The following is a 110,935-nucleotide window of genomic DNA, read 5'->3' as shown; positions in this document are numbered from 1 at the left end:
GCTGCGGCGAAGTCACAGACGGTATCCGCGTGCGGTGAAAATCAAGATGAGCAGCTACCCACGGAAGCGTCCCCGCCCGGACCGACGAGCACGCTCCCGCAGGCCCCTACGTCGCGTCCGTCCCTAAAGTGAACGGCATTGCCGCTAGAGCCAGTGATGCTCCAGCGTCTCGCCCTTCCCCTGGTGGGGCCCTATGACGGGGCCCATGACGCCTTCGCCTACCAGGGCAAGCTCTACATCAGCCACTTCGAGGGCGGCCTCAAGGTCGTCGACGTCGAGAACCCGAACAACATGAAGCTGCTGGGGACCTACACATACCCAAACACCACCGCCCACCACAACGCCGTGGGCACCTTCGCCGGGCGAACCATCGTCTTCGAGGGCGGCGAGAACCATGGCGCACACCTGCGCGTGCTGGACGCCAGCGACCCGGCGCACATCGTGAAGATCGGCGAGTTCAAGCTCCGGCCCACGACCTCCATCCACAACATCCTTCTGGTGGGCACGCGCCTGTACGTCGCCTGGTATCAGGAGGGCGTGCGCGTGCTGGACGTGTCCAACCCCACACAGCCCCGGCAGGTGGCCTATTACAATACACACCACGAGACGGACCCGGGGCGCACCGACGACGTCTTCGAGGGAGCCATCGGCATCCGCGTACCCGGCGATGGCTACGTGTACATCATCGATTCGTCGCGCGGCCTGCTCATCATGAACGAGCTCTAGCCAGACATCCGGGGAAGGCGCGGCCAGGAATGGACATGCGCAGGAGTAGAGCGAAGGCGGGTAGCAAGGGGCCCATGGCCTGCCGCTCCTCGCTCACGGCTCATCCTCGACAGGGCGCTCGGGGGTCAGCTTCCACAGCTGCCCCGAGTCATTGCAGCTTGTCTTGGCGAGGATGGGGATGTTGTTGGCCCTGCTGTCATTGACGATGTCGAGCGACAGCACGTCGCCCTGCGCCTGGGTCGTCAGCCTGTAGATGCCGTTGGGCTCCGGAGTCAGCTTCCATCGCTGCTCCGGAACAGCCGCCGATTTGACGAGGAGGGGGCGATTGCCAGCGGTGTTGGCCAGGGACAGGCTGGTCCCACGCCACTGGGTCGTCAGTCGGTAGAAGCCGTTGGCCTCCGGAGTCAGTTTCCACAGCTGCCCCGTGTATCTGCCCGTCGTGGCGAGGATGGGGGTGTTGTTGGCCTTGCCGTCCCCGATGATGTCCAGCGACATGCCATCGCCCTGCCACAGGGTCGTCAACCGGTAGTAGCAGCGGGCATCGACGGGGGCGGACACCGGCGGAGGAGTGGAGGTCGTGGGCGGGGTGGGTGCCGTGGTCGTGGGCAGTTGCCACACCTGCTGGAGCAGCGCGAGCATGCCCGGGTCGTGCCTGGCCAAGTCTTCACGTGTGAAGGGATAGTAGTCGTTGCGTCCGAAGAGCGCCTCCGAGGTCTCCGCGAAGTACTCCCAATCATCGGTCATGGCATAGGCACGCTCGAACGTGATGGGCACCTCGGGCCCACGCCAGCGCTCCACACAGTCGTAGCTCTTGTTTTCCCTCGCGCGCGCATAGGCCGCCTCGATGCCGGCGTGCTCGCCGAGCACATGGTCGTGATAGGCATGGCTGAGCTCGTGGAGCACGAATATGGGCATCCGCCGGGTTTCCTTCTCGAAGATGAGGACGTTCGTGAACTCGATGCTCTTCAGCATCGTCAGGCTGCGACCACTCCGGCGCAGCAAGACATCGCCCGCATGGTACCGAGCCGCCTCCGGCTCGTTGGGATAGGGCGGCGACAGCCACAGCGTCACCTTGCGGAGCTGAGCCACGGGGCCCGCGGGGACAATCCGGATGACCTCCTTGAGCTGCGCCGCCAGGAGCACCAGCGCCTTTTCCGTCAGGGGCCTGTTCGCCCCTGCCATCAGGCGGTCATCGATGCGAACCGTCCAGCCCTCGAGAGTCTGGGTTTGATAGGTGGGGACGGGGCTGGCCGCGGAGGCGACGCAAGCGAATGCCAGGGCGGCCAGGAGGAGCCATTTTGGAGAGGGCATGCCTCATCCTACTCTCCGTGTGGCTGGCGGCGGATGCCCTCCACGCTGGCGACTCCAGGAGCGGCTGCTCGACGAACGACGAGACTCCGTCGCACCGAGGACGGAGTCAGGGGCGTGGAGCGCTCGGGCGGCACAGGACCAGCCCCACGTCATCCGGGAGCGCGCCGCTCGCGAGTCGAGGCAGCGCGGCCAGCGCGAGCACCGCGGCGTTCGCGTCGGAGAGGCTCACTTGCGCCTGGATGCGCCGGAGGTCGGCGTACCTGAACAAGCCGTCCGACGCGCCGAGGAGGACGCCACCTCGCCACGCGAATTCGAAGGTGACGGGCCGCGCCTGCCCGCTGCCGAGCAGGGGCTTGCGGTGTTGATGCTCCGTCAACGCGGTCGATTCGCCGCCCTGGAACAGCCACAGCTCCGAGTCCCCCACGCTGGCCCCCACCACGCGCCTCGGGGTGACACAGGCGACCACGGCGGTGGTTTCCCCACCCTGACCCGAGTCCATCCGCTCCGCGTCGCACCGCGCAAGCACCTCGCGCCAGGTCTCCGCGCGTTCCACGTCGGCCCCGGCCTCCACGGCGTCCTGGACTCCACGCAGCACGGCCTCCGCGGCCTCGGCGCCACGTCGTGAGATCCCCGCCCCATCCGCCACCACGAGCACCGTCGCGTCCCCTTGCGTCAGGACACTCACACGGTCCGCACCCGTCTTGCCCGCCGGTTCCACATGCCACGCCGTTTCGAAATCGCTCATGTGTCGCGATCCTGGACGAGCTTCTCATGCCATCAACCGCGCAGTGGCGGGTACCTGGCGACACGCTTGCCTTCCAGAGTCCACCTAGGGTGGCCAACTCAGCCGAGCCGGCACCTTCCTTGACGCAGGGGCGGTAGTCGAGGTGCATGCGTGTTCGAGGGTACGCTCGCGCGAATGAATGCACCCGGCTCCGAACAGGAAATCAAACAGCTCTTGAAGAGCTCCGAGCCGGCCCAGGTGCGGCAGGCACTCGACCTTCTTCCGGAATTCCCCACGCTGTCGCCGCTGCTCGAGCTGTTCGAATCCATCTGGCGGATGACCTATGCCAACGCCGAAGAGCCGGAGGTGACGAGGGTTGCGCGGAGTGGCTTGGAGTACCGAATCGCGCTGATGAATGAGCAGGAGGACCTGGTGCCCTCGCCCCTGGCGGCGATTGAGGCCGTGGAACAGCTCGACCTGGGTGGATTCCCCAAGGCCTCTCTTTTCCCAGAACTGGCGCGCTACACCCATCTCCGGAGGCTCGACCTCTGGGAGAACGGCCTTGAGGAGTTGCCCGACGAGCTCTTTTCGCTGGGGAGCCTGGAAGTACTTTATGTCTCGGACCCACTCCGCAGACTCTCACCGAGAATCGGCAACCTCACGAACCTCCGACAGTTGATACTGGCTGGCGGCGCCCTGGAAGCCTTGCCCGAAACCATCACCCAGTTGAAACGACTGGAGTTGCTCGATGTGGACAGCAACTGCCTGGGGCGGTCGCCCGATTTTCTGCTGGAGTTGCCATCCCTGCGGGAGGTGCGTCTGAGCTGGGACGAATCGGAACCGTTCAACGAACGGATTCTGAAGGAGTGGGACAAACGTGGCGTGCGCTACCTGTTCTGATTCAACGGGGAGGCAGACCCTGTTGTCAGCCCACCTGGGCAGGTTTCGAACTTCAATGAATTGACGCGGAGTCCCCGGGACATGGTGGAATAAGGTCATGCCCTCCGTCAAACACAGCCGTTCCCGCAGTGCATCCCGATGCGAGGCGGCGAGGTGGCTCTTCGCGGTGGGGTTGCTGGTCGTCCTCGCGGCCTGTAGTGACTCCGGCCCGCCGGTGTCTCCGCCGCCCGAGGAGAAGGAGATCCCCCTCCCTCCGCCCCCCTCGGTGGATCCCGTCCCGGAGGCCGTCGCCTATCCGGAGTCCCTGCTCTGCCCGGAGCCGCCTGGCACCGATGCCCGGTGCGGCACGCCCTACGTCCCAGCGAACGCGCTCACCGAGGAGGAACTGGCGGCGCGCTATTCGGCGGGGCTCAACGCCTGGCGCTACGAGGGCACGCGAGGCGCGTGTGCTGGCTGCCACAGCCCGGACGCCATCGAGCTGGCGCGCGTGGGCTACACGGACGCGGACCTCCGCCGCCGAGCGGTGACACACGTCGACGAGGCCCGGGCCAGCGCCATCATCGAGCTGGTCCGGGTGGTTCGGCAGCGACACGGGATGACGCGCCTGCTCCATCCGGCGCGCTTCCGGCCGCTCCAGCCCGCCTATGAGCCCTTCGCCGCCCGGACGCCGGGCCTCCCCGTCCACGACTCCGCCGCGCAGAGCGAGCGCGACGAGGCCTTCATGGACCACCTCGTGGGTGACCGGAAGCTGCTGTGGGCCACCGGGCCCATCGACTCGCTGGCCAAGGCACGGCAGGCCTATGACGAGCTGCACGCCATCGACCTGCGCCACCTGCGACTGGGGCTGCCCTTCGACCACCTCGCCGAGGATGGCTTCCATGGAAACGAGCACCGCTCCGTCTTCGAGTGGTTCCCCGACCTCGCCTCGAGCCCTCGCGCCGCCGCGCGTGAGGAGTGGTATCAGCGGGTGGACGCCTACCTGAGCCAGCCCACGGACCAGAACCTCTGGGGCTACTACGACGCCGCGAAGGACCTGACGGAGTGCAATCCGGACCTCGGCGGCGCGCGGCTGGAGGACTACCCACGCGCCTGCGAATGGATGCGGTTGAAGTACCACTCCCTCCAGGTGTTCCAGCACATGCTGCGGCACGGCACCCACCGCCACCCAGACTTCCTGGTAGATGTGGATTCGAGCGGAGGGACGCCCCGAATCCCCGACCACCTGGAGAAGGTCATCGCCCGCAATCCCATCTGGGAGACCGGAGACCACCTGCGAATTCATCCGCTGGCCCGCCCCGCGCAGACGGCCTGCAACGCCACCAACCATCCCTGCACGTTGCTGCCGCCCATCATCGACCAGACCATCCACGACACGCCGTCCTACACCGAGGCTCGAATCAAGCAGAGCCAGGTCTTCCAGCAGACGTGGTTCGTGATGTCCTTCCTCAGGGACCCCGCGCTGCTCTACGAGGGAGACAGCTTCGCCACCTTCATCGGTGACTATCTGGAGTCGGTGCTGCTGCCCTTCTATGACGTCCACCACGCCTTCGTCTTCGCGAAGATGGCGGTGGAGAAGTCATCCGCCCAGGGGTGGATGGATGCGGGGGGATTCCGGGCCGGGACGGGGAAGCTGGCCAGCGTGCGCACCTTCAGCTTCAAGCAATTGCGCGACAACTTCAGCCCGCCACCCTCGGGCAATCGCAGGCGTCCGGTCCATGACCGGATGTTCGCGAACTTCGCCCGGATGTTCATCTATCTCGTGGAGGAGGACCTGACGCGGACGGGTGAGATTTTCGACCGCACCGAGGTGCTCTACGCCGTCCGCTTCATGCGGACCTGGATCCTCAGATTGGAGGGCGCGGAGGACGCGGACATCAACGCGCGGGTGAGGTCCATCGAGGCGCTGGCCGCGGCGGCCCGGGAGCTGCGCACCGAGGCCAATCGCCGGGAGAATCCCGGCACGGGCCTGCAACCCAACAACCGCTGGGGTGATTTCACCGCGCCCTATGGCGGGTGAGGCCACGCCTTCACGTGAAACGGCGCGCGTCGGAATTCAGGATGGGACGCGCGGAGTGTCAAGGTTGCAAGCGATGGCGGGTGGTATCTCTGGCTCCATCCGCGATTGCTTCAATAGCCTGATAGAGTAGGCACTGCATCTGAAGCACATTCACTCACTCCCCGACATCCATCCCATGCCATCCTCGAAGAACCGAAGCTCCGCCAACCCGTTCCTCCTCCTCCTCGCCATCTCCGTCTCAACTGCCATTGGCTGTGGCAGTCCCGACCTGGGTCACGAGGAGTTAGCCGACGCACCGCTCGGCTCGGATGAGAGTGCGCTCACCATCAATCAGTGCGGAGTGGGCTGCCCAGATGGGTACTATCCGTCGGCCGCATATACCAACATCGCGGCCTGTGGTGCTGCATTCAACTACACCCGGACGACGTGCAAAACCGTCTCAGGCTCATCGTTCAACTCATGCGGAACGAGCTGTCCGTCTGGATACTACCCATCCGAATCCTACACCACGGGGGCCATCTGCGGGACTCCGTATGACACCACACTGACGACGTGCAAAACCGTCTCTGGCTCATCGTTCAACTCATGCGGTGTTGGCTGTCCGGCTGGGTACTATCCCAAGGCCGCCTATTCCACTGCGGGAGTCTGTTCGACCTCCTTCGACTATACGCTCACGAGCTGCAACATCGTTTCCGGCTCAACGGTTCAGTCATGCGGAACCGACTGCCCTCCCGGATATCGCCCGACTGCCTCGTATACCAACGCAGGAGTCTGCGGAACGCCCTACAACTACGCCCGCACGACCTGCAAGCTGTAGAGCGTCTGGCCCCAAGGCCCAGCCAATCTGGGACACGGCGTCGTCGGCACGGGCCACCGTGGACATGATGACGTCGTGGAGGATGCCGCCCTCTACGCGCGGGGCGGCACAGCTCGGACGTCGCGGGCAACAGGGCGCGCGGGTCGAAGCCCTTGGATTGGGCGAGCTGGGCGAATTCCTGTCCTCAAAGAGGCGTGTGGCCGACGGTGGTGCGCCCAGCGCCTCTTACGAACATGCTCAGACAAGCTCCTCGAAAACTGGTGAGGATTTACTTCGCCCCCCCGCGCGGAGGGATAGGGCTGCGGCGTCCGCACCGGCAGACTCCTGACCATAGGCACTCAGGTCATTGGCATGTACATCGGCCCTGACTGGGTGAAACGCGCATGAATGCGCCCGGGTCCGACCAGGAAATCAAACCCTCCTTCTTCTCCAGCAGCAACACCCCTCCGGCCGGCCGAATGCGCATGAGAACAAGGAATGCTTCGTCTTGAGCCAGCTTCGCGGCAAGGGCTCCTCGCGTCGGCTTGGCCATGTCCGATCTGAAAGGGGCAGCTCCAAGGTCCACCCGAAGTGCGGGAGAGCCACGGAGCAGGCGGAACCTCATGCCATTCTTCCTTTGCTTCTCTGGGCGGCTTGGCGAAACTGCGAGACACTCGGCCCCTCAGCAGGGGGCACAGAGGGGGCCAAGTGAGCAGAACTGTCTTCACCAAGGTTGACAACACCCTGGGCAGTCTCATGGAGTCGATTGCTCTGGGTAGAATCGGGCTGCCGGACATCCAGCGTCCCTTCGTGTGGAAGAACGCAAAGGTTCGCAACCTGTTCGACTCCATGTACCGGGGCTATCCCGTGGGCCACCTACTGTTCTGGGAAAATGAGGCTGCGGGAAGCAAGGCCATTGGCACCGACGAGAAGCAAAAGGTTCCCCGGTTGCTCATCGTAGATGGGCAGCAGCGGCTGACCTCGCTCTACGCCGTGGTGAAGGGTGTCCCGGTAGTACGCGAGAATTACAAGCCGGAGAAGATCGAGATTGCCTTCAACCCGCTGATGGAGAAGTTCGAGGTGGCGGATGCGGCCACCCGCCAGGACAAGGCCTTCATCCCCAATATCTCCATCCTCTGGGACAAATCGACCGACATCTTCGAGCTGGTCGAGACCTACCTGAAGGATCTCGCGACAGTACGGGAGGTGACTGCTCAGGAGCGGAAGCATATCGGCAGCACCTTCTCCAAACTGCAGAACCTGCTGGGCTTCCCTTTCACCACGTTGGAGTTGTCCTCGAGCCTCGACGAGGAGCAGGTCTCAGAGGTGTTCGTCCGCATCAACAGCGAGGGCAAGAAGCTCAACCAGGCGGACTTCATTCTGACGTTGATGTCCGTATTCTGGGATGAGGGCCGCAGCCAACTGGAGGCGTTCTGCCGCGAGGCCCGCACGCAGACCGCGGGCAAGCCCTCACCATTCAACCCCTACATCCAGCCGGACCCCGACCAACTCCTGCGCACCAGCGTGGGGCTCGGCTTCCGGCGCGCCCGGCTGAAGCATGTGTACTCCATCCTGCGAGGCAAGGACCTGGAGACGGGCGAGCTCAGCGCTGAGCGCCGTGACACCCAGTTCCAGGTGCTGCGGCAGGCCCAGGCCCAGACCCTGAACCTGGAGCACTGGCACGGCTTCCTGCGCGCCATTCAGCAGGCGGGATTCCGCAACAAAGGGATGATCAGCTCGGAGAATGCCCTGCTCTTCGCCTACACCCTGTACCTGCTCGGGACGACGGAGTACGGCGTCGAAGAGGAGCGGCTGAGGCGCTCGATTGCGCAGTGGTTCTTCATGAGCACGCTGACGGGGCGATACTCCGGCTCGCCAGAGTCAGCGATGGAGTTCGACCTGGCTCGGCTGCGCCAAGTGAAGGACGCGGACGCGTTTGTCGCAGTGCTGGCGGCCACCTGCAATTCCACTCTGACGAGTGACTACTGGACCATCACCCTGCCGACGGATCTGGCCACCTCGGCGGCGCGCAGTCCGTCGATGTTCGCCTACTTCGCCTCCTTGAACCTCCATGCCGCGGAGGTTCTGTTCTCAAGGCAGAAGGTCAGCGAGTGGATGGACGCGGCAACCCAGTCCGGCACGACGTCCCTGGAGCGACAGTCCCTCTTCTCCAAGCGCCTCCTGGAGAGCCAGGGCATCGGCGAGTCCCGGGAGACGTCCCAGATCGCTAACTTCACGGTGGTGGATTGGGGGGAGCATGCGCAGCTCGCGAGGAAGTCTCCGGACGAGTACGTGCAGGTCCTGCGCAAGCCCTTCTCCTCCAAGGAGCTGGAGCGGATGCACTACTGGCATGCGCTGCCGGATGGGTGGGAGCGCATGGAATACCGCGAGTTCCTCCAACAGCGCAGAGAGCTGATGGCGAAGGTGATTCGCGACGCCTACTCCTTGTTGGCGGGGAAGGACGGCGCCAAGCCAGGACCGGTGCTGAGCACCGAGGAGTTCATCAAGGGAGGGGAGTCCTCCAGCGTCGAGTTCAAGTCCACCTTGCGCATGAACCTGCACACGGGCCAGGAAGACCCGAGAATGGTGCTCAGCGTGTTGAAGACCCTGGCGGCCTTCATCAACACTGGCGGGGGCACGCTGCTCATCGGCGTGGCTGATGACGGCGCGCTGGTGGGGCTCGGGCCCGACAATTTCGAAAGCGAGGACAAGATGAGTCTGCGCCTGGTGGAGCTCATCAAGGACCGCATGGGGACCAGCCACATGATGTACATCCATCCCCGGTTTGATGACTACCAGGGGGGCCGCGTGCTGGCTGTGGACTGCCTACCGGGGCGGTCTCCCATCTTCGTCAAGGACGGCAACGTGGAGCGCTTCTACGTTCGCGCGGGTCCATCCTCCCAGGACCTGTCGGGGGCGAGAATGCAGGCCTACATTCAGGAGCGGTTCCGGAGCTGAGCCGTCGATGCTGCCCATCCAGGCCCAGTCACACCAGGAGGGCGCGGTGCACGCGCTGGGAAAGTTGCTTGGAGTCGCGGCGCTCTGACCTACCTGGATCCTTCAGACCACTGATTACGAGAGAGGTGCCGTCCGAGGATGGATTCGACAGCGGCGAAGTCCTATGAGCGTGATGGAGGCCTGAGCGCCCAACTCACGTGTTCGGGTTCGTGTTCGTGTTCGAACTCGAGCTGCCGCTGCTCGTGGAGGCGGCATGTTTCTCCTGGGCCTCGAGCCGCATGAGCTCCGCGAGCAGGTCGGGGGCGTCCTCCGCCTCGCCCAGACCCGTCCCAGGCGCGACAGTCTGGTGCTCGACGACGAAGCTTCGTGACAGTCCCCGCATGGAGGTCCTTCGCCGAGTTCTTGACCTGCTCCACCATGCCCTTGAGCGTCAGCCCGCTCATGCCCATGGACTGGACCATCTTCGCGCTCTCGAGCAGGGCATTGTGGACCTGCACGGACTCCCTCAACGAGTCGACGGGGGTGATGCAGACTGCCTGCACGATCCGCAACGCCAACTCTCAGGCGCGGGTGGCTGACGTGGATGACGCGTACACCTGGGCGAGCTGGGTTCAGAGCACCAACGACACGGTGGTGAACGGGCCCGACCTGTGCGGCTACTGCTCGACTTATGCGGGCAGCGGCTACGATCCGAAGGTGACCGGCGCACCCCATGGCAACAACGCTTCGTCCCTGTGGCGCGGCCACAAGCCCCGCCTCGCGGATGAGCCACGGCTCCGACCGCGCCCGTCATCCAGTCGGTCTGGTTTCGCGGAGGTCTCCCTCAACCCGCCTGCTCGGCCCCAGTCGAGTCAGAGGACCACGATCTTGTCGTACATCTCCGTGGCGGTGGAGTTGCTGCCCATGCTCAAGCGACGGCCCTCCCTGTCGCAAGTCTCTACCAACTCCGTGCCGAGGGTCAGGTTGTTCAAATCCCCGCCCACCGTCACATAGCCGCTGCGTTTCAGCTCCCCGGCGAGCGCGTCCTCCTTGCCGTTGAGGAGGTGCGTCATGGCGTGCAACTCATCGTTGGGCCCGTATTTCAACGTGAGCAGATTCTGTCGGGTGCCATCCGCGAGGGTCAGCAACGAGGCTTCGATTTCAATGCCGGGGGATGGGTTACTGGTGTTGAGAAACAGGTACCCCGTCAAGGCGTGGACGCCCATGCCGGCGACAAGCTTCCCGCCCTTGTACTCGGACTTGCTGGCGTTCTCGAATCTCAAGTCGAAGTCCGGGGCCTGCGTCTTCGCGCCATACACGTTCACCGAGTCCTCGGAGACACTGTGGATGTCATTGAGGTCCAGGTCGTTCTGGACACGATACAGGATGCTCTCGAGGATGCCCTTGTGGATGGCGAGCGAGCACTCTCCTACGACGACCAGGACATTGGCCTGCTCGTTCCGGGCGATGCCGAGCAGGAAATCGAGTTCCTGATGGAGGCTGTCAAGGAAGGCCTCACGATGGTCATGCACGGCGAGCTTGGAGGACTTCTCGGGGTCGAACTTCCCCGAGCCCTGCTTGAAGAAATTGAGGCTCGACTGGGAGCCATAGTTCCACGCGGTCCGGGTGTTGGTGTGCTGATGCCCGTGCTCCAGCGAGTGGTAATAGATGAAGAGGGGCGGGGCCCCCTGGCATGAGAATTTGGAGACGAAGCCCGCATGGTCGCTGAAGACGCTGGTGTCGAACTTCGGCGGGACCTGGTACTTCATTTCGATGGTGGTGCCCTGATCAGTCTTCGCCCAGGTCATGCGCTCATCGGAGTTGTTTTTCTTGGTCGAAACCGCCAGCAGATGGGCGAAGGTGTTCTGCTTGTTCCTGTAGACATTCGACCCTTTCAGCAAAGGGAGGAGGGTCTGTCGGGGCGTGAGCGTAGAGAAATACTCGGAGACCTCGTCGTCCTCGATGGTGTGGCTGTACGCGACGTCGTAGCGGTCGAACAGCACGTTCATCAGTTCGAGCTTGGTCTCGGGGTCGGTGTTCATGCCGAAGATGGCCGCCGCCGCGTTCCGGATGGCCTCGGAGCTCTCCCTGCGGAGAAAGCCGAAGCACCGTTCGATTTCATCCAGGGCATCCTGGAACCGCCGCGCGGTGACACGGCTCTTCTCAAGCACGCCCTCGAGTTCCGGGCCGAACGGCTCGTCCTCGTCCCGCTCGACGGAGAGCGCGGCCTCGACCAACGCCCACATCTGCTGGCTGTAGGACTCGGTCAGGTCCGCCATCTTCACGCCAATGGCCCTCGGGAGCTTCGCGCGGTCCAGCAGCAAGCCCAGCTTGGGGATTCCGTTCTGGATGGGCTCCTCGAGGGAGAGCCGCTCCTGCTTTTCGAGCCGCTCCCGGAGGATTTTGTAGGACCGATCCGTGAGGGGCTGGGTCGTGTTTGCTCGCCCCGAGATGCCCTTCAGGTGGGGGGCGGTCGCCCCTTTGGGGTCCGTCAGCGGGGAGGCATCCGTCATCTTGGCGACAGGCATTGGCGTGGCCCTCGAACGCCTTGAGAGTACCACCCGAGCGGGGGCAGGGACCCTCGCCCCCCCTCTGAGGGAGGGCCCGTCACCTGGCCCAAGGGTCAACGGACCCGGCAGATGAACATGACCGCCTGAAACGGAAACGGGCTGGAGATCCGTGAAGATCTCCAGCCCGTCAAAAAATGGTCGGGGAGACAGGATTTGAACCTGCGACCCCTTGGTCCCGAACCAAGTGCTCTACCAGGCTGAGCCACTCCCCGATACGTCCGTCCGCCGGTGGTCTTCCTCGGGACCGGCGAAAAGTGCGGGCGGTAATACCCGTGCCCCTTGGCTGAGTCAACGTCCTCGGATCACCTTTTCGTTCCCCGCCCCCTCGCCTGCCCCCTCCACGAGTCCCTGAAGACCCTCACTCGCCCCTTCTCCCACCCTCCCCCCTTTTAAACTCCCCGACATTCCGGTACTTCCGGATATATTCACGGATTCTCCGGGCCGAAAAAGGCAGTGGGCCGTGCAGCTCGAAACGAAAATGCCCCCCGTCGTCCTCATCTCCGATGATGAACCGCTCATCGTGTCGGCCCTCGCCCGGGAGGCGAAGCGGTCCGGCTTGACGTGCATCTCGGACACGACGTCCGAGCGCGTCCTGGAGCTGGCCCGCCTCCACCGCCCCGCCGTCATCATCCTGGACATCAACCAGCACCAGGACGGCCGCGACCTGCTCGCCCAGCTCAAGCAGGACCCGTCCACCCGCGACTGCAAGGTCATCATCCTCAGCGGCGTCGAGGACCAGTTCACCCGCCACGTCTGCTTCGAACTCGGCGCGGACGACTACGAGGTGAAGCCCTTCGACCCCACCTTCATGACCCGCGTCGCCCGGCTCGCCAGCACCGTCGCTCGCACCCGCGCCTGAAGCCCGCCTACGAGCGCAGTGAACGAATGGCCGCCGCCCGGTCCTTCGCCCCGAAGACGTAGCTGCCCGCCACCAGCACCGTCGCCCCCGCCGCGACGACGCGCTTCGCCGTGTCGGCGTTGATGCCCCCGTCCACCTCGATGTCCGTGTCCAAGCCACGCGCGTCGAACATCGCTCGCAGCCGGCGCACCTTGTCCACCGTCGCCTCGATGAAGCCCTGCCCGCCAAAACCCGGGTTCACGCTCATCAGCAACACCATGTCCACGTCCCCCAGCACCTCTTCAATCGCCGACAGCGGCGTGCTCGGGTTCAACACCACCGACGCCTTCGCCCCCGCCTGACGAATCTGTTGCAGGGTGCGGTGCAGATGAGGGCTCGCCTCCACGTGCACCGTCAGCACGTCCGCCCCCGCCTTCACGAAGGCCTCCACGTACTTCTCCGGCTCCACAATCATCAAATGTACGTCCAGCGGCTTCGTGGCCGCTCGCTTGATGGCCTCCACCACCACCGGCCCAATCGTGATGTTCGGCACGAACCGGCCATCCATCACATCGACGTGAATCAAGTCCGCTCCCGCGGCTTCGATGTCGCGGACCTCCTCGGCCAGGCGACCAAAGTCAGAGGACAGGAGCGAGGGGGCAATGCGCACAGGGCGACGGCTCATGGGGGCGCTACATACCCGCTTCCCACTCCCTCCGGCACGGGCTGAATTCCCGGACGTCCACTCGAAAGCAGGAAACCGAGCAGGTCGGGCCTGAAGGCAGTCACCTGGCTGGGCATGTTACAACCTCGACGTCCTGCACGGCCGCAGGCCACGTCGCCCGGAGCCGCTCGGTGCTCTCACGCTCTCCCGCCGTTCCGCAGCCACTCCCCGACCTCAATCGACGACTGGCGAAGCTCACGTCCATCCTGGACGTCGCCAAGGCCATGAGCGCCGAGAGGGATTTGGACCTGCTGCTCCCGCTCATCCTCTTCGAGGCCACCAAGGTGGTGGAGGCGGACCGCTGCTCGCTCTTCATCCTGGACCGCGAGCGCAATGAGCTGTGGAGCAAGGTGGCCCAGGGCTCGAAGAGCGAAATCCGGCTCCCCGTGGGCAGCGGCATCGCCGGACAGGTGGCCCACACCGGCGCCATCATCAACATCCCAGACGCCTACGCCGACACGCGCTTCAACCGCTCGTTCGACGTCTCCAGCGGCTACCAGACGAAGACCATCCTCTGCGTCCCCATGCGCGACGCCAACGGCGAAGTCACCGGCGTCATCCAGGCCCTCAACAGGCTCGATGGCCAGGGCTTCAACTCCGAGGACGAGGAGCTGCTGCTCGCCCTGGGCGCCCAGGCCGCCGGCGCGATTGAGAACGCCCTGCTCCACGAGGAGATCAACCGCCTCTTCGAGGGCTTCGTCTCCGCCTCCGTCGTCGCCATCGAAGCGCGGGACCCCACGACGGCCGGTCATTCGGGCCGCGTCGCCGACCTCACCGTGACCCTGGCCCAGGCCCTGGAGCACCTGTCCACCGGCCCCTATGCCCGGACGCACTTCTCCTCCACGGAGATTCAGGAGATTCGCTACGCCTCGCTGCTCCACGACTTCGGCAAGGTGGGCGTGCGGGAGAACGTGCTCGTCAAGGCGGAGAAGCTCTACCCGCATGAGCTCGAGGGACTTCGAGCCCGCTTCCAGCTCGCGCGCAAGGACCTCCAGCTCCAGAGCTACCGCCGCCGCTTCGAGGCCGTGAAGCACCGCGGCGACAAGCACCTGGCGGAAATCGAGGCCGAGGAGACCGAGCGACTCGGCACCGAGCTGAAGCACCTGCACGAGGTGTTCGACTTCGTCCTCACCTGCAACCGCCCCACGGTGCTCGCCCAGGGCGGGTTCGAGCGCCTGAACGAGCTGGGACACCTCCAGTTCGAGGACGCCGACGGCAAGACCCAGCCGCTGCTGCTGCCTCGCGAAATCCAGTCGCTCTCCATCACCCGGGGCACCCTCTCCTCCGAGGAGCGCCGCGAAATCGAGAGCCACGTCGAGCACACCTACCGCTTCCTCACCCAGATTCCGTGGACGCGCGCCCTGCGCCGCGTGCCCGAAATCGCCTACGCGCACCACGAGAAGCTCGACGGCACCGGCTACCCGCGCGCCATCCCCGAGCGCACCATCCCCGTCCAGTCGCGGATGATGTCCATCTCCGACATCTACGACGCGCTCACCGCCAGCGACCGGCCCTACAAGAAGGCCGTGCCCCATACCCTCGCGCTCGACATCCTCAAGCGCGAGGCCGACAACGGGCAGTTGGACAAGGAGCTGTTCCACATCTTCGTGGACGCGGAGATTCCCCGCCGCGCACTGCCCAACGCGCCGAAGTAGCAGTCCCATCACGCACGAAGGGGAAGCCCTAACCACGGGCCTCCCCTCACGGTGCTTCGATGAGACTCAGGCCCAAGCCTTCGATTCGACGTCGACTCAGCCTTCGATGGTGTGCAGCCGCAGGCTGTTGATCTTCCCGGGCTGTCCCACGGGCGCGCCATACACGATGACGATGCGGTCGCCCTTGCGACCCAGGCCCCGCGCCACCAGCTCCTCACCCACGCGGCGCACCATCGCCTCGGTGTCCTGGATGGGCTCCAGCACTCGCGGCACCACGCCCCACAGGAGCGCCAGCCGACGACGGACCTCCTGGTTCGGGCTGAAGGCCACAATCGGCACCGACGGCCGGTAGTGCGACAACAACCGCGCCGTCACGCCAGACAGCGTGAACGCGGCAATCAGCGACGCGCCACTCGCCTTCGCCGCCTCGCACGCCACGCGCGCAATCACATCCGGGAAGTGCGTGGGCAATCCCAGCGGCGCGTCGATGTTGCGCAACACCGGCTGCACCCGCTGCGACGACTCCGCCGCCAGGATGATGCGCTCCATCATCTGCACGGACTCAATGGGGAACTTGCCGCTCGCCGTCTCGCCCGAGAGCATCACCGCGTCCGCGCCGTCGAACACCGCGTTGGCCACGTCGCTCGCCTCGGCGCGCGTGGGCCGCGGGTTATCAATCATCGAGTTCAACATCTGCGTTGCCACGATGACCGGCAGGCCGCGCAGGTTCGAACGCCGGATGATGTCCTTCTGGACGGCCGGGACTTCCTCGGGCGGAATCTCCACGCCCAAATCGCCTCGCGCCACCATCACCCCGTCCGTCTTGTCCAGGATGGCGTCCAGCCGGGCAATCGCCTCCGGCTTCTCCAGCTTCGCGATGATGGGCACCGTCCGGCCCACCTCCGCCATCGCCTGCCTCGCCGCGTCCAGGTCCGACGGCTGCCGCACGAAGGACAGCGCGATGAAGTCCACGCCCGCCTTGATGCCGAAGACCAGGTCCTCGCGGTCCTTCGGCGTCAGCGCATCCGCGCGCACCGCCACGCCGGGCAGGTTGATGCCCTTGTTGTTCTTCAGCGCGCCGCCGTGGATGACTTCCGTCTTGATGAGCTTCTGCTTGTCCGTGTGCAGGACCTTCAGCTCCAGCAAGCCGTCGTCCAACAGGATGCGGTCGCCCGGATTCACGTCCGCCGCCAGGAACGGGTACGTGGTGGACACGATTTCGTCCGTGCCCGGCACCGTCTCGTCCGTGGTGATGTGGAAGATGCCGCCTTCCTTCAGGTCCGTGCTGCCCTTGGTGAAGCGGCCCGTGCGAATCTTCGGGCCCTGCAAGTCACCGAGGATTCCCACCGCCTTGCGCACCTTCAGCGAGGCCGCGCGCAGCTTGGCGATGTTCTCCGCGTGCTGCTCATGGCTGCCGTGCGAGAAGTTCAATCTCGCGACGTCCATGCCGTTCTCCAGCAGCGCCTCCAACATCTCCTGGCTCTGACTCGCGGGCCCAAGGGTGCAGACAATCTTCGCTCGTCGCATATGGCTCGGGAGGATGGGTGCCCCTCACGAACGCGTCAAGCACGCACCACGCGTCGCTTCGCTCGGTAAAACGGTAAATGAGCCAGCGAGCAACGGAGCCATCAACCGCGCAACAACACGCCCAGATTCTCCCGCTCCCAGCGCAGCGCCGCCGCGTAGTGAGGGTACGTGCGCTCGCGCTCCCGGAAGGCGCGCGGGTGGTGGACCCGACGCCCGCCTCGCCCCGTGCTCGGGAAGAGCTGATGCAGCATCTCGTGGTAGACGATGAACTCCACGAAGAAGGCCGGCACCTCGGGCCTGTCCAGCGCGGGATGGATGCGAATCTCCCGCGTCTGATGGTCGTACACGCCCAGGCGGATGGACTTGCGCCGACGCCTCGGAGGCATCCGTCCCCAGCCGATGCGCGCCTGGATGACGTTCTCGAAAAAAGTGGCGTTGACGTTGTTGTAAAGCGCCGTCAGGTCGAAACAGCGCCCCAACGGGTTGAGGTCCGCGTCGGATTCACGACGCACCTGGCGGATTCGCGGCTGCTGTCCCCGGATGTACTCGTCCAGCAGCACGCCCGCCGTCCGGTGTCCCCGGCCCGCGTAGTCCGCCACCGCGCGGACGATGGACTCCGGCGCGTCCAGGAACATGTGGTGCAGCCGCAGCTGGAGCGCGTTGCCCCCTCGACGGAAGGACACCATGGTGGAGCGGTTGTCCGTCACCGCCAGCTTCACCGGCATCCCCAGCTCCGCGCTCAGCCTCCAGGCCAGGGACTCCGCGCGGGTCCACATCTCCTCACGAGGAGAGGGAACCGTGAGCATGCGCGGTGCTTCTTCCGGTGCCCGATGCCGGGGCGGAGGCGGCCGGAGCTGCGGAACGGGCTCGAGCCGCGGAACAACCTCCGCGACCTCCTTTTCCAGGGCACGAGGCTCCGCGACCGCCGCCGTGGCCCGACTGGCCGCGGAGAGGCCGCGTGGAAACAGGGACATCTGACGGAAAAACTCGGAGGTCACTCGGCGCGCATCGTACCCGGCAACCTCCCGGACTCAAGGCCGCCGGCCTTTGCCCGCCTGCTCTCCGTCAGCCCGTCAACCGCGCCCCACCCCTCCGCGCTGAGGTTCACACTCCGGGGGGAAGTTTCGTCACGGAGCGGGCAACTCGGTGTGACGGGACTTGAGCAGTCGCTCCAGCCGCTCCGCTTCCATGCGCACCACGAAGGTCTTCTCGCGCGTGTACGTCACCTGCCCCGGAGCCCCACCCTTCACCTTCCGCACGAACTTCGCCTGCACGTAGCTCACCTCGCCCCGCGGCTCGCCCTTCGCCCCCGAGTGGTGCAGCGCCAGGTGCGCCGCGTCCAGGAGCACCTCCTGCGTGGGCTCCTGCCCCTTCTCCAGGGGAAGCACCACGTGACTGCCCGGCACGCCGCGCGCGTGGAACCACAGGTACCAGGGCCGGGCCACCTTGAAGGTGAGCGTGTCGTTGTCCTCCGAACCCCGCCCCACCCAGATGCGCGAGCCCGCGTGGCCCACGTACTCCTTGAAGGGTTTGCCCTCCGGGGTGACCTCCCCGCCCACGGGCACGTGCAGCACCTGCGCCTGCGCGAGCAGCATCGCCTCGTCCATCCGCTCCACCTGCTCCAGCGACAACTGGGCGTGAGCCACCTCCCGCGCCAGCTCCGCCTCGCGGTGGCGCGCCTGCTCCACGCCTCGCAGCAGCCGGCGGTACTGGTGGAAGTTCCAGTCCGCCTCCTCCTTGGGCGTGCGCTTCGGGTCCAGCTTCACCTGGACCTCCTCCGCGCCGGCCTCGGTGTACTCGGTGAGCGTGACCTCGGTGGCGCCCCGCTTGAGGCGGAAGAGGTTCTGCGCCAGCAGCTCCCCCATCCGACGGTGCTTCTCCGCGTCCGGCCCACGCCCCGCCTCCGCCCTCACCTTCTCCAGGGTGCGCGAGGAGCGCTTGAGGCGAGCGCGGTACGGCTGCGCCAGTCGGCGGCGGATGGACTCCGCGCGGCTCGCCTGGTCCTTGGCTCCGAGCAGCAGCTCCGCCGCGTGGGAGTAGGGAAGCGTGTCCCCCTCGGCGGGCACCAGCCGCGAGGGCGCGAGGCGCGCCTTGGCCAGCGCGTCCGGAGGCAGCGACTCTGGAGGTGTCCACGCCGCGCCCGCGTAGAGATTGCGCCGGGGACCGAAGCCCTCGCCGGACAACATCAGCACCCGCCCCTGCTCACTCAAGAGGAGCAGTCCGCCCGGGGAGCCCAGCTCCATCACCAGACGACGGCGCACCTCCTCGCGCTCGAAGTCCAGCTCCACCACCCGCTCCGCGTCGCGAAAACGCGCCGCCAGGAGCTTCGCGCCAGTCAGCTCGTGCCTCAGCCACCGCTGGAAGGGCGCGGGCTCTCCCGGTGTGGGGAAGCGCGTCTCGGCGACGGCCACCCGCGACAGCTCTCCCTCGGCGCACAGACATAGAAGGATGGAGCGCCCGGGGACTCGCAGCTCCAGGTAGGCCAGCCTCGGCAGCGGACACCAGGCCTTCTGGGCCACCGCTCCCGTCAGCTTCGCCCCCACCTCCGCCACCACCTGCTCCAGCTCCGAGGGACGCAGTGACATGGGCAACCTCCTGTCCGGACAAAAGAAAAACGGCCCGGCGGATTTCGCCGAGCCGTTCACCGGACGTCAAACACCGTCCGCGAATGACGCTTTACTGCTCAGGACTCCGGGGTCGCCGGGGCCGCCGCCGTCTTGGCCTTGCTCGCGCGCTTGCGGGCAGGGGCCTTCTTGGTGGCCTTACGAGCAGTCGTCTTCTTCGCCGCCGCCTTCTTCGCGGTCTTGCCAGCCGTCTTGCGGGTGGTCGTCTTCTTCGCGGCGGTCTTCTTCTTCGCGGCGGTCTTCTTCTTAGCGGCCATCAGAACCCTCCATGTAATTGGCCCCAGTGAACCGAGGGCCTGCACTCTTCTTTTGATGGAGTGAGTGCTTGAAGTGAATGGTACGGGCGACACACCAGTGTGTCAACGCATGGTGATGTATTGCATCGCGCGGCGAGGCCGATTTTTCGGCATCGGGCGGTGCCGGAGGTCGCGAAAGGCGCTTCGAGGACACTTCCGAAGCGACGCGCGAAAACGCGCGCGAGGCCGAATTCTAGGCTCCGGACGCGACGGAGCCGTTCGCGGCGCGCGCCTCGCGAGCGCACTGTCGGCTGCCGCGCACTGGCCTTCGCGGCACTCCGAACTTTTCGCGATGGAGGGTCGCGTCTACGGTGCGCGGCCACGATGAGGACCTCCGAGATGACCTTCCCCGCGGACTTCACCTTCGGCGTCGCGACCTCCGCGTACCAGGTGGAGGGCGGCATCGAGAACGACTGGGCCGAGTGGGAGCGCGCGGGAAAGTTGAAGGAGCCCCACGCCCGTTGCGGGCGAGCGGTGGACCACTGGCGCCGCTACGAGGAGGACTACGCGCTGGCCCGCGCCGTGGGCGCCACCGCCTTCCGAATCTCCCTCGAGTGGGCGCGAATCGAGCCGGAGCGCGGGAGGTTCGACGAGGCCGCGCTGGAGGCATACCGGGAGCGGCTCCTGAAGATGAAGGCCCAGGGCCTGCGGCCGGTGGTGACGCTCCACCACTTCACCCATCCGACATGGTTCCACCGGGAGACTCCGTGGCACTCGCCCGAGAGCGTGGAGGTCTTCCGCCGCTATTCCCGCCGGTGCGCCGCGTTGCTGGAGGGCCTGGACGCGCTCGTCATCTCCTTCAACGAGCCGATGGTGCTGCTCTTGGGCGGCTACCTGCAGGGCGCCATCCCCCCGGGCATCGCCGACGGGGCGCTCACCATGAGGGCGCTGGAGAACATGGTCCGCTCCCACGCGGCGGCGCGTCAGGAGCTGCTGGAGCGCCTGGGCCGGGTGGAGCTGGGCATCTCCCAGAACATGCTCGCCTTCGCGCCGGACCGCTGGTGGAACCCGCTGGACCGCGCCCTCGTGCGGCTGGCCTCGCCCGCCTACAACCACGCCTTCCACGAGGCGCTCTCCACCGGGAAGCTCCGGGTGAACATGCCCGGGGTGGCCACCACCCGCGCCGACATCCCCGAGGCCCGGGACTCGGTGGAGTTCATCGGGGTGAACTACTACAGCCGCGCGCACCTGCGCTTCGTGCCGCGCCCGCCCTTCATCGAGTTCAAGTACCGCGACACCCGGGGCCGGGGCCTCACCGACATCGGCTGGGAGGACTGGCCCGAGGGCTTCCTCCAGACGCTGCGCGACGTGAAGCGCTACGGCAAGCCGGTGTGGATTACGGAGAACGGCATCGATGACCGCGCGGGCGCCCGCCGTCCCCACTACCTGCACTCCCACCTCTCCCAGGTGCTGGCCGCCCGGGCCCAGGGCGTGGACGTGCGCGGCTACCTCTATTGGAGCCTGCTCGACAACTTTGAGTGGCTGGAGGGTTGGGGCCCGCGCTTCGGCCTCTACCACGTCGATTTCGACACGCTGGAGCGGCGCCCCACCCCCGCCTGCGACTACTTCCGCGCCGTCGCCACCGGCCGCGTGCTCGTGCCGCCCGGTGCGTCCCTGTAGGAACTTCCGCGCCCCTCGGGTGAGAACCCGTGGGGCGCGAAGTCGTCAACCGAGCGCCGCGCGGTAGTCGACGTCCTGCTCCTCGGATGAGTCCCCGGAGCGGTCCGAGTCGGCGGCGGAGAAGAAGGCGCGCACGGCGTCCGCCACCGCCTCCGGTGCATCCAGGGTGTTGGCGCGCGCACGGAAGGCGGCGGCGCCCGCGAGGCCATGGGCGTACCAGCCCAGGTGTCGGCGGAAGGAGCGCACGGCGCCGAGCGGGTCCCCCACGAAGGCCAGGTGCGCGTGGAAGTGCTCCAGCACCAGGGCGCACCGCTCCTCGGGCGAAGGCGCTTCCCCGCCCGCGAGCTCGCGAAATATCCACGGGTTGCCCAGGGCCGCGCGGCCAATCATCACGTAGTCGCAGCCGGTCGTCTCCAGCATGCGCCGCGCGTCCTCGGGCGTGCGCACATCCCCGTTGCCGAACAGGGGCAGCTCCGGGAAGTGGCGCTTCAAGTCGGTGATGACGCTCCAGTCCGCCTGCCCCGAGTAGCCCTGCTCCCGGGTGCGAGGGTGGATGGCCAGCCCCGCGCAGCCGGCCTCCTGGAGCGCGGCGGCCATCTGGAGGTAGTTGCGCGTCCTGGCGTCCCAGCCCGAGCGAATCTTGCAGGTGACGGGCAGGCCCGAGGCCTCGCGCATCGCCCGGACGATGGCGGCGGCGCGCTCCGGGTCGCTCAAGAGCGCGCTGCCCGCCCCGTTCTTCGTCACCTTCTTCACCGGGCAGCCCATGTTGATGTCCAGCATCTGCGCCCCGTGGGACTTGCCGACCGCGGCCGCGAGGCCCATGGCCTCCGGGTCGCCTCCATAGAGCTGGAGCGAGTAGGGCTTCTCCACCTCCGCGTCGAAGCGCAGGTACATGAGGGTGCGCTGGTTGGCCCGCATCAACCCCTGGGAGCTGACGAGCTCGGTGGGGCACAGGGCGGCGCCCATGCGGAAGGCGAGCACCCGGAAGGGCATCTCGGACACCCCGGCCATGGGGGCGAGGACAAAAGGATTCGGAAGGGAATAAGGGCCGAGTCGCAGCATGGGGCTTCTGGGAACCTACCGAAATGAAGAGGAAGCGGTTGCGGGATGTGCGCTACGGACTGCGCATCCGCGCCTCAACGGTTAAGGTCCGTGCCCATGTTCCGCTTTCGCCTCGGGAGCATTCCCGTCGACGTCCACCCCAGCCACCTGCTGGTCTCCGCCGTGCTCGCCTACAGCTCGGTCCGCGCCTCGCAGGATGGCTGGCCCTTCCGCCAGGTGTCCGAGGCGCCCGCCCTGGGCCAGGCCAGTGCCATGGTGGTGTTCGTCCTGTCGTGGATGCTCATTGTCTTCGTGTCCGTGCTGGTCCACGAGCTGGGCCACGCCCTGGCCAGCCGCCTCTTCGGCTACCACCCGAGCATCGCGCTCGTCTGGCTGGGCGGGCACACCCTGCCCACCGACATGCCTGGCCCGCTTCCATGGAAGAGGGATTTGGTCATCACCGTGGCGGGGCCCCTCTTCGGGCTGCTGCTCGGCGTGGTGAGCCTGGTGGGCTACCTGGTCTTCAACGGGCACTCCCCCGCGCTGGACTTCTTCCTGCGCACCTTCGCCGGCGCCAACTTCATCTGGGCCATCTTCAACCTGCTGCCCGTGCTGCCGCTGGACGGTGGGCGGCTGGTCTCCACGCTGGCCACCCGGGTGCTCGGCCCCCGGCGGGGACTGCTCGCGTCCCAGGGCCTGGCGCTGCTGGTGTGCGTGGCCGTGGTCGTCTACAGCCTGAACATCGGGTGGCTCTTCCCCGCCATCTTCTTCGCCATGTACGGCGTCCAGGCGTTCCGCACCGTGGCGGAGGCCCTGAGTTCCGGCGGTAACGCCCCGCGCGTCGGTGGCACAGGCTCGCTGGACAGCCCCGTGGCGGGGAAGCTTCGCGAGGCGAAAATCGCGCTGGATGCGGGCCGGCTGGATGACGCACGCCGGCTGGGCGCCGCGGTGCTGGAGGGCGGCGACGGCCTCACCCCCGAGCTGGCCAGCCACGCCCACCACCTGCTCGGCTGGGTGGCGCTGAAGGAAGGCCAGGGCCGGCAGGCGCTGGACCACTTCTCCCAGGTGCAGGGGCTCCAGGTGGAGCCGCATGCGGTGGCCGCGTCCTTCTCCCTCGTCGGTGACGACGCGCGCGCGCTGGATTGGTGGAAGCAGGCCTGGCAGACGTCCTCGGACCGCACGGTGATGCACGAGTACGCCGGGACGTTGATCCGCCTGGGCCGGACGCCGGAGGCCCTGAAGCTGCCCGGCGTGGAAGCCGCCGCGGCGTTCAGCTGCGCGGAGCGCGTGCTCTTCATCCGAGGCGTCTATTCGGAGGCCGCCGCGATGGGCGAGGCCGCGCTGGAGCACGCCCCGAGCGCCAGCATCGCCTACGACGCCGCGTGCGCTTATGCCAAGGCGCGCAACGTGCCCGACGCGGTGCGCCTGCTGCGCCGGGCCAGCGAGCTGGGATTCAAGGACGGGGCCTATGCCGCCTCGGACGCGGACCTGGCGCCCCTGCATGGCCACCCCGCTTTCGAGGAGTGGTTGACGGAGCTGCGGCAATCCGCTGCCTCCTGACAGAGCGATGACAGGAGGGGGTGTTGATGCGGGACGAGGCTGCGCACCTTCGGGCGCGCTCCTGCTCCAGCTCAAGAGGCTCCCTTGCAGACTTCCTCTCCTGCTCCCGCCCTGCCCTCGGACAACGAGCGCCTGAACTGGCTGTCGTCCATCCCCTTCTTCGCCGTCCACATCATGTGCCTCTTCGCCATCTCTGTCGGGGCGAAGCCAGTGGACGTGGCGGTCTGTGTGGGGCTGTACATCCTGCGCATGTGGGGAATCACGGTGGGCTTCCACCGCTACTTCTCCCACCGGGCCTTCAAGACGGGGCGCGTCTTCCAGTTCATCCTCGCGCTGGTGGGCACCCTGTCGACGCAGAAGGGCGTGCTGTGGTGGGCGGCCAACCATCGCCACCACCACCGGACGTCGGACCAGGCGGACGACATCCACTCGCCGGTGCAGAAGGGCTTCTGGTTCAGCCACGTGGGCTGGATTCTGTGTGACAAGTACGGGCCCACGCGCATGGAGGGCATCAAGGACTTCGCGCGCTTCCCGGAGCTGGTGTGGCTCAACCGCTTCCACCTGGTGCCGCCCGTCCTGCTGGCGGTGGCGCTCTACTTCATCGGCGGCTTCTCCATGCTGGTGTGGGGCTTCTTCGTCAGCACCACCCTCTTGTGGCACGGGACGTTCACCATCAACTCCCTGAGCCACATCTTCGGCAAGCGCCGCTACAAGACGACGGACACCAGCCGCAACAACTGGCTGCTGGCGCTCATCACCCTCGGCGAGGGCTGGCACAACAACCACCACTACCACCAGAACACCGCCAACCAGGGCTGGTTCTGGTGGGAGGTGGACCTGAGCTTCTACTCGTTGAAGGTCCTCTCCTGGTTCAAGGTCGTGGAGGGCCTGCGGCTGCCCTCCGACTCGGTCAGGTACGCGTACAGGAAGTACTCGGCGGAGGACCGCGCGGCGCTGGCCACGCCCACCCGCTTCTTCGGCGCGGGAGGCGCGCGCGCGCAATTGGTCGCCGCCAGGACGGCCGCCGAGGGCAAGGTTCGCGAGGCGCTGGCCGCCGCCGCGGATCACCTGCCCTCCTCCGCACCCACACCGCAGCCCATGCTCAAGCAGTGACGATGGCGGGGCCGAGGCACACCCACCCTGGGTCTCATGCAACCGGCTAGAGTGCCGCGCGCGTGTCACCGCCTTCATCGATGAAACCAGCCTCCGCGCCCGTGCGTACCGGAGACGACTCGGTGCGCACTTCCGTCGCACCCGAGTCCGACGAGGTGCTGATGGCGCGGTTTTGTGAAGGGCAGGCTCCGGCGTTCGACGCGCTCTTCCAGCGTCACTCCCGACAGGTGCGCGGATACCTCACCCGCCTGACGGGCAGCGCGTCCACCGCCGAGGACCTGGTGCAGCTCACCTTCATGTCCCTGGTCCGCTCGCGAGGGCGCTTCCAGGTGGGCTCCCGCTTCAAGCCGTGGCTGTATGCCATCGCCACCAATGCCGCGCGCGACTCCCAGCGCCGGGGCCGTCGCACCGAGGAGCTGACGGCCGAGGGGGAACTGCCCACGGGCATCGCCGACGAGAGCCCCGCGCCCCGAGACGTGGGCCTGGAGCGCGCGGTGCGACAGGCGCTCGACATGCTCCCCGAGGGCCAGCGCATCCCCATCCTCCTGCACCGCTTCGAGGGCATGGGCTTCGCCGAAATCGCCGACACCCTGGGCCTCACCGAGAGCGCGGTGAAGGTCCGGGCCCATCGAGGCTATGAGCGACTGCGCGAGCTGCTCGCCACCCTGCGCACGGAGACCTTGGAATGACCCCGGAGTGTTCACGGGTGATGGACTGTCTGGGCGAGGCCCTGCCCCCGGAGCTGACGAAGCACGTGGCGTCCTGTGAGGACTGCCAGGTGGTGACGGGCGGCTTCGACCTCCTCGGCGGTGCGAGTCACGCCACGGCGTCGACGCTCCCCACGGCCTTCGCGTCCTCCGAGGATGACGAGCAGACGCTGCCCGGCCACGACACCGCGCGACGCTTCGCCCTGGAGACCCTGGCGAAGCAGCCCACGGCGCGTCCCTGGTGGCACGGGCTGGCGCTGCTGGTGGGCGTCCACGCGGCGATGGTGGGCGTGGGGCTGACCCTGCTGAGCCGCCGAGGCGGATGGGTGGGCAACGCGTCCCCGCCGGGACTGGTGGCGGGCGTGGGAGTCGTCATCCTCGCGCTGCTCGGCGCGGGCGCCTTTGTCGCGCTGTCGCCCCGCCGTCGGGTGGTGCCCTGGGCGGGAGTCCTCGCCTTCGCTGGAGCCCTGGGCGTCACGGTGGTGCTCACCGGTTCCGGCCAGCAGGGCCGGGCCTTGCTGGCCGGCGTCCTCGGTTGCGCGGGCACGGAGCTGGCGGTGACGGTGGTGCCGCTAGCCGTCACGCTGGTGCTGCTGAGCCGCTCCGCCTACCACCCCGCGCGAGCGCTGGCCGCAGGGCTGTCCGCCGGCTCGGTCAGCCTGCTCGTCCTCCACGTGCATTGCCCCGACGGGACGGCGGCCCACCTGCTCTGGGGCCATGTGGTGCCCTGGCTGGGGCTCGCGGGCATCGCCGTGCTGCTGCGCTCGCTGCTGCCCACGCGCAGCTACGCCCCCTGAAGACAGGCCACCCGCCGCCCTCCCGCTCGCCCCCTCGCGCCGTGTGGCCGCGAGGAGTGCCACCGGCCCGACAGGCCGCTCTCGAACGTTGAAGCTTCCCCGTTCGGGATGGGTTAGTGGGAGGACCAATGAATGTCGATGAACCTCCCCCTGGGGTGATGCCCCAGCGCGCGGTGTGGGTCCGCGCTCGGGAGCACTTGAGCCGATTCACGCACGCGGCGCTTCAAGCCTCCAACCGCCTGCGACTGCCCGGTCCGTCGGTGCTGCCCGTGGCGGGCGCGGTGGTGGGGCTCTACAGCGGCCTGGCCGCGGGCATCTTCTCCAACCTGATTGGCCTGGTGAGCGGGCTGACGTTCGGCGCGGCGGAGCTGGCGCACACGCTGCGCCGCAGCCAGTTGCTGACGTTGATGGACGCGTTCGGCTCGGCGCGGTGGCATCTGGAGTACGCCATCGTCGGGGCGCCGCTGGCGCTCGGCGCGCTGCTGCTGGCGCGGGTCATCGAGCCCGGAGGTCCTCGGGACGAGGTGAAGCGACGGTTGCGCCTGCTGGCGCTGCTGACGCTGGGCGCGCTGTCGCTCTACTACCCGCTGGTGGCGCTGGCCGCGCTCAACAGCGTCTTCGGTCACCCCCACGCCCTGGCGGAGGCGATTCCCCACCTGCCCTGGTGGCTGATGCTGCTGGCCCCCACCCTGGGCGGCGTGGCGGTGGGACGGCTGCTCCGGGACAGGCCGGAGACGCATGGCCATGGCGTCCCCGAGGTCGTCCGAGCGGTGAAGAGTGGCGCCAACGTGGTGCCCGCGGACCGGGGCCTGTTGAAGCTGGTGGCGTCCGCCATCACCATCGGCAGCGGCGGTTCGGCGGGCCGTGAGGGCCCCATCGTCTATGGCGGCGCGGCGTTCGCCTCCAGCGTGGGCCGGGTGCTGGGCTTCAGTCGCAGGGAGCTGTCCATCCTCCTGGCGTGCGGCGCGGGCGCGGGCATCTCCGCGTCCTTCAACGCCCCCATCGCCGGGGCGGTGTTCGCGATGGAAATCATCCTCCGCGAGTTCGAGCTGCGCGTCTTCTCGCCCATCATCCTGGCCAGCGTGGCGGGCACGCTGGTGAGCCAGGGTGTGCTGGGCGAGGCGCCCATGCTGCGCAGCGTGCCGTACGAGCTGGTGAGCGGCTCGGAAGTCCTGGCGTACGCGGTGCTGGGCATCGGCTGCGGCCTGCTGGCCTTCACCTTCGTGAAGATGCTGCACGGGGTGGAGCACTTCTTCCAGGGGCACATGGGAGGGAGGCTGTCGCCGTGGCTGGGCCGCAAGTCGCTGCCGTTCCGCGCGGGCCTGGGCGGGCTGTGCGCGGGGCTGATGGCCTTCGTCAGCCCCACGGTGTGGGGCAGCGGGCACGACTTCATCAACCTGGCGGCGGTGGGAAAACTGCCCTTCTTCTTCCTCGTCACCGCCTGCGTGTTGAAGCTGGTGGCGACGGCCATCACCATCGGCTCGGGGGGCTCGGGCGGGACGTTCTTCCCCGCGGCCGTCATCGGCGCCATGGCGGGTGGAGCGTTCGGCACGCTGGTGCACTACTTCTTCCCGGCCAGCACCGGCCCCAGCGGGGCGTATGCGCTCGTGGGCATGGGCGGCGCGGTGGCGGCGCTCAACCGGGGTCCGCTCACCGGGATGATGATGATGTACGAGCTGAGCGGGAACCACGACATCATCCTCCCGCTGATGGTGACGTGCACCATCGCCTCCGCGCTGTGCCACTACCTCATCGAACGCAACGCGCCCAAGGCCCCCAGCGACACGGACCTGCTGGAGAGCACGCCCGTGCAAGCGCTGATGGAGCACGTGGCGCCCGTGCCCGCGGGCCTGCCGATGCGACCCCTGGCCGACCTGCTGCTCACCTCCGAGACGGGCGCGCTGCCGGTGCTGGACACCCACGGCGAGGTCTACGGCATCGTCCAGGTGGAGCAACTGCGCGAGGTGTGGCGCGACGAGGCCATGTACCCGCTGCTGGTGGCCAGCGACCTGGCGCGCAAGCTGCCGCTCCTGGCGCCCAATGCCGACCTGGCCCAGGCGCTGCGCATCATGGACCAGGAGGACGTGGACTCCCTGCCCGTCGCCGCTCCCGAGGGCATCGCCACCCGGGGACTGCTGACGCGCGCCGCGGTGAGGCGCTTCCTCTTCGCCCAGCACGCCAAGGCCCATGCGCGCGGCGACAGCCCCGTCAGCGCCACCGAGGTGACGCACTGACGTGCGGGGCCTGGGGTCCGGGATACCCCCCTTTTTACGAGGGAGGCTCGTCCTGTTCGCGGCGCATGGGATGGGACATGCTGGGCGCCCGGAGGCGTCCGTGGAGCTACTCCGTGCGAGTCCAGCCGAGCACCCGCTGCTGCGAAACCTGTACCCGCTCTACCTGCACGACTTGAGCGAGTTCGGGGTGGAGTACCGCCTGGACCCACAGGGGCAGTGGGTGCCCAACTTCCTGCCCACGTGGCTCGCGGCCTCGGACGAGGTCCATCCGCTGCTGCTGCGCTGGGAGGGCCGCACGGTGGGCTTCGCCTTCGTGGCGCAGACCCCCTTCCCGTACATGACTCCCGGGCGCGACTTCCGGATGAGTGAGTTCTTCATCCTGCGCGGCGAGCGGGGCTACGGCCTGGGACGGCGCGCGGCCATGGCCGTGTTCGACCGCTTCCGGGGCTTGTGGGAGGTGTCCCAGTTGCCCGCCAACCACGCGGCCACCTCGTTCTGGAGGAAGGTCATCCGCGAGTACACCGGCGGCCAGTTCGAGGACAGCTACGTGGAGGACTCCCCGGCCCAGCTCTTCGACAACCGGGGACTGCCACCCCTTCGCCTTGGACCGCCCACGACGCGATAGCCGGGTGCGCGCTACGGCTTCGCCTCGGGAGCCGGCGACGGCTCCTTCGTGGCGGGCGGCGTCGCGGGCTTGCCCTGCGAGCACGAGGTGATGGCGCCCGCCGGGTCGATGGCGTCACCGCCAGAGTCCACCTTGAGGACCTTGCGCCCCTCGCCGACGACGAAGGTGTAGCGCTTGGACACCGTCACCAGCGGCATCTTCACGTCGTACGCCTCGACGACCTTGCCGTCCGGGTCCGGGATGAAGGGGAACGGAGCCTTCAGCTCGGCCTTGAAGCGCTTGAGCGTCTCCGCGTCATCCGTGCTGAAGGCCAGCACGCGCCCCTGCAACTTCTCGATGTCCGAGTGCCGGGCCGTGTACGCCTTGAGTTCCTTCGTGCACCCTCCCGTGAAGGCCTTGGGGAAGAAGGCGACGATGACGGGCCCCTGCTTCACCAGCTCCGACAGGATGTAGACCTTGCCGTCCGTGTCCTTCACGGTGAAGTCCGGGGCGGTGTCGCCCACGTTGGGGATGGCGGCGACCAGAAGCCCTGCGAGCAGTACGGGAGCGAGCATGCCGGGGATTTGAGCGGACCCGCCCCTCCCAGGCAAGCGACGCCCTCGCTACTTCGACTCGGCCATGCGCGCCCACACGGCCGACGCGGCCTCGCGCGCCTGCTCGGCCACCACGGAGGGGTTCACGGACAGCGGGCGGCGCGCCCACATGCGCCACACCCCATCCACCATCACCGCCTCCACGTGCCGGCTGCCCAGGCCGAACACCACGTGCCACGCCAGGTTCTCCGCCGTCAGCGGCGTGGCCGGCAGGTAGTCGAGCACCAACAGGTCCGCCAGCGCTCCTTCCCGCATGGGCCCCAGCGGCACCCCGAAGTGCTGCGACACCAACCGATGCCCGTTCGCCAGGTAGCGCAGCACGTCGATGGGCTGCCCCGCCTCGCGCGAGCGCAGATACGCCGCCTGCGCCTCCGCGAACAGGTCCGCCGACACGCCATCCGCACCCAGCGTCGCGCGCGCGCCGAACTTCAGCGCCGGCGCATACCCCACCTCCAACCCCTGGTTGGCGCGCGGCGTGTGGACAATCCACGCCCCCGTCGCAATCACCTGCGCCAGGTCCGCCCACGCCAGGTGCCCCACGTGCGCCAGTTGGCTCCGAGGCGACAACAGCCCCGCGTCCAGGAGCCGTGGCACCGGCGAGGCCCCATGCCGCTCGTTCGACAGCCGCTCGTCCAGCGGGTCCTCCGCGAGCGGCAGGTGCAGGCCGGTGTTCGCCGCCTTCAGCGCCTCGGCGAGCCCCTGGAGCGCGTCCTGCCCCAGCGTGAAACAAGGCCCCGCGCCCACCTGGCCCCGGAATCTCCCCTTCGCCTTCTGCGCGAAGCCCACCGTCTCTTCCAGCCCCTCCTCGCGCCCCACCGCCCCGCTGCGGTCCGACACCGCGTAGGCGAGCACGCCGCGCACCCCCACCTCGTGGAGACCTCGCGCCAGCCGCACCAGCGAGCCCGACACCGCCTTGGGCGAGGAGTGCAGGGTGCACACCGTCGTCGTGCCGCACTGGAGCGCCTCCAGGCCGCCCGCGCACCCCGCCACCTGGACGGCGTCCAAGTCCAGCGCGTCCTCGTAGGGCCAGAGCACCTTCTCCAGGATGTCCTGGTAGGTCTCCATCGCCGTGTTCGGCATGCCTCGACCCAGGACGGCGTGCAGCCGGTGGTGCGCGCTGACCAGCCCCGGGAAGACGAGCTTGCCGGAGAGGGCCACCACCTCGTCGTCGGCCTCGGGCGTCAGGTCCGGCCCGCGCGCCACGATGCGCTCTCCTTCGACGCGCAAGTCCACGCGTTCCACCACCGCGGGCTCCAGCTCGACGACGTAACCACCCTTGAGGACGGTGCCCAACATCCCTCCGAGGAACGAAGAACGAAGAACGAAGCGCGTGGCGGGTCAGCGCGGCGCGAGGTTAGCACTCCACCCGACCCATCGCGCGAGCCTGCAGATGGCGCGCCCACACCCCGCGTAAGGCCCACCGCACCCCGCGCGACGTGGCGGTGCGCAGCGGGGCCCCGGAGCGTCACGGGGTCGAACCCACCCCGGAGCACCTCACCGCCTTCACCGCGCCAGGGCTCGCCCACGCCCTCCATGCGGCCCCCCCCACGCCACCACCGTGGGCCTCCTCGATGACGCGGGTGATGCGGCGGCCGTGGTGGAAACCCACACCTGGCCAAAGGCCCGCGAGCCACGGTGGCGCATGCGCCGGGCGGCCGAGTTCGGGACGGAGACGGGCAGGCTTCCCCCCTCGAACTTCTGAGGGGGGACGCGGGGCGGCTCTGCACATAGACTGGCGCCATCTTGGAGTCGGGTCCGAACACCTATTGGGTCGGTCGCTATCGGCTGTCCGCGCGTATCGCGACGGGCGGCATGGCCGAGGTGTACCTGGGGCGCCGCTTCGAGGATGACGGCGCGCGAGGGCCCGCGGTGGCGGTGAAGCGGCTGATGCCGCACCTGGCCTCGGACCGGCGCGTGGTGCAGATGTTCCTCAACGAGGCGCGCATCACCGCGCAGGTGCGCCACCCCAACGTCGTCTCCATCCTCGAATTGGGCATGGAGGGCACCGAGCCCTTCATCGCGATGGAATTGCTGGAGGGCCGCTCCTTCGCGGAGCTGCGCCAGGAGGCCGCGGAGCGGGGCCAGCGCGTGCCGCTGGGCATCACCCTGCGCGTGCTGGTGGAGGCCTGCCGGGGCCTGGACGCGGCCCACCGCGCCGTGGACGAAGCGGGGCGGCCGCTGCGCATCGTCCACCGCGACTTCACCCCGGACAACATCCATGTGGGTGTGAATGGCGCGGTGAAGGTCATCGACTTCGGCATCGCCAAGGCGGACGCGCTCGGTGCGGGCACGGAGCCCGGCGTCCTCAAGGGCAAGTTCTTCTACATGTCGCCGGAGATGATCGCCGGCAAGCCGGTGGACCACCGCGCGGACCTCTTCGCCGCGGGCGTCATGTTGTACGAGCAACTCTGTGGCCGCAGGCCCTTCACCGGCATGACGGCCGAGGAGGTGCTGGGCCGCATCGCGGAGGGGCGCGCCCGGCCTCCCACCGCGTTCGACCCGTCCGTCCCCGCCGCGCTGGAATTGGTGTGCCTCACCGCGCTCCAGAGAGACCCGGCCGCGCGCTTCGACAGCCTCGAGTCCTTCATCGACGCCATCGAGGCCATTGGAGGCCAGGCCGAGGTCGCCACCGGGGAGCAGGTGGCCGCGTACGTGGACACCCTCTTCCCGCCGGACCGGGACCCGAAGCGACAGGCCCTGCGCCGCGCGCGGATGGCCGACCCATCCCATGGCGGCACGCCGCCGATTCCTCGCGCCTTCGACCCCAACGCCGCGCCCCACAACGCCATGACGGTGCCGGCCGCGTGGCCCAAGGTCTTCCTGCCCGACGTGGGCGCCACCCTCCACGGCGGCGAGCCCCCGGACTCCGTGCGCCCGCCCACGCCCACGTCCCCGGGCTCCACCGAGGCCGCCACCGTCACCGGCTTCCGCGCCAGCTCTCCGGGCGTGGTGCCGCCGTCTCGACCTGCCTCCACGACGGACTCGACGCCTCCCGCGCGCAACCCGACGGACTCGACGCCTCCCACGCGCAATGACTCCGGCATCACCCAGGGCGGCCCTCGACGCCGCTCGCGGTGGGGCCTCGTGCTGGGTGGAGTGCTCGGACTCGCGGCGCTCGGCGCCGGAGGCACGTGGTACCTGACGCGCACGGAGTCGTCTCCGACGGAGCGGCTGGCGAAGGCACAGGCCGCCGACGCGCCCACCGCGAAGGTTTCGCTGCTCTCCGGCCTGGGCGAGGACACGCGCGCCACCGCCGAGGAGCTGGCCCAGGCGGGGACGGTGCTGCTGACCGCGGGCGCACACTTCAAGGCGCTGGAGCTGGCGGAGGCCTACGTCGCGCGCTTTCCGAAGGACGTGGAGGCGCACCTGCTCGCGGCCCGGGCGGCGACGGAGCTGAACCGGGGCAAGCGGGCCGAGCGCGCGTTGGACGAGGCCCTCACGCTGGCGCCCAAGGACCTGCGCCCCTCGCTGATGCTGGCGGACCTGCGCGAGCGCCAGGGCGACCTGCCCGGCGCGGTGGCGGCGCTGGCGAAGGCGTATGCCCAGAAGCCGGGGGTGGCGCGGGTGGCGCCTCGCTACGGGCGGATGCTGTCGCAGAATGGCCGGCTGGACGAGGCCGCCTCGGTGCTGTCCGCCTGGACGCGGGAGCATGACGACGCGGCCAGCCTGGCGGAGCTCGGCTTCGTGCGCTTCCGGCAGGAGCGCGTGGACGAGGCCGCCGCGCTGCTCAAGCGCGCGTTGCGCAAGGACGGCAAGCTGGCCGTGGCCCACTACTACCTGGGGGCCGTCCTCTTCCGTCAGGGCGACAGCACGGGCGCCGAGCGCGCCTATCGGGAGGCGGACAGGCTGGCCCCGGAGGACCCTCGGGCCCTGGCGGCGCGATGCCAGCTCCATGCCCATGGTGGCAATGAGACGGCCGTCGCCGAGGTGAAGCGTACGCTGGAGGAACGATTCCCCGAACGGGCGAACGTCCTCGCGGCAGAGTGCAAGGCGGGGAATTAGCTTCCCGCCCATGCGCCTCGTGCTCGTCGCCCTCATCCTGGGGGCGCTCGGCTGTTCATCCTCCCTTGCCTCGCGCCCGGAAGACCCGGGCGACACCGGCCCGGAGCCCTCCAACGAGGAGCCCTCCGTCCCGGAGCGCGCGTCCTGCACCGGACTCTCCGAGGGGCCCGGCACCCACGAATGGACAGTGAGCCACGCCGGACGGGCGAGGACCTACCGCGTCCACGTGCCCCCCGGCTACGACGCCACGCGGCCCACGCCCACCGTGGTGGCCTTCCATGGCTTTGGCTCGAACCCCGAGCAGTTGGAGGTCCAGACGGGCCTGTCGACGCTCGCGGACACGGAGGGCTTCCTCGTCGTGTACCCGCGCGGGCTGAGCGCCCAGGAGATTTCCGGCGGCACCTCTCCCCCGCGAGACAACACCCGGGGCTGGAACGCGGGGGCGTGCTGTGGGACGGCCCAACTGTCCAACATCGACGACGTGGGCTTCGTGGACGCGCTCCTGGCGGACCTGGACACCCGCGTGTGCGTGGACCCGCGCCGCACCTTCGCCACGGGCTTCTCCAACGGCGGCTTCTTCTCCTACCGGCTGGCCTGTGAGCGCGCGGGGCGCTTCGCCGCCGTGGCGCCCGTCTCCGGAATGTCGCCCCTGAATGGGTGCCGCCCCTCCCGCCCGGTGCCCGTGCTGCATATCCATGGCACGGCGGACACCGTCATCCTCTACGAGGGCGGCAACAACATCCCCTTCGGCCGCGCCTACCCCTCGGCCGAGGACTCCGTCCGGAGCCAGGCGGAGCGCAATGGCTGCGGCGGCGCGGTGGTGGAGACGTACCGCCAGGGGGACAGCACTTGTAGCGCCTTCACCGGATGTTCTCCGGAGAACGCCACCGCGTCGCTCTGCACCGTGCGGGGCGGCGGACACACCTGGCCTGGCAGTCCGGTCAGCGCGGGCAACCCCACGCAGGACCTGAACGCCACGCTCGAGGCCTGGCGCTTCTTCCAAACCCGGCCTCGGCCCTGAAGCGCAGGAGAGTTCTTCGTGAGCACACGCGCCCTCATCATCAACGCCGACGACCTGGGGTATGACCCCGCCGTCACCCGAGGCATCCTCCAGGCCATGCGCGACGGCATCGTCTCGTCGGCCTCCCTCCTGGTGAACACCCCGTTCTCCGAGGCCTCCGCCCACGAAGCCGAGGGCCTGTCGCTGGGACTGCACCTGAACCTGGCCCGAGGCACCCCGGTGGGGAGCGACTTCCCGCGCGAGCTGCTCGGGGCCAATGGGAACTTCGTGGAGTCGCGCGCCGCCAGCATGCCCGCCGAGGTCGTGGAGGCGGAGACCCGCGCGCAGCTCGAGCGCTTCACGGCGCTGACGGGGCGTCCCGCGACCCATGTGGACGTGCACATGCACCTGCACCTGCAGCCCACCGTGCTGGAGGGACTGTCCCGCGTCGCGCGGGAGATGAAGCTGCCGGTGCGCTCCATCGACTCCATCATGCGCCACGCGCTCAAGGCGCAGGGCATCCCCACCAACACCCACTTCCTGGGCGACACGGGCTCGGATGCGTACTGGACGCTGGAGCGACTGGAGGCGGAGCTGGTGTCGCTGCCCTCCGAGGGCATCATCGAGTTGATGTGCCACCCGGGCTACCGGCCGGAGACGGTGAAGAGCGGCTACGGCGCGCAGCGCGAGGTGGAGCTGGCCACCTTCCAGAACCCTCGTGCCCGAGAGACCTTGTCGCGCCTGGGAATCACCCCCGTGGACTACCGGGTCCTCACGCCCGCGAGCTGAGGGCCTCTTCGCCGCGCGCGCCTAGATTCGGGGGCCGAAGCCCACGAGCGGCGGCGGCTCGCCCACGGCGGGCGTCCCCCCGGAGGGCCTGCGCCGCTCCTGCGTGAGCACGTTGCGCACGCGCGCCACCAGCTCATCGGCGACGTACGGCCGCGTGCACAGGGACGTCTCCTCCTGCGCCCACCAAGGCCGCGCATCGCCGGCCAGGAGGATGGGCACCGGCCGCGCGCGAGGCAGCGTGGCGAAGGTCTCCAGGAACAGCCCCGCCTTCCCATGCGTGACGGAGGTGGACAGCACGATGAGGTCCACCGGCAGGTGCGTGGCCCGCCGCAGCGCCTCCGCGCCGTCCCGCGTCGTGAGCACCTCGAACCCCTCCGCGCACAACACGCGCTCGGCCAGGGCCTCCTGCGCGGAGTCCTCGTCGAGCAGCAACACCCGCCGGGGCAGCCGCTTCACCTCGTGCGACGGCATGCGCGGCAGGCTCATCGTGAACGTGCTGCCATGGCCCTCCGCGCTCGCCAGCGACAGCGAGCCCCCGTGCAGCCGCGCGATGGAGTGGCTGATGAACAACCCCAGCCCCAGGCCTCCGAAGTTGCGGTGCGACACGTTGCGCGCCCGGTAGAAGCGCTGGAACACCTGGGACTGGTCCGCGCCGGGGATTCCGATGCCATGGTCTCTCACGTGGATGCGCGCCTCCCCCGCGAGCCGCTCCACGCACACGGTGATGGGCTCGCCCGGCGGGCTGTACTTGTGCGCGTTCTCCAGCAGGTTCACCAGCACCTGCTCCAGCCTGTCGCGGTCCCCTCGAACCCAGACGCGCTCTCGGGGGACCTCCACCGCGAAGGGCCTGTCGAAAGCCGCGCGGAAGTGGTCCACCACCTCCGCCACCAGCTGCCCCACCTCCAGCGGCGCCAGGTCCAACGCCAGCTTCCCGACGTCCAGCCGCGAGGCGTCCAGCAGGTCATCCACCAGCCCCGCCAGCCGGTCCACCTGCCGCTTGGACTTCAGCACCGTGGACAGCTCCAGCGGCTGCCCCGCGGTGAGCCGCTTCTCCATGGTGTACAGGCCCAGCTTCAGCGGGGTGAGCGGCGTCTTCAGCTCGTGGCTCGCGATGGACATGAACTCCTCGCGCACCTGGAGCGCCGCCTTCGCTTCGCGCAGGAGGCGCGCGTTCTCCACCGCCACCGCGAGCTGGTTGGCCGCCGCCGTCCACAGCTCCAGCTCCCGGGCGGAGAACGACGTGCCCTGCTCCTTGTAGAGCAGCAGCAGCCCCACCGTCCGGCGCGGCGCGCACAACGGCACCGCCGCGAAGATGGAGCCCAGCGAATCCCCATACCCCCGCTGGATGCCCAGCTGCGCCTGACGCAAGGCCATGGCCTGTCGGAACGGGTCGTCCTCGGGGTCGAATGTGTCCTCGGGAGACTCCGTCCCGGCCAGGTCCGACACCGCCGAGCGCCGCAGCTCCGAGCCGTCCTCCTCGCGCAGATAGACCTCCGCGCGCCGCACCTGGGCGCAGCGCACCAGCGCCACGACGGCCGCCGCGCAGACGGTGTCCACCTCCAGCGTCTCGCCCACGGCCCGGGCAATCTCGCGCACCGCCAGCGAGAAGGCGCCCTCGTCATCCACCCCGGAGGGCTCCACCACCAGCCAGGCGCCGGGGGACTCCGCCTCCCTGCCCGGCTTCACCTGCACTCGCACCTGGTGCAGCTCGCGGGTGATGACATGGCCGGTGTGCGGGCGACCCTCGCGGATGGCGAGCTCCACGGCATCCAGGCTCCTCCCGCGCTCGAGCACGTCCAGGAGGCTGGTGCCCGGGCGCAGGGTCATTCCCGTCTTGCGGGCGAAGCCGTCCTCACTCCACTGGACGCATAAATCGGGTCCAACGCGCACCAGGGCTTGAGGGAGACACGAGAAGGCTTCTTCGGCGTCGAGGGGAAGCGTCATGTGCTCGGGAGGTGGCGGGGGGCCTGCTCGGGATTATGAACCCCGCTCCGAGCGCGCAACCGGCCCGCCCCCCGCATTCCCCGCTGGTGGACGACCGCCGCGTTGAGGGGCCGACAGAACCCTCCGGAGGCAGCCTGGAGGGCTGGGGCCCACGTCGTGGATGACACGTAGCGATGGTGTGGTAGACGACACCGCCATGCCTTCGCAGCCGACCAAGGAACTCCAGACCTTCCCCAACCCGGCGCCCGAGCGCGATTACGAAATCGCGTTCGACTGCCCGGAGTTCACGTGTCTGTGCCCGCTCACCGGGCAGCCGGACTTCGCCCGGTTCAAGATTACGTACGTCCCCGACCAGCTCTGCATCGAGCTGAAGAGCCTGAAGCTCTACATGTGGGCGTACCGGAACGAGGGGGCCTTCCACGAGAAGGTCACCAACACCATCGCCGACGACATCATCAAGGCCATCCAGCCGCGCAAGCTGACGCTGGTGGGTGACTGGTTCGTGCGCGGCGGCATCGGCACCATCGTCACCGTCACGCACGAGAAGAAGTAGCCGGATGGAGAAGGGAGCGCCGCTCGCACGGCGCTCTCGCGACTCACTCCACCTTGTCGAAGATGGCGTCGGCGTTCTTGTTCAGGTCCGTCTCGATGCGGTCGGCGGCCTTGTGCACGTTCTCCAGCTTGCGCGCGGCGGCCGCTTCAGGGTCCGTGCGCGCCGGGCGGTTGAGGACGTACCAGGCCGCCGCGGCGAGAACGCCAATGCCCAGCACGAAAGTCACGATGCGTCCCATGGACTGCCTCCTCCCGCCTCAGCGGGTGAGTTGCTGAACGAGCGGCGCCCACTGCGCCTGGGTGAAGTAGAGGCCGGTCCCCGCCGCCGAGGCGAGGATGAGCGCGACGAGCGCCCACTTGAAGGCGCCGCCGGAGCGCGAGCGCGAGGTGTCGAAGACCTCCACCGCCGCGTCCAGCTCCTGGGGCCGCAACAACTGCTGCGCCTCCGTCTCCGTCAGCTTCTGGCGGTGGCGCAGGAAGGCGACCAGGAGCCCCGCATGCGACACCTGGACTTCCTGGGCGAGGAAGACGTCCAGCTCGCGGCGCATGGCGGCGGCGTCCGGGAAGCGGTCCTCCGGCTTCACCTCCATGGCGCGCTGGATGATGCGCACCAGGGGCATGGGCACGTTGGGCGCCACCTTGTTGAGCGGCGTGTACTTGCCGTCGCGAATCTTCGCGAAGACCTCGCCCGCCGTCTTGCCGTGGAAGGGCCGGGCGCCGGAGAGGGCCTCATAGAGCAGCACGCCGAGCGAGAAGATGTCGGTGCGGCCATCCAGCGGCGCGCCCGTCACCTGCTCCGGGGACATGTACGAGGGCGTGCCCACCGCCATGCCCGCCTGGGTGAGCGCCTCCAGCCCCACGTCCTTGGCGATGCCGAAGTCCATCAGCTTCACGTCACCGGACTTGGTGAGCATGACGTTGGCGGGCTTCAAGTCGCGGTGGATGATGTGGCGGAAGTGCGCGTGGTCCAGCGCGCTGGCGATGCGCGCGGCGATGACGCCCGTGACGTCCGGCGGCAGCGGCCCTTCCTTGATGAGCGTGTGGAGGGTGGGCCCGTCCACCAGCTCCATCACCATGAACATGCTGTCGTTCTTCTCCACCAAATCGTAGAGGGTGACGATGTTCTGGTGACGGAAGGCGGCGAGCGCGAGCGACTCCCGGCGGAACCGGGACAAGGTTTCCCTGTCTCGCTTGCCCTCCGGCAGCAGTTCCTTGATGGCGACCTCGCGCTGAATCATCTCGTGGAGGCCGCGATACACGACGGCCATCCCACCTCGGCCCAGCTCTCCGAGCACTCGATACGCGCCAATCTTGCGATGACGGACGGCTTTCTCTGCGGCAGGCACGGGCGAAGGGTACAGAACTGGACGCGGACCGTCGATGTCTCACGTGGCCACCCCCGGCGCCGGCGGGTCTGGACCATGGGCTCCCCCCCGATTCCGGCCCCCCTCCCCCATGAACCTCCGTCTCCTCGTCCCCCTCCTCGCCCTCTGCTCGCTCGGAGGATGCATCGTCCACCGAGACATCCACGGGCACGACTCGCATCCGCCCAAGTCGAAGAAGTCCAAGCGCAACAGCAAGGACTGTCACCCCAGCCAGTACTGGGATGGCGACGAGTGCCGCCACAAGGGCAAGGGCAAGGGCGCTCGCAAGCACGACGGGTGAAGTCCCGGCGCGTGGGGCAGGCCCGCCGTCACTGGGGGCGTGTCCCGTGCCGCCCGGGAGAGTTGTAGGGTGGGTGTGCTCATGCGCACCGAAGCCTCCGTCGTCCCGCAGCCCGTGCCGCCGCTGGCCCCGTCGTTCTCCCGGGAGCATGCGAGCGAGCACTGCACGCTGCTGGATGGGGGCGCGGAGGCGTTTCCCCGGATGCTGGAGGCCATCTCCTTCGCCCGGCACCGCATCCACCTGGAGGTCTACACCTTCGAGCGCGAGGGCGTGGGCGCGCTCTTCCTGGACGCGCTGGTGGCCGCGGCGAAGCGGGGCGTGTCGGTGAAGGTGGTGGTGGACGGCTGGGGCAGCATCGGCGCCAGCAAGTACCTCACGCAGGCGCTGCTGGCCGCGGGCGCGAAGGTGCGGGTCTACAACCCGCTCACCTCGCTGTGCCTGGGCCGCTCCTGGCGCAACCACCGCAAAATCCTCCTCGTCGACGACACGGTGGCGTTCCTGGGCGGCATCAACATCGGTGATGCCTACGCGGCGCACGGCGACGTGCCCGGCTGGGCGGACCTGGCCGTGGAGCTGCGGGGGGACATCTGCCGGCAGCTGGGCGCGAAGCTGACCGCGGGCACGGCGGCGCTGACGTCCGGCGCGGTGAGCCTGTACCTGTCCGGCATCGGCGGCGGGCACCGGCTGCGCAAGCGCTACCTGTCCGCCATCGACGGGGCGAAACACGAGGTCATCCTCGCGCACGCGTACTTCCTCCCGGACACGGGCTTCGTGCGAGCGCTGACGCGGGCGGCGCGGCGGGGCGTGAAGGTGTCGCTGCTGCTCGCCGGGAGAAGCGACGTCATCTTCGCCCGCGCTGCGACGATGCGGCTGTACGGCACCTTCCTGCGCGCGGGGGTGAACATCCACGAATGGACGGCCTCCACGCTGCACGCCAAGGCGGCGGTGGTGGATGGGAAGACGCTGCTGGTGGGCAGCTTCAACCTGGACCCGCTGTCGCTCGTGAATCTGGAGACGCTGGTGGAGGCCCAGGAGCCCGGCGTGGCGGCGCAGGCGGCCCTGTGGCTGGACAAGCACGTGGCCCTGTCGCGACACGTGCAACTGGAGCAGTGCGGACGCTCCAGCCTCCAGCGGTGGCTGCTGGACGTCGTGGGGCTGGCGGTGGCGCGCTTCGCGGAGCGCTTCGCCAGCTTCATCGGCCGGCGGCGCAAGCGGTGAGGCCGTCACGCGGGCGTCACGCGAGCGCGTGAAGAGGCCCCCGCCCGGCAGCAGCCCCCTCATGTCGTGCTGCGCGAGCCGTCACGGCGCTCTACACTGTTCCACGTCCAACCATGCCCACTCGCCGCCCCGCCCTCCCGCCCGTCCTCGCAGCCATCGATGTGGGGACCAACGCCGTGCGACTGGAGCTCGCCCGGCCGGACGCCGACGGGGCGCTCGAGACACTCCACCAGGAGCGAGACCCCATCCGCCCCGGTGAGGGTGTCTTCGCCACCGGCACCATGCCGGAGGCCACGGCGGAGCGGCTCTTGTCCACGCTCCGGCGCTACTCCGCCCTCTGCCGTCGCCACAAGGCCCAGGTGCGCGCGGTGGCCACCAGCGCCCTGCGCGAGGCCCGCAACAGCCCGGACATCGTCCGGCGCGTGCGCGAGGAGTCCGGCCTCAACCTGGAGGTCGTCAGCGGCAAGGAGGAGGCGCGCCTCATCTGCCTGGGCGTGCTGCACCGCAAGCCCCCCGGCACGCGCTCGCTGCTCATCGACATTGGCGGAGGCAGCACCGAGGTGGCCACCGCCGTGGGCGAGAAGCCCGACAACCTGTGGAGCCTGGGGCTGGGCTCGGTGCGGCTCACCGAGGTCTTCGAGGCGTCGCGCACCGTGACGACGAAGCAGCTGCGCATCATGCGCGGGTTCGTCCAGGAGGTGCTGGGCAAGACGCTGCCGGAGAAGCTGCCGCTCCTGCCCCGGGTGGCGCTCGGCTCGTCCGGCACCATCAACGCCGTGGTGTCCTTCGCCTCCAGCGAGAGCAGCGGCAACGCCACCGTGCGCCAGCTCACCCAGACGGTGGAGACGCTGGCGCAGATGCCCGCGGACCGGCGGCGCAAGCGCTTCGACCCCAAGCGCGCGGACATCATCGTCTCCGGCGCCGTCATCCTGGAGGGCGTGGCGAAGTACCTGGGCATCGAGTCCGTCAGCGTCGTCAACCGGGGCCTGCGCGACGGCATCCTCGTGGACCTGCTCTACCGACAGGATGCCCACCACCAGCCCGACGACCACAGCCTCGCGGACGCCGCCATCGCCATGGGCCAGCGCTTCTTCTTCGACGAGAAGCACGCGCGCCAGGTGTCACGGCTCGCGCTGACGCTCTTCGACGACCTGGCCGCCCTGCACCAACTGCCGCTGTCGGTGCGCCCGTACCTGGAAGTCGCCGCGCTGCTCCACGACATCGGCCACGCGGTGAACTACGAGCGGCACCACAAGCACACGTACTACCTCATCCGCCACGCGGACCTCCCCGGCCTCGCGGACCGCGAGCGCGAGCTGGTGGCCCGCGTCGCCCGCTACCACCGGCGCAGTCCGCCGGAGCTGGCCCACTCGGGCATGGCGGGGCTGACTCCCGCCGAGGCCCGCACCGTGCGAAAGCTCGCCACCCTGCTGCGCGTGGCCAACTCGCTGGACCACAGCCACCACCAGCCCATCAAGGACTTCAAGGCCACCAACGGCCGCGACGGGGTGGCCCTGCACCTGCACGCGCGCCAGCCGGTGGACCTGGAACTGTGGAACGCGGAGCACGAGGTGGCCTCCTTCCGCCGCGTCTTCGGCAAGAAGCTCTCCTTCCACGTCCATCAGGTCGCCGGCCGCTAGCCGCCCGGCGCTCCGCCTGCTGGCCAGCAGAGGAGACGTCGCGCCCTGCCCGCGTTGCTCCAGATGCCCACGCTCAAGGTCCACGGGTCCGTCGTCACCAGACGGGCCTCTTCGACTTTGGACGCAAGGGCCCCTCAAGGGGAAAGGAGCGCGCGATGAAGGCCGTCGTATTCCATGGGATTGGGGACATCCGGCTCGACGACGTGGCGGAGCCGCGCATCGAGAAGCCGACGGATGCCATCGTCAAGCTGTCGGCGAGCGCCATCTGTGGCACGGACCTGCACATGATTCGCGGGACGATGCCGGGGATGAAGCCGGGCACCATTCTCGGGCACGAGGGCGTGGGCTACATCGAGGCGCTCGGCGACGACGTGCGCAACTTCAACGTGGGCGACCGCGTCGTCATCCCCTCCACCATCGCCTGCGGCAACTGTGTCTACTGCCGCGCCGGCTACCATTCGCAGTGCAATGACGCGAACCCCCACGGCGCCTCCGCGGGTACGGCCTTCTTCGGCGGGCCGGAGCAGACGGGCCCCTTCCACGGCATGCAGGCGGAGAAGGTGCGCGTTCCCTTCGCACACGCGGGGCTGGTGAAGATTCCGGAGGGCGTGAGCGACGAGCAGGCCATCCTCGTCTCCGACATCTTCCCCACCGGCTACTTCGGAGCGGAGCTGGCGGAAATCAAACCGGGCGACACCGTGGCGGTGTTCGGCTGCGGGCCGGTGGGGCTGTTCGCCATCGTCAGCGCGAAGCTGCTCGGCGCCGGCCGCGTCTTCGCCATCGACTGCCATGAGGACCGGCTGGAGCTGGCGCGCAGCCAGGGCGCGGAAATCATCGACTTCGACCAGGAAGACCCGGTGAAGACGCTCCTGCGCCTCACCAACGGCATCGGCGTGGACCGCGCCATCGACGCGGTGGGCGTGGACGCCGAGCACGCGCACGCGGGCCCCGCGGCGAAGCAGGCCAGCGCGCAGAAGGCGGAGCTCAAGCGCGAGGCGAAGGAGGCCGCGCCGAAGACGAAGCCGGACGGCGACAACTGGGTGCCTGGCGACGCGCCCGCGCAGGTGCTGTCCTGGGCGGTGGAGGCGCTCGCCAAGGCGGGCACGCTGTCCATCATCGGCGTCTACCCGGCGCAGGTGCGCACGTTCCCCATCGGCATGGCGATGAACAAGAACCTCACGCTGAAGATGGGCAACTGCAATCACCGCAAGTACATCCCCCGGCTGCTGGAGCTGGTGCGCACCGGCGAGGTGGACCCCACCGCCATCCTCTCGCACGTGGAGCCCATGAGCGGCGCGCTGGACGCCTACCGCAACTTCGACCTGCGCAAGCCGGGCTGGGTGAAGGTGGAGCTGGAGCCCAATCAGCTCCAGTGAGCCCTCACGCGTCCAGCACCAGGCTCGAGTCCCCGAACTCGTGCCCCAGGTAGCCGCGCGCCTCCGCGTGCGCGGCCGCCTCCTTCAACAGCAGTGACGGCGCGAAGGCCTGGAGCAGCGCGTGGTGGCTGCTGCCCGGCTCGTGCATGCCGGTGAGGAGCCCGTGCACCACGCGGGGCACGAAGCCCGGCCCCAACAGGAGGTCCGTCACCGCTTCGCCCGCCACCAGTCGCCCGCCGTTCATCGCCGCCCGGCCCTCCAACGCCCGCACCACCGTGGTGCCCACCGCCACCACCCGCCCTCCCGCCGCGCGGGTCGCCTCCACCTGCGCCACCGTGGCCACGGGGATGTCCGAGCGCTCGGGCCGGGGCAGCGCCGCGTCCAGCACCGCATCCCCGGTGGACGACAACCCCGCCGCGTGCGTGAGCGACGCCAGCCGCACGCCCCGGCGACGCAGGGCCAGCAGCACGTTCCAGGTGAGGGGCAGTCCCGCCGAGGGCGCCTCCGTGGCCCAGGGCCGCGCGCCGTAGCCCGTCTGCACGTGCCACAGCGACAGCGGGGCCACGGTGTACGCGTACTGCACGGGACGGCCTCCCTGGTACAGCGCGGACCAGAGCGCGGCGCCGTCCTCGTCGAAGGCCACGCGCAGGAGGCGGGGCGAGGGCGGCAGCACCTCGACGACCTGGACCGGCAACCCGACGACGGTGAAGCGCGTGCCCACCGGCAGCACGGGCGGCGGCGGACGGTCCTCGGTGCGCTTGCGCCAGTCTCCCGCGCCAAAGAGGACAGCCGTCCAGGTGCCGTCCTGCTCACGCGACACCAGCCGCAGCTCGACTCGCTCTCCCGAGGCCGTGCGCCCCAGGAGCGAGGCGGGGAACGTGGCGGCGTCGTTCACCACCAGCAGGTCTCCGTCGCGCAGGAGCGACGGCAGGTCCGCCACGCGGGCGTCGGAGAAGCGGCGTCCTCGGGGCTCGATGTGCAGGAGCCGTCCCTCCTCGGGATGGTCCACGGGCCAGCGCGCGGGCTTCATGCGGCCTCCAGACTCTCCGCCACCAGGCGGGAGCCCGAGGGCAGCGACTCCGCGCGGCGCTCCACCATCGCGACGATGCGGGCCGCCACGTCCTCCGGCCGGGCCAGCGTCGAGCGGTCCGCCTCCGGCATGGCGTCCGCGTGCATGCGCGTGTCCATCTCCCCCGGGTCCACGTTGAGGAAGCGCACGCCCGTGCCCTCCAGCTCCGCGGCCCAGAGGCGGCCCAGGTGCTCCAGCGCGCCCTTGGACACGCTGTAGGAGCCCCAGCGCGGATACGCGGAGAGGGCCGCGTCCGAGCTGATGTTCAGCACCAGCCCGCCCCCTCGCACCACCATGTTGCCCACCACCGCCTTGGTGAGCCGGAAGGGGCCCACCACGTTGACCTCCAGCACGTGCTGGAAGTCCTCGCACGCGGTGTCGAGCAGCAGGGGCAGCGGCGTGGGGCCCAGGATGCTGGCGTTGTGCACCAGCACGTCCAGCGGGCCCACCAGCGACGTGGCCACGCCCACCAGCCGGTAGATGGACTCCTTGTCCCCAACGTCATAGGCCACGCCGTGCGCCTCCAGCCCCTCGGCTCTCAGGGACTCGGCGGCGGCCTCCATCTCCGGGGCGTGTCGGGCCACGCCCACCACCCGCGCGCCTCGCCTCGCGAACCCTGCCATGAGGGCTCGCCCCAGCCCCCGACTCGCTCCCGTCACCAGGACCGCTTTTCCGGTCAGCGTCATTGGAATGTCCTCCTTGCCTGGAGGGATACGTCCGTCGCGTTGATGAAATGGCGTCTCGGACAATCCTTTGGCAGATTGCCAACCCATGGCCATCGACGAAGAGGACCTGCCGAGCAGACTGGCGCGCAACATCCGGACCCTGCGGGAGACGCGGGGCGCCACGCAGGCCCAGCTCTCCAAGCTCGCGGGGGTGCCCCGGGCGACGTGGGCGAATCTCGAGTCGGGCACCGCCAACCCCACGCTGTCGGTGCTGCACCGCGTGGCGGCGGCGCTCCAGGTGTCGCTGGAGGAACTGGTGGCGAGGCCTCGGGCCAGTGCGCGGCACTACCCGCGCGACAGCCTGACGACGCGCATGCGAGGTGCGGGGCAGTTGCGCAAGCTGCTGCCGGACCCGCTGCCCGGCATGGAGTTCGACCGCGTGGAGCTGCCCTCCGGAGTGCGCATCACCGGCGTGCCCCACACGCCCGGCACCCGCGAATACCTGGCCTGCGAGTCCGGGGAGATGGCCCTCGTCGCCAGCGGTGAGCGCTTCGTCCTCAAGCCCGGAGACGTCGTCGTCTTCCGGGGGGACCAGAAGCACTCGTATGAGAATCCAGGGACGCGCACGGCGGTCGGCTACTCCGTCGTCCTGCTCGCGCCCCCGCTGTGATGACGGCTCAGCCCGCGTCGCGGCCGTAGTACCAGGCGGTGAGGGCCAGACGCGAGGCGTGGGCGGGCAGCACCTCGTGCTCGATGCGCTCGCTCAGGAAGACGACGAGCGTGTCGAGCATGGGGGCCACGTCCACCGGCGCCGAGCCCTCCGGATGCAGCCGCAACACGCCTCCGTGCTCGGGCACCCAGCCCTCGTTGGCGTACCAGATGGCGGTGGCGCGGCGGTTGGACTGTCCGGGAAATGAGTCGAAGTGACGCGCGTAGCGCGCTCCGCCGCCGGGGTAGCAGGCGAGCTGGAGGTCGAAGCGTCCCAGGCCGAGATAGGCCGCGGATGAAAGCGCCTGACCGAGCCTGGCGAAGTGTTCCCACAGGACGCCGAGTCCTGTTCCTGCTTCCGGCTCCACCCAGCCGATGAGGTCTCCTCTCACGCGGGAGTCCAGGGTCCGCTCGGCGCCCCGGCGGATGCCCGCGGCATGCAGCACTCCAGATTCAGCCCTCGCCAGCGCTTCAGCCCGCGCGGCGAGGGCGGCCACATCCCCGAGGAAATCAGGGCGCGTGAAATAGCCACGCGTCCCCAGTGCCTCCACCTCGACATCGGTCAGCTCCACACGTGCTCCTTCCAGCAACGTGCCGCCCACACGCGCGCACCGTGCCCCAGACGCGTGCCGCGAGGAAGGAGATACACTGGGCCCATGGCGCACCTCTCGCGAATCCTCGCGGTCCTGCTGGGCATCGTCGCCGGAGCCCTGGGCGCGGGCTGGCTCTTGAGGCCCACCTCCCCCGCCCTGCCAGACACCGCCTCCGTGGTGCAGCAGATGCGCGAGGTGGCGCGGCTGGAGACGCTCGACGTCGCCCTCTACAAGAAGGTGACGTTTTCCCCCGAACCCAAGGCCACGGATGCGCTGTGGAAGGACGTGGTGAACTGGGCGGCGTACACCCTCCAGAACCCGCACGGCCGCGCCATCGTCTTCGCGGACGCGCACCTGGGCTTCGACTTCCAGCGACTGGGCCCTTCGAGCCTCCACGTCGCCGGCACGAAGGTCCACGTCGTGCTGCCCCCCATCGACGTGCGCGTGGCGCTGCGGCCCGGGGAGACGGAAATCATCGACTCCAACCTGGACAGCGCGCAGACGGCGCAGTTGTTGGAAAAGGCGCGCCTGGCCTTCGAGCATGACGTGCGCGCCGACACGAGACTCCAGCAGCGCGCCCGGGACTCCGCCGAAAGGGCCCTACGGGCGCTGTTGCTCACGCTGGGCTACCGCGAGGTGGTGTTCGTGGACCGGCTGCCCACCGGCACGGCGGGGTGAGCCGGCCCCACGGACGTTCACGGCTCTGACAGCAAGGCGCGTTCAGCATCCTGGAGCCAGCTCTCGAACGCCTCGCGCTGGGCCTGGGCGTACTCGGGGGCCTTCACCCGGATGTCCGCGTCGAAGAGGAAATGCCAGACGATTTCCTCCACATCGGAGCTCTCTGGAACAGTGCGAAGTCGCAGGCACAGCGCGATGGACGCGTCCACCCACTCCTTGAGGCTCTTCTTGTCCGTGGGGTCATGGTCAAAAAGCCTCCTCATCTCCTTTAGCGCGGCGGACCACTCGGCTGCTGACACGGGTATGCCTCCTACGTTTCCCACCGTTGGAGCCTTCACTCCGGTGGCGCACCATGATGGAGCAGGATGACCGGGTCGCCATCATGTGAAATCACGAGCGCGGACCGGGATGACGCCACGGCGCTCGCGAGCCCCGCGACATGCCCGCCAAACAGGTTCGGATGTTCCGGGTCCGTGAGGGCCCCGATGGCGACCCTGTCGTAGGCGGGGAAATGCTCTGGGACCGCGAGCTCGTCATCCAGGAGCAAGACCGACAGCGCGTCTCGCCTCATCGCCTGGACCACGTCGCCGCGCCCCGAATCCCCTCCCAGGGGAACAGCCACCCTCATCGACACGACGAAATCACCGCGTTCAGTGGGTCTGTCGAAGATGAGCACCCCCGAAGCAGTCCTCCTGAAGGCCTCACTCGACATGAACTTCTCGACCGCATCCCATCCAGGATGCGTGGCGCGGGGTCCGAGCGCCCATTCCTCGTATGACAGGACTGTTGCCCTGGTCATGGCCACCTCCAGAGCGACCTGTATCAGTCCCCAGCAGCCTGGTCCCGGGTGAGCCCCTCGTCCGACAGGAAGTACAAGCCGGCGATTCCCTCCGGAGTCGGCTCCAGGTCCGCCAGCACTTCCCAGGCCGAGGGGTCGGAGACTCGGGCCACGAGCGCCATCTCACGCCGCACCAGGGAGCCATAGAGGGGCTCGTCTCCCGCCTGCTCCGCCAGCAAGCGCCGCTGGGACGCGGTGAGCAGCCGCGCACCGTCGAGCCCGTCTCCCGCGGCCACCGCCCACAGCCCCGAGAAGCTCTCCGCGAGACGGACCTCGCCCCGGTCGATGACGACGGGCCGCACGGGCGCCGGATGCGCCTCCAGGTTCCGCCACGCCGCCGCGTCCACCGCCTCCCGCGTCAACCCAGCCGGCCCCAGGGCGGACTCGGGCAGGTAGCGCACGAAGTCCGCGTCCTCCAGCACATAGAAGACCTCCAGCCTCGCCGGCCCCTGGCGGTGCAGCGCGCCCACCGCCTTCGCCTCGAAGTCCGCCGGACGCAGCACCGGACGAAGCCGAGCCTCCAGCGACGCCCCCTCCGAGCCCAGCCCCGAGTCCAGCCCGCCCAATCGCGCGGCCAGGGACTCCACGTAGGGGCCCAACCCCGCTGAGCCAGGGGCCTCGCGATACGCCGCGTACAGCGAGCCCACGTCCACGCGCCCCACTCCGCCCGTGGCCAGCTTCACCAGCAGGTCCTTTCCCTGCCGCCGGAAGACCACCCGCGCCCGTCCCAGCGCGCCCGCCAGCGCGGCGGTGAACTCCGGCCGGAGCACCTGCTCCTCGGGCACGGCCGGGGGCGGGAGCTCCGCCGCCTCCAGCTCCGCCTTCAACAGCCGCGTCTCCGCGTCGAACGGGTCTCTGGCCAGCGCATCCGTGACGTACGCCTGGGCCTTCTCCACCTCGCCCCTGCGCAGCGCCAGCACCGCGAGCACCTTGAGGACCTCCGGGTCCCCGGGCTCCTGCGCGCGCGCCTGCCGCAGCAGCGCCTCCGCGTCCCCATTTCGCTCCAGCCCGAGCAGCGCCCGAGCCAACCCCAACATCACTGGCACGTCCCGAGGGAAGTCGCGCCGCAACGCCTCCAGCAGCGGCAGCGCCTCCCGGTCCGCGCCCGCGTTGATGAGGGCATGCGCCAGCGCCAGCCTCGGCGTCGGCCCCTCACTGCCCTGTACCTGCGCGCGGAGCGCTTCCAGCTCCGCGTCACTCAGGACCTCACCCGCCTCCACCTTGCGGCGGATGCGCTCCACTTCCAGCAAGACGCTCACCCACACGACTCTAGACGCCCGGCCGTGATTCACGAACCCACCCCGCACCGGCCCCCGGGTTCCATTGCCAGACAAGCATTCCAACCCACCCAGACATGATGGGCTTTCGACATACACAGACACCGCCCCAGTCGACACCCACATGCCCTGGGGTTGGATGGTTTGAGCAAAACCCGTCAGGCAGGATGCGCCTGCTTCGCAGCCGGATACCGCACCCCGAGCCATCCCGAGTTCAGCTTCGTGGACGTGGCGAAGTCCCTCGGCGTTCCGCATGACCAGGTGATTCACCGCCGGGACGAAATGAAGGCCGCGCCGAAAGTCGCGGTGGAGCACGTCCTGACCCGACATGAGCCGTAGGCGCGCACGGCTCACGTGACGCCGAGACCGTCCGCGAGGGCGGCCGGCGAGGGTCTCCAGGCGACGGCGGCCCCCGTTGCCCCTCCTTCCTTGGACCTCGGGGCGGTCCACCCGCGGGGCCTCAGTGCCGTGGCGGAGTATCGGGACTCTCGCCGGCGTCGGCGGACGACTCTCCTGCGGCCTGCGCGGCCTCACCGCCCGAGCCGCCCTCCGTCTGCGCGAGGAAGTCATCCAGCGCGCCTACGTCGATGGGCTTGCGGAACACGGCGTCCACCAGCGCGAGGCTGGCGCGGTTCTGCCCGCGTACGTCCATGCCGGTGACGATGGCGAGCAGCACGTGGGGCGTCTTCTCGCGCAGCTCGCGCGCCAGCTCCCAGCCGCTCATCTCCGGCATCACCGCGTCCAACAGGGCCGCGTCGAAGCGGCGCCGGTCCCACATCTCCAGCGCCACATGGGGGTCATGGGCCACCTGCACCTCGTAGCCCTCCTCCCCCAGGACTTCGGCCATCATCCGCGCGTTGTCCAGGTCGTCGTCCACCACCAGCACGCGGCGCGTCTGCTGGAAGCGCCGGGGCGCCGCCGGAGCCACGGCCTTCGTGCCGCTCGGCGGGGTGCGCGTGGGCTCGTACGTGGACGACTGCTCGTGGACGCGCGGCAGCCGCACCACGAAGGCCGCGCCCTTTCCCGTCGTCGCGTTCTCCGCCGTCAGCTCGCCGCCCCAGCGCTGCACCTGCGCGCGCGCCACCGCCAGGTACAAGGAGAGCTGCGGCGCCCCCGGGTCCCTGCGCAGCGGGTCGAACAGGTGCGAGAGTTCCTCCGCCGCGTATGTCGGGCCTTCGTCCTGGATGCGCAGGATGAGCCACTCCCTGCCTTCCGCGCGCGTCGTCAGCTTCAGGTGGCCGCCCTCCTCCATGCGGTCCCTGGCCGCCAGCAGCAGGTTCACCACCAGCTCGCGGAAGAAGGCCGCGTCCGCGCGCACCGAGCCCGGGTCATGCAGGTCCAGCTCCACGTAGACCGGGTGCTCGCGCTGCTCCAGCTCGCCGCGCGCCAGCTCCAGCGACTCGCGCACCGTCTGGTCCACCTTCACGTCGACGGGCCGCTCCTCGGTGCGCTGGACGTTGAATTCTTGAAGCCGCGCCACCAGCTCGCCAATCTGCTGCACCGTCTTGTCCAACGCCTCCAGGTGCTCGGGCTTGTACTCGCGTTGGAGCAGCGTGATTCGCAGGCGCAGCACGTTGAGGAAGTTGTTGAGCGCATGCGCCGCGCCCCCCGCCAACTGTCCCAGCGCCTGCTGGCGGGTGCGCTGGAGCAGCCGCCCCTGGAGCCTGCGCAGCTCGCCGTAGGCGCTCTCCAGCGCCTTGGTCTTGTTCGCGGACTCGGTGCGGTCGGTGAAGGTCTGGATGGCGCCGGCCAGTTCGCCCTCTTCCTCCCAGACGGGCGTGGCGCTCATCTCCAGCGTCACCTCGCCGCCGCCGGGACGCTCCACCACCATCATCACCCCGCGCACCGGGCCCTGCTCCTTCAGCGCGCGCACGAAGGGCATGTCGGCGACCTTGAAGGGCTCGCCCGTCAGGTGCCGGGCGTTCACCTGGGTGAGCACCGGGGACACGGTGTTCACCGCGCGCCCGCCCACCACCGCGCGCATGGGCACGCCCATCAGCCGGCTCACCGGCGGCGTGGCGAAGGACACGGTGCCGTCCACTTCGGCCAGGAGGATGCCCACGTCGACGTGGTTGAGCACCGACTCCATCACCGCCGCCTCGCGGAAGCGCACCTCCTCCGTCTTCAGGATGCGCGCATAGGACGCCTGCGCCGCCGCGTCCCCTTCCCACACCAGCTCCGCGATGAGGCCGGCGACCTCCGGCTCTATCAGCCCGCCGTGGTGGCGCGCGTAGACGTGCAGCAGCACCGACTCCAGGGACTTGAACTCGCGCGTCAGGTCCTCGGGCTCGAAGTTCTGCGTGTACCGGTCCGCGCCGTGGGAACGGGCGACCTCCGGCCACAGGCGCACCGCGTCCTCGCCCCGGTCCTTGAGCAGGCGCGCCATCTCCCCCACCAGTCGCCGCAGCGGAGCACGCAAGTCCCGGCCCGGAATCTCCACCTCGTAGACTTCCGCGCGCAGGCGTTTGGCCCACAGGCGCGCCACGCGCTCCTGCTCCCCCTGGAGCAGCTCCGACAGGGCTTCGATGGGATTGAGCCGGGCCACGTTCAAGTCGCCAAGGTGGGCATGCCCGCCCGCCATGGCCACCCGTGCCCCCGCCTGTCCGCCCGCTCCAGGGGACCGACGCCGCCGGTGTCCCAGGCCGCCTGCTCGCCCACCGGGAAGCAGGGCGTGCGCGCGGGCGCGCTCACATGGGGGCGATCATCCGGACGAGCCGTTGCATCGACCCGCGCCCCGTCCCACCTTCCGGGAACGGATGCCCCTCAACGAGCCCATCAAGAACGACCTCTTGGAGTCGCCCTGGTTGTCGCAGCAGGCCATGGCGCAGCTCTTCCGGGGCGAGCTGAGCCGCTCCGACACCTGGCGCACGCGCCTGGACACGACGACGAACTGGGCACTGACGACGACGGCGGCCGTCATCTCCTTCGGCTTCGCGACGCCGCAGAGTTCGCACGTCACCTTCCTCGTCGGCATCTGGATGGTGGTGTCCTTCCTGCTCGTCGAGGCGCGGCGCTACCGCTACTACGACTTGTGGAACCGCCGAGTGCGCCTGCTGGAGGACGGGTGGTGGGCCCCCATGCTGCGCCGCGAGCCGGTGGACCCGGACGCCCTGCGCGAGCTGGCGGTGGAGATGTCCCGCCCTCAAATCCAGCTCTCGTTGCTCTCCGCCATCTCCACGCGGCTCAACCGCACCTACGGCCCCATCCTGATGGTCCTGTTGGTGACGTGGTTCTTCAAGGTCTACAGCCACCCGAAGCCGCCGGTGGACTTCCTGGAGTTCGTCACCCGGGCCCACGTGGCCTGGATTCCGGGCCCCATCGTGATGTTGATCCTGGTGTTCATCACCATCACCGCGACCTACCTCTTCATCTCCTCGTTCTTCATCCGGGCGCCCCTGGGCGAGTTGCGCACACGCCCCCGGGGGCGACGCGCCGCGCTGTGGGAGTCGTTCTACCGGCCCTACGCCATCCGCCGACGCCACCGGCCCACCCGCCGGCCCGCCCGCCGGCCAGACTCCGCGTCCGAGCACTGAGGGCCCCTTTCCTCCCTGGACGGACTCCGCGACCCGGGAACCGGGCCTGGCTCATGGACCCCATGCCTGGCCCTGTACGCCGGAAGTTTTCGTCCTTTCGAGTCCAGGGGTTTTGTGCTGTGAATCCGCACCCATGGCGAACACCCGCACTGTCACGGTCATCAATGGAGACGGCATCGGCCCCGAGGTGATGGCGGCCACCATCCGCGTCCTCGAGGCGCTCAAGGTACCGCTCGAGTTCGAGCACAAGGACGCGGGCGCGGAAGTGGTGGCCAAGTACGGCACCAACCTGCCCCACGAGACGGTGGAAGCGGTGCTGCGCAGCGGCGTCGCGCTGAAGGGCCCCACGGGCACGGTGGTGGGCGGCGGTCTGCCCTCCGCGAACGTGGGCCTGCGCAAGCGGCTGGATTTGTACTCGTCGCTGCGGCCCGTGAAGAGCGTGCAGAACGTGAAGACGCGCTACGAGAACGTGGACCTCGTCGTGGTGCGCGAGAACACGGAGAGCCTCTACGCCGGCCTGGAGCACATCATCGTCCCGGGCGTGGTGGAGTCGCTGAAGATCATCACCGAGAAGGCGTCCACGCGGATTGCCCGCTTCGGCTTCGAGTACGCCCGGAAGCACGGTCGCAAGAAGGTGACCGGCGTCCACAAGGCGAACATCATGAAGCTGTCGGACGGCCTGTTCCTGGACTGCTGCCGCAAGGTGGGCCGTGAGTATCCGGAGATCCACTACGAGGAAGTCATCGTCGACAACCTCTGCATGCAGCTGGTGAAGGACCCGACGCGCTTCGATGTGATGGTGCTGGAGAACCTCTACGGCGACATCGTGAGTGACTTGTGCGCCGGTCTGGTGGGCGGCCTGGGCATGGTGCCGGGCGCGAACATTGGCGAGCGCACGGCGGTCTTCGAGGCGGTCCACGGCACGGCGCCAGACATCGCGGGCAAGGGCATCGCGAACCCCACCGCGCTGATGATGTCGGCGGTGATGATGCTGGACTACCTGGACATGCGCGAAGAGGCCCGGCGCATGGAGGGTGCCCTCCACAAGGTTTACGGTGAGGGGAAGATTCGCACCGGCGACCTGGGTGGCAGCGCGACGACGCGCGAGTTCACGGACGCCCTCATCGCCGCGCTGTAGCAGTTACGACGGCCCACGCCGTCACACGAGCCCGGGTCGCCTTCAAGGCGCCCGGGCTTTTTCGTGTCCGCGCCTCAGCCCACCGTCACCTTGCGCACGCCGCGCGCCTCCAGCAGCGCGGGCAGTCGCTCGCGCTGGTCTCCCTGGAGCACGAGCGTGTCGTCCTCCACCACGCCTCCGCAGCCCAGCGAGTTCTTCAGCGCCTTGAGCCACACCTCGCGCTGGGGCACGGGCAATTCCAGGTGCTCCACCACGGTGACTTCCTTGCCACCCCGCCCCTTGCGCTCCATCCGCACCACCGCGCGCGCGGGGCCCTTCGGCTCGGGCTTGCGCGCGGGCGCAGCGACGGGCGCCGCGGGGCCCACCGGCAGCGCCTCCCGCTTCGCCGCCAGCGCGGCGAAGGGATTGTGGAACGGCCCCACCGGTGCCGCTGGCTCGTCCTTCTTGTCACGCTTGCCCATGACGAGACGCCCGCCGTTGCTCAGTGGTTGTGGCCCGCGTGGTCGTCCTGCGGCATCGCGCGCGGCGGAGGCAGCACGTCGAACGCGGGCGCGCTCGGATTCCCATCCGCCATCACCAGCGCGTACAGGAACGGCGCGGACGGCATCGCCTGCCGCCCGTTCACCACCACCAGCGGCGTGCCGGTGAACTGGTAGCGAAGCGCATACGACGTGTCCTCTTGAATCTTCGCCGCCGTGGCCGCGCTGGAGATGCACGCATCCAACTGCATCCGCGACATCGAGCCGGACGAAGCAATCTCCATCACCCGCTCCGTATCCAGCACCGCCTGCGCCGCGAAGAGCTTCTCCCGCAGCTCCCAGAAGTCCGGCGCGCCCTCCAGGCAGATTTGCGCCTTCGCCGCCACGCACCGCACGCTGGGCGCGTCCGGCCCGCGCTTGGGCATCGCCGGGTTGCAGGAGCCATCCAACGGGAACTGCCGGGCCTCCAGCGACAGCTTGCCTTCCGGCACGCGCTTCTTCAGCACCGCCAGCTCCTCCACCAACGCCTTGCAGTGGGGGCACTTGCTGTCGGTCCACTCGACAATCTTCACCGGCGCGTCCACCGGCCCATAGCGGTGACGCGCGGGCGCGGCGGCGGCCTTCGGCACGTCCCGCCGGTACAGCGCCAGCGCGTTGGAGATGAACTGCTGCTGCTCCATCGGCAGCCCGCGCAGGTACGCCTCCAGCGACGCGGGCGTGGCCGCCTGCGTCGTCGTCGACGACGAAGCCACGGGCAACAGCGACCCCGCCTTGGGCTGCGGCGAGGACAGCGAGCGGCCCGGCAGCAAGACGGCGATGAACACCGCGACGGTGACGCCCACCGTCCACTGCAGCGCGGGGACCCACTGGCCCGCACCGGCGGCCGGCAGCCCCTTCCACGCGACAGCCGCGATGGCCGCGACCAGCGCATACGTCCCCAGGCAGGTGGGGCACACCACGCCCGTCTGGAAGCTCGCGAACGCGAAGACGAGCACCGACGCGATACCCGCGCCGGCCGTCAGCTTCAGCCCCTGCGCCGCCGGAGCCACGGGCTTGCCCGAACGAGCGCGCGCCAGGTACAGCGCCGACAGCGCCACCACCGTCAGGCCCCACACCAGCCCCAGGCCGGCCACGGGGATGCCAAACAGCTCATGCAAGCGGGTGGCGAACGGCGAGTTCCACACCGTCTCGCAGTTCACCGTGTCGGACACGCCGCACACGGTGGAACCACCGGCGCGCAGCGTGAGCAACTGGCTCCACTGGAAGACGGACAGGACGCTCGCGGCCACGCCCAGCACCAGCAACACCACCCCGACACGGAAGGGAACGGGGGTGGCGGCTTTCTGGGGAGAGGACTTCGGACTCATGCGTGCTCCGGGGGCGGGGTCATCAGGACGAGCAAACGGGCGGAGGCGGGGCCTTCATTGGCGACACCGTGCTCGGCACCCGCGGGGGCGAAGACAGCCGCGCCCACACCATGGACCTCCTCCTCGGCACCGACGCGGAAGCGGCAGCGGCCGTCCAGGACGACGTAGACCTTGTCGGAGGTGGCGTGGTGATGCGGCTTCTGCGCCTGCCCGGGCGCCAGGCAGTAGACGTCGAGGAAGAAGCGCTCGGACTGGAAGACGTTGAGCTTCCGGAGCTTCTCCGGGGAGAAGTCCTGGAAGGACGACAGCTGCTTCACATCCATCGTGGCATTCGCTCCTTCGCCTCTATATAGCGACGGACATGGAACCGCTGTCTCTGCATTTTCTTCACGAAGAAGCGGGGGCCCGCTTCATCGATGTGCGCGGCCGGGAAGTCGTGGCCGGATATGGCAACGGCGAGGACGGCTACCGCGCCGCCCGGGAGGCCGTGGCGCTCCACGACGCCTCCTACCGCGAAATCCTCCGGATAACGGGGGAGGACAGGGCCTCCTTCCTACATGGAATGGTGACCCAGGAGGTGAACAACCTCCCCGTCGGAGCCGCCACCTACGCCGCCCTGGTGAATGTGAAAGGGGCCATGGTGGCGGATGCCCGCATCCTCAAGCGGGAGGCAGACCTCCTGATGGATGTGGAGCCGGGCCATGGCGCCAAGGTCCGGGAGTTCCTGGAGAAATACCTCATCTCCGAGGACGCGGAGCTGCACGAGGCGACGGGCGAGTACGCCATCCTCCGGCTGCTCGGTCCCCGGACGGCGAGCGTGCTGGGCGAGGGCTTCTCCCCCCTGGCACACCACGCCACCCGCCCCCTGACGCTCGCCGGCCAGGACGTCATCCTGGTGGGCAACACCTCGGTGGAGCCCCACGGTGTCGATGTGTGGGTGCCGCGCGCGGGCGTCGAGGCCGTGTGGCGGGCCTTGAGCCAGGCGGGCGCGGAGCCAGGCCTGAAGCCGTTGGGCTTCGAGGCGCTGGAGCTCCTGCGGGTGGAGGCCGGAGTCCCCCGGTACGGGCAGGACATGGTGGACACCACCATCCCCATGGAGGCCAACCTCACCGGGGCCATCTCCTACAACAAGGGCTGCTACATCGGGCAGGAGGTCATCGCCCGGGCGACCTTCCGCGGGCACATGAACCGCAAGCTGACGGGCCTGCTCCTGGGCGAGGCCGACGCCGCGCCCGGCATGGAGCTGCGCCGGGGCGAGAAGAAGGTGGGCTGGCTCACCAGCGTGGTGCGCTCCCCGTCCCAGGGACAGCGCGTGGCCCTGGGCTACGTGCACCGCGACTCGCTGGAGCCCGGCACCGAGCTGACGCTGGCCGGTGGGCCCGACACCGTGAAGGTCGCACCACTGCCCTTCAAGGGCTGAGCGCGACACGGCTGTCAGTGAAGCCGTGAGCCACTGACGACTTTGTCACCCGAGCCCCGGGGACTTCCCCCTGGGGCCGCGGAGTTACGGGCTGTTGAGTATGGAACGGGCCTTGCTCATCCGGCCCCCGCTCATGAAGCCCTCTTCACTGACGTGGTTGTCCTTCCTCTCCGGCGCCACGGTGATGGCGTCGGAGATGGCCGCCTCGCGACTGGTGGCCCCCTACTTCGGGAGCAGCACGCCCGTGTGGGCGGCGCTCATCTCCCTGGTGCTGGGAGGGCTGGCGCTGGGGGCGCACCTGGGCGGGCGCTGGGCGGACCGCGCGGAGCGACTGGAGCCGCTGCGCATGGCGCTGTGTGTCGCGGCGCTGCTGCTGGCCGCCCTGCCCTTCCTCGCGCGGGCGCTGCTGTCAGGGGCCACGGCGGCGGTGATGACGGGGCGTCCGCTGGAGGCCATGGGGCGCGTGGGGCTGGTGGTGCTGGTGGCGGTGCCTCCGCTGCTGGCGCTGGGGGCGGTGGGGCCGTTCCTGTTGAGGGTGGGGTTGGGGGGCGTGGCGTCGGCGGGGGCGCATGCGGGGCGGCTGTCGTCCGCGTCCACGCTGGGCAGCATCGCCGGGACGCTCCTGGCGGCCTTCGTCGTCCTGCCGTGGCTGGGCACCGCGCGGGCCATGGCCTGCTTCGCGGGGGTGCTCGGGCTGACGGCGGCGCATGGGCTCGGCTGGCGGTGGCGGGTGGTGGCCGTGGGGGTGCCGGTGGTGGCGCTGGCGCTGGGAGTCCACGCGCTGCCGCGACATCCGCGCGCACGGGACGTGGCCGAGTCACCCCATGCCTTCGTGCAGGTGCTGGAGTCACCCGAGGGGACGCGGAGCCTGGTGTTCGACGAGGGCTACGCGGTGCAGAGCACGTGGCTTCCCGGGCAGCCGGTGCGGGAAGAGGTCTTCGGGCATTACCTGCTGACGCCGGCGATGGCGCGCGCGGAGCCTCGGGCGCCCAGGGTGTTGCTGCTGGGCCTGGGCGCGGGCACCAGCGCGCGCGGGCTGCGGGAGACGTATCTCGGCGCGAGGGTGGTGGGCGTGGAGCTGGACGCGGAGGTGGTGCGGCTGGCGCGGACACACTTCGGGCTGGGGGCCGAGGTGGAGGTACACGTTGGCGATGCGCGCGCGTTCCTGGAGGCGGACTCGCGGCGCTACGACGTCATCATCGTCGACGCATTCCGCTTTCCCTATGTGCCCTTCCACCTGACGACGCGTGAGTTCGCCAGGAGCGTGGCGGACCACCTGGTTCCCGGAGGCGTGGCGTGCTTCAACGTGGGCCGCTTCCGCGAGGAGCGCGGTGTGGTGGACGCGGTGGGTGGCACGCTGGCGTCCGTGTTTCCTCACGTGCTCGCGGCGGATGCGCGCAACCCCAGCAACACGCTCTTCTTCGCGGGGGAGGAGGGCATGGCGGAGCGGCTGGCCGCGAGGACGGAGCGGCTCCCACTCTCGCTGCGCCCGCTGGCGACGCGCGTCGTCGGAGAGCTGCGCGCGGTGGCCTCCGCGGAGCCCCTCACGGATGACCGGGCCCCGGTGGAGCTGCTCACGGATGTCATCCTCCTGCGGGCCCTGGTGCGCACGGAGGGGCTGAAGTGAAGCCCCTGCCTCACATGCCGGAGTTCCTCGCGCCGCTGCCCCTGGCGGCCGTGGCGCTGATGGCGGTGAATGACCGCTGGCTCAAGCCCACCTTCCACAACACGCTCACCGGCAAGCTGTCGGACGTGGCCATCTGCTTCTTCCTGCCGCTCTACGTGTCCGCGCTGCTGGCCCTGGTGACGCGCTGGCCTCGGAGCCTCCGGCTGGGCGCGGGCGCGGCGCTGACCGCCGTGCTGTTCACCGCGCTCAAGGTGTCACAGCCCCTCGCGGACCTCTTCTGTCAGTGGCTGCGTCCCCTGGGCGCGCCGCTCGGCCTCGACAGCTTCCGAGCGGTGGCCGACCCCACCGACCTGCTGACCCTGCCCTTCATCGCGGTGGCGGTGCTGTACGGCCGCGCCACGGTGCTCTCCCGGACGCCAGCCGCGTCCCTCACACCCCCCGGAGCCTTGTCATGAAGCCCCTGCTGAGAAACCTCGCGTCCGTCGCGGTGCTGGCAACCACCGGGCTCCTGCTCCTCGCCGACTCGTCGCGGGACTGCGAGCACGGCGCGAAAGACGTCACCTTCGACGTCACCGGCAACACCTGCGGCTCCAACGGCACCTTCCGCGTCCTGTCGGGTGAGGACGCGTGCGAAATCACCACGCAGGGGGCGTCAGCGCTGGGGTTCCCCGAGTTCGGCGATTCGACCCGAGACAGCGTGGACATTCCGAAGGGCGAATGGTCGCTGCATGACCCCAGCCTCACCGTGCACCTGGGCGCGGATGGGGGCGTCGTGCGGCCGGACGCGGGTTCCTCGACGAGCGTCCAGGCCAACCGCCACTGTGAGAACGAGCTGGATGGGAACACGCTGGTGCTGACGTGCATCGACCGGCGCGACGACCTGTCCGGCGTCGAAGTGGCCCGCTGCGGGGCGAAGCTCACCCCGCGCTGAGACTCTTCACCAGCCACCCCACCGCGCCTCCGCCCAGCACCAGCCAGGCGGAGTTGACGCGCCAGCGGATGAGCAGCACGGCGGACGCGAGGGCGAGCCCCACCGTCCACGCGTCCACCAGCGCCGCCCGGCCGAGCTGCCACGTCACCACGGCCATCAGCGCCAGCGACGCCACGTTGACGCCATCCAGGAACGCCCCCGCCCTCCACGAGCGACGCAGGCGCGGCACCAGCGGCCCACTGAGCGCGACGAAGAAGAACGCGGGCAGGAAGATGCCCACCGTGGCGACCACCGCCCCCGTCATCCCCCCGAGCACGTAGCCGATGAACGTGGCCGTGGTGAACACGGGACCGGGCGTCACCTGCCCCACCGCCACCGCGTCCAGCAGCTGCGCCTGGGTGAGCCATCCCCACCGCTCCACCAGCTCGGAGCGGAGGAACGCCAGCAGCACGTACCCGCTGCCGTACAGCACCGAGCCCACCTTCAGGAAGAAGAGGAACAGGCCCTGCTGCGTGAAGGGCACGGCCGTGGTGGCAACGCCCAGGGGAAGCGCCAGCGCCCACGGCGACACGGGCAACGAAGCGGAGCGGCCCGAGGGCCCGTGCTCCCGGCGGTGCTCGATTGCGCGCCAAGCGAGGACGCCGAGCCCCGACAGCAACAGGAGCCACAGCTCGTTGACGCCGAGGAAGGCCGCCGCCGTGGACCCCCCGGCCACGACAGCGGCGAGCCGCGTCTTCACCACGGTGCGCGACAGCCCCCACAGGGCCTGCAGCACCACGGCGATGATGACGGCCTTCACGCCGTACAAGAGCGCGCCCACGTCCGGCAGGTCTCCGAAGCGCGAGTAGGCCCAGGCGAAGCCGGTGACGATGAGGAACGCCGGAAGGATGAAGCAGACGCCGGAGACCAGCAGCCCCGGCCACCCGCCGCGCCGGTGGCCGATGTGGATGGCCAGCTCCGTGGAGTTGGGGCCGGGGATGAGGTTGGCCGCGCCGAGCAGGTCCACGAACTCCTCGCGCGTGAGCCAGCGCCGACGGCGCACCACCTCGTCCTCCATGAGCGCGATGTGCGCGGCCGGGCCGCCGAAGGCGGTGGTGCCCAACCGGAGGAACAGGAGCGCCAGCTCCCGGAGCACGGGCGCGCTGTCACTCGGCGCGGAAGGCGCGGGGCTCGCGGGCTCCAGGGGAGGCATCTTCACGAAAGCTACCCCAGGAAGAGGGATGCGCTGTCGAAACAACCTGGCGACTTCCCACCCGAGCACGGGCCTTGTCACCCGGACCCCGTCCTGGATTCATGCCCGTCATGACCACCCATGACACCACGCTGCTCGCGGCGGCCGTCGTCGAGAGCCAGGCTGGCTACACGCAGTCGATTCGCACCGGCAAGCACCACTTCCAGGCGGACGAGCCCACGGCGCTGGGAGGCGCGGACCAGGGCCCCGCGCCCTATCAACTGCTGATGGGCTCGCTGGGTGCGTGCACCGCCATCACCTTGAAGATGTACGCGGCCCGCAAGGGCTGGGACCTGGGCCCGCTCACCGTGAAGCTCAAGCTCTTCCGCGAGAACGACGCCGAGCGCGTGGAGCGCGTGCTCTCCTGCGGCCCCGCCGTGAGCGAGGAGCAGCGCGCGCGCCTGCTCGAAATCTCCGCGAAGACGCCGGTGACGCTCACCCTCTCGCGGGCCCTGCGCATCGAGACGACCTTCGCCCCGGCGGCGCCCACGCCCTGACAGCTCCGCGAGAGGACCGTCCCCGCTCTCACTCGAGCGGGGACGACCTTCACGCGCCTCGGGCCTCAGCCCGGCGTCGCGTCGGGCTGCCGGTCCGGGTGGGACGCCTGGAAGGCGGGGTGCTCCGCGCACGCCGCTTCAATCCGCAGCAGCGTGGGGTACGGCGACAGGTCCAGCGCGAAGCGACGCGCGCCGTACAGCTGCGGCACGAGACAGACATCCGCCAGCGTCACCGAGTCACCCACGCAGAAGCGACCCACCGTGGGCTGCACCATCTTCTCCAGCGCCTCCAGGCCCCGGGTGTTCCAGTAGGCCCCCCACGCCTTGTCGTCGCCGTTCAGCTCGGCCTTGATGCGCTGCAGGACGGACAGGTTCTGCATGGGCTGCATGCCGGAGTTCACATACTCCGCCAGCATCCTCGCGCGGGCGCGCAGGTACGCATCCTCGGGGTACAGCGACGGCGACGGGGCGTGGTCCTGGAGGAACTCCAGGATGGCGAGCGACTGGGACAGCCGGCGCACGGTGCCGTCCGCCTCCGTCCACTCCAGCGTGGGCACCGTCCGCATGGGATTCACGGCGCGGTATGCGTCGGAGTTCTGCTGACCGCCGTCCTTCAAGAGATGCACCGCGACGTACTCGAAGGGCAGGCCCTTGAGGTTCAGCCCCAGCCGCACCCGCCACGAAGCGGACGAGCGCCAGTAGTTGTGCAGGCGCAGGTCCTTCATGACGGCTTCACCACCTTCTGGGAGATGCGACCGAAGACGCTCTGCCCGTCCTCGCCCATCATCTCGATGTCGATGGTGTCGCCGGGCTTCATGAAGGGCGTCTTCGGCTTGCCCTCCTCAATCGTCTCAATCATGCGCTGCTCGGCGAGGCAGGAGATGCCCCGGGCGCGGTCCACGTTGGACACCGTGCCGCTGCCCAGGATGGTGCCCGCGGTGTAGCCGCGCGTCTTGCACAGGTGCTGGATGAGCTCGAAGAAGGAGAAGTGCATCTCCGGGCCCGCGTCGGTGTCACCCACCTGGACGCCGTTGAGCACCGAGCGCAAGCGCAGGTGGATGCGGCCCTCGCGCCAGGCCGGGCCCACCTCGTCCGGCGTCACCGCGAACGGGCTGAAGGCCGTGGCGGGCTTGCTCTGGAAGAAGCCGAAGCCCTTGGCCAGCTCGTCTGGGATGAGGTTGCGCAGCGACACGTCGTTGGCCAGCATCAGCAGCTTGACGTGCTTGCCGGCGTCGGCGGCCTTCGTGCCCTGCGGCGTGTCGCCGAGGATGACGCAGACCTCGCTCTCGAAATCCAGGCCCCACGCCTCGTCCGCCAGCGGGATGTCCGCGGTGGGCGCCAGGAAGTCCCCGGAGCCGCCCTGGTACACCAACGGGTCCGTCTTCAGCGTGGCCGGCGGCTCCGCGTTGCGCGCCTTGCGCACCAGCATGACGTGGTTGATGTAGGCGCTGCCGTCAATCCACTCGTAGGCGCGCGGCAGCGGCGCATGCAGGGCCGTCTGGTCCAACGGGCGGCTCTGCACCGCGCCGGCCTCCAGCTGCGCGGCGAGCGCGCGCAACAGCGGCTCCTTCGTGTCCCAGTCGTCCAGCGCCGCCTGCAGCGTCAGGGCGACGTTGGTGGCCAGCGCATAGGCCGAGTTGTCCCGCTTGACGACGATGAGCCGCCCATCACGGGTTCCATCCTTGAGCGTCGCGAGCTTCAATCCCGGGCTCCCCGCGGCCCGGTGGAAACAGCGGGGGCCGCCTCATGTGCTCGGCTTTTCCGCCGGGGCCCCCAGGGTGTCAAGCACGGGGCGCAGATGCGCCGCGACAATCGTCACGGCGTGGAGAATGTCGAACCGCTCGCGGCGGAAATCTACCAGCAGCTCGACCGTGCCGGCAGCTGCGCGAAGTAGTTGTTGCCCAGGTTGCTGTCCCACTGGCCATGGGACGTCGCCGCCAGGGAGATGTCCCACGCGTTCTGATTCCCATTGGAGTTGAAGGCGTAGAAGAAGAGGTCGTTCTCCACCGCCGTGGGCTGCTGGCACACCCAGACGCCATCCTGGCCACCGTTGGCGAAGTGCTCGGTGCACTGGGGCAGGTTCTGGTACTGCATGCACTTGATGCAGGCGCGCGGCCCCGCGTTCAGGAAGACATAGGCATCGTTGTTGGTGCCCGCGCTGGCGCTCAGCGTCTGCTGGCGGCCGTTGAGCTGGATGTAGATGGAGATTTGATTGTCCGGGTACAGGCCCCGCAGGTAGCCCCGGTAGCTGACGGTGAGCGTCGCCAGGCGGCCGGGGAGCCGGCGCGTGTGGCGGATGACCTCGAAGGGCCCCGTCGTCGCGGAGTCGTACACGCTGCAGATGGGGTAGTCCGGCGGATAGTCGGAGGCGCGCGCCGAGGAGACAGGGAGCAGCAGGGACAGCGCGAGCGCGGCCAGGAACGTCTGCGACAGCTTCATGAGTGTGTCCTCGAGCAGGAGCGAGTTCACGCACCGGCGTAGCATGTGTCACCCACATGCCGGAAGACCGGGCGCCCGCCTCGTCGGCCGCCGGACGGACAAGGCCGCCCGCACGGCTTGCCTCCGTGACAGTCCGTGGCGTTGGGCGCTCGCCCCCCTGGTCCGCGAGCGGGCACACAGCATGCTCGTGGGGCAGGAGGGAAGCGGAGCGCGCGCGGCTGTTGAAGGCTGAGTCGGCACACGGGGGACGTGCGTCGGCCTCTCCCCTTGGCAGCGCCCCGTCCGACACCCAACGTTGCCGGAAGGACGGAACGCGAGGCCAACCTCATCGCCGGAGCGATGCGGGGGTGGAGCGCGAGGACACTGAATGGCTGAAGGCTTCCAAGACGCCGGCGCCGTTCCAGGAGAGCCGCAGTCCGGCCGCCGACTGGGCAACCGGTTCGAGCTTGCCCACCGCATCAAGGCCGGCCACGGCATCTCCACCTGGGACGGCGTGGACCTGCGCACCGGAGAGCGCGTCGCCATCAAGGTGACGTCCACCACGGCGCTCGTCCCGGCCGCGCGGCACCGGCTGGAGCACGAGGCCACCGTCCTCTCCCACCTCGACAGTCCCTTCATCGTGCCGGTGCGCCACCTGGGCACCTCGGGCGACTGGCTGTTCCTGGTGGCGCCCTGGCTCCAGGGCGAGTCGCTGGATGCGCGCCTGTCACGCGGCGCGCTGAGCGTTCCGGAGGCCCTGTCGCTGGGCCGAGACTTGCTGTCCGCGCTGGCCGAGGCCCACCGTCACGGCGTCCTGCACCGGGACGTGAAGCCCACCAACATCATCGTCTCCGGACAGCCGCTCTCCCGCGCCACATTGATTGACTTCGGCCTCGCGCGCAGCGAGCGACTGGACCCGTCGCTCAGGGACCTCCCGGTGGGCACCGCGCGCTACCTGTCGCCGGAGCAGGCCGGCCTGCTCCACCGTCCGGTGGAGGCCACCTCGGACCTGTACTCCGCGGGCGTCGTCCTCTTCGAGTCCCTCTCCGGAGAGCCCGCCTTCGACGGTGACTCCGTGGGCGAGGTGCTGCGTCAGCACCTGGCGGCGAGGCCCCGGCTGCGCGCCGTGGGCGTGGAGGCGCCGCGCGCGCTGGAGGAGGTCATCTCCCGGCTGCTGCAGACGGACCCGTCGGACCGCTACCAGACCGCGAGCTCCGCGCTGGCGGACCTGACGGAGCTGGAGGAAGCGCTCTCGCGGGGACAGTCGGAGCCGGCGCTCATCACCGGCGCGAGGGATGCGCGACGCAGCCTCGCCGAGCCGTCCTTCGTGGGCCGTCACGAGGAGGTGGCCACGCTGGAGCGGGAGCTGGACCTCACGCGGACGGACCCCGGACGGCTCGTGCTGGTGGAGGCCGAGTCGGGCGGAGGCAAGAGCCGGCTCCTCGAGGAGCTCCGCGCGCGAGCGGCGCGGCATCACGCGTGGGTGTTGCAAGGACAGGCGCAGGACCAGGCCGCGCGGCGCCCGTTCCAGCTCTTCGCCGGCGTGGCCTCGGACCTCACCCAGGCGCTCCAGGCGAAGCCCGCGCTCGCGGAGCTCCTGCGCGACAGGTTGGCGGGGCAGGAGGCCGGCCTGTGCACGGTGCTGCCGCAGTTGGAGCCCGTGTTGTGCGCCCAGGCCCGCGCGCCCGCGCGAGGCCTCGGGCCCGAGTCACTCGGAGAGAGCCGGGGCATCTGGGCCCTCACCGCGCTGCTGAACGCGCTGGGCACCCGGGACGAGCCCGCCGTGGTGGTGCTGGATGATTGTCAGTGGGCGGATGAACTGACCCTGCGGGCGCTGGAGGGCTGGTCCCTGGCGAGGAAGCAGGGCCGGGGGCGGGTGCTCGTCGTCGTCGCGTTTCGTGGCGAGGACATCGGCCCCACGCACGTGCTGCGCAGACTGGCTCCCACCGCGCACCTGAAGCTGGCCGCCTTTGGCGCCCTGGAAGTCACGCGACTGGCGGAGTCCATGGCCGGCGCGCTGCCCCCCGAGGCCACCGAGTTGGTGGCGCGGCTGTCCGAGGGCAACCCCTTCATGGCCAACGCGGTGCTGCACGGGCTGGTGGAGGACGGCGTGCTCGTGCCCGGCCCCTCCGGGTGGCAGGTGCAACCGGAGGCGATGGCGCACGCGCGCTCGTCGCGGCAGGCGGCCACCTTCCTCGTGCGACGCCTGCGGCTGTTGCCCCTGGCCGCGCGGCGCCTGCTGTCCGTGGGCGCGGTGCTGGGCAAGTCGTTCGAGCTGGCGCGGGTGGCGACGCTGTCGGGCGCGTCTCCCGAGGAACTGGGCGCCGCACTGGAGGCGCCGCGCCGCAGGCACATGCTGTGGGAGGAAGGCACGCGCTACACGTTCGTGCACGACAAGCTGCGCGAGGTGTTGCTGGACATGCTGACGCCGCAGAAGCGGCGGGAGCTGCACCGGCTGGCGGCGCGCTCGGCGGCGAACCAACTGCCCCAGGACCCGTTCGAGCTGGCCTATCACTTCGACGCGGCGGGCGAGTACGCGCAGGCGTTGCCCCACGCGCTCGTGGCCGCGGAGCTGGCGCGGCGGCGCTTCGCGCTGGAGACCGCCGAGCTGAACTATCGCATCGCCGAACGCGGCGCCTCGGGCGCGGACGCGGGCACCCGCTTTCGCGTCGCGGCGGGGCTGGGCAATGTCCTCATGCTGCGCGGTCGCTACGAGGAGTCCCGCCAGCAGTTCGAGCGCGCCCAGGCGTTGGCGAGAGACCGACAGGAGCAGGCGCGCATCCTCGGCCAGGTGGGGGAGCTGGCCTTCAAGCGGGGCGACTTCGGCGAGGCCACGCTCGCGCTGGAGCAGGGCCTGAAGCTGATGGGGCGCTGGGTGCCTCCGGGAGGACTGCTCACCGGCGCGAGCGCCGTCTGGGAAATCCTGGCGCAGGCCGCGCACACGGTGGCGCCGCACAGGTTCCTGTCGCGCAGGCCGCTGGCGGGTGGGGAGAGCGACCTCCAGGCGGTGCGCCTCTACAGCCGGCTCGCCTATGGCTACTGGTACCGGCGCGGACGCATGGCGGTGCTGTGGGCGCACCTGCGGGACCTGAACCTCGCGGAGCGCTACCCGCCCACGCCGGAGCTGGCCCAGGCGTATTCGGAGCACTCGCCCGCGCTCACCACCCTGCCCTGGTTCCAGCGCGCCTTCGCGTACGCGGAGAAGTCCCTGACCCTGCGCCAGGAACAGCGCGACGTCTGGGGCCAGGGACAGACGCTGCACTTCTACGGCCTGGCCTGCTACGCGGCGTCCCGCTTCAACGACTGCATCGAGAAGTGCACCGAGGCCATCCGGCTGCTGGAGCGCACGGGGGACCCCTGGGAGGTGAACAACGCGACGTTCCAGGTGGCCATGGCGCTCTATCGGCTGGGCCGGCTGCGCGAGTCGCTGGAGACAAGTCAGCGGCTGCACGCGGCGGCCCTGGCGCTGGGAGACCGCTACTCGGCGCGCCTGGGGCTGGAGGCCTGGGCCAAGGCGTCGGGAGGGCGGCTTCCGGGCACGCTCCTGGAGGGCGAGCTGGGCAACCCCGACCAGCCGGACCCGCAGAGCTACGCGGGCGTCCTCCAGGCGGAGGCCCTGCGCCGGATGCACAAGGGGGACGCGGCGGGCGCCGTGGAGGTGCTGGAGCGCGCCGCGCGGCTGGTGGACGAGGCGAACCTGCGCCAGGAGTACGTGGCCCCCATCGCGCCCCTCCTGGCCACGGCGCTGCGTCAGCTCGCGGAAGTCACCTCGCCCCTGGCCGCCGCGCGCCGCGAGGCCCTGCTCAAGCGCGCCGAGGGCGTGGCACGGCGCGCCCATGCGCTGGCGCGCACCTACCGCAACAACCTCCCGCATGCGCTGCGCGAGCGGGGCCTGATTGCCGCGTTGAGAGGCCAGCCCCGACAGGCGCGACGCTGGCTGGAGCAGTCGCTGCAAGTGGCCGAGGCCCAGCAGATGCGGCACGAGCATGCCCAGAGCCTGAAGGCCCGCGGGGCGCTGGGACACGCGCTGGGCTGGCCCGACGCGGAGGTGGACCTGGCCACGGCCACGCGGGCGCTGGACGAGATGGAAGAAGGCCTCTCGCCGGAGGTCGCCGCGCGAGGCGGCACGCGCACCCTCTCGCTGGTGGACCGCTTCCCTCGCGTGCTGGAGGCGGGCCGCAGGCTGGCCTCCGCCCTGTCACGCGAGGCGGTGTTCGAGGCCGCGCGCCAGTCGATGCTGGAGCTCCTGCGCGCCGAGCACTGCGCGGTGGTGGACCCTCGGGATTTGCCCACGGACGAGGACTCGGATGCGGTGGGCATCAGCCGCACCGCCATGGCCCGCGCGCTGGAGACCGGCCGCATCACCGTGCTGGGCCAGGGCCTGCCCGGGCGCGCGAGCGAGAGCATGGAGCTGCTCGGCGTGCGCTCGCTGCTCTGCGCGCCCATCCAGGTGCGCGGCAAGACGGTGGCGTGTGTTGTCGCCACGCATCGCCAGGTGGGCGCGCTGTTCGGCGAGCTGGAGGAGCACCTGGCGGAGTTCGTCACCGTGCTGGCCGGAGCGGCGCTGGAGAACGCGGAGAACTTCGCGCGCATCGCCGCGCTCTCCGAGGAGCAGGGCCGCCTCTACCGCGCCGAGCAGGAGGCGGTGCGCCGCCGCGATGACTTCCTCTCCATCGCCGCCCACGAGCTGAAGACGCCGCTCACCTCGCTCCAGCTCCACATCCAGGGCCTCCAGGCCCAAGCCCGCGCCACCACCCACCTGCCTCCGGAGAAGCTCACCGCCAAGCTGGAGTCCGCCTCCGCGCAGACCCAGCGCCTGGGGCGGCTGGTGAGCGACCTGCTGGACATCTCCCGGCTCGCCCAGGGCCAGCTCCACATCAAGCTCTCCGAGGTGGACCTGGTGGCGCTGGTGCGAGGCCAGCTCGAGCGCAGCCGCGAGGCGCTCGCCCGCGCCGAGTGCCCGGTGCGGCTGCACGCACCCAGGCACCGCCTCGCGGGCTACTGGGACGCCATGCGACTGGAGCAGGTGGTGGGCAACCTGTTGTCCAACGCGATGAAGTACGGCGCCGGCCAGCCGATTGAAATCACCCTGGAGGAGCGGGGTGGCCTCGCGCGGCTGCGCGTGCGGGACTCCGGCATCGGCATCGCCACCGAGGACCTCTCGCGCATCTTCGGACGCTTCGAGCGCGCGGTGTCCGTGCGCCACTATGGCGGCTTCGGCCTGGGCCTGTGGATTGTCCGCGAAATCGTCCAGGCCCTGGGCGGCACCATCGACGTGGAGAGCACCCCGGGCACGGGCTCCACGTTCACCGTCACCCTGCCCTGCTCCGGGCCCCCGTCACACCTCGAGCCTCCCGGCCCGCCCGTGCACTGAAGCGCGCTCCAGGCGCCACGGTCAGCGGCGCGTGAGCTCCAGATAGATGACGTTGTCCTGGCTGTCCCGGAACAGCCGCACGGAGTCGAGCTGCTCCAGCGGCACTTCACCCAGCAGGGCGCGCATCTCGTCCTCCTCACGGTAGGTGAGCCACCAGTCCATGAAGGCCTCCATGTAGCCCGTCTCCGGCGGAAAGCGCGCGAAGTTGGCCACCAGCAGACGGCCTCCCGAGCGCAGCATGCCGAAGAGCAGCCCGGTGAGCCGCGTGGCGACGGAGGCGGAGAGGTAGTCGTAGAGGCCCGCGGAGTAGACGAAGTCCAGGTCCGCGAAGGTCGCCTTGCCGGCGAGCAGCGCGCGCACCGAGCCGCAGTGGGGGCGCACCACGTCGAGCGGCTGGTGGTGCGAGATTTCCGCGAGGCTCAGCGGGTCCTGGTCGAACGCGATGAGTTCTTGGACGCGGCGCTCCCGCACCGCGGCGGAGGACTCGGCTTCACGCAGGTGGCCACACGCGACGGAGAGGATGCGCGCGCCCTGGGGAACGCGCTCGGCCGTCGCGTCGAGCGCGCGTGCTAGCAGCTCGCGGCGCTCCCGCACGCTGACCGCGCTGGGTTGCTGGTGCATGTACCGGTAGACCTCCCGGCCCGCGTGGAGTTCGTCGGCGGCACGGTCCATGTACAGGTAGTCGATGAGGGCCGCGTCCCCCGCGTAGCCCCGAGGGCGCTCGAAGGCCCGCCGGGTGAAGGGACACTGGTGGACGAATGAGCGGAGCGGGTGCTTGCGCGCGGTGTCCGTGCAGAAGGACTTCCAATCCTCCTCGCTCCAGCGGCGCCGCAAGGTGAGCAGGCCCAGGTGGAGCGAGTGCATGTCCTGGTGCAGCACCTCGTCCTCGGCGGCCATCATCCGCTCGTGGATGCCATCGAGCCACCCTCGAGCTTCCGCGAGCGCCTCGTGGGCTGGACGCTCCGGGACGGGAAGGACCAGTTGGTTGCGCTGGACTGAGGGGACAGGCGTTGGCCTCGGCGGGCGGGGCATCGTCTGGGGGTCGTGCATCGTCCAACACAACCCCGGGGGGGTATGTATGCACTTCCCACGAGAAGCGTTCTCGCCCGCCCGGTCCTGGAGGCGGGCGTCCGAGCGCGCCCCCGGAGCCTTCCTTCCAGAGGTGCTCTTCAAAACGCAGCGAGTATTCGTATCCCGGCCCCGCTCACGCCACAGTCCCGCGCGCCTTCGGTCCTGCGTCTCCTGGAGCTGCCCATGACCTCGTGGTCCACCCTCTCGCGAGCACTCGTCACCCTCGCGGTCCTCCCCGCCCTGGCCCTGGCCCTCCCGCGCCCCAAGGCCCCAGCGAAGCGCTACACCGTCGAGCAGTTCATGCAGACAACGACGGTGTCCGGCGCGTCCTTCTCCTCGGACGAACAGCGGGTGCTCTACTCGTCGGACGAGACGGGCGTCTTCAACGTCTTCTCCGTACCGGTGAAGGGCGGCAAGCCCACCCAGCTCACCCGCGCGAAGGACGCCTCCCTCGCCGTCGGCTACTTCCCCACCGATGACCGCATCCTCTTCACCCGGGACACGAGTGGCCAGGAGCGCCCCCACCTCTACGTGCGCGCGCTGGACGGCCAGGAGCAGGACCTCACGCCGGGCGACAAGCACCGCGCGTCCTTCTTTGGCTGGAGCCACGACGACACCGCCTTCTACGTGCTCACCAACGAGCGCGACGAGCGCTTCCTGGACTTCTACCGCTACGACGCGAAGACCTACGCGCGCACCGTTCTCTACGCGGGAGACGGCGAGCACGTGCCGGCCGCCCTCTCCCCGGACGCGCGGTGGCTGGCGCTGGAGAAGTCGCGGACGCTGTCCGACAGCGACGTCTACCTCTTCAACGTCACCACGAAGGAGCGCCAGCACCTCACCGCGCACCAGGGCCCGGCCACCTGGAAGGCGGCGACCTTCGACCCGACGTCATCCGCGCTGTACCTGCTCACCAATGAGGGCTCCGAGTTCACCCGCGTGGAGCGCCACGAACTCGCCACCGGGAAGCGCGAGTCAGTGGAGGCGCCCGCCTGGGACGCACTGTCCACGACGTTCTCCAAGCGCGGCGCCTTTCGCGTCACCCGCGTCAACGAGGACGGCCGCACCACGCTGCGCGTCCACGACATGAAGGCCGGCAAGCCCCTGGCGCTCCCAGGGCTCCCCGAAGGCGCCATCTCCGACGTGGCGCTGTCGCGCGGCGAGAAGCGGATGGCCTTCCTGCTCGACGGAGACCGCGCGCCGGCCAACCTCTACGTGTTCGACTTCGCGACAAAGAAAGTCACGCGCCTGACGGACACGCTGAGCCGGGCGCTGGACGCGAAGGACCTGGTGGAGTCGGAGCGGGTGCGCTTCAAGTCCTTCGATGGGCTGGAGATTCCGGCGCTGCTCTACAAGCCCCACCCGGCCACCGCGAAAGCTCGCGCCCCCGCCATCGTCTTCGTCCACGGGGGACCGGGAGGCCAGTCCTCCAAGGGCTACAGCAGCTTCTTCCAGTTCCTGGTCCACCACGGCTACGTGGTGCTGGCCGTCAACAACCGGGGCAGCGAGGGCTACGGCAAGGCGTTCTTCGCGGCGGACGACCAGCAGCACGGCAAGGCGCCGCTCCAGGACTGCGTCGAGGCGAAGAAGTACCTGGCCGGCCTGCCCTACGTGGACGGCGAGCGCGTGGGCATCCTCGGCCCCAGTTATGGCGGCTACATGGTGCTCGCGGCGCTGGCCTTCCACCCGGACGTCTTCGCCGTGGGCGTGGACGCGTTCGGCATCACCGACTGGCTGAGCGCCCTGCGCGAGCTGCCACCCCACAAGACGGCGCTCCGCGAGGCGCTCTACCAGGAGATGGGCAACCCCGAGACGCAGGAGGCGATGCTGCGCGACATCTCCCCGCTGTTCCACGCGGAGAAGATTCGCAAGCCGCTGCTCATCATCCAGGGCGCCCATGACCCGCGCGTGCCCAAGGCGCGCACGGACACGTTCGTCGAGTCCCTCCGGAAGAGCACCACCCCCCTCGACTACCTTGTCCTCCCCGAGGATGGCCACGGGTTCAGCGGCAAGAAGAGTGAAGCGGAGACCTCCCTGCGTATCCTCTCCTTCCTGGATCAACACCTGCGGGGAAAGCCTTGAGACCGCTCACGGCGGCGGCGATGCAATGCGTCCTCCGGCCATTCGTGTAGAAAACCAGGCAGGCAATGAGCCAGCACCGGCTCGTGCGTGTCCCCCAGTGCGTCACCCCACCTCTGGAGTCCCCCATGTCGTCCTGGTCTTCCCTGTCGCGAGCGCTGGCCGCCGCGACACTCCTCCCCACCCTCGCGCTGGCCGCGCCCAGGCCGGAGCCGACCACTCCCGCGAAGGCGGGCGCGGTGCGTGAAACGGCGCGCCCGTCGAAGCACTACGCCATCGAGCAGTTCATGAAGACGACGCTGATTCGGGGCGCGTCCTTCTCCCCGGACGAGCAGCGGGTGCTCTACTCGTCCAACCAGACGGGCATCTACAACGTCTTCTCCGTGCCGGTGAAGGGCGGCAAGCCCACCCAGCTCACCCGCTCCACCACGGACAGCACCTTCGCCGTGGGCTACTTCCCCCAGGACGAGCGCATCCTCTTCACCAAGGACCAGGGCGGCAACGAGCAGCACCACCTCTACGTGCGCACGCCGGACGGCAAGGAGAAGGACCTCACGCCGGGCGACAAGCACCGCGCGTCCTTCTTCGGCTGGAGCCGCGACGAGTCCGCCTTCTACGTCCTCACCAATGAGCGCGATGAGCGCTTCATGGACCTCTACCGCTACGACGCGAAGACGTTCGAGCGCACCCTGCTCTACCAGAACGAGGGCGGCCTCGACGTGGGCGACGTGTCCCCGGACGAGAAGTGGCTCTCCCTGGGCAAGACCAACACCACGTCCGACAGCGACGTCTACCTCTTCAACGTCGCCACGAAGGAGAGCAAGCACCTCTCCCCCCACAAGGGCATCGCGACCTGGGAGTCGGCGACGTTCGACCCGACGTCCTCCTCGCTGTACCTCATCACCGACGAGGGCACCGAGTTCACCCGCGCGGTGCGCTACGTGCTCGCCACCGGGAAGATGGAGGACGTGGAGAAGACGGACTGGGACGTGATGTACACGTACTTCTCCAAGAATGGCGCGCTGCGCGTCACCGGCATCAACGCGGACGGCCGCACCGCCATCCGGCTGCACGACGTGAAGGCCGGCAAGCAGCTCGATTTGCCCAAGCTCCCCGAAGGCGACATCACCGGCGTGTCCATTGGCCGCAGTGAGAAGCGCATGGCCTTCCACCACAACGGGGACCGCTCCCCCAGCAACCTGTACGTCTTCGACTTCGCCACGAAGAAGGTCACTCGCCTGACGGACACCCTCAACCCGGAGATCGACGCCAAGGACCTGGTGGACGCGGAGGTGGTGCGCTTCAAGTCCTTCGACGGGATGGAGATTCCGAACATCCTCTTCAAGCCGCATCAGGCCACCGCGAAGCAGCAGGCGCCCGCGCTCGTGTGGGTCCACGGCGGCCCCGGCGGCCAGTCCCGCAAGGGCTACAACCCGATGATTCAGTACCTGGTCAACCACGGCTACGTGGTGCTGGCCATCAACAACCGGGGCAGCTCCGGCTACGGCAAGACGTTCTACACCGCGGATGACCAGAAGCACGGCAAGGAGCCGCTCCAGGACTGCGTCGAGGCGAAGAAGTACCTGGCCACCCTCCCGTACGTGGACGGCTCACGCGTGGGCATCATCGGCGGCAGCTACGGCGGCTACATGACGCTGGCCGCCCTGGCCTTCCAGCCGGACGTCTTCAACGTGGGCGTGGACATCTTCGGCGTGTCCAACTGGCTGCGCACGCTCAAGAGCATGCCGGCCCACTGGGAGTCGCGGCGTCAGGCGCTCTACCAGGAGGTCGGCAACCCGGAGACGCAGGAGGCGATGCTGCGCGAAGTCTCCCCCCTGTTCCACGCGGAGAAGATTCGCAAGCCGCTGCTCGTCATCCAGGGCGCCAATGACCCGCGCGTGCTGAAGGCGGAGTCGGACGAAATCGTCCAGGCCGTGCAGAAGAGCAAGGTCCCCGTCGAGTACGTCCTCTTCCCCGACGAGGGCCACGGCTTCACCAAGAAGAAGAACGAAGCGGAGGCCTACTCCCGCACCCGCGCGTTCCTGGACCAGTACTTGAAGAAGCCCGCCAACGCCCCGACGAACTGAGCCGTCCGGGTCCGGTGCGCGCGCGGCATGGCGCGCACCGGCTCCGCCGCTTCATCCTCCTCCACGCCCACGTCCCGCAGCGCCTCCAGCACCGCGTCCATGGAGGCGAAGCGCTGCTCGGGCCGCTTCTCCAGACAGCGGCGCACCACGGCCTCCACGGAGGCGGGGATGTCCAGGTCCGGACGCAGCTCGCCAAAGCCCGGCACCGGCTCCTTGTGGTGGGCGAAGACCAGCTCCAGCGCGTCCTCCGACTCGAAGGGCACGCGTCCCATCAGCATCTGGAACAGCACGACACCCAGCGAATAGATATCCCCGCGCGCGTCGGCGACTCCGCGCGCCCGCTCCGGCGCCATGAACGCGTGTGCGCCGTGGAATGAGCCGCTGCCCGTCAGATCCGGCAAGGAGAGGCGCTCGGACTCCGCGACGACGGGCCGCAGCCGTCCGAACCCCCGCACCTTCACGTGCGAGCACTCCCGCCCCGCCGCGTCCGTCACCAGCATGACGTAGGACGGCGTCACGTCCCCGTGCACCACGCCCCGCCGGTGAGCCTGGCGCAGCGAGCGCCCCAGCCCCCGGGCCAGCTCCACCGCGCGCGCCCACGGCAGCGCCCCCGAGGTGAGTACGTGGGCCAGCGTGCGCCCCTCCAGCCACTCCTGGGTGACGTAGAGCGTGCCGTCGTCCGTCCTGCCCGCGTCCAGCACGGTGACGGTGTTGGGGTGGGCCAGCCTCGCGGCGACGCGGGCCTCCTGGAAGAAGCGCTGCCGCGCCTCCTGGTCCGTGAGTGGAGCGCTCAACACCCGCAGCGCGACTTCCCGCTCCAGCGGGAGGTGGAGGGCCCGGTACAGCCGCGCGGGGCCGCTGGGGCCCACGGCCTCCAACACCTGGAAGCGGCCGTGCAGCACCTGGCCGACGAGCGTGTCCACCCCCCACGAGGGTGGAGCCAGCGGGGTGGAATGGAGCTCGGTCTGCATGGTGGAATCTCCTCGGCACACTCCCAAGCGCTCGTCACGGCGGCGTCGAGCGCCCGTGACGGCCCCGACAACACGGCGCGACACCTGGACCCGGGGCCACGCCCTTCGACGCGGCCAGTACCGGTTCGGCGGCAGGGACGTCACTAGCCGGGGGGTCTGACATTCCTGGCGCTTCCGGACAGGCCGGGCGGACCTACCTCCCCCAAGGACATTGGAAGCGTCGGGTATCGGAGTGTCACCGGCTGGGGTTAGGATGCTGCGCCTTCGGAGCCGTCACCACCCATGCCATTCCAGATCAACGTTCACGCGCAGGACCGTATCCTCGAGGTCGTCTATCCCCCCCAGGTCACCTCGGCCGACCTGTCCGAGTATCTGACGGAGGTGAAGAAGGCGATTGTCGGGTTCGCGGGGGAGTGGTCCGCGCTGGTGGACCAGTCCCAGTTGAGGGTGATGCCCACGGACGTCGTGGCCTCCATGGCGGCGCTCAACGCGTACGCGCAGTTGCATGGGATGCAGCGCTCGGCGCGGGTCGTCACGGACGCCCCCTCCGGCCTCCAGGCGTGGCGCATGACGAAGCGGGCCATGCTGACCATCCCCACGCGCACGTTCGAGACGCGGCAGGAAGCCCTGGAGTGGCTGCGCAATCCGGACGCGGACTGAGCATTGCCTCGGGGGGCCCTCTGCCCTCCACTGGCGGCTCCCTTATAGTGGCGACCCGCTCGTCCCCCGGGCGGGCATCGATCCATCATCAGGAGTCGTCTCCATATGCACAACACCCGGAATGGCGCCGCCAGGAAGCTTCTTGGCGCGCTGCTGTGTACCCTTGCCTTCACCGCCTGTCAGCCGGCCCCCGAGGCCGAGCCCGGCGAGGAGGCTCCAGCGACGGGGGCGGGCGAGCAGCCCGTGGTCTACGGCAACGACGACCGCAAGGACGTGTTCGAGCACACGAACGCCACGCTGAAGGCGCGGGCGGAGCAGGCCACCGTGGCGCTGATGTCCCCGTCGGACTTCAACGCCAGCAACCCCAACAACGTCACCTTCAATGGCCCGAACCTGGGCTCGTCCGAGAACCTCTGCACCAGCCAGCGCTTCCGGAGTGATCCAACGGCGGCCTGGTGCTCCGGCACGCTCATCGACGACGAGCTGGTGCTGACGGCGGGCCACTGCGTTGAGAGCGCGGCCGAGTGCGGGGACACGCGCATCGTCTTCAACTACTACCGGACCGCCGCCAACACGCTGAAGACGGTGACGACGGCGGACATCTTCTCCTGCCAGTCCATCGTCGTGCGCAAGAAGTCGACGACGGGTGGGCGCGACCTGGATTTCGCCATCCTCAAGCTGGACCGCGCCGCGACGCCGCGCTTCACGCCCGCGCCCGTCCGGGCCGGCAACACCGCGCTGGCGACGGGCGCCAACGTGGCCGTCATCGGCTCCGGCAGCGGCATCCCCTTCAAGATTGACTCCGGCGGCTCGGTGCGCACGCCCCGCGCCAGCACGTTGGACTACTTCGTCGCCACCACGGACACCTTCGCCGGCAACTCCGGCTCGGGCGTGTACGAGACGGCGGAGCACACGCTGGCGGGCATCCTCGTGCGCGGTGACGAGGACTACATCGGCAGCGGGAGCTGCAACGTCGTCAACACCTGCACGGAGACGGGCTGCAACGGCGAGGAAATCACCTACGTGAGCAACGCCATCACCGCGCTCTGCCAGGCGACCACCAACGCCCGGCTGTGCGGCTCCGGTCCGCCGCCCACGGGCGGCAGCAACTTCACCTTCTCCGCGAGCGCCACCGCCAGCGCCACCACCAACACCACCAACAAGACGGTGGCCCTGACGGCCGGTCAGAAAATCACCCTGGGCACCTGCGGCGTCACCGGCGCCGCCGTGACGGGTGACTCCTACCTGCGCCTGTTCGGCCCCAGCGGCACCGAGGTCGCAAGCAACGACGATGGCTGCGGCGGCCGGGGCTCCAACCTGAGCTTCACCGCGACGCAGGCGGGCAACTACGAGGTCCGCGCCGGCTGCTACTCCTCCGGCGCCTGCTCCGGCACCGTGGCCTGGACGCTGGAGGGCGGCGGCACCGGCCCCGCGCCGTCGAGCGGCTCCTTCGCGTACACCGCCAACGCCACCAACAGCGCGCAGACGGGCACCACGAACCAGGGCATCACCGTGGCCGCCGGCCAGAGCATCTCCTTCGGCACCTGCACCGTGACGGGCGCCGCCGGCACCGGCGACACCTTCCTGCGCCTGTACAACAGCGCGGGCCAGCAGGTGACGAGCAACGACGACTCCTGCGGCTCGCTGTCCTACGCCAACTACACCGTGCCCGCGGGCGCGGGCGGCACCTACCAGGTCCGCGCGGGCTGCTTCGGCAACTCCTCCTGCGGCGGCACCGTGGCGTGGACCGTCCAGTAGCGCATCCGTCCTGATTCACGGCCTCTCGCGGGCGGTCCGGGAAGCCGGGCCGCCCGTTTTCGTCTTCCGGACACCCCCACCCCCCAGGTCACGGACGGCGGGCCGCCCTCCTTCCCGGCTCCCGACACCGGGCCCTCCAGCCCCCTCACCCCGCGCTTGACAGCCTTGGGGCCGGGGTCTAACGCACGGCGACATGAGCACTGCCCGGTTCCCGCCGTCCCCGACGCGCCCGATTCTCAACGAGGGTCCGTTCCGCGCCCTGCTGCTGGAGAACATCCACCCGTCCGCCGAGGCGCTGCTGGCCGCCGAGGGCTTCCAGGTGGAGCGCACGTCCTCGGCGCTCAAGCCGGCGGAGCTGGCCGAGCGCCTCAAGGGCGTGCACCTGCTGGGCATCCGCAGCAAGACGACGGTGCCCGCGGAGTCGCTGGTGCACGCGGACGAGCTGCTCGCGATTGGAGCCTTCTGCATCGGCACCAACCAGGTGGACCTGACGTCCGCCAACACGCACGGCATCCCCGTCTTCAACGCGCCCTTCAGCAACACGCGCAGCGTGGCGGAGATGGTCATCGCCGAAATCATCGCCCTGACGCGGCAGCTGTTCGACCGCAGCCGCGAGGTGCACACCGGCCAGTGGCGCAAGGTCGCCACCGGCAGCCACGAGGTGCGCGGCAAGACGCTGGGCATCATCGGTTATGGCCACATCGGCTCGCAGCTCGGCGTGCTGGCGGAGTCCCTGGGCCTGCGGGTGCTCTACTTCGACGTCATGACGAAGCTGCCTTTGGGCAACTCGCGCGCGGTGGGCTCGCTGGACGAGCTCTTGGCCGAGTCGGACTTCGTCACGCTCCACGTCCCGGCGCTGACGTCCACGCACATGATGATGGGCTCCGAGCAGTTGGCGAAGATGAAGAAGGGAGCCTGCCTCATCAACGCCAGCCGGGGCACGGTGGTGGACATCGGCGCGCTGGCGGCGGCCCTGCGCTCCAAGCACCTGGGCGGCGCCGCGGTGGACGTCTACCCGGAGGAGCCCGAGGGCAACTCGGATGGCTTCGTCACCGAGTTGCAGAACCTGCCCAACGTCATCCTCACGCCGCACATCGGCGGCTCCACGGAGGAGGCGCAGGCGTCCATCGGCAGGGAGGTGGCCGTCAGCCTCTCCAAATTCTTCCGGACGGGCGCGACGACGGGCTCGGTGAACTTCCCCATGGTGGAGGCGCCGCTCATCCCGGGCACCCACCGCATCCTCAACGTGCACCGCAACATCCCCGGCGTGCTGCGCGACATCAACCGCATCGTCTCCGACCTGAACGCCAACATCCACGCGCAGGTCCTCAGCACGGACGCGAACATCGGCTACCTGGTCATGGACCTGGACCAGGACGTGTCGCGCCCCGTCTGTGACGCCATCGCCGGCCTGACGACGGACATCAAGACGCGCATCGTCTCCTGACGTCAGCGCGCGCCCGTTGCGCGCTCAGGCGTCCAGAATCTTCCCGGGGTTGAGCACGCCCCGGGGGTCCAGGGTCCGCTTGAGCGCGCGCAAGAGGGCCAGCTCCTCCTCGGAGCGCGAGTAGCCCAGGTAGTCCTTCTTCAACAGGCCGATGCCGTGCTCCGCGGAGATGCTGCCCGCGTGCTTGCGCACCAGCTCGAACATGGTGGGGTCCGCCTGCTTCGTGTGGGCCAGGAACTCCGCCTTGTCCAGCGCGTCCGGCTTCATCACGTTGACGTGCAGGTTGCCGTCGCCAATGTGGCCGAAGAGGCAGATTTCCCACCCCGGGTAGCGCGACTGGAAGACGGCCTCCAGCTCCGCGCAGAACGCCTCCAGGCCCGCGACGGGCAGGGAGATGTCGTTCTTGTGGGGCAGGCCCGTGGCGGACAGGCTCTCGCTGATGCCCTCGCGCAGCGCCCACAGCTCCGCCGCCTGCGCCGCGCCCTGCGCCTGGGTGCCGTCCGTCACCAGCCCCCGCTCGAAGAGCGAGCCCAGCCACGCCTCCACCGCCGCCGCGGCGCGTGACTCCGCCTCCAGCAGCACGTAGCAGCCGCTGGTCGCCTCGAAGGGGGAGCGCAGCTTGCGGTGGCGCTGCACGCGCGAAAGGCAGCGGTCCGTGAAGAACTCGTAGGCGGAGATGAGGAAGGCCGTCTGCTGACGGGCATCCCGGAACAGCCTCAGCACGGCGGCTACGTCCGGCACGGCGAAGAGGAAGACGTCCTGCTTGCCGGGAAGCTGCGTCAGCTTGAGGGTGGCCTCGGTGATGACGCCCAGCGTGCCCTCGCTGCCGATGAAGAGCTGGCGCAAATCCAGGCCGGTGTTGTTCTTCTCCAGCGCGCCGTTGAGCTCCAGCACGCGGCCGTCCGCCGTCACCACCTGGAGCCCCAGCACCCAGTTGCGGGTGAGGCCGTAGCGGATGACCTTCACCCCGCCCGCGTTGGTGGCGATGTTGCCGCCCACGGTGCTGGAACCCTTGGAGGCGAAGTCCACCGGCCACGTCAGGCCATGCTCGGCGCAGTGGCGGTGCACCGCCTCCGTCACCGCGCCCGCCTGCACGCGCACCGTGTTGCCGAGCAGGTCCACCGGACCCAGGCGTGCCATGCGCTGCAGCGACAGCACCACCTCGCCCTTCGCCGCCACCGCGCCACCGGCCAGGCCCGTGCGGCCTCCGGAGGGCACCACCGCCACGCCGTGCTGGTGGCACAGCGCGAGCAGCCGGGACACCTCGTCCGTGGTGCGGGGCAGCGCCACCGCGCTCGGGGCCGGGGCATACACGCGCGTCCAGTCGCGGCCGTACTCCTTCAATTCCTCCGGCTCCTGGGTGAGGAAATCGACGGGGAAGCCCTCGGAGAGAGCGCGGAGGAAGTCGGCGGGGAGAGCGGCGCTGGACATGCCCCAGGCGTATTGCAGGTCCCACCCGGTGACAAGGTGCGGCGAAGGCCCCGGCACCTGGGAGGTCATCCGGAATTCACCGGGAAACGGACAGGGAAATGGGCTCGTTGCGTATACCCAGGCGACACCCGTCGGGTTCTGTCGGGCCGTCCCTGTATCCCACCCCACCCTCCAGGATTCCGAAGATGCATCCGAGCCGAGTCCTCCGCGCCGCCGCCCTGCTGCTCGCTTCCGTAACGCTGACGCCCTCGGCGCTGGCGGCGGGTGAGACACCCCAGACCAACGTGCCCTACGTCTTCGTGACGGTGGACAGCTTCGTCAACGTCCACGCGACGGGGGTGGAGATCACCGGCGTCCTGCGGGGTGAGAGCACCGCGCGCACCATTGCCTTCTACTTCTACACAGGGGTGGATGGCCTCGACGCTGGCCTGTACGCCTCGCGCTGCGAGCGGATGGCCCTGATGGCCATGAACAAGCCGGGCGCCTATCTCTTCGAGATGATCAAGGGGCCGGCTTCCTACAATCTTTCCTGCCGTTTGACGCGGCGGGCGGCGACGCCCTCGCCCTGACGGAAGACGGGACTCCCGCTCATGGCGACGACGCGAAGCATCTGGCTGGCGCTCGCGCTGGCCCTGCTGGGGCTCCAGTCTGGCTGCGCCGATGGTGGCGATGGCCTCGGGACTGGCGGCAAGGACTCGGACGGCGACGGCGTGGCGAACGACACGGACTGCGAGCCGTTCAACAGGGCGAACTGGCACGAGGTCTCCGCCTACGAGGACGCGGACCGTGACGGTCGGGGTGACGGGGCCTTGAAGAAGGTGTGCGCCCCCGGCAACGCCCTGCCCCTGGGCTGGACCTCGGTGCCGGGAGACTGCGCCCCGAAGGACAGCTCCCGGTGGCGCACCGTCTCCGGCCTGTATCCGGACCGGGACAGCGACGGCGCCACGGGCCCGGGTCCGGTGGAGGTCTGTCTGGGAGAGACCCTCTGGGGGTATCGCGAGCAGGCGGGCCCCTCGGACTGCGATGACGAGGATGCGCGCTTCACGGTGGCTCGCGGTGCCTGGCCGGACCTGGATGCGGACGGGTATGGCGAGGGCCCTCGCGTGGACGTCTGCGCCGGCAAGTCGCCACCGCTGGGGTTCTCCATCGTGGAAGGAGACTGCGCGCCGCTCGATGCCACTCGCGCGGTGTCTCTCGCCTATCTGTACCGGGATGTCGACGGGGATGGCCTCACCGTGGATGCGCCGGGCGCGCTCTGCCTCGCGCCCCTTCAGCAACTGCCTGCCAGCTACACCCTCCAGTCCCTCGGCGCGGATTGCGACGACTCGGACTCGACGGTGTGGCGGACGCGCGACGTCTACGTGGACGCGGATGGCGATGGCTTCGGCACGGGTGAGCCCCAGGCCCGGTGCGCGGGCGCGGTGGCGCCTCCGGGACATGCGCTCCAGGGCGATGACTGCGCCCCCGGGGACGCCACGCTCTGGCAGTGGCGGGCCTACACGTACCGTGACGCGGATGGGGATGGAGACACGGTCCCCGAAAATGGCGTGCGGTGCAGCGGCGAGTTTCTGCCCCAGGGCTATGCCCACCTTCCCCGCGGGCTCGACTGTAACGACCAGGATGCTTCCATCCGGGTGAGCTGGAGCGTCCATCCCGACGAAGACGGGGACCTCGTGGGCGCGGGCACGGCGGTGACGCTGTGCGCGGGTGGCACGGTGCCACAGGGCTACTCGACGCTCGGCTCCGACTGCGCGCCCTCGAACGCCAGCGGGTGGCAGCTCCGGGAGTACCGGCATCGCGACGCGGATGGGGATGGCTACACGGTGCCCGAAGCGGGCAACGTCTGTGGTGGCACCGCACTGCCTCCTGGCTATGCGTGGACCGAGCAACGCCGGGACTGCGACGACGCGAGCCCCACGCGACACACGTCGCTCCTGTCCTGGCCGGACCTGGATGGAGATGGCGTGGGCGCGGGCACGTCGGAGACGCTGTGCACCGACGGGCAGACGCCTCCTTCCCGGTCGGCGGTGGGAACCGACTGCGCGGACGACGATGCGACGCGCTGGGTTCAGCGCAACTACACCCACGTGGACCGGGACCTGGACGGTGCCACGATGCCCGAGCAGGGCGGTGTCTGTGTGGGCAGCGCGTTGCCAGCGCCGTACTTCACGAAGGCCACGGGCAACGACTGCGACGACGCGGACCCGGAGCGCACGCGCTGGGTCGTGCTCTATCCGGACAGGGATGGCGACGGCGTGGGCGCCGAGCCCCGGCAGATTCCGTGCATCGGCGCGACGATACCTCCGGGCATGTCCATCTACGGCTACGACCTGGACGACAACGACCCGGACGTGACGGAGGCCACGGAGGACGACAGCGACATGGACCTCATCCTGGAGCCGTGAGCCGCATTCCCGCCATCTGACGACAGGCGAACCCTTGCCTGGAGTCGGGGCGGGACTGCGTCACCTCGTGACTTGCATCGTCAGTGGGTTGAGGCCATCCTCATTTCCGGCGCGGGAAACCGCGCTGTCCATGACCTCTTCTCACTGACAGCTTTCGCTCCTCGAAGCGCTCCTCCTCGCCCTCGACGCCATGCGTCCGAGGTGGCGGGTGAGGCGCTCCCCGTGAGCGATTCCCACAGCACCGCATTCACGTCCCCACCGCACCCTTCCGGCGCGGAGCGCCACCCGTGCGCGGTGGGACTTCTCGAATCCGAGGTCCTCCTATGCAACCCCAGAAGCGCAAGCTCGCGTACCACGTCGCCACCACCCTCGACGGCTTCATCGCCCGCGAGGACGACTCCTTCGACTGCTTCGCGAACGAAGGCGACCACGTCACCGAGTACCTCGCCACGCTGCGCACCTATGGCGCGGTGGTGATGGGCCGCCGGACGTATGACATCGGCCTGAAGTTCAACGTCACGGACCCCTACCCGTACCTGGAAACATACGTCGTCTCGCGCACGCTGAAGGAGAGTCCGAACCCCCGCGTGCGCCTCATCTCCGACGACGTCGTCGGCGCCGTGCGCGCGCTGAAGGCCCAGGAGGGCAAGGACATCTACCTGGCGGGAGGCGGAGCCCTGGCCACGCAGTTGCTCACCGCGGGCCTCGTGGACGAGGTCCTCATCAAACTGAACCCGGTGCTGCTCGGCGCGGGAATCCCCCTCGTCTCGCGGCTGGGTTCACACATCCCCCTGGAGCTGCTGTCGACCAAGGTCTACCGGACCGGCGTCGTGCTGCTCCAGTACGCCATCAAGCACTGAGCCTTCGCGCTCCAGGGTGCCCGGACGTGAGTGCGCTCACGTCCGGGCGCTCTTCGCCTTTCCCGGCGTGACGGCGTCCGGCCAGGAGCGGAGAATCAACTCGGCCGACGACTGCGCGGACCACTCCATCTGCCCCATCAGGACCTGCCGGCCGCGACTGACTCGAAACGGCTTCCACAGCGGAGCCTCCTCCCGCTTCAAGGAGTCCCAGGCCGACCAGCTCAAGCCTCCGGTGGCCGTCACCAGCCGCGTCAGCCAGTCGTCGAACTCCGTGCCGGACAGCCAGCGAAGCTGCTCCAACACCCGACCCACGTCCGCCGCGAGCGTCGACTCCCGCCCCGTCACCGTCGAGAGCACCTGACGACCGGCCCCCTCCGGAATGAAGGACACGCCTCCAGGCCGCAGCACGACCCACCCCGAGCGGGGCGCCACCTCCGCATCCCACAGCGAGGCGGGAAAGACGACCACGTCCGCGAGCCGCACCCCGGAGCGCACCCGCCCCAGCAGCGGAGGCTGGCTGTGCAACTCCAGGAGGGTCGCGAGCGCCTTGGCGTCCGCGAGATGGGCCACCTGGAGCCGGGGCTCCCCCTCCACCTTCAAGTCGTGCGTGGGCCCCAGGTGGACACCTCCAGGCGCGATGGTGGCCAGGGGGACGGAGACGGTCTCTCCGAACGTCGGCATCCACAACAGCCGCCTGCTCGTCATCCAGACGCGACCCGCCCGGGCCCACGCCACGAACAGCGGGGCGACGATGAACGCCACCAGCGCCACCCCCGCCCGACTCCCGTTTCCTCGCAGCAACGCCAGGAGGAGGACATACAAGCCCCAATACAGCAGGGCCATGGAGACCAGCAGCGGAAGCGTCTGTCCCGAGGAGACCGGCGACAACCGGTCCGCCTGGAACAGCAGCACCTCACCGGGCTCGAGCGTCATCGTCGCCCGCTTGCCCACCAACCCGTCCAGCCGCGCCAGCTCCACCTTCAGCACGGGAGGACCGGACACGTGCACCAACCGCGACAGTCGCGCGCGCACCAGCGTCTTGAGCCGCTCCCGGCGCGCCTCCAGCTCGCGCAGCCCCTCCATCACCGGCAGCGTGTCGGACCAGCCCTCCACTCGCGCGCGCCGGCTCGTCCGCTCCAGAGCCTCCTCGACAGTGGCCTCCTCTGCCAGCCACTCCGAGACGAGCGTGGGATGCGCGCGCCACCGACGCTTCCATCCCCGGCCGCGCAGCACCGCCTCCAGGGTGGCCGCTCGCCGGAGCGCCGCCTCAAGCACCTCCGCGCGACCTTCCAACTGGACGCGCACATCTTCGGCGGTGGGCCCTTCCGACGACTCCTTCGCGGTGTGGACGCGCTCGGTCATGACCCGCTGCTCAACTTGGGCTGAACGTCCTCGCTCGAACCCTGGAGGCCCTCACTCCAGGCGTGCACCAATCGGTAGGCGAGCTCCCGCTGCGTCAGCCCCACGTTGCCGACGAGCACCTCCTCGCCCCGGGTGATGTGGACCTCCTGCTCCAGGGGAATGTCCCGAGCCACCCGCGCATCCTGAGACGACCAGGCCGCGCCCCCCGTCGCCACCGTGGCCCGCACGAGGTACGCGTCCAGCTCCGACTCGGGCTGCCAGCACAGGCCATCGAGCACGCACTCCAGCTCGACGCTCGACAGCAACCTCCGGCCGGTCGCGGCATGCAACAGCGCCGCGCCCGCGTCGGGGGCGGGGAGGAAGAAGACGCCACGACCCAGCAACACGGCCTGCCCGGAGCTCCACGTCCCCTTGCGACGCAGCAGCGCCGAAAAGGTCAACAGCTCCACCCGCCGGTCCACCCGGGCCGCTTGCGCCCGGACGCGGGCATCGCGAAACAACTCCAGCAGGACGCGCAGCCTGTCGGCGCTCGCGCCATCGAACCGCGTCAGCCGGATGAAGTGGTCTCCGCGAAGGCTGAGCGCTCCCCCGCCGTCCTCCAGTTGGAGTCCGCCCTCCTCCAGCGAGTCCAGCCGCACGGCCACCGGGGGCTCGTCTCCCGGCGGCATCCACACCACGCGCTCCGGCGTGAGCCAGACGACGCCTGGGGCCTTCATTCGCAGCAGCGTCACCGTCCCCATCAACAACGCGACCAACGCCAGCGTGCCACCGACCAGCGCCACTCCCGTCGAACCGAGGAGCAGCAGCCAGAGAATCCCCACGCCGAGGCCCAGCGCGGCCAGGACGAAGACGAAGGCCACCACGTACTGCGGCGCCCGGCCCACCGAGGCGATGCGCAGCGCGAAGGGCTCCGTCGGCGTCCGCTGGAGGGAGACCTCCTGGGCGCAGACCTCCTTCAGCTCGCGCAGCTTCTCCTCCAGCGACAGGGACTCCGTCACGAGGCCCCGGGTCAGCAGCGCGTCGCGCACGCGCATCGTCAGTCGCTCGCGGACCTCGCGCACCCGACTCGCGGTCTTCGGAATGGACGAGCCCTCCGGCCATCCCTCCTGCTCACCGCGCCGCTCGGTGCGCTCCAGCGCTTCCAGCAACGTGGGCTCCACCTCCAGGACGTCCTGAATCAGCGAGGGCTCGTCCTGCAACGTCCGCCGCCAGCCGCGCGAATCCAGGGTCCTGTCGAGCATGCGGTAGCGGCGGAGGGCGGACTCAATCAGTTCCACGCGCCCTTCCAGGCGGCGGCGCAGGTCCCCCTCCGACGGTCGCGACTCGGGCACCACGGCACCGGTTCGGTTGCGTTCGGACATTGCCCTCGCAGCATATCCGGTCGGGCCCTCCCTCTGGGAGCAGAGCCCGTGAGCCCCAGGACAGTCCCGACGACGGCACGAGGGAATCCCCTTCCACCATGCCTAGGCTCGCGCTCACGCGCCGCTGGGGGCGCGCCTTGCCGGGGGGCGCGGCATGGACCGCATGCGAAGACCCTTCCTCATCGCCGCGCTGGCGCTGCTGGCGCTCTGTGTGCTCGTGGAGGTGGGCTCGCCCATCCTGCTGCCCCAGAAGTCACCGGACTGCTCGGTGCTGAGTGGCACGAAGCCCTGCGCGCCCCTGCCTCCGGGCTTCCCCGAGGACTGCCGCCCCCTGCACGCCGCGATTTGCGAGGGCGAGGACGTGGACCCCTCCGACGTGGTGCGCACGCAGAAGGAGAACCCGCCCACGCCGGGCCTGGGCATTCCCTACCTCGCCCTGGTGGATGCGCTGCTGCTGCTCACGCTCGGGTTGATGGGCGCGAGCCTCATCATCCCCGAGCGCGTCCATGGGCGCGTGCAGGGACTGGCGACGCTCATCGGCTCCATCGTCGCGCTGCTCACCGGCTTTGGCCTGCTCATGGCCGCCATCGCACTGACGCTGACGATGATAACGCTCGTCGCGTCGGTGCCCTTCGGCACGCTGGCCTATCTGGCCGTGTGGGGCTTCTTCAACCGGGGAGGCGCGGCCGGCACGCTGGGGTTCTTGATGTTCCTCAAGCTCGCCGCGGGCGTGTGCCTGGTGCTCGCGCACCAGCGCTTCCTCCAGAACAAGGGCCTGGTGCTGCTCTACCTCACGTCGCTCCTGGCCAACGCCGTGGTGTCCCTCCTCCACGGACTGGTGCCCGGCATCCTCGTCAGCATCACCGACGCGGTAAGCGCCATCATCGTCGCCATCCTCGGCCTCATCTGGGCCGTGCTGCTGCTGGTGGGCGCGCTGGTGTCCATCCTCAAGGTGCTGCGCCTCAAGCGCGCCGCTCCGGCCTGAGGCCGCGCTTGCTCACCGCAGTCCCAGCTCGCAGATGGGGCGCTGCGGAGGGGCCGACAGACACGTCACCTCCAGGTCCGCGCCCTCCTTCGCCACGTCCAGCTTCTTCGCCTCCTTCAGCGGGTCGAACTTCGCCGGCACCGACGGCTTGCCCCTCGACGCCAGCGACACCCGGACCACGGAGAGGGGGCGGGGCACCACCTCCAGCGAGCGCATCCGCGTGTCGGACGCCTTCACGTCCACCCGGCAGGAGCCCCCACTCGGAAGGACGAGCACCCCCTCCTGGAAGGCACACGTCGCGGCCAGCTCCGTGGCATCCACCGGCTCGGGCTTGATGAACCGCTCCCGGAGCTCCTGGGCGGACTGCGTGGGACTCTCGCGACGGGAGGACTCATCCTTCGCCCCCAGGCCCACGCCCAGGACATAGAGCGCGACGATGGCGACGATGGCCAGGATGAGCACGACATGGAGGGGCTTGAGTTCGGGCATGGCGCGGCGCTACCGGATGCCCTCTTCCCGCCGACGCATCTCCAGTTGAATACGCTGTTGCTCCTGCATCTGTTCCATGATTTCCGACTTGCGAGGGGAGACCTGGAGCATCTCCTGGTTGAGCACCGTCGCCCGGACGTTGACGCACTGGCCATTGCTGCAGACAGTGAAGTCGGGGCACGGGCCCGGACATTGGAAGCCCAGCGGGGCGACCTGACACGTCCCCGCGCAGAAGCCGGAGAGGCAGACCTCGTTGGACCGGCAGGGCTGTCCATCCGAGAGCTGGCAGAGCTTCGTGGGGCCACACTGCGCCGGCTGGCGACAGTCCGCGTTGCTCTCGCAGCGCCCGTCGTCCCGGCTGCATTTCCCGTCGGCGCGGCAGTAGAAGCTGGAGCAGTCACTGTCGCGCTCGCAGTCCTGCAGGGACTCCAGCAGGCACAGCCGCGAGCCGGGCACCTCCGTGCACTTCAGCGGCCCCGGGCAGTCGCGCTGACTCGCGCACGTCTGCCCCAGTGCCAGCTGGCACTCGCCCCTCCTGTTGCAGAAGCCGGTGGAGCACATCGCGCCGCCGTCACACGCCTCGCCCGCGGACACCAGGCACGAGCCGCCATCCGGGTCCGTACACGTGAGCCCCTTGTCACAGTCCCCCCCCGGGCAGGGCTGGCCCAGTTCGGCGCCCCCACTCGACGAGATGATGCCAATCACCGTCCCGATGATGAGGATGACGCCCGCCGCCAGCGCGACCCACATCCAGGGGAAGGGCTTCTTGGGCGGCGGCGCGGCCACGACTTCAAAGGCCGTGGCGGGCCCTTCCGCGTAGCGCTCGTCCGGGTTCGTCACGTCCACCACGAGCAGGTGGAAGGTGAAGCGTCCCGGCGGTGTTCCCGGTGGGACGCGAAGCTGCACGCTGAGCTGCTGCGTGCCGTCCGGCGCGAAGTCCCGCTCGTCGCCTCCGGAGATGGTGGCCCACTCCGCCTTCGCGCCGGGGCCCGGGACGATGGAGGCCCGGGCTCGGACGGGGGCACGCAGCGCGTTGGACACCGTGTAGGCCACCTCCCCTTGTCCCGTCGCATTCAGACGGACGGTGTCCGTCACGGCGGTGATGTCAAAGGCGCGGGGCATCAACTGGCTCCTTGAGGCGGCTGCGCGAAACGCAGCTCATAGGTGACGTATGCGGGCTTCTCCCGCTCGATGATTCGCTCCAGCAGCAGCCGGTGGGAGGACACCGCCGAGGGCGCGAGCACCAGGACGTGAAAGGGCCGCGGCCTGCCGTCCTCGCCGGGCACCGCGTCGTCCACCTGGAAGTCGGTGCGGCCGGTGGCCGTGGTGAGGAACAACCGCAGGCCGCGCGCGGTGCCGCGCCAGCGCGATATCTCCACCGCCTGCGCCACCAGCTCTCGCAGCCGCCCCAGGCCCGTGGACACGGGCAGGTCCATGCCCACCCAACGCGCCAGGAAGGGCACGAAGCGGTCCGGCGCCCGGCGCGGGTCGAAGTGGGATTCCAGCCCGGCGAGCACGTCCTCGCTGGGCGCATGCAACGCGTCCATCACCGCCAGCAGCGCGGTGAGCGGAGAACCCGGCAGCACGGTGCGCTGGAAGACGCCCGGCAACAGCCGCTGGATGTCAGGGCTCCGCATCGTCCGTCACCACTTCCAGCGTGTGCGCGCCGGAGCTGAGGAGCCACGTGGGCGGCAGCGTCACCTTCTCGGTGAACTCGCGCGTGGAGACGGGCTCATAGCGCTCGCTGCCTCGGGGGCGACGGAAGACGCCGTCCGGTCCTCCCGCGAGCACCGGGGCGCCCGTGGGCGAGGACGCCAACGCGGACACGGGCTGGAACAGGCGCTCCGCCTCGCGCAGCGGCAGGCCACAGCCCACATCGGGACGCCGCCAGGAGGCACCGGGGCGGCTCGAGTCCACCCACAGCACGCCCACGCGGTGGCTGCCCGCGTACACGGTGGAGCCGCTGAACGCGAGCGCCAGACAACTGCCGCCATCCCAGTTCCTGTCGAACGGACGCCAGCCGTCCGGCGGGTCCGCGCTGCCCATCAACTCCCAGCACAGCGCGCCCCTGCCCGGGTCCGCGCCACTGGCCGCGGCGAGGCCCGCCCAGAGGAAGGAGCGAGGCCCGTCCTTCTGGACCTCCAGCACGCGCACGTCCTGGCCCTTGGGGCCGATGGGACGGAAGGTGCCTCCGCGTCCACCGCCGCTCGACAGGAAGACGCCCCGCGTGCCCATGGCCGCCACCGCGACATTCACCGCGCCGCGCACATCCGTCGTCGCGGCCACCGCGTAGAAGCCCAGGTCCTGATTGGCGGGGTCCACCAGCACCTGGATGGGCGTGGCGCCCGGACGCGACACCAGCTCGAACAGGCCCACGCGCGTGGCCAGGAGCAGCACCGGCACACCGTCGCGCTCCGCCCACGTCAGGTCCTCCACCGCGTCCAGCGTGTGCGTGGTGTCGTCCCACGTCTCGCCGCAGTCGTAGGACAGGTGGATGCGGGAGCGCTTCGAGTCCGCAGCCAGCCGCGCGCACACGGCGACGAGGCCCGCGCGCTGGGGATGCGCCTCCACCGCGTCCACGTCCTCGCCGGGGAACAGGCCCGCCCGCTCCCAGCCGTCCGCGTCGTTCACCGTGCGGAACAGCGTCTCGCCGCCGCCCGCGTAGAAGGTGCCCGGCTGGAAGCTGTCGGCGGCCAGGGTGCGCACCTCGCGGGGCACCTCGTCCACCAGCAGCCGCACCTTGTCGAGGTAGCTGACGCCCGGCTCCGCCAGGAGCGCGTCGTAGACATGCGAGGCCCGCAGCGCCTGGCCGAAGCGCCACCCCTCCGGCTGGAGTCCCGAGGGCAGCGGCGTGAGCACCTGATGGAGCCGCTCGGTGAGCCGCGCGCGCAGCGCCGCCGTGTCCTCCTCGCGGTGCGCCACCACGCGCGCCTGCACCCGCACCGTCTTGTAGCGCGCCCACTCCACATGGCAGGTGGTGCCCAGCGGACGGCGCAGGTCCAGCTCCGCGTGGATGCGCGCGCGGGCCTCCTCCGTCTCGTGCTCGCGCAGCGCCGCCTCCGTGATTCCCTCGCCCGACGCGCCTCGCACCTCCGGCGGAAGGTGCGGCACCAGCAACACCTCCACCGTGCCCGCGGGGGCGTGGGACCACAGCTGCGCCAGGGTGACGGCCTTGGCGCGCGCCACCGCGCCGGAGCTGCGCAGCGCCAAGAGCTCGAAGTCTCCCGCGGTGACGGCGCGCCGCAGCGAGTGCAGCTCCTGGGGCCCGCGCAGGAGCGCGTTCTCCAGCGTCTCCGCCACGCGGCCTCCCGTCGCGGGCCGGGGGTTGGTGACCTTCAAGCCTGGGATGGGCGCCTTGAGCACCTCCAGCGTCCCCGCCGCCACGTTGCCCGCGGCGCCTCCGCCGCGCCGGTACCAGAGGCGAATCTCCCGCCCCACCCCCGGCACCGCCGCCAGCGTGCGCGGCTCGTCCAGCGCCCCCGTCTCGTTCGCCAGGCGCACCGAGGACGCGAAGGTGATGGTGCCCGTCATCCGGTCCGCCACGTACGCGGGCTCGTTCGAGTCCAGCGCCGCGAAGTTCTCCACCTCGCGCCAGATGCGGTAGGTGCGGCCGTCGTGGCGTCGGGCCGGCGCGCGCGCATCCAATTCCCCGGGCCCCGCCTCCACTCCCACGACGAGGTCCAGCGAGTCCCCGGTGGGCGCGACGATGGGGGGACGCTTCGCCTGCACGGTGAGGCCCGGCAGGCCCGTGCCCACGCCCACCAGCTCCCCGTCCACCGGGTCGCAGTGATACGCGAGCACCTCCACCTGCGTGTCCCCTGGCGCAATCGTCACCGCGTCCGCCGTGTGGAACACGACGGGCTCCACGCCCGCGCCGGCGCGCGACAGGGTGACGGGCGTGTTGCGAGGAATCTCCGTCGGTCGCTCGGAGGCGCGGGACAGCGAGAAGCGCAGACGCACCGACGCGGCGGCGGGCGGCTGGAGGCGCACGCCGAGCAGCCGGAGGAACTCCACGTAGGCCTTCTCCGGCAGCCGGTTGAGCCGGTAGAGCATCGTCTCGGTGAGGTGAGAGAACACCTCCACCAGCACCATGCCCGGGTCGTGCGGCGTGAGGTCCGTCCACTCCGGACACAGGGCGAGGATGCGTGAGCGCGCCTGCTCCACGAGCTGGGAGAAGCTCCGGTCGTCGAGCCGGGGTGTCGGCAACGACGTCATGTCGGGCCTCCCGCGAGCGAGTAGGGATAGGCCAGCCGCTCCGTGCGGCCGGTGGAGCGCACGCGGTACTCGACGGACACGTCCAGTCGGAAGCCGTCCTCCGCGCTCCGGGTGGCGTCCAGGTGGAGCACCTGGATGCGCGGCTCCCAGCGGTCCAGGGCGCGGCGCACGTAGTGGATGGCGAGCCCCGCGGTGGTGTCGTCGTTGTTGGCGAAGAGCAGCTTGTGCAACTCACAGCCGTAGTCCGGGCGCATGACGCGCTCGCCGGGCACCGTGGTGAGCAGGAGCAGCACGGCCTGACGGATGGCGGCGTGCTCCTCCACCATCTCCACGCGGCCCGTGGGAGCCACGCGCAGGCCGGACTTCTCCGCCATCTCGAAGTCCGGGTGCGCGAAGCGCCAGGTGCGGAAGCGGGGGGCGCTCATCGCTCCTCCGTCACCAGCATCTGGCCGGGCGCGTTGACCTTGTACTTCACGATGCCGGGCGGCGTGCCGTCCGTCAGCCCCGTCAGCGTGTCCAGGCACACGGGCTTGCCGTCGATGGTGACCAGCGTGGAGTACCCCTGCTGCACCTTCAACGTGGTGGTGCAGGGTTTGATGGTGGGGCCGATGTTGGGACACCCGCCGATGGGACGCCCCTCCGGGTCCGCGCGCACGAGCAGCGGCCGGCGCTCCACCGTCACCCAGGGCTGCGAGTTCACGAGCCCCACGCGCCCCAGCTCATGGGCACACACCACCAGCGCGTCCACGGTCAGCAGCCGCATTCAGCCTCTCCGGAAGTCAATGGACCGTCCACGGATGACCACGTCCTGGCCCGGCGCCTCGAGCTCCATCGCCACCTTCGAGTGCAACCGCACCCCCTTCGGTGACAGCTCCAGGTAGCTGCCGGTGCCATCCTCCAGGCGCAGCGTGCGGCTCTCGTCGTCCAGCTTCAGCCGGTGCCCACCCGTGGTCAGCAGCGTGTAGCGCCGCACCGAGCCGCCCTCGACGCCCGCGTCCGGAGGCCCCCCGCCGCCATACAACCCTCCCACCACCACGCCCCGCGCCGGGTCCTCTCCACCCAGCGCGAGCAGCACCGTGTCCCCCACATCCGGCAGCAGCATCAGCCCCTTGCCGGAGCCGCCGCCCGCCGCCAGCACCTGCATCCAGTCCGTCTCCACGCCCCCATATGAAGGCAACGTCGCCCGCACGCGGCCCCGCCCATCCGGGTCATCCACCCGGCTCACCATGCCCAGCGTCACCGCGGACGCCCGTGCCCGGGGCCTTCGCGCGGGAGGCTCGGAGGACAACTCCGAGACGAAGCCCTGTCTGGCGTCGATGCGGTGCGTGACGCTGGTGAGCACGTAGCGCCCCGCCACCAGCGAGGCCACGCCCGCCACGTCCACGCGCGCGCCGGGCCGCAGCCTCGCGTCGCCCTCGGCAAGGCCGGTGAGCACCACCTCGCGCGCGCCCCGGTGGTCCAGCTCCGCCTGCGCCGCCGACTCGACGTGGGGGATGCCCTCCGCCGCCTCATCCACCAACGAGCGACGCGACTCGCCACCCACGCGCTCCGGCGAGACTCCCGCCTCCACGTCCCGTCCCACCCGGGGCACGTCCGCGCGACCCGCGTGGGCCTCCGCGCGCAGCACGTCCCAGCCCTCGGCGGACACCTCGCGACAGGCCGCGTCGCCATTGACCTCGATGGAGGCCTCCAGCAGCGACTCGCCCAACCGCAGCGACACGGGCGTGCCCTCACCCTCCAGCGTCACCAGTCGCAGCGTGTCGCCGTGGAGGATGGGGAACAGCCCGCAGCGGTCCGCGTACTCCACCAGCAGCTCCAAGTCGGACTGGCCATGCTGGATGAGGTAGCGCCACAGCGGCCCGGAGGACGCGGCCTTCACGGAGAGCCCCAATCCGGAGACGAGCTCTTTCGCCAGGTCCTCCAGCGTCACCTGGACATGCGCGCGCACCGGCTGCCGTTTGCGCAGGCGGTGCAGGACGTCATAGCCGCGCACCCGCACCTCGCGCGCGCCGCCTCGCGCATGCGAGAACTCGACGGCCGTCACCTCCCCCAGGAAGAGGTCCTCCAACGACGACGAGGCCGCGACGCGCAGCGAGGTCCCCGGAGGAAGACCGGAGGTCGCCAGGACGCCGCGCGGGTCGGTGAAGGTCAGCTCGCACTGCGTGGGCAGCGCCAGTCGCTGCGACACCTGGATGGACGCGAGCGAGCGCAAATCCCCCGTCGGCAGCGGCGCGCCGTCCACCTCGATGCGCAGCTCGGGCAACCCTCGCAGCTGGCTCACATCACCCTCCGGAGCGCTTCGGGCGTGGGCAGGCGCAGCACCTGTCCGGCGGGAATGCGCGAGGGGTCTGAGATGCCGTTGAGCGCGGCGATGAGGCGCCACATCGACGGGTCGCCGTAGCGCTGGTGCGCGATTTCATCCAGGCGCTGCCCGGAGGCCGGCATGCCGTCGTCCCCCTCTTCGGTCCCGAGCACCGTGTGGGCCTCGTAGTCCTCCGGCGTCAGGGCGGCTTCCACGGCGTCCGCGTCTGGCGGCTCGCCGCGCTCCACCGGCTCCCTGAGGCCCGTCTCGTCCTCCACGCGCACCAGGCGCAGGCGCAGCCACGAGCGACGCGGCGCCCCCGTCGCAGTGAAGTGCTCCAGTCGCTCCGCGACGGCGGCCACCACGCCCAGGAAGTTGAGCCGCTTGCCCCACACCATGCGCGCCAGCGAGGGACGCATGCCGCCATCTTCTCGCAGGCCGTTCTCCGCCAGGCGCCACAAAGGCTCGGTGAGCTCCCGCACGTCCTCCGTCTCCAGGGTGGAGCCGGAGAGCGAGACATCGAAGAGCAGGTCCAACGTCATCTCGGTGGTGCCGCCACCAGTGAAGAGCAGCGGGTCGTCTCCGGGCCCACCCCACGGCAGCGAGCCTCCCAGCGCGCGCCTCGGGCGCAGCCCCGCCTCTCGACGCACGACGAGCGTCTCCGGGTTGAGCAGACACCCGATGCGCTCACCGCCGGGCTCGATGAGGAAGGCCACGCGCTCCATCACTCACCCCGCTGCTCGCGCTCGAGCCGGCGCAGCCGCGTCCAGAGCCGAAGTTCCTGGGCGACGTCCGGAGACTCCGGGGCCAGGGCGGACGGAAGCTCCGGCCAGGAAGCCGGGTCGGCCGTGGCCGATTCCTCGGGCGCACCCGGTGGCTCCTCCCTCACGGGGGTGGCGAAGCGCGCCGTCGAAGCCTCCTCCTGCTCCCGTGCGCTCGCGCCGCGCCTCCCATCCTCCTCGGCCTCCGTCCAGGTGCGGGGAGCGAACGGGGGCGTGCGCTCCAGCGACACGTCCCGCTGCACCGCCGGGCGCGCCTCCTCCTGGAGTTCGGCCTGACGTCGACGTGGCCCCCACGGCTCGCCGGTGAACCGGGGCGTTGCGCGCCGAGGCGCCGGGGGCGCCGCCTTCACGGGGACGCCTTGCAGCCCCAGCGCCTGGGACGCGGAGATGCCTTGGGGATATCCCGAAGCGCACAGGTTCCGCTCGCGGTCCTCTTCCCGCAGGGGCGGCACGCACACCTCCGAAGGCGACGCGGGAGTGGAGGCCACCATCACCGGGTTGGCGAAGGCCGGCCCTCCATGCATCAACGACGGGGTGGGGGTGATGGCCACCTCGGCCAGGAGCCGCCCCGCGTCCATGGGAACGGGCGTCGGAGGCGATGGCGCAGCGAAGGGATTCGGCATCGACAGGGGCGACACCTTCGAGGCGTGTCGAGGCGCCTCGCGAGGAACACCCACGGGCCCCTGCCGCCCGGAAGTCTCGGAGCCCCCTTCACCGCGCGCCGACGCGAAGGGCCCCCGCTCCGAGGGCGCTTGCGTGGCGGGACGGTGCGCGACCCGCTCGGGGCCGGCTGACGGACGCGCGGCGTCGCGTCTGGGCGGAGGAGCCGATGACGGAGCATTCGTTGAGGCAGGCGCGGCGCTCGACGATGCCGAGAGCAACATCCGCGCGCGGAACGAGAGGTGGGCGTCACTCACCGGCAGCGGTGCCTCCGCTTCCGGAAGCCCCTCGACGAGATGGGGCGCGACCTTCCGCACCCGGGCCACCCAGTCGGCGGGAGGCCCCCCGGTGCGCCGCGCCTGGATATCGCGGAGCCAGTGCTCCGGAGCCCCCAGCCCCACCGCGGGCGCCGTCACGGTGACGGGCGCGGCGGGGGCACGGGCAACCTCGGCGCCGTCCGGGCTCGCGTCGGGACGCGGGGCGTCCAGCGACACGCGCGCCTGGGCGAGCGCCGCGGCGAAGTCGCTCTCCTCCTCGGAGAGCACGGACTCCGCCCACGCCTTCATCTTCCGAGCGACGGCGCGCAGCCACGCGCCGGGCACGGGTCTGCGCGTGGGCTCAGCCACGGGTGATGGACTCGAAGACGAGGGTGAGTGAGTCGATGGCGATCTGCTGGCCGAGCGCATCCAGCGGCGCCGCCCGCCACTTCTTCGGCCACGCCTCGTTGAGGTTCCAGCGCAGCTTCTCCGTCACCCCATCCATGTCCAGGAGCAGGACCGACACGTTCTTGCGCTGGGGCACGCCGTTCATCGACGCGAGGAACCAGTTCCACAGCTCGGGCGACACGGTGACGCCGTAGCGCAGCGTCATGTCTCCGTGCGTGACGGGCCCCGCCAGCCTGCGCGTCACCGGGCCCGCTCCGCCCTCGCGGTAGTGCAGCGCGGTGACTTCGACCTCCAGCCCGGTGCACTGGGTGAAGTGTCCTTCGTTCACGCCGTCGATGAGCAGCTTGAAGTTGTACGCACGGAACGGGTCCGCGAGCGCGCCGGGCTGGGCGCCCGCTTCCTGCTCCGGGGGGGCCGCCTCGGGAGCCTTGGCCTCAGCCATTCGACACCTCCTCCACTTCCGCCCCGCCCGCGTGCTGGCCGATGCGGAAGATGATGAACTCCGCCGGCTTCACCGGCGCCAGACCGATGACCGCGATGACCTGGCCGGCGTCGATGGTCTCCTGCGTGTTCGTCTGTTCGTCGCACTGCACGAAGAACGCCTCTTCCTTGGTGCGTCCCATCAGCGCGCCGTCGCGCCACAGGCGCAGCAGGAAGGCGCTCACGTCGCGGTGGATGGACTTCCACAGCGTGGGGTCATTCGGCTCGAACACCGTCCAGTTGGTGCCCAGGGCGATGGACTCCTCCACGAAGTTGAAGAGCCGGCGCACGTTGACGTAGCGCCACTCGCTGGCGGCGTCCGCCACCGTGCGCGCGCCCCACACGCGGATGCCGCCGCGCGGGAAGTAGCGGATGCAGTTGACGCCCACCTGGTTGAGCTCGCCCTGCTCCTCCGGCGTCACGTCGCGCACCAGCCGCATGGCGCCGCGCACCACCTCATTGGCGGGGGCCTTGTGCACGCCTCGCGTGACGTCCGTGCGTGCGTAGATGCCCGCGATGTGCCCGGAGGGCGGCACGTTGACCATGGCCTTGCCGTCGCCGAGCGGGTCCGGCGTGGAGAACCACGGGTAGTAGAAGGCGCCGTAGCCCTGGTCGGAGAAGCGGCAGCGCAGGCCGGGCCCTTCCGCGCCGGTGGAGACCTTGGTGAGCCGCTCCACCTCCTCCACGTCCTCGGGCGCGTCCAGGATGGCGATGCGGTCCCGCATCTTCTCGCAGTGGGACAAGAGCGCGTCCCAGGCCGCCGCGTCCGTGAAGCCGGGCGCGGCCACCATGGCCACCTCGCTGACCTCTTCCAGCACCGCCACGCCCTGACGCTTGCGCGCGTCGCCGATGACGCTCTCGCTGTCGCCGATGTTGACGATGAAGCAGCGCCGGCCGCCGTTCTCGAAGAAGCCGTACACGGCGCGGGCCAGGGAGGTGCCCGGAGAGCCGGGGGGCGCGAACTCCTTCACGAACTGCGCCCAGCCATTGACGGGCACCGCCTCATGGAGCCGAGCATCCCTGGCGGGCGCCCGGCCAACGAAGGCCGCGGTGGTGGTGCCCACGCCCTGGATGGAGCGTGTCCCACTGGGAACCTCCTCCACATAGACGCCGGGCGTCAGGTAGTTCGGCACGTCAGTCCTCCTTCAGCGGCAAGCGAATGAGCAGCGGTTGGGGCTCGGAGGCGAGCGCCTCCGGACCCAGCGCGAGCAACTCCCCCTTCGCTCGCACCTCCAGCCGCCCCAGCGTGGCCACTGGCGGCACGCGGGGAAAACGAAAGCAGCCCTTGTCGTCCGTGCGCGTGGCCAGACTCAGCCCGGGCAATTCCACCAGCGCTCCCGGAATGGGCACGTCACCGGGACCGACGACACAGCCCAGCAGCGCCTCGGCGGGCACCGCCTGGGTGACGATGGGGAAGCGCACCCGGTGGACCACGGGTTGCGGACGCTCGCGTCGCACGGGCAGGCGCAGCCGGAAGCCGGGACGCGGGGGGATGCGCAGCCCCGCCCAGACGCTGGCGGGCACGGGGGTGAGGTCCACCTCGAACTCGGCTTCCTCCATGGCCGCGAAGACCAGCTCCCCGAGGAGCCGGTGGGCGAGTTCGGGCGACTCGGCGCCCACGGTGACGAGGTAGCAGACGGAAATCTGGAGCGGCACGCGGCGTCCGCCTCTCGCGGGAGGCGCGGGCCCCAGCTCCAAGAGGTACAGGCACACGCCGCGCTCGACGGCGTCGCGGTCCGGTACGCCCAGGTACACGGGTGCGTCGCCGGAGATGCGGCCTGCCCACGACTTCAATCGCAGATCGACTTCGTCGATCATCCGGTCCCCCCCGAAGGTCCTGGGCCGGCGCTCAGCTTCCTGCATCGCCAGTGACGTCCGGGCTCGCAAGGTCGCATCGGCTGCGGGGAACGGTAACTGGTCCGAAGGATGGAGCCGCCGTCGCGGTCCCAACACGCTCGCTCCCACGGCGCGCGCTTCGTCGGACGGAACACACAGCCAACGCGGACTCGTGAACCGAACAGGTGGGCTCCCCGCACACCTCCACCGTGAGAGGCCCCGGTGGACGCTCATGTCCGTGAAGAAATCCACGCATGCGGGGCCACCAGGAGGCGGGGCGGGAGCGTTATCTTCGCGACCCTTCGCCGAGCCTCCATGCACCGACTGTTCTGTCTTCCCCTCCTCCTCCTCGTCACCGTCGCCCAGGCCCAGCCTCGCGACTTCGCCGCTCCCACCTCCGCGGCCCCCGACGTCCTGGCCCAGGCCATGCCCGCGCTCGCGAGGCAGGTGCTGGCGCAGTACCCGGAACAGGACGCCGACACGCGCCTGGGACACGTGTTCCGACTCCAACTCGTGGCGGGAGACTTCGCGGGTGCGCTCGAGTCCATTCGAGCCCTGCGGCCCTTGCGCGAGGTGAAGTCGCCCGTGAAGGGCATCACCTTCCTTCAATACGAGGCCCATGCGCGGGCGAAGCTCGAACAGGCGACCCACGGGACGCCGTATGCACAGGCGCTGAGCACGGCCTTCCAACAGACATTCGGCGCCTTGGATGACCGGGCGGCCTTCCAGGCCACGGGCATGTTCCGGTTCGACCTGGAGCGCGCGCGGAGAGAGCTGGAGGCCGGGGTCGAGGACGCGCGGAAGTCAGGCCGCGTCTCGCTGGCCCAGGCCCTGGACCTGGTGCGGCTGTACCAGGTGCACCAGTCCTTCCAGGAGCTGCTCCCCCAGGCCGAAAACCTGTGGGCCGAGGACGACGCGCGTCGCTACGTCATCGAGCGAGACCTCCTGGTGCGCACGCCGGATGGCGCGTCGGTGTCCGTCATCGTGGCGCGGCCCCGGAAGGGGTCAGGGCCGTTGCCCACGGCGATGTCCTTCACCATCTACGCCCAGGACGACAACGTTCGCGAGGCCGTGCGCTCGGCGGCGAATGGCTTCGCGGGCGTGACGGCGAACACTCGCGGCAAGCGAGGCAGTCCCCAGGCCCCCGTGCCCTTCGAGCACGACGGCGCCGACGCCACCGCCGTCATCGACTGGGTGAGTCGTCAGCCGTGGAGTGATGGTCAGGTCGGCATGTTCGGCGGCAGTTATGAAGGCTTCACCCAGTGGGCGGCGGCGAAGCACGGGCACCCGGCGTTGAAGACCATCATGCCGTCGGTCCCGGTCGCGCCGGGCATCGACGTGCCGATGCAGGGCAACGTCTTCCAGAGTTTCTTCTACAAGTGGCCGCGCTACGTCACGCTCGACAAGGGGCTGGCGGACGCGGACTACTTCGATGGCGCGCGGTGGGACGCGCTCGACGAGCGCTGGTTCGCGAGCGGCGAGCCCTACCGCGCGCTGGAGCGGCTGGATGGCCGTCCCAATCCCTTCTACCAGCGCTGGTTGAAGCACCCGGGCTACGACGCCTTCTGGCGGAAGATGATTCCGTATCGCGAGGAGTTCGCGCGCATCCGCATCCCCGTGCTCACCACCACGGGCTACTACGACGGCTGCTCGCTGAGCGCGATGTACTACCTCACCGAGCACCTCAAGTACGCGAAGGACGCGAACCACACGTTCGTCATCGGACCGTATGACCATGTCGGCGCGCAGCGCGTCTCTAGCGATGAGCTGATGGGCTACCGCATCGACCCCGTCGCCCGGCTCGACGTGATGGAGCTGCGCTACCAGTGGTTGAACCATGTGCTGCGCAAGGGTCCCCGGCCCGAGCGGCTCAAGGACCGCATCAACCACCAGGTGATGGGCACGAACACGTGGAAGCACGCGCCGGGTCTCCAGGCCTTGAGCAATGCCTCGCTGGAGCTGTACCTGGACCCCGCGCCCTCGGGTGACGCGCACCGGCTGGCCCTCAAGCCGCCCGCGCCGGGCACGGTGCTCCGTCAGCGCGTGGACCTGAAGGACCGTTCGGAGGGAAGACACTCCGAGCCCGCGCGCATCGTCGACACCACCGTGGACGCGCGCAACGGTTTCACCTTCGTCAGCGAGCCGCTCGATGCGCCCGTGGAGGTCAGCGGCCTGTTCTCAGGACAGCTCGACTTCATCACCAACAAGAAGGACTTCGACTTCAACGTGGTGCTCTTCGAGCGCACCAAGGGGGGTGAGTACTTCTACCTGTCGTACGTGCTGGCGCGTGCCAGCTACGTCGCGGACCGCGCCCAGCGACGACTGCTCACGCCGGGCAAGCCCCAGCGCCTGACGTTCCAGAGCGGCAGGATGACCAGCCGCAAGCTCGAAGCGGGGAGCCAGGTCGTCATCGTGCTGGCCATCAACAAGCAGGCGCAGTCACAGGTCAACTACGGCACCGGCAAGGACGTCAGCAGCGAGTCCATCGCCGACGCGAAGGTTCCGCTCGACATCACCTGGCTCGGTGGAAGCCGCATCACCCTGCCCCTGTGGCGGGAGCCGCCGGCCCCCTGAGCGTTGACGCTCACGGTGCATGACGCGCGCAATTGGCCGAAGCAGCGCACTGTCACCGCGGCCACTCTGTCCGTGCCGGCGACGGCGCGGTAACCAGGAGTCACGTCCCGTCAGAAGTCGTCGGGGTGCGTGAACCGACGGAACCATTGGAGGGTGCACTCCTCCGTCCACCGGGTGCCACCGAAGCTCGCATGCTCCTGGATTTGAAGGGGCGCGAGCGCACGGGCCAGGGTGACGTATGCCTCCAGGGGCTCCTGCCGGTTCCGGTCACCCAACACCGGGGCATCTCCCAGACAGAAGGCGACCCCGAAGTCCGTCTCCATGAAGAGTGGGTTCCCACGCTTCGCGCTCGCCAGCACGGCGGGCGCGGCCTCCATCAAGCCGTGTCCAATGAGCGTGAGCCAACTCACGCATCCGTACCCGGCCAGGAGGTATCTCACGCTCACATCCAGGTTGTAGGCGTTGACGCCCCAGTAGCGCCGCGCCACCGCATACATCGCATCGAGCGCCGCGGGCGCGCTCGGCCCGGCCTTCCTCGCCTGGAGGAAGTAGCCGCCCCAGCCGGAGTGGAAGGGCACCGCTCTCGCAATCTCCTCCGCCAGCGTCTTCACGAGCGCCGGGGAGACCTGCCAGTCGAACTCGAAGCGATAGAAGCTGGCCCTCCCGGGCTCGCTGTGGGGACGGAAGCCATGGAACATGAACTGCCACGAGTCCCTCGCCCGGCCATCCCAGAAGACATAGCCCCAGTGTTCCTGCGTGCGCAGCGTGGGGAGCAGTACCTGCTCGAAGTGCCGTCGGGCTTCCCTGTTCCACGGGACGAAGTCGCGACCGAGCGCCGTCGAGCGGTAACACCGGATGTGACCCTCGCAGTGCCGCAGATACAAGTCATGGACACGACGCGCCTGGGCGGGGCTCGGCGCCTGGCGCAGATAGAACACGAGCCCCTGCTTGAGCTCGTGGTTGGGCACATCATCCGGCCCCAGCTCGATGAAGGGATTCGTGCCCATGGTCCCTGTCCTCAGTCCCCGGCGAGAAGGGCGCGGTCCTTCTGCTCCTTCTCGAGTTGCTGTTGGAGCTTCGCCAGATAGCCCTTCAGGAACGATTCGAAGTCCGGCCAGCGCTCCTCCTCGCCGGTGTCCGCCAGACGGACGACCTCCAACTCACCCTCCGCGCTCACGTGCCTCGGGTCGAAGGCGAACGCATCATAGGAATCGGTGCCACACGCGAAGATGGAGCGCCAGAGCTCCGGGAAGGGCTCCTTGAATGTCCCCATGTTCATGGCGTCCTTCAGCACCTCCCGCGCGGAGAGCAGCGGCACGTCGAAGTAGAAGTTGCGGATGCCGTCGTGAAGCGTGAGGGCCTGCTCATAGCCGGAGGGGAGCTTGAAGCCCCAGTGCTTCTCGAGCGCTCGCAGTTCGTGCGCTGGAGCGGGCGGTCCCGGAATGGGGCGAGGCAGGTTCTCGTAGAAGGCATTGCGCCGCGTGAGCGTGTCGACAATCTGGTCCAACAGGCTTCGCATCTCGTCTAGTCGCAGCATTCGGTGGCCTTGACCTTCTTGTGCTTGTCCGGGTCGAACCGCTTCATCATGGGCCCCACGGTGACGTTGACCCGAGCGCTGAGCCATTTGAGATTGGCCATGTCCTGCAGGGGACCACCGAAAGCGGCGTCATGCAGGTGGTCAGGATTGAAGTTCCCCGCGCCGCGTCCGCTCGGGCTCGGACGCCGCCCCGCCTTGTTCCATTCCTCGTACGCACACTCGTGGAGGAACTGGCGCTTGATGGCGGCCTCGTCAGGAGGCTTGCGATTGACGGACTCCGCGAACTGGTTCTTGAACGTCGCGAGTCCCGACCTGTACGCAGGGCTCTCGCGGGCGGCAGGGGTCTTGACGACCGCCGAACCCGTGCAGTTCTTGTTGATCTGCTCGAGCTTCGCGCACAACTGCTTCACCATGCAGGGGTCCCAGTCCGAGTCCTCCTGCTTCTGCTTGCAGTCGATGTTCAGATCGAGCACGTCCTCGCCTTCATCCCCGCTGTCCATCTCATCGAGTTCGCCGCCCAGGCAGACGGTGTTCCCGTGATTGCAGGTCATCTTGTCGCTGAGGCGGCAGGCGTTCTTCCCCTCCACCTTCACGTCGAACGAGTAGCTCAGCCACTTCGACTCCTTGCGCAGGGTGCCCGATTTGACGCCTCCCGCGCTCCCGGCCTCGTCACCCGTGCTCTGACTGAATTCGGAGCCCTTCACGGCGAGCATCTTTCCCGCCGCGGTGACTGTCTTGGACCCCTTCGCCAGGTCCGCGGAGCGCGAGATGTTCGGATAGGGGACGGGTACGGGCCCCGCAGGGGACGGGGTCTTGCACACGTCGGGGAGCGTGGCGATGGTCAGTCCCGCCGTGCCCGCGTGAGACTGCACCAGTCCATTGACGATGACGTGGTAGCCCATGCGTTCAACCCTGCCGCTCTGAAGCGGGAAGTTGGAGGAGTGCCGCGCTCCGCTCAGCGCCCTCGGAACGGGCCCACACCACGGCCCGGGGCCCCTTTGCCCAGCGGCGCTGTCCCGAGGCCGCCACCAGATTGACGAGGAGCAGCCCCGAAGCCGCCCCGACGTCCCCCCAGCAGTCCGCCGGGGTCCAGACATCCGTCGCATCGCGGAAGCGGGCGCCCAGCCTCGCCACGGTGAACCCATACTCGTCCGTGCGATGCCGCTGACCGTTCAAGTCGCAAGCCACCTGGTCCACGCGGACCTCGGGCGGAAGCACCTGGAGGATGGTGCGCAGCGCCTGAGTCAGGGCCTCCCCTACACAGACCGAGTCCAGGCCGGAGCCATGGACGTCCTTCACCGACGTGGCCGACAGCACATCCACCTGAGCGGTCAGCTTCGCGCGGCGCAACGCCCGGCCGGAAGCCAGCAGGCAGAACGCGGCGCCCTCTCCGGGGATGAAGCCCCAGCGGTGGAGGGAGGACTTGAGCTGTTCTCGGGCATCGAGCCACTCCAGGGTCTCCGCCTCCAGCCAGCTCTCCACGCCTCCCGCCACGCACCACTCCACCTGCCCCCGGCAGATGGAGGCATGAGCCATCTCCAGCGCCATCAACCCCGCGGCATGCCCCTGCGTGAACGCCTCCACCCGCTGGATTGAACGTGGCGAGGAGAGTCGCCTCGGGAGTTCGCGCATCATCTGGGCCGAGAGGTCCTCGGGGAGCCCGGGACGCGGCGATGGAAGCCCCAGGAAGCAGGGAACGGAATGCCCTGGGAGGACCTTCTGGAGGGGAGCCAGGGTCTCCTCGAGAGCGGGAGCAGCGAGCGCGAGGTATCGCTCTACGCCGGTCAGCGTCTGTGGAAGATATGAGGCTCCGGACAAGACCATGGGCTCGCCCACGCGGTCGCGCAGGTAGGAGTGCTCCCGGAAGCGACAAATGCGAGCCCGAGCCGATGCCGATGTCATGGGCGAGCTGTCGCCAATGGCCGTGCAGGCGCCCGATGCGACAACATGACTTCGAGGTCCGGTGTCCATGTCGCGGTGGCTCACATGAAGGGCTTCTCTCGAATGACGGTGCGCTCGAGCTGATGCTCCCGTCCATGGCACCGCAGGGAGGTGCCCCACACGATGACGACGCGACGAGCATCTGGCTCGAGGATGACGGTGTGCATCCGAGCGCGATGCTCGACATCTTCTCGGCCCAGTCGGGTCCGGAACGTCAGCCACACACGGGGCAGCGTGAAGCGCAGCTCACCGTCTGTCGTCAGGTTCAACAAGGCGACCGGCTCGCCCCCTCTCAAGGGTTCCGCCGTCTGCTGGTCCTCCGGCGCGCACTGTCGGAAGTGGTCGTTGAAGTCGACGGGAAGCAGGGGCTGCCGGTCCTGCTCCCACTTCGAATCGAACGTTCCCGCCAGTTCGCGTCTTGGAGACCAATCCCGCGCGACGGGTCCCACACCCGCGGGCCTGGGGCGGTCCCTCCATGAGCGGATGAGCATGGAAGGCAGCTCGACATTGGGAGCCTGCTGTCCTTCCAGGTGTCGCGCCTCGACGGCGAAGCCCACGCCCACCGGGTTGCGCGACTCCCAGGACGAAGCAGGTCGCGCCGCGGCGGCATCCACGCCCCCGAAGGCTCGCTCATACGTCAGTGGCATCTGGAGGAAGGGCTGCGCTGCTTCCAGCGTCATGCCCAATCTGCTGCGCCAACGTCGATCTCCAAAGACGCGCAGCATCTTGGTGAGGCGCCCGACCCGGAAGCCCACGTCCAGTTCGGTGACCGCGCGTCCTCGTGGAGCGTGGGCGTGTCCATGTAGCAGGACATCGGTCGTGGGCTTGTCATGCTCCAGGTCCGACTCGTGCAGGAGGCTCGACTTGCCCGGCTCCCCCCGGTAGCGAGGCTCCAGACACACCGGCTCCTGATGGGACGCGAGGGGAGTCGAGCCATCCGGCGCTATCTGGAACGTCCCCTTGACGATGACCACCCACGTCTCGGCACCATGGCGGTCGCGCGCGAAGCAGCGCTGCGCGGCATAGGGCGTCTTGTTGGCGAGTACCCACATCGACCGGCCCCCGCGAGAACGGCGCCGTCGATATGGCAACCTACCGACGCGCCCGTCAGGTCATCAGACAGGTGCCCCAGCCGGACACGTCCCTGGAGACGGACTGATCGATTCCCAACCAACCGACGTGGTGACTGCGCCGTCGCAGCCCCCGCCGCACGGCATGGACCTGTTACCGCCTCGGGACTCTCCCCCGAAGGGTCCATTGCCGTGACACTCACCGAGGACGGCGTCAGAGCGCGTGACAGACCTTGGGCTGGAGCGGCGTGGTCAGGAGCACGCCTTCCGGCAAGGCCGTCGCGGCCTTCCACGTCGTCACGTTCGCGGGCAACAGTCGCGCCTCCTTGTCGACCTGGACGATGAGGCCCCCGTCCGGCAGCGGCATCAGCGAGGCGCCACCCGGCCCTTCATGGATTCGCACGCGCTTGTTGTCGCGAGCGACGCGTTCCACGACGTGGCGCAGGATGCTCGTCGGCTCCGGCGTCGAGGCATCGCACCAGGACTCCACGGACGATATCCAGAGCGCGTCACCCACCGTCACGGCCTGGAGGAAGGGGTGCTTCGCCGGCACGGTGTCGTGCGGGATGCTCCGCTGCGTCGACTGCTCGACGAGTTTCCCCCCGTCCCTCATCCAGCCGTCGGGGAACCCGATGAGCACCGAGCCCTCGGAGACCAGTTCACCCTGGGCCGACACGGAGCGCTTGCGATGACCGCTCTCGGTGGCCACGTCACGCCACCCACTGAACTGGGGTTGTGTGGGATTGGTCTGGTCACCGTTCTGGACGCGGAAGGCCCACTTGCCTCGGACTTCACTCCACTGGAGCGCCTGGGGGCCGCGATAGTCCGGAGTGGGGCTCCGCACGGGAGTCATCGGGCTCCCTGTGACGGCGTCACGGACGCTCACCTCCAGGTCCGTGAGCATCGACGTCAGGCCCAACCCCAGTGCCCCTCGGACCAGCAGCACACTCGCGCGGTCGGTCGACAGGCGCGCGGTGATGGCGCCGGGCTCCAGCGGTCCCGCCGGCACGAAGCGGCCCTGCTTGGGCAGATAGACGCCCGCGCGGAGCAACGCGGGAGGCGGCGTCGTGAACGCTCCCGAGTCGTCGCCCTCCTCGCTCCGTGGCGCCGCGGGCTTCCACCACACCACGGGAAGGCCCTGTGTCAGCGCGGTCCGCCAGGAAGCCTCGAGCCGAGGCAGCCGCGCGGCCAACGCCCGTCCCGGCTCGCTGTCACGCAGCGGCGCGAGCCCCGGGTCCGTCGCCCAGAGGGAGACAAAGCGCGGCAGGTCCGCCTGGAGGAGCGCTTCGATGTCCCGTGCCGCCGCGATGAAGTCCTTGCGTCCGACAGCCGCGCGCACGGGCTGCAGCGCCGACTCCGTGTCCTGGAGGGCCTGCGCGGGGTTCACACCGAGCAGCGCCGGGCCCGCTGGGGATGGAGAGGACGGGGCGGCGGATGAGGTCCCCACGGTTGGTGAAGGCACCGCACCCGTGGTCGCTCCGGCAAGCGACGTCCCCACGGTTTGCGGCTGAACCACTGGCGCCGACGTGGACGGCGCGGTGCCAGGCGTCGCCACCGAGGTCCGCTGCTGAAGCCCTGGCGTCGTCGAGGACGATTCCGCGGCGACCGCCTGCCGACAGGCACCGGTCAGCAGCGGCAACACCGCCACCATCGACCCCAGCGCCAGACGCAACGCCATGCCCTCCCACAGACGACCCGCCCCTCGCGAAACCACACTCACCCGACGCCCCATGGACGACCTCCCTCGACTCCAGAGCGACTCGGGATTGCGCCGGGCTTCCGGCACGGAACCACCCGCCGTGACGGACCCCGCTCGGGGCGTTGTCGTTCCTGGCTCGCGCTCATGGGAACCATCTTGTCACCGACCTCAAGGCGCGTGCAGGTGGAGCCGCATCTGCCCCAGCCCCGCCTGGAGCGTCGCGAACCCGGGCGTGACGGCCGTCAACTGCGCATCCGTGGCGGCCGTCGCCGCGAGCAGCCGCGTCAGCCACTCCCGGCTGTTGGCCGTCGCGTCCACCTGGGGTCGGGTCGCACCGTCGGCGTCCTGCAACATCTCCATCTCCACCGAGCCCACGCCCTCGCGGTTGTTCAGATACGTCACCACGCGCCGCACCGTCTGGATGAACTCGTACCAGGCCGCCACCGTGGTGCCGTTACCAGGGCGGACATCCACCGCGTTTCCCGCGAGGTGCCGTCCCGCCCGAGCGCTCAGCGCGTTGACCTCCACCGCCACATGGCTCAGCAGCACCGTGACGCCGTGCTGGCGGTCGTTGATCATCTCCAGGGCATCGAGCAGGCGCATCCGGAAGCGCGTCGTCTGCTGCGGCGCCGCGGCCAGCGCCGTCAAATCACAGAGCCGGTCCACGGTGACTTCGTAGAGGTTGTCGTTCCACCGGACCTCCGCGTACCCCTGGGGTGGCGCCACGGAGGGGACGGGGTTCACGAAGCGCACCACGTACCCGTTCTCCACGGCGATGGTGCTCGTCACCTGTCCACGCGTCTTGTCCTGGGAGCGGAGAATCTGCTCGTGCCGCGCGACACGCTCGTTCATCCACTGCATGAACACGAGCGGGTGCAGGTGCCAGACATGCGAGTCGCCCAGGAAGGGCCCGATGACAGCCTCGGTGGCGACGCCCTGCATGTCCGTGTGGAAGCACAGGGGCCGGATGTTCGCCTCCCACTGCTCGTTGGTGAGCGCCTGCGTCAGCGCCACCTCGACGGCCGGCTGCCCCACGACGATGGTCTGCGTGAGCTGCTCACGCGTCTGCAGGCTCCACTCGCTGCGGAAGCGCACGGCCACCTGGCGCAAGTCACTCACCGCCGTGCGGACATCGACCTGGGTGATGGGCGGATAACCCCGCCCCTGGAGCCAGTCGTCCAGCGCGGGCAAGTCACAGACCAGGTCCTCCGTGGTGTCCTCCATCCGGTTGGCCGCATCCACCCACGGGCTGTCGGCGAGCCGGGACACGTCCGCGGTGGTGAAGACCTCCACATGCACCGTGGGCCCATACACGGGCCCGGTGGCATCCATCCCGGTGATGTACGTGCCCGAGTGGCCCACCAGGTCACTGAGCAGCACGGTCTGGTCGGGATAGAAGATGTCGCCGTTGTCGGGCGCCTGGTCCGTCGGATGGTCGATGAAATAGTGATTGAGCCAGTCCGGATGCGCCGCGTAGTCGACCACCGCGGCCCCCGCGTCGCTGCGTGCAATCACCTCCGGTCGCAGGTGCATGTAGAGCGAATAGACGGTCTCCGTGGAGTCCGCCCCGTAGTCGATTTCCCCTTCGCGGTTCGCGTCCTCGCGCACGTGTACTTCATGACGCACGAGCACGAAGCAGCGGCTGTAGCGAGGCTCGACTCCCTGCACCAGCCCGTTGACGACCCGCGCGGCGACGATGCGGCCGTTGGCCATGGCATAGACGGGCCTCGCGTTCTCCCCCGAGGGGAGGTGGATGCCGCCGTGCCACAAGCGATTGAGGCCTACCGGGAAGTAGCCGCCGCCCGTGCCCTCGCATTCGGTGAAGTAGTCCACGCGACGGCTTGCGACGTTGTACGCCGTCATCGCGATGTAGTCGGCGGAGCGCGCCGTCTCAAGGTAGTTCAGCGCCCGCGTCGTGTCGTCCAGGTTGACGGGGTACCACCACTCGTCACTGACGCCGCGCTTGAGCCGGTAGAAGTCCATGGACGCGCCCGGGTCCGAGCGGTCCGCCTGGATGTTGTTGTGCCCGATGATTCCCTGGAAGGAGCGCACCCGCTCCTTGTTCTGGAGCACCGCGGGTGTGTTGAGCTCGATGAGGTCCTGGACGTCAATCCAGGGTTGCTCGACGCCGGTGGCCGGATGCAGCAGGAAGGCCTTCGGGATGCGATTCATCTCGCACATGCACTTCGCCCACTTCACCAGCGTCTGGTACTGCTCCTCGGTGAAGAGCACGTCCAGCGGGTA

General features: G+C 69.5%; 93 protein-coding genes, 1 tRNA gene and 1 pseudogene (1 of these 95 cut by a window edge). 41 read left to right on the top strand and 54 right to left on the bottom strand.

What is annotated here, in order from left to right:
- Positions 1-141: 141 nt before the first annotated feature.
- A pseudogene (locus tag HUA75_RS17200) lies at positions 142-726 on the top strand (LVIVD repeat-containing protein); the annotation flags it as partial.
- A 93-nt stretch (positions 727-819) separates the two neighbouring features.
- On the opposite strand, the gene HUA75_RS17195 reads toward HUA75_RS17200, so the two are convergent.
- Positions 820-2,037, bottom strand: coding sequence for an RICIN domain-containing protein (locus HUA75_RS17195; protein ID WP_141640769.1), 1,218 nt, complete (start codon positions 2,035-2,037; stop codon positions 820-822).
- A gap of 106 nt (positions 2,038-2,143) precedes the next feature.
- Positions 2,144-2,782, bottom strand: a complete 639-nt coding sequence (locus tag HUA75_RS17190; protein ID WP_174487002.1) for a PP2C family serine/threonine-protein phosphatase — start codon at positions 2,780-2,782, stop codon at positions 2,144-2,146.
- Between the two features lie 150 nt (positions 2,783-2,932).
- Between HUA75_RS17190 and HUA75_RS17185 the strand changes: the two genes are divergently transcribed.
- The 3 genes from HUA75_RS17185 to HUA75_RS17175 all read left to right on the top strand — a co-directional run bounded on the left by HUA75_RS17185 (position 2,933) and on the right by HUA75_RS17175 (position 9,432).
- The gene (locus tag HUA75_RS17185) at positions 2,933-3,661 is read left to right on the top strand and encodes a leucine-rich repeat domain-containing protein (RefSeq protein ID WP_174487001.1); all 729 of its coding nucleotides are present in this window, start codon (positions 2,933-2,935) and stop codon (positions 3,659-3,661) included.
- 97 nt (positions 3,662-3,758) lie between these two features.
- Entirely contained in the window at positions 3,759-5,678 is a 1,920-nt protein-coding gene (locus HUA75_RS17180) for a hypothetical protein (RefSeq protein WP_174487000.1), read from the top strand.
- Between the two features lie 1,504 nt (positions 5,679-7,182).
- Complete coding sequence (locus HUA75_RS17175) at positions 7,183-9,432, top strand: DUF262 domain-containing protein (protein ID WP_174486999.1); 2,250 nt, start codon at positions 7,183-7,185, stop codon at positions 9,430-9,432.
- 193 nt (positions 9,433-9,625) lie between these two features.
- Here HUA75_RS17175 and HUA75_RS17170 read toward each other — a convergent pair whose 3' ends face one another.
- The 3 genes from HUA75_RS17170 to HUA75_RS17160 all read right to left on the bottom strand — a co-directional run bounded on the left by HUA75_RS17170 (position 9,626) and on the right by HUA75_RS17160 (position 12,193).
- Entirely contained in the window at positions 9,626-9,814 is a 189-nt protein-coding gene (locus HUA75_RS17170; protein ID WP_174486998.1) for a hypothetical protein, read from the bottom strand.
- Between the two features lie 469 nt (positions 9,815-10,283).
- A complete protein-coding gene (locus HUA75_RS17165; protein WP_174486997.1) occupies positions 10,284-11,939 on the bottom strand; it encodes a hypothetical protein in 1,656 nt (551 codons plus the stop codon).
- Positions 11,940-12,116: 177 nt separating this feature from the next.
- Positions 12,117-12,193: transfer RNA gene (locus HUA75_RS17160), tRNA-Pro, on the bottom strand.
- A gap of 266 nt (positions 12,194-12,459) precedes the next feature.
- On the opposite strand from HUA75_RS17160, the gene HUA75_RS17155 reads away from it, so the two are divergent.
- Positions 12,460-12,840 carry a two-component system response regulator gene (locus tag HUA75_RS17155; RefSeq protein ID WP_141646077.1) on the top strand — a complete coding sequence of 127 codons (381 nt, stop codon included), beginning with the start codon at positions 12,460-12,462 and terminating at the stop codon, positions 12,838-12,840.
- Between the two features lie 7 nt (positions 12,841-12,847).
- Here the strand turns inward: HUA75_RS17155 and rpe are convergent, their stop codons facing one another.
- Positions 12,848-13,504 carry a ribulose-phosphate 3-epimerase gene (gene rpe, locus HUA75_RS17150; RefSeq protein ID WP_141646078.1) on the bottom strand — a complete coding sequence of 219 codons (657 nt, stop codon included), beginning with the start codon at positions 13,502-13,504 and terminating at the stop codon, positions 12,848-12,850.
- A 170-nt stretch (positions 13,505-13,674) separates the two neighbouring features.
- On the opposite strand from rpe, the gene HUA75_RS17145 reads away from it, so the two are divergent.
- Complete coding sequence (locus HUA75_RS17145) at positions 13,675-15,198, top strand: GAF and HD-GYP domain-containing protein (RefSeq protein WP_371745513.1); 1,524 nt, start codon at positions 13,675-13,677, stop codon at positions 15,196-15,198.
- A 96-nt stretch (positions 15,199-15,294) separates the two neighbouring features.
- On the opposite strand, the gene pyk is transcribed toward HUA75_RS17145, so the two are convergent.
- The 4 genes from pyk to HUA75_RS17125 all read right to left on the bottom strand — a co-directional run bounded on the left by pyk (position 15,295) and on the right by HUA75_RS17125 (position 19,606).
- The gene (gene pyk, locus HUA75_RS17140) at positions 15,295-16,725 is read right to left on the bottom strand and encodes a pyruvate kinase (protein ID WP_141646079.1); all 1,431 of its coding nucleotides are present in this window, start codon (positions 16,723-16,725) and stop codon (positions 15,295-15,297) included.
- Positions 16,726-16,826: 101 nt separating this feature from the next.
- Complete coding sequence (locus HUA75_RS17135; RefSeq protein WP_141646080.1) at positions 16,827-17,699, bottom strand: hypothetical protein; 873 nt, start codon at positions 17,697-17,699, stop codon at positions 16,827-16,829.
- A gap of 153 nt (positions 17,700-17,852) precedes the next feature.
- Positions 17,853-19,310 (bottom strand): NFACT RNA binding domain-containing protein, encoded by a 1,458-nt coding sequence (locus HUA75_RS17130; protein ID WP_174486996.1) that lies wholly within the window; start codon positions 19,308-19,310, stop codon positions 17,853-17,855.
- A gap of 98 nt (positions 19,311-19,408) precedes the next feature.
- Complete coding sequence (locus HUA75_RS17125; protein ID WP_141646082.1) at positions 19,409-19,606, bottom strand: excinuclease ABC subunit A; 198 nt, start codon at positions 19,604-19,606, stop codon at positions 19,409-19,411.
- A 363-nt stretch (positions 19,607-19,969) separates the two neighbouring features.
- Here HUA75_RS17125 and HUA75_RS17120 point away from each other — a divergent pair, with 363 nt between their 5' ends.
- Complete coding sequence (locus HUA75_RS17120) at positions 19,970-21,265, top strand: glycoside hydrolase family 1 protein (protein ID WP_174486995.1); 1,296 nt, start codon at positions 19,970-19,972, stop codon at positions 21,263-21,265.
- 45 nt (positions 21,266-21,310) lie between these two features.
- Here the strand turns inward: HUA75_RS17120 and dusB are convergent, their stop codons facing one another.
- Positions 21,311-22,327 carry a tRNA dihydrouridine synthase DusB gene (gene dusB, locus HUA75_RS17115; RefSeq protein ID WP_174486994.1) on the bottom strand — a complete coding sequence of 339 codons (1,017 nt, stop codon included), beginning with the start codon at positions 22,325-22,327 and terminating at the stop codon, positions 21,311-21,313.
- Between the two features lie 96 nt (positions 22,328-22,423).
- Here dusB and HUA75_RS17110 point away from each other — a divergent pair, with 96 nt between their 5' ends.
- From HUA75_RS17110 to HUA75_RS17085, 6 genes are all read left to right on the top strand, one after another.
- Entirely contained in the window at positions 22,424-23,866 is a 1,443-nt protein-coding gene (locus HUA75_RS17110; RefSeq protein ID WP_174457966.1) for a site-2 protease family protein, read from the top strand.
- An 84-nt stretch (positions 23,867-23,950) separates the two neighbouring features.
- The gene (locus HUA75_RS17105; RefSeq protein ID WP_174486993.1) at positions 23,951-24,979 is read left to right on the top strand and encodes an acyl-CoA desaturase; all 1,029 of its coding nucleotides are present in this window, start codon (positions 23,951-23,953) and stop codon (positions 24,977-24,979) included.
- Between the two features lie 122 nt (positions 24,980-25,101).
- The gene (locus HUA75_RS17100; RefSeq protein WP_246137523.1) at positions 25,102-25,668 is read left to right on the top strand and encodes an RNA polymerase sigma factor; all 567 of its coding nucleotides are present in this window, start codon (positions 25,102-25,104) and stop codon (positions 25,666-25,668) included.
- A complete protein-coding gene (locus HUA75_RS17095; RefSeq protein ID WP_174486992.1) occupies positions 25,665-26,483 on the top strand; it encodes a DUF1109 domain-containing protein in 819 nt (272 codons plus the stop codon). The genes HUA75_RS17100 and HUA75_RS17095 overlap by 4 nt, the downstream gene beginning before the upstream one ends.
- Before the next feature lie 128 nt (positions 26,484-26,611).
- Complete coding sequence (locus tag HUA75_RS17090) at positions 26,612-28,717, top strand: chloride channel protein (protein WP_254627587.1); 2,106 nt, start codon at positions 26,612-26,614, stop codon at positions 28,715-28,717.
- Positions 28,718-28,817: 100 nt separating this feature from the next.
- Positions 28,818-29,342 carry a GNAT family N-acetyltransferase gene (locus HUA75_RS17085; RefSeq protein WP_174486991.1) on the top strand — a complete coding sequence of 175 codons (525 nt, stop codon included), beginning with the start codon at positions 28,818-28,820 and terminating at the stop codon, positions 29,340-29,342.
- An 11-nt stretch (positions 29,343-29,353) separates the two neighbouring features.
- Here HUA75_RS17085 and HUA75_RS17080 read toward each other — a convergent pair whose 3' ends face one another.
- Together HUA75_RS17080 and HUA75_RS17075 are read right to left on the bottom strand one after the other, a co-directional pair.
- The gene (locus tag HUA75_RS17080; RefSeq protein ID WP_174461102.1) at positions 29,354-29,896 is read right to left on the bottom strand and encodes a peroxiredoxin; all 543 of its coding nucleotides are present in this window, start codon (positions 29,894-29,896) and stop codon (positions 29,354-29,356) included.
- A gap of 48 nt (positions 29,897-29,944) precedes the next feature.
- Complete coding sequence (locus tag HUA75_RS17075; RefSeq protein ID WP_174457989.1) at positions 29,945-31,228, bottom strand: amidohydrolase family protein; 1,284 nt, start codon at positions 31,226-31,228, stop codon at positions 29,945-29,947.
- A gap of 519 nt (positions 31,229-31,747) precedes the next feature.
- Between HUA75_RS17075 and HUA75_RS17070 the strand changes: the two genes are divergently transcribed.
- Genes HUA75_RS17070 through HUA75_RS17060 form a run of 3 tightly spaced genes read left to right on the top strand, consistent with a single transcriptional unit; the run spans position 31,748 to position 35,726 of the window.
- The gene (locus HUA75_RS17070; protein WP_254627624.1) at positions 31,748-33,937 is read left to right on the top strand and encodes a protein kinase; all 2,190 of its coding nucleotides are present in this window, start codon (positions 31,748-31,750) and stop codon (positions 33,935-33,937) included.
- A 10-nt stretch (positions 33,938-33,947) separates the two neighbouring features.
- Complete coding sequence (locus HUA75_RS17065) at positions 33,948-34,958, top strand: PHB depolymerase family esterase (protein WP_174486990.1); 1,011 nt, start codon at positions 33,948-33,950, stop codon at positions 34,956-34,958.
- Positions 34,959-34,976: 18 nt separating this feature from the next.
- Positions 34,977-35,726, top strand: coding sequence for a ChbG/HpnK family deacetylase (locus HUA75_RS17060; RefSeq protein WP_174486989.1), 750 nt, complete (start codon positions 34,977-34,979; stop codon positions 35,724-35,726).
- A gap of 21 nt (positions 35,727-35,747) precedes the next feature.
- Here the strand turns inward: HUA75_RS17060 and HUA75_RS17055 are convergent, their stop codons facing one another.
- Positions 35,748-37,670, bottom strand: a complete 1,923-nt coding sequence (locus tag HUA75_RS17055; RefSeq protein WP_174486988.1) for a hybrid sensor histidine kinase/response regulator — start codon at positions 37,668-37,670, stop codon at positions 35,748-35,750.
- Between the two features lie 196 nt (positions 37,671-37,866).
- Here HUA75_RS17055 and queF point away from each other — a divergent pair, with 196 nt between their 5' ends.
- On the top strand, positions 37,867-38,223 hold the full coding sequence (gene queF, locus HUA75_RS17050; protein WP_141646096.1) for a preQ(1) synthase: 357 nt from the start codon (positions 37,867-37,869) through the stop codon (positions 38,221-38,223).
- 43 nt (positions 38,224-38,266) lie between these two features.
- On the opposite strand, the gene HUA75_RS17045 is transcribed toward queF, so the two are convergent.
- Together HUA75_RS17045 and HUA75_RS17040 are read right to left on the bottom strand one after the other, a co-directional pair.
- On the bottom strand, positions 38,267-38,461 hold the full coding sequence (locus HUA75_RS17045; RefSeq protein WP_141646097.1) for a hypothetical protein: 195 nt from the start codon (positions 38,459-38,461) through the stop codon (positions 38,267-38,269).
- Positions 38,462-38,479: 18 nt separating this feature from the next.
- Positions 38,480-39,490, bottom strand: coding sequence for a serine/threonine-protein kinase (locus tag HUA75_RS17040; protein WP_246137526.1), 1,011 nt, complete (start codon positions 39,488-39,490; stop codon positions 38,480-38,482).
- A gap of 187 nt (positions 39,491-39,677) precedes the next feature.
- Here HUA75_RS17040 and HUA75_RS17035 point away from each other — a divergent pair, with 187 nt between their 5' ends.
- The 4 genes from HUA75_RS17035 to HUA75_RS17020 all read left to right on the top strand — a co-directional run bounded on the left by HUA75_RS17035 (position 39,678) and on the right by HUA75_RS17020 (position 44,121).
- Positions 39,678-39,887 carry a hypothetical protein gene (locus tag HUA75_RS17035; protein WP_174486987.1) on the top strand — a complete coding sequence of 70 codons (210 nt, stop codon included), beginning with the start codon at positions 39,678-39,680 and terminating at the stop codon, positions 39,885-39,887.
- An 81-nt stretch (positions 39,888-39,968) separates the two neighbouring features.
- On the top strand, positions 39,969-41,105 hold the full coding sequence (locus HUA75_RS17030) for a phosphatidylserine/phosphatidylglycerophosphate/cardiolipin synthase family protein (RefSeq protein WP_174486986.1): 1,137 nt from the start codon (positions 39,969-39,971) through the stop codon (positions 41,103-41,105).
- Between the two features lie 113 nt (positions 41,106-41,218).
- Positions 41,219-42,745, top strand: a complete 1,527-nt coding sequence (locus HUA75_RS17025) for a Ppx/GppA phosphatase family protein (RefSeq protein WP_174486985.1) — start codon at positions 41,219-41,221, stop codon at positions 42,743-42,745.
- 155 nt (positions 42,746-42,900) lie between these two features.
- Positions 42,901-44,121, top strand: a complete 1,221-nt coding sequence (locus tag HUA75_RS17020; protein ID WP_174486984.1) for a zinc-dependent alcohol dehydrogenase — start codon at positions 42,901-42,903, stop codon at positions 44,119-44,121.
- 4 nt (positions 44,122-44,125) lie between these two features.
- Here HUA75_RS17020 and HUA75_RS17015 read toward each other — a convergent pair whose 3' ends face one another.
- Complete coding sequence (locus HUA75_RS17015) at positions 44,126-45,151, bottom strand: S-adenosylmethionine:tRNA ribosyltransferase-isomerase (RefSeq protein WP_174486983.1); 1,026 nt, start codon at positions 45,149-45,151, stop codon at positions 44,126-44,128.
- Entirely contained in the window at positions 45,148-45,876 is a 729-nt protein-coding gene (locus HUA75_RS17010; RefSeq protein WP_174457954.1) for an SDR family oxidoreductase, read from the bottom strand. The genes HUA75_RS17015 and HUA75_RS17010 overlap by 4 nt, the downstream gene beginning before the upstream one ends.
- A 91-nt stretch (positions 45,877-45,967) precedes the next feature.
- Between HUA75_RS17010 and HUA75_RS17005 the strand changes: the two genes are divergently transcribed.
- Positions 45,968-46,525 carry a helix-turn-helix domain-containing protein gene (locus HUA75_RS17005; RefSeq protein ID WP_141649036.1) on the top strand — a complete coding sequence of 186 codons (558 nt, stop codon included), beginning with the start codon at positions 45,968-45,970 and terminating at the stop codon, positions 46,523-46,525.
- A gap of 7 nt (positions 46,526-46,532) precedes the next feature.
- Here HUA75_RS17005 and HUA75_RS17000 read toward each other — a convergent pair whose 3' ends face one another.
- Entirely contained in the window at positions 46,533-47,135 is a 603-nt protein-coding gene (locus HUA75_RS17000) for a 2OG-Fe(II) oxygenase (RefSeq protein ID WP_141649032.1), read from the bottom strand.
- Positions 47,136-47,219: 84 nt separating this feature from the next.
- Here HUA75_RS17000 and HUA75_RS16995 point away from each other — a divergent pair, with 84 nt between their 5' ends.
- Entirely contained in the window at positions 47,220-47,834 is a 615-nt protein-coding gene (locus tag HUA75_RS16995) for a DUF4230 domain-containing protein (protein WP_141649033.1), read from the top strand.
- Positions 47,835-47,851: 17 nt separating this feature from the next.
- On the opposite strand, the gene HUA75_RS16990 is transcribed toward HUA75_RS16995, so the two are convergent.
- The 4 genes from HUA75_RS16990 to HUA75_RS16975 form a co-directional block, all read right to left on the bottom strand.
- Positions 47,852-48,133 (bottom strand): hypothetical protein, encoded by a 282-nt coding sequence (locus tag HUA75_RS16990; protein ID WP_174486982.1) that lies wholly within the window; start codon positions 48,131-48,133, stop codon positions 47,852-47,854.
- A 35-nt stretch (positions 48,134-48,168) separates the two neighbouring features.
- Positions 48,169-48,546: a hypothetical protein gene (locus HUA75_RS16985; RefSeq protein ID WP_217446091.1), complete on the bottom strand. Its 378-nt coding sequence runs from the start codon at positions 48,544-48,546 to the stop codon at positions 48,169-48,171.
- Between the two features lie 110 nt (positions 48,547-48,656).
- Positions 48,657-49,931: a tetratricopeptide repeat protein gene (locus tag HUA75_RS16980; protein ID WP_371746126.1), complete on the bottom strand. Its 1,275-nt coding sequence runs from the start codon at positions 49,929-49,931 to the stop codon at positions 48,657-48,659.
- A 478-nt stretch (positions 49,932-50,409) separates the two neighbouring features.
- Complete coding sequence (locus tag HUA75_RS16975) at positions 50,410-52,530, bottom strand: hybrid sensor histidine kinase/response regulator (RefSeq protein WP_254627586.1); 2,121 nt, start codon at positions 52,528-52,530, stop codon at positions 50,410-50,412.
- A 175-nt stretch (positions 52,531-52,705) separates the two neighbouring features.
- Between HUA75_RS16975 and HUA75_RS16970 the strand changes: the two genes are divergently transcribed.
- Positions 52,706-53,482 carry a DUF2270 domain-containing protein gene (locus HUA75_RS16970; protein ID WP_141648885.1) on the top strand — a complete coding sequence of 259 codons (777 nt, stop codon included), beginning with the start codon at positions 52,706-52,708 and terminating at the stop codon, positions 53,480-53,482.
- Between the two features lie 133 nt (positions 53,483-53,615).
- Complete coding sequence (locus HUA75_RS16965; protein WP_141648884.1) at positions 53,616-54,620, top strand: isocitrate dehydrogenase (NAD(+)); 1,005 nt, start codon at positions 53,616-53,618, stop codon at positions 54,618-54,620.
- Between the two features lie 74 nt (positions 54,621-54,694).
- Here HUA75_RS16965 and HUA75_RS16960 read toward each other — a convergent pair whose 3' ends face one another.
- Genes HUA75_RS16960 through HUA75_RS16950 form a run of 3 tightly spaced genes read right to left on the bottom strand, consistent with a single transcriptional unit; the run spans position 54,695 to position 56,789 of the window.
- On the bottom strand, positions 54,695-55,081 hold the full coding sequence (locus tag HUA75_RS16960) for a translation initiation factor (RefSeq protein ID WP_141648883.1): 387 nt from the start codon (positions 55,079-55,081) through the stop codon (positions 54,695-54,697).
- Positions 55,082-55,101: 20 nt separating this feature from the next.
- On the bottom strand, positions 55,102-56,466 hold the full coding sequence (locus HUA75_RS16955; RefSeq protein ID WP_174457949.1) for a thioredoxin domain-containing protein: 1,365 nt from the start codon (positions 56,464-56,466) through the stop codon (positions 55,102-55,104).
- A complete protein-coding gene (locus HUA75_RS16950; protein WP_141648881.1) occupies positions 56,463-56,789 on the bottom strand; it encodes a cupin domain-containing protein in 327 nt (108 codons plus the stop codon). Before HUA75_RS16950 ends, HUA75_RS16955 begins: the two co-directional genes overlap by 4 nt.
- Positions 56,790-56,827: 38 nt before the next feature.
- Here HUA75_RS16950 and HUA75_RS16945 point away from each other — a divergent pair, with 38 nt between their 5' ends.
- The 4 genes from HUA75_RS16945 to HUA75_RS16930 all read left to right on the top strand — a co-directional run bounded on the left by HUA75_RS16945 (position 56,828) and on the right by HUA75_RS16930 (position 60,444).
- On the top strand, positions 56,828-57,886 hold the full coding sequence (locus HUA75_RS16945) for a folate-binding protein YgfZ (protein WP_141648880.1): 1,059 nt from the start codon (positions 56,828-56,830) through the stop codon (positions 57,884-57,886).
- 133 nt (positions 57,887-58,019) lie between these two features.
- A complete protein-coding gene (locus HUA75_RS16940) occupies positions 58,020-59,513 on the top strand; it encodes a fused MFS/spermidine synthase (protein ID WP_174486979.1) in 1,494 nt (497 codons plus the stop codon).
- Positions 59,510-59,968 carry a hypothetical protein gene (locus HUA75_RS16935; RefSeq protein WP_141648346.1) on the top strand — a complete coding sequence of 153 codons (459 nt, stop codon included), beginning with the start codon at positions 59,510-59,512 and terminating at the stop codon, positions 59,966-59,968. Before HUA75_RS16940 ends, HUA75_RS16935 begins: the two co-directional genes overlap by 4 nt.
- The gene (locus HUA75_RS16930) at positions 59,965-60,444 is read left to right on the top strand and encodes a hypothetical protein (protein WP_174486978.1); all 480 of its coding nucleotides are present in this window, start codon (positions 59,965-59,967) and stop codon (positions 60,442-60,444) included. The genes HUA75_RS16935 and HUA75_RS16930 overlap by 4 nt, the downstream gene beginning before the upstream one ends.
- Here the strand turns inward: HUA75_RS16930 and chrA are convergent.
- Positions 60,431-61,636, bottom strand: a complete 1,206-nt coding sequence (chrA, locus tag HUA75_RS16925) for a chromate efflux transporter (protein ID WP_174487049.1) — start codon at positions 61,634-61,636, stop codon at positions 60,431-60,433. The genes HUA75_RS16930 and chrA overlap by 14 nt on opposite strands.
- Positions 61,637-61,746: 110 nt before the next feature.
- Here chrA and HUA75_RS16920 point away from each other — a divergent pair, with 110 nt between their 5' ends.
- Positions 61,747-62,172, top strand: a complete 426-nt coding sequence (locus tag HUA75_RS16920) for an OsmC family protein (protein WP_174486977.1) — start codon at positions 61,747-61,749, stop codon at positions 62,170-62,172.
- Positions 62,173-62,237: 65 nt separating this feature from the next.
- On the opposite strand, the gene maiA is transcribed toward HUA75_RS16920, so the two are convergent.
- The 3 genes from maiA to HUA75_RS16905 all read right to left on the bottom strand — a co-directional run bounded on the left by maiA (position 62,238) and on the right by HUA75_RS16905 (position 64,611).
- Positions 62,238-62,897 (bottom strand): maleylacetoacetate isomerase, encoded by a 660-nt coding sequence (maiA, locus tag HUA75_RS16915; RefSeq protein WP_141648343.1) that lies wholly within the window; start codon positions 62,895-62,897, stop codon positions 62,238-62,240.
- Positions 62,894-63,874: a fumarylacetoacetate hydrolase family protein gene (locus HUA75_RS16910; protein ID WP_141648342.1), complete on the bottom strand. Its 981-nt coding sequence runs from the start codon at positions 63,872-63,874 to the stop codon at positions 62,894-62,896. The genes maiA and HUA75_RS16910 overlap by 4 nt, the downstream gene beginning before the upstream one ends.
- A gap of 152 nt (positions 63,875-64,026) precedes the next feature.
- A complete protein-coding gene (locus HUA75_RS16905; protein ID WP_141648341.1) occupies positions 64,027-64,611 on the bottom strand; it encodes a hypothetical protein in 585 nt (194 codons plus the stop codon).
- 367 nt (positions 64,612-64,978) lie between these two features.
- Here HUA75_RS16905 and HUA75_RS16900 point away from each other — a divergent pair, with 367 nt between their 5' ends.
- A complete protein-coding gene (locus HUA75_RS16900) occupies positions 64,979-69,964 on the top strand; it encodes an ATP-binding protein (protein WP_174486976.1) in 4,986 nt (1,661 codons plus the stop codon).
- A gap of 21 nt (positions 69,965-69,985) precedes the next feature.
- On the opposite strand, the gene HUA75_RS16895 is transcribed toward HUA75_RS16900, so the two are convergent.
- Entirely contained in the window at positions 69,986-70,864 is an 879-nt protein-coding gene (locus HUA75_RS16895; RefSeq protein ID WP_174486975.1) for a class I SAM-dependent methyltransferase, read from the bottom strand.
- A 354-nt stretch (positions 70,865-71,218) separates the two neighbouring features.
- On the opposite strand from HUA75_RS16895, the gene HUA75_RS16890 reads away from it, so the two are divergent.
- Positions 71,219-73,117, top strand: a complete 1,899-nt coding sequence (locus HUA75_RS16890; RefSeq protein WP_174486974.1) for a S9 family peptidase — start codon at positions 71,219-71,221, stop codon at positions 73,115-73,117.
- 125 nt (positions 73,118-73,242) lie between these two features.
- Positions 73,243-75,201: an alpha/beta fold hydrolase gene (locus HUA75_RS16885; RefSeq protein ID WP_141646992.1), complete on the top strand. Its 1,959-nt coding sequence runs from the start codon at positions 73,243-73,245 to the stop codon at positions 75,199-75,201.
- Here the strand turns inward: HUA75_RS16885 and HUA75_RS16880 are convergent.
- Positions 75,135-76,172 (bottom strand): serine/threonine-protein kinase, encoded by a 1,038-nt coding sequence (locus tag HUA75_RS16880; protein ID WP_141646993.1) that lies wholly within the window; start codon positions 76,170-76,172, stop codon positions 75,135-75,137. The two genes, HUA75_RS16885 and HUA75_RS16880, sit on opposite strands and share 67 nt — an antisense overlap.
- Before the next feature lie 282 nt (positions 76,173-76,454).
- Here HUA75_RS16880 and HUA75_RS16875 point away from each other — a divergent pair, with 282 nt between their 5' ends.
- The 3 genes from HUA75_RS16875 (at position 76,455) to serA (ending at position 80,037) form a co-directional block, all read left to right on the top strand.
- Positions 76,455-76,832 (top strand): STAS/SEC14 domain-containing protein, encoded by a 378-nt coding sequence (locus HUA75_RS16875; protein WP_141646994.1) that lies wholly within the window; start codon positions 76,455-76,457, stop codon positions 76,830-76,832.
- A 105-nt stretch (positions 76,833-76,937) separates the two neighbouring features.
- Positions 76,938-78,590, top strand: a complete 1,653-nt coding sequence (locus tag HUA75_RS16870; protein ID WP_174486973.1) for a serine protease — start codon at positions 76,938-76,940, stop codon at positions 78,588-78,590.
- Between the two features lie 193 nt (positions 78,591-78,783).
- Positions 78,784-80,037 carry a phosphoglycerate dehydrogenase gene (gene serA, locus HUA75_RS16865; RefSeq protein ID WP_141646996.1) on the top strand — a complete coding sequence of 418 codons (1,254 nt, stop codon included), beginning with the start codon at positions 78,784-78,786 and terminating at the stop codon, positions 80,035-80,037.
- A 24-nt stretch (positions 80,038-80,061) separates the two neighbouring features.
- On the opposite strand, the gene HUA75_RS16860 is transcribed toward serA, so the two are convergent.
- Positions 80,062-81,468 carry an FAD-binding oxidoreductase gene (locus tag HUA75_RS16860; protein WP_174486972.1) on the bottom strand — a complete coding sequence of 469 codons (1,407 nt, stop codon included), beginning with the start codon at positions 81,466-81,468 and terminating at the stop codon, positions 80,062-80,064.
- Positions 81,469-81,653: 185 nt separating this feature from the next.
- Here HUA75_RS16860 and HUA75_RS16855 point away from each other — a divergent pair, with 185 nt between their 5' ends.
- The 3 genes from HUA75_RS16855 to HUA75_RS16845 all read left to right on the top strand — a co-directional run bounded on the left by HUA75_RS16855 (position 81,654) and on the right by HUA75_RS16845 (position 84,733).
- Positions 81,654-82,037: a hypothetical protein gene (locus HUA75_RS16855; RefSeq protein WP_174486971.1), complete on the top strand. Its 384-nt coding sequence runs from the start codon at positions 81,654-81,656 to the stop codon at positions 82,035-82,037.
- Positions 82,038-82,058: 21 nt separating this feature from the next.
- Entirely contained in the window at positions 82,059-83,873 is a 1,815-nt protein-coding gene (locus tag HUA75_RS16850) for a hypothetical protein (protein ID WP_174486970.1), read from the top strand.
- Between the two features lie 323 nt (positions 83,874-84,196).
- The gene (locus HUA75_RS16845) at positions 84,197-84,733 is read left to right on the top strand and encodes a dihydrofolate reductase family protein (protein ID WP_174486969.1); all 537 of its coding nucleotides are present in this window, start codon (positions 84,197-84,199) and stop codon (positions 84,731-84,733) included.
- 36 nt (positions 84,734-84,769) lie between these two features.
- Here the strand turns inward: HUA75_RS16845 and HUA75_RS16840 are convergent, their stop codons facing one another.
- Both HUA75_RS16840 and HUA75_RS16835 read right to left on the bottom strand, forming a co-directional pair.
- Positions 84,770-86,095, bottom strand: a complete 1,326-nt coding sequence (locus HUA75_RS16840) for a hypothetical protein (protein ID WP_174486968.1) — start codon at positions 86,093-86,095, stop codon at positions 84,770-84,772.
- A complete protein-coding gene (locus tag HUA75_RS16835) occupies positions 86,092-87,372 on the bottom strand; it encodes a hypothetical protein (protein ID WP_217446090.1) in 1,281 nt (426 codons plus the stop codon). The genes HUA75_RS16840 and HUA75_RS16835 overlap by 4 nt, the downstream gene beginning before the upstream one ends.
- 247 nt (positions 87,373-87,619) lie before the next feature.
- Between HUA75_RS16835 and HUA75_RS16830 the strand changes: the two genes are divergently transcribed.
- Positions 87,620-88,441: a hypothetical protein gene (locus tag HUA75_RS16830; RefSeq protein WP_174486966.1), complete on the top strand. Its 822-nt coding sequence runs from the start codon at positions 87,620-87,622 to the stop codon at positions 88,439-88,441.
- 12 nt (positions 88,442-88,453) lie between these two features.
- Here the strand turns inward: HUA75_RS16830 and HUA75_RS16825 are convergent, their stop codons facing one another.
- The 12 genes from HUA75_RS16825 to HUA75_RS16770 are packed head-to-tail and all read right to left on the bottom strand — an operon-like array spanning position 88,454 to position 99,852.
- Positions 88,454-88,930, bottom strand: coding sequence for a hypothetical protein (locus HUA75_RS16825; protein ID WP_141647004.1), 477 nt, complete (start codon positions 88,928-88,930; stop codon positions 88,454-88,456).
- Between the two features lie 9 nt (positions 88,931-88,939).
- Positions 88,940-90,052: a hypothetical protein gene (locus HUA75_RS16820; protein WP_174486965.1), complete on the bottom strand. Its 1,113-nt coding sequence runs from the start codon at positions 90,050-90,052 to the stop codon at positions 88,940-88,942.
- On the bottom strand, positions 90,052-90,567 hold the full coding sequence (locus tag HUA75_RS16815; RefSeq protein WP_174457928.1) for a phage tail protein: 516 nt from the start codon (positions 90,565-90,567) through the stop codon (positions 90,052-90,054). The genes HUA75_RS16820 and HUA75_RS16815 overlap by 1 nt, the downstream gene beginning before the upstream one ends.
- Entirely contained in the window at positions 90,554-93,145 is a 2,592-nt protein-coding gene (locus HUA75_RS16810; RefSeq protein ID WP_174486964.1) for a putative baseplate assembly protein, read from the bottom strand. Before HUA75_RS16810 ends, HUA75_RS16815 begins: the two co-directional genes overlap by 14 nt.
- Positions 93,142-93,570, bottom strand: a complete 429-nt coding sequence (locus HUA75_RS16805; RefSeq protein WP_141649480.1) for a GPW/gp25 family protein — start codon at positions 93,568-93,570, stop codon at positions 93,142-93,144. The genes HUA75_RS16810 and HUA75_RS16805 overlap by 4 nt, the downstream gene beginning before the upstream one ends.
- Positions 93,567-93,908: a hypothetical protein gene (locus HUA75_RS16800; RefSeq protein WP_141649479.1), complete on the bottom strand. Its 342-nt coding sequence runs from the start codon at positions 93,906-93,908 to the stop codon at positions 93,567-93,569. Before HUA75_RS16800 ends, HUA75_RS16805 begins: the two co-directional genes overlap by 4 nt.
- Complete coding sequence (locus tag HUA75_RS16795; protein ID WP_174461077.1) at positions 93,909-95,426, bottom strand: phage baseplate assembly protein V; 1,518 nt, start codon at positions 95,424-95,426, stop codon at positions 93,909-93,911.
- Positions 95,423-96,172 (bottom strand): LysM peptidoglycan-binding domain-containing protein, encoded by a 750-nt coding sequence (locus HUA75_RS16790; protein ID WP_141645054.1) that lies wholly within the window; start codon positions 96,170-96,172, stop codon positions 95,423-95,425. Before HUA75_RS16790 ends, HUA75_RS16795 begins: the two co-directional genes overlap by 4 nt.
- Positions 96,172-97,515, bottom strand: coding sequence for a hypothetical protein (locus tag HUA75_RS16785; RefSeq protein WP_174486963.1), 1,344 nt, complete (start codon positions 97,513-97,515; stop codon positions 96,172-96,174). The genes HUA75_RS16790 and HUA75_RS16785 overlap by 1 nt, the downstream gene beginning before the upstream one ends.
- Positions 97,508-97,996: a phage tail protein gene (locus HUA75_RS16780; protein WP_141645052.1), complete on the bottom strand. Its 489-nt coding sequence runs from the start codon at positions 97,994-97,996 to the stop codon at positions 97,508-97,510. Before HUA75_RS16780 ends, HUA75_RS16785 begins: the two co-directional genes overlap by 8 nt.
- Entirely contained in the window at positions 97,989-99,167 is a 1,179-nt protein-coding gene (locus HUA75_RS16775) for a phage tail sheath family protein (protein WP_141645051.1), read from the bottom strand. The genes HUA75_RS16780 and HUA75_RS16775 overlap by 8 nt, the downstream gene beginning before the upstream one ends.
- A gap of 1 nt (position 99,168) precedes the next feature.
- A complete protein-coding gene (locus tag HUA75_RS16770; protein WP_141645050.1) occupies positions 99,169-99,852 on the bottom strand; it encodes a carboxypeptidase-like regulatory domain-containing protein in 684 nt (227 codons plus the stop codon).
- A 333-nt stretch (positions 99,853-100,185) separates the two neighbouring features.
- On the opposite strand from HUA75_RS16770, the gene HUA75_RS16765 reads away from it, so the two are divergent.
- Positions 100,186-102,444 (top strand): CocE/NonD family hydrolase, encoded by a 2,259-nt coding sequence (locus tag HUA75_RS16765; protein WP_174486962.1) that lies wholly within the window; start codon positions 100,186-100,188, stop codon positions 102,442-102,444.
- A gap of 110 nt (positions 102,445-102,554) precedes the next feature.
- Here the strand turns inward: HUA75_RS16765 and HUA75_RS16760 are convergent, their stop codons facing one another.
- From HUA75_RS16760 to HUA75_RS16730, 7 genes are all read right to left on the bottom strand, one after another.
- Positions 102,555-103,451, bottom strand: coding sequence for a type VI immunity family protein (locus HUA75_RS16760; RefSeq protein WP_174486961.1), 897 nt, complete (start codon positions 103,449-103,451; stop codon positions 102,555-102,557).
- A gap of 11 nt (positions 103,452-103,462) precedes the next feature.
- Positions 103,463-103,981 (bottom strand): SMI1/KNR4 family protein, encoded by a 519-nt coding sequence (locus HUA75_RS16755; RefSeq protein WP_174486960.1) that lies wholly within the window; start codon positions 103,979-103,981, stop codon positions 103,463-103,465.
- The gene (locus HUA75_RS47735) at positions 103,969-104,883 is read right to left on the bottom strand and encodes a DUF4150 domain-containing protein (protein ID WP_174486959.1); all 915 of its coding nucleotides are present in this window, start codon (positions 104,881-104,883) and stop codon (positions 103,969-103,971) included. Before HUA75_RS47735 ends, HUA75_RS16755 begins: the two co-directional genes overlap by 13 nt.
- 4 nt (positions 104,884-104,887) lie before the next feature.
- Complete coding sequence (locus HUA75_RS16745) at positions 104,888-105,616, bottom strand: beta-ketoacyl synthase N-terminal-like domain-containing protein (protein ID WP_217446089.1); 729 nt, start codon at positions 105,614-105,616, stop codon at positions 104,888-104,890.
- Between the two features lie 347 nt (positions 105,617-105,963).
- On the bottom strand, positions 105,964-106,974 hold the full coding sequence (locus HUA75_RS16740; RefSeq protein WP_174486957.1) for a DUF2169 domain-containing protein: 1,011 nt from the start codon (positions 106,972-106,974) through the stop codon (positions 105,964-105,966).
- Between the two features lie 232 nt (positions 106,975-107,206).
- Positions 107,207-108,670 (bottom strand): hypothetical protein, encoded by a 1,464-nt coding sequence (locus tag HUA75_RS16735; protein ID WP_174486956.1) that lies wholly within the window; start codon positions 108,668-108,670, stop codon positions 107,207-107,209.
- A gap of 189 nt (positions 108,671-108,859) precedes the next feature.
- Positions 108,860-110,935 carry the 3' portion of an N-acetylmuramoyl-L-alanine amidase gene (locus HUA75_RS16730; RefSeq protein ID WP_174486955.1) on the bottom strand. 597 nt of this gene lie beyond the right edge of the window, so the window shows 2,076 of its 2,673 coding nt (coding positions 598-2,673); the start codon falls outside the window, past its right edge; the stop codon is at positions 108,860-108,862.

This window comes from Myxococcus sp. CA040A (assembly GCF_013336725.1).
In the GTDB taxonomy this organism is placed as follows: Bacteria; Myxococcota; Myxococcia; order Myxococcales; family Myxococcaceae; genus Myxococcus; species Myxococcus llanfairpwllgwyngyllgogerychwyrndrobwllllantysiliogogogochensis.
The sequence above is the reverse complement of the archived record's forward strand: the minus strand, read 5'-3'. Positions and strand labels throughout refer to the sequence as shown.

Bases quoted from the DNA above. Each gene is read 5' to 3' on its own strand.
- HUA75_RS16955 (WP_174457949.1), bottom strand. From the start codon at position 56,466: ATGAGTCCGAAGTCCTCTCCCCAGAAAGCCGCCACCCCCGTTCCCTTC.
- HUA75_RS16970 (WP_141648885.1), top strand. From the start codon at position 52,706: ATGCCCCTCAACGAGCCCATCAAGAACGACCTCTTGGAGTCGCCCTGG.
- HUA75_RS17025 (WP_174486985.1), top strand. From the start codon at position 41,219: ATGCCCACTCGCCGCCCCGCCCTCCCGCCCGTCCTCGCAGCCATCGAT.
- HUA75_RS16920 (WP_174486977.1), top strand. From the start codon at position 61,747: ATGACCACCCATGACACCACGCTGCTCGCGGCGGCCGTCGTCGAGAGC.
- HUA75_RS17055 (WP_174486988.1), bottom strand. From the start codon at position 37,670: ATGACGCTTCCCCTCGACGCCGAAGAAGCCTTCTCGTGTCTCCCTCAA.
- rpe (WP_141646078.1), bottom strand. From the start codon at position 13,504: ATGAGCCGTCGCCCTGTGCGCATTGCCCCCTCGCTCCTGTCCTCTGAC.
- HUA75_RS17195 (WP_141640769.1), bottom strand. From the start codon at position 2,037: ATGCCCTCTCCAAAATGGCTCCTCCTGGCCGCCCTGGCATTCGCTTGC.
- HUA75_RS17190 (WP_174487002.1), bottom strand. From the start codon at position 2,782: ATGAGCGATTTCGAAACGGCGTGGCATGTGGAACCGGCGGGCAAGACG.
- HUA75_RS16850 (WP_174486970.1), top strand. From the start codon at position 82,059: ATGGCGACGACGCGAAGCATCTGGCTGGCGCTCGCGCTGGCCCTGCTG.
- HUA75_RS16770 (WP_141645050.1), bottom strand. From the start codon at position 99,852: ATGATCGACGAAGTCGATCTGCGATTGAAGTCGTGGGCAGGCCGCATC.
- HUA75_RS17095 (WP_174486992.1), top strand. From the start codon at position 25,665: ATGACCCCGGAGTGTTCACGGGTGATGGACTGTCTGGGCGAGGCCCTG.
- HUA75_RS16740 (WP_174486957.1), bottom strand. From the start codon at position 106,974: ATGTGGGTACTCGCCAACAAGACGCCCTATGCCGCGCAGCGCTGCTTC.
- HUA75_RS17080 (WP_174461102.1), bottom strand. From the start codon at position 29,896: ATGCTCGCTCCCGTACTGCTCGCAGGGCTTCTGGTCGCCGCCATCCCC.
- chrA (WP_174487049.1), bottom strand. From the start codon at position 61,636: ATGCCTCCCCTGGAGCCCGCGAGCCCCGCGCCTTCCGCGCCGAGTGAC.
- queF (WP_141646096.1), top strand. From the start codon at position 37,867: ATGCCTTCGCAGCCGACCAAGGAACTCCAGACCTTCCCCAACCCGGCG.
- HUA75_RS17110 (WP_174457966.1), top strand. From the start codon at position 22,424: ATGTTCCGCTTTCGCCTCGGGAGCATTCCCGTCGACGTCCACCCCAGC.
- HUA75_RS16790 (WP_141645054.1), bottom strand. From the start codon at position 96,172: ATGGAGCGCGTGGCCTTCCTCATCGAGCCCGGCGGTGAGCGCATCGGG.
- HUA75_RS16890 (WP_174486974.1), top strand. From the start codon at position 71,219: ATGACCTCGTGGTCCACCCTCTCGCGAGCACTCGTCACCCTCGCGGTC.
- dusB (WP_174486994.1), bottom strand. From the start codon at position 22,327: ATGCTGCGACTCGGCCCTTATTCCCTTCCGAATCCTTTTGTCCTCGCC.
- HUA75_RS16905 (WP_141648341.1), bottom strand. From the start codon at position 64,611: ATGAAGCTGTCGCAGACGTTCCTGGCCGCGCTCGCGCTGTCCCTGCTG.
- HUA75_RS16900 (WP_174486976.1), top strand. From the start codon at position 64,979: ATGGCTGAAGGCTTCCAAGACGCCGGCGCCGTTCCAGGAGAGCCGCAG.
- HUA75_RS16825 (WP_141647004.1), bottom strand. From the start codon at position 88,930: ATGCCCGAACTCAAGCCCCTCCATGTCGTGCTCATCCTGGCCATCGTC.
- HUA75_RS17165 (WP_174486997.1), bottom strand. From the start codon at position 11,939: ATGCCTGTCGCCAAGATGACGGATGCCTCCCCGCTGACGGACCCCAAA.
- HUA75_RS16815 (WP_174457928.1), bottom strand. From the start codon at position 90,567: ATGCGGAGCCCTGACATCCAGCGGCTGTTGCCGGGCGTCTTCCAGCGC.
- HUA75_RS16780 (WP_141645052.1), bottom strand. From the start codon at position 97,996: ATGGCTGAGGCCAAGGCTCCCGAGGCGGCCCCCCCGGAGCAGGAAGCG.
- pyk (WP_141646079.1), bottom strand. From the start codon at position 16,725: ATGCGACGAGCGAAGATTGTCTGCACCCTTGGGCCCGCGAGTCAGAGC.
- HUA75_RS17045 (WP_141646097.1), bottom strand. From the start codon at position 38,461: ATGGGACGCATCGTGACTTTCGTGCTGGGCATTGGCGTTCTCGCCGCG.
- HUA75_RS17155 (WP_141646077.1), top strand. From the start codon at position 12,460: ATGCCCCCCGTCGTCCTCATCTCCGATGATGAACCGCTCATCGTGTCG.
- HUA75_RS17020 (WP_174486984.1), top strand. From the start codon at position 42,901: ATGAAGGCCGTCGTATTCCATGGGATTGGGGACATCCGGCTCGACGAC.
- serA (WP_141646996.1), top strand. From the start codon at position 78,784: ATGAGCACTGCCCGGTTCCCGCCGTCCCCGACGCGCCCGATTCTCAAC.
- HUA75_RS17070 (WP_254627624.1), top strand. From the start codon at position 31,748: ATGGCCGAGGTGTACCTGGGGCGCCGCTTCGAGGATGACGGCGCGCGA.
- HUA75_RS17090 (WP_254627587.1), top strand. From the start codon at position 26,612: ATGAATGTCGATGAACCTCCCCCTGGGGTGATGCCCCAGCGCGCGGTG.
- HUA75_RS16870 (WP_174486973.1), top strand. From the start codon at position 76,938: ATGCACAACACCCGGAATGGCGCCGCCAGGAAGCTTCTTGGCGCGCTG.
- HUA75_RS16930 (WP_174486978.1), top strand. From the start codon at position 59,965: ATGAAGCCCCTGCTGAGAAACCTCGCGTCCGTCGCGGTGCTGGCAACC.
- HUA75_RS16805 (WP_141649480.1), bottom strand. From the start codon at position 93,570: ATGAGCGCCCCCCGCTTCCGCACCTGGCGCTTCGCGCACCCGGACTTC.
- HUA75_RS17135 (WP_141646080.1), bottom strand. From the start codon at position 17,699: ATGTCCCTGTTTCCACGCGGCCTCTCCGCGGCCAGTCGGGCCACGGCG.
- HUA75_RS16985 (WP_217446091.1), bottom strand. From the start codon at position 48,546: ATGTCGAGTGAGGCCTTCAGGAGGACTGCTTCGGGGGTGCTCATCTTC.
- HUA75_RS16975 (WP_254627586.1), bottom strand. From the start codon at position 52,530: ATGGCGGGCGGGCATGCCCACCTTGGCGACTTGAACGTGGCCCGGCTC.
- HUA75_RS16840 (WP_174486968.1), bottom strand. From the start codon at position 86,095: ATGACCGAGCGCGTCCACACCGCGAAGGAGTCGTCGGAAGGGCCCACC.
- HUA75_RS17040 (WP_246137526.1), bottom strand. From the start codon at position 39,490: ATGGCCGTCGTGTATCGCGGCCTCCACGAGATGATTCAGCGCGAGGTC.
- HUA75_RS17120 (WP_174486995.1), top strand. From the start codon at position 19,970: ATGAGGACCTCCGAGATGACCTTCCCCGCGGACTTCACCTTCGGCGTC.
- HUA75_RS16860 (WP_174486972.1), bottom strand. From the start codon at position 81,468: ATGTCCAGCGCCGCTCTCCCCGCCGACTTCCTCCGCGCTCTCTCCGAG.
- HUA75_RS16995 (WP_141649033.1), top strand. From the start codon at position 47,220: ATGGCGCACCTCTCGCGAATCCTCGCGGTCCTGCTGGGCATCGTCGCC.
- HUA75_RS16895 (WP_174486975.1), bottom strand. From the start codon at position 70,864: ATGATGGCCGCCGAGGACGAGGTGCTGCACCAGGACATGCACTCGCTC.
- HUA75_RS17180 (WP_174487000.1), top strand. From the start codon at position 3,759: ATGCCCTCCGTCAAACACAGCCGTTCCCGCAGTGCATCCCGATGCGAG.
- maiA (WP_141648343.1), bottom strand. From the start codon at position 62,897: ATGAAGGACCTGCGCCTGCACAACTACTGGCGCTCGTCCGCTTCGTGG.
- HUA75_RS16810 (WP_174486964.1), bottom strand. From the start codon at position 93,145: ATGACGTCGTTGCCGACACCCCGGCTCGACGACCGGAGCTTCTCCCAG.
- HUA75_RS16885 (WP_141646992.1), top strand. From the start codon at position 73,243: ATGTCGTCCTGGTCTTCCCTGTCGCGAGCGCTGGCCGCCGCGACACTC.
- HUA75_RS17015 (WP_174486983.1), bottom strand. From the start codon at position 45,151: ATGAAGCCCGCGCGCTGGCCCGTGGACCATCCCGAGGAGGGACGGCTC.
- HUA75_RS16965 (WP_141648884.1), top strand. From the start codon at position 53,616: ATGGCGAACACCCGCACTGTCACGGTCATCAATGGAGACGGCATCGGC.
- HUA75_RS16745 (WP_217446089.1), bottom strand. From the start codon at position 105,616: ATGATGCGCGAACTCCCGAGGCGACTCTCCTCGCCACGTTCAATCCAG.
- HUA75_RS17130 (WP_174486996.1), bottom strand. From the start codon at position 19,310: ATGTCACTGCGTCCCTCGGAGCTGGAGCAGGTGGTGGCGGAGGTGGGG.
- HUA75_RS16830 (WP_174486966.1), top strand. From the start codon at position 87,620: ATGCGAAGACCCTTCCTCATCGCCGCGCTGGCGCTGCTGGCGCTCTGT.
- HUA75_RS16940 (WP_174486979.1), top strand. From the start codon at position 58,020: ATGAAGCCCTCTTCACTGACGTGGTTGTCCTTCCTCTCCGGCGCCACG.
- HUA75_RS16765 (WP_174486962.1), top strand. From the start codon at position 100,186: ATGCACCGACTGTTCTGTCTTCCCCTCCTCCTCCTCGTCACCGTCGCC.
- HUA75_RS17170 (WP_174486998.1), bottom strand. From the start codon at position 9,814: ATGCGGGGACTGTCACGAAGCTTCGTCGTCGAGCACCAGACTGTCGCG.
- HUA75_RS16755 (WP_174486960.1), bottom strand. From the start codon at position 103,981: ATGCTGCGACTAGACGAGATGCGAAGCCTGTTGGACCAGATTGTCGAC.
- HUA75_RS16855 (WP_174486971.1), top strand. From the start codon at position 81,654: ATGCATCCGAGCCGAGTCCTCCGCGCCGCCGCCCTGCTGCTCGCTTCC.
- HUA75_RS16845 (WP_174486969.1), top strand. From the start codon at position 84,197: ATGCAACCCCAGAAGCGCAAGCTCGCGTACCACGTCGCCACCACCCTC.
- HUA75_RS17030 (WP_174486986.1), top strand. From the start codon at position 39,969: ATGCGCACCGAAGCCTCCGTCGTCCCGCAGCCCGTGCCGCCGCTGGCC.
- HUA75_RS16950 (WP_141648881.1), bottom strand. From the start codon at position 56,789: ATGGATGTGAAGCAGCTGTCGTCCTTCCAGGACTTCTCCCCGGAGAAG.
- HUA75_RS16760 (WP_174486961.1), bottom strand. From the start codon at position 103,451: ATGGGCACGAATCCCTTCATCGAGCTGGGGCCGGATGATGTGCCCAAC.
- HUA75_RS17010 (WP_174457954.1), bottom strand. From the start codon at position 45,876: ATGACGCTGACCGGAAAAGCGGTCCTGGTGACGGGAGCGAGTCGGGGG.
- HUA75_RS17065 (WP_174486990.1), top strand. From the start codon at position 33,948: ATGCGCCTCGTGCTCGTCGCCCTCATCCTGGGGGCGCTCGGCTGTTCA.
- HUA75_RS16820 (WP_174486965.1), bottom strand. From the start codon at position 90,052: ATGCCCCGCGCCTTTGACATCACCGCCGTGACGGACACCGTCCGTCTG.
- HUA75_RS16800 (WP_141649479.1), bottom strand. From the start codon at position 93,908: ATGCGGCTGCTGACCGTGGACGCGCTGGTGGTGTGTGCCCATGAGCTG.
- HUA75_RS16960 (WP_141648883.1), bottom strand. From the start codon at position 55,081: ATGGGCAAGCGTGACAAGAAGGACGAGCCAGCGGCACCGGTGGGGCCG.
- HUA75_RS16875 (WP_141646994.1), top strand. From the start codon at position 76,455: ATGCCATTCCAGATCAACGTTCACGCGCAGGACCGTATCCTCGAGGTC.
- HUA75_RS16735 (WP_174486956.1), bottom strand. From the start codon at position 108,670: ATGGCGTTGCGTCTGGCGCTGGGGTCGATGGTGGCGGTGTTGCCGCTG.
- HUA75_RS17125 (WP_141646082.1), bottom strand. From the start codon at position 19,606: ATGGCCGCTAAGAAGAAGACCGCCGCGAAGAAGAAGACCGCCGCGAAG.
- HUA75_RS17035 (WP_174486987.1), top strand. From the start codon at position 39,678: ATGAACCTCCGTCTCCTCGTCCCCCTCCTCGCCCTCTGCTCGCTCGGA.
- HUA75_RS16945 (WP_141648880.1), top strand. From the start codon at position 56,828: ATGGAACCGCTGTCTCTGCATTTTCTTCACGAAGAAGCGGGGGCCCGC.
- HUA75_RS16880 (WP_141646993.1), bottom strand. From the start codon at position 76,172: ATGCAGACCGAGCTCCATTCCACCCCGCTGGCTCCACCCTCGTGGGGG.
- HUA75_RS47735 (WP_174486959.1), bottom strand. From the start codon at position 104,883: ATGGGCTACCACGTCATCGTCAATGGACTGGTGCAGTCTCACGCGGGC.